Here is a 111,122-nt window from a genome sequence, read left to right on the forward strand (position 1 = left end):
TCAGCCGGGGCTGCAGAAGCTGGTCAACAGCACCACCTGCTGAGCCCGGCCGCAAAGCCTCAAACGCCCGCCCAGGCCCGCTACTGAGGCGGGCTTTTTTGTTGCTGGGCCAGGTACAGTGACATCGCCGATGCGGCGCTGATGAGCAGCCAGAAGATCAGGAAGCTGAGCGTGTAGATGGCGGCGCGCGGCAGCGCCATCGGGGCCGCGCCGAACCAGCTCAGATCGCTGGGGTCCACCACCGCGAACACCAGCGCCACGGTCACGCCGGCCATGAAGAAGGACGGCCAGAGGATGAACATGGCCGAACGCACCAGCCCCGGCCGGTCACCTGGCCTGCGCTCAATACCTGCATCGTCCCCTGCTGCGTCCCCTGCTTCACCCATACGCGCCCCCTCGGCTTGTGAGTCTGCTGCGTCAGTGGCCGCCCGTCGCCGCATGGTTGCGGGCCTTCATGGCGGGCTGCAGGGCCGCGCCCTGCTCTTCCGCACTGTCGGCCGACAGGCGGGCTTTGGTCTCGATCACCGGATCCGGGAAACGGATCGCCAGCGTCAGCGTGGCGATGCAGGCGACGATCACCACCGACGGGCCGCCCACCACCAGCCACATCATGCGTTCGCGCCACCAGGGGGCGGGCTTGTCGGCCGGGGTCAGGTCTTGCTGCTTGCTCATGGCGTGCTCTTTCGGATGAATGGGCCGCCGCTCAACGCGGCAGCACAAAGGTTGATTTTTCCATCAGACTGCCGGCGTCGGTGCCCGGGCTGGCGAGGCGGCGGATCTCGAACTGGATCGGATGGGCGCCGGCGCCCTCGCTGGCCGCGACCTCGGGCGGCACGCGCAGCGCCACCGAGATCCAGCGCGCCTCGGCGGGTCCGACCGCGACGACGTCCACCGCGGGCTGCATGCGCAGGCCCAGCAGGCCGGAGGCCGTCAGCGTGAAACGCTGCTCCTGCTCGGTGGCATTCATGATCTGCAGGCGGTAGACGTTTTCCACATAGCCGTCCTCGACCTGCCGTGCCAGCGAGGCGCGGTCGCGCACCACGTCCACCTTGAAGGTGGTGCGCAGCGCGATGCTGGCCATCAGGGCCGCGCTGATGACGAAAAGGATGGCGGTATAGATCAGCACGCGCGGGCGGAACATGCGCGCCAGCAGTTGGCTGCGCGTCAGGTGCTGGGACAGCCCGTTCTGGGTGTCGTAGCGCACCAGGCCGCGCGCATAGCCCATCTTGTCCATCACGCCGTTGCACACATCGACACAGGCGGCGCAGCCGATGCACTCGTATTGCAGGCCCTTGCGGATATCGATGCCGGTGGGGCAGACATGCACGCAGAGATTGCAGTCGATGCAGGCGCCGAGCCCGAGCTGCTTCGGGTCCGCCTTGCGCCCGCGCGCGCCGCGCGGCTCGCCGCGCTCGGCGTCGTAGCTGATGATCAGCGTGTCCTTGTCGAACATGGCGCTCTGGAAGCGCGCATAGGGGCACATGTATTTGCAGACCTGCTCGCGCATATAGCCTGCATTGCCGTAGGTGGCAAAACCGTAGAACAGCACCCAGAACCATTCCCAGGGCCCGAAGCTCAGGGCCAGGGCCTCGCTGCCCAGCAGCTTGATGGGCGTGAAGTAGCCGACAAAGGTAAAGCCGGTCCACAGGCCCAGGCTCAGCCAGACCAGCTGCTTGCCGCCCTTGCGCGCCAGCTTCTCGGCGTTCCAGGGGCCGGCGTCAAGCCGCATGCGTGCGGCGCGATCGCCCTCGAAGCGCTGCTCCACCCACATGAAGATCTCGGTGTAGACGGTCTGCGGGCAGGCATAGCCGCACCACAGCCGCCCCGCCACCGCGGTGAAGAGAAACAGCGCATAGGCCGAGATCAGCAGGATCCCGGTCAGGAAGATGAAGTCCTGCGGATACAGGACCAGTTCGAAGATATAGAAACGGCGCGCGCCCAGGTCGAAGAGCACGGCCTGGCGGCCGTTCCAGTTCAACCAGGGCAGGCCGTAGAACAGCAGCTGCGTGATCCAGACCAGGCTCCAGCGCCAGGTCGCAAACCAGCCCGTGACGGCGCGGGGGTAGATCTTCTTCTGTGCCTGATAGAGCGAAACCATCTCCACGGCGGCATCACCACCGCTCTGGCTGGGCTGGGTCGTGGCGCTGGCTTCGCTGCTCATCAGTTGCTGCTTTTCTGCTACTTCTTACTTGGCGGCCACGGCCGTGGTTTGCGACAGGCTCCACACATAGGCCGCCAGCACGCGGATCTGCTCAGCGCTCAGGCGCGAGGCGTGGGCGGGCATGACGTTGTTCTTGCCGTTGTTGATCATCGCCATCACCGCGTCTTCGCCCCAGCCATGCAGCCAGACCTTGTCGGTCAGGTTGGGCGCGCCCAGGGCCTGGTTGCCCTTGCCGTCCGGACCATGGCAGGCCGCGCAAGCGCCGAACTTGGGCTTGCCCAGCTGGGCCGCGATCGAGTTGTGCGGGCTGCCCGACAGGCTCAGCACATAGTTGGCCACATTGCGCACGTCTTCCGGCGTGCCTACCGCGGCGGCCATCGGCGGCATCACGCCGTTGCGGCCCTTGCTGATGGTTTCGATGATGGTGTCATGCGCACCGCCATAGAGCCAGTCGCTGTCGGTCAGGTTGGGGAAGCCCTTGGAGCCGCGTGCGTCGGAGCCATGGCAGCCGGCACAGTTGTTGGCGAACAGGCGTTCGCCAATGCCCATGGCCTGCGGATCCTTGGCCAGGGCCTCGGCCGGCATGGCCGCGTACTTGGCGTAGACACCCTCAAGTGCGGCGCGGGCCTTGGCCTGCTCGGCCTCGTATTGGCCGGTGCTGGTCCACTTCAGGCTGCCCTCGGTGCTGCCCAGGCCCGGGTACATGGCCAGGTAGATGCCTGCGAACACCACCGTCAGCACGAACAGACCCATCCACCAGCGCGGCAGCGGGTTGTTCAGTTCACGCAGGTCTTCGTCCCAGATATGGCCGGTGGTGTTGTCGTTGGCCATGATCTTGCGGCGGCTGGCGATGATCAACAGCACCAGGCACAGCAGCAGGCCAAGGATGGTGGCGCCGGCCACGAAGACCGACCAGCCATTGGAGAAAAAGTCACTCATTCAGGCCTCCTGGAGAGCTTGGGTTCGGCTGGCACGTCGTCGTCCAGCAAGGGGACGGCGGCCACCTCATCGAAACGATGCAGATTGCGCTTGGAGTACGCCCACATGGCGATGCCCACAAACATCAGCATCGAGAGCACCGTGAAGCCGGCGCGCAGATCGTTGATATCCATGTCTGCAACTCCTTACTTGAGCGCGGTGCCCATGACCTGCAGGTAGGCGATCACCGCATCCAGCTCGGTCTTGCCCTTGACCTCATCGCCGGCCTTGGCGATGTCGTCGTCGGTATAAGGCACGCCCACCGTACGCAGGGCGCGGAACTTGGGCGCCATGTCGGCCGGGTTGACGTTCGACTTGGCCAGCCAGGGGTAGGCAGGCATGTTCGACTCGGGCACCAGGTCGCGCGGATTGGTCATGTGGATGCGATGCCATTCATCGCTGTACTTGCCGCCGACGCGCTGCAGGTCGGGCCCGGTGCGCTTGCTGCCCCATTGGAAGGGGTGGTCGTAGACGAATTCGCCGGCCACCGAATAATGGCCATAGCGCATGGTCTCAGCACGGAAGGGGCGGATCATCTGCGAGTGGCAGTTGTAGCAGCCCTCGCGGATGTAGACGTCCCGGCCGGCCAGCTGCAGCGCGGTATAGGGCTTGAGGCCCTCCACCGGCTGGGTGGTGGAGCGCTGGAAGAACAGCGGCACGATTTCGACGATGCCACCGACGACCACCGTCAGCAGCACCAGCACGATCATCAAGAAATTGCTGGTTTCAATCTTCTCGTGACCAGCGACGGCGTGATTGGTATTTGCCATTTGTTGACTCCGTCTGCTTCAGGCGTGGGCGACCACGGCGGGGATGCGCACGGCCTGAGCCTTGCCAGCCTGCACCGTCTTCACCACGTTCCAGCCCATGATCAGCATGCCGCCCAGATAGAGCAGACCGCCGCCGAGGCGAATCACATAGAAGGGATAGGTAGCCTTGACGCTTTCCACGAAGGTGTAGACCAGGGTGCCGTCGGGGTTGACCGCACGCCACATCAGGCCCTGCATCACGCCGGCGATCCACATCGCGGCGATGTAGAGCACGATACCGATGGTGGCGACCCAGAAGTGCAGCTCGATGGCGCGCTTGGAGTACATCTCCACACGGCCGAACATGCGCGGGATCAGGTGATACAGGCAGCCCATCGAGATCAGACCCACCCAGCCCAGCGCACCGGAGTGCACATGGCCGATCGTCCAGTCGGTGTAGTGCGAGAGCGCGTTCACCGTCTTGATGGACATCATCGGACCTTCGAAGGTCGACATGCCGTAGAAGGACAGCGAGACGATCAGGAACTTCAGGATCGGGTCGTCACGCAGCTTGTGCCAGGCACCCGAGAGCGTCATGATGCCGTTGATCATGCCGCCCCAGCTGGGCGCCAGCAGCACCAGCGAGAACACCATGCCCACCGATTGCGCCCAGTCCGGCAGCGCGGTGTAGTGCAGATGGTGGGGGCCCGCCCACATATAGGTGAAGATCAGCGCCCAGAAGTGCACGATCGAGAGACGGTAGCTGTACACCGGGCGGCCGGCCTGCTTGGGGATGTAGTAGTACATCATCCCGAGGAAGCCCGCGGTCAGGAAGAAGCCCACGGCGTTATGGCCGTACCACCACTGCACCATGGCGTCCTGCACGCCGGCATAGGCGGAGTAGCTCTTGGTCAGGCTGACGGGGATGGCGGCGCTGTTGACCAGGTGCAGCAGGGCCACGGCGATGATGAAGGCGCCGAAGAACCAGTTCGCCACATAAATGTGGCGGATCTTGCGGGTGCCCACGGTACCGAAGAACACGATGGCGTACGAGACCCACACCACGGTGATGAGGATGTCGATCGGCCATTCCAGCTCGGCGTATTCCTTGCCCTGCGTGAAGCCCATCGGCAGGCTGATCGCCGCCAGCAGGATCACCAGTTGCCAGCCCCAGAAGGTGAACCAGGCCAGGCCGGGCGCGAACAGGCGCGTCTGGCCGGTGCGCTGCACCACGTGGTAGGCGGTCGCGAACAGCGTGCAACCGCCGAAGGCGAAGATCACCGCGTTCGTGTGCAATGGACGCAAGCGGCCATAGCTCAGGAAAGGGATTCCCAGATTGAGTTCGGGCCAGGCGAGCTGGGCGGCGCAGATGACGCCGACCAGCATGCCGACCACGCCCCACAGGACGGCCGCAAGCGCAAATGCGCGTACGACGCCGTCCTCATACACCGGCCCAGCCGGTTGCGAGACACTAGCCATTGAGCTGCTCCTTACACGTTTCTAAATTGACCCGGCGATTCTTAGGGTTGTTGCGGCGACCGAGCTTGATCGCCATCAACCACCGCGGTTTCATCCTCCAGAATGCGCCCGCCCTCGCGCTCCAGATCGTCCAGTTGGCCGTTGTTGATGGCCCAGCCGAACACGCCCACGATCAGCAGCACCAGCACCACCGACAGCGGGATCAGCAAATACAGGATTTCCATGGTGTCAGGTCTTGCCCAGCTCTTGGGAGAGCCGTAGCGCGTTGAGGATCACGAACAGCGAACTCGCCGCCATGCCGATGCCGGCGGCCCAGGGCGGCAGATAGCCCAGCAGGGCCAAGGGGATGCAGGCGGCGTTGTAGGCCGCGGCCCAGCCCAGGTTCTGGCGTATCACGCGGCGCGTGCGCAGCGCCAGCTCGCGCGCCAGCACGACATCGCTCAGCCTCGTCGACAGCACGATGCCATCCGCCTGCGCCTTGGCGACCAGGGCGCCCTGCCCCATCGCCAGGCTGGCGTCGGCGCGCGCCAGCACCGGCGCGTCGTTGATGCCGTCGCCCACCATCAGCACGCAGCGCCCCTGGGCCTGCAGCTCGGCTACCGCGGCCAGCTTGCCCTCGGGGCTGACGCCACCGCGCGCAGCCTGCACGCCGGCCTGCCGCGCCACCCGCTCGACGCGCGCCGGCAGATCGCCGGACAGCAGCAGGGTCTGCAGGCCCTGAGCGCGCAGCGCCTGCATCGCGCCCGCGGCATCGGGGCGCAATTGCTCGTCAAAGGCCAGCAGCAGGCTCACGCCGCCCTCGGCATCCTCGCTCCCGAACGCCAGCTGCGCCTCGGGCAGCAGCGCCGGGTCAGCGCCCAGCCAGTCCAGGCTGCCCAGCCGCCATTGGCGGCCCTGGGCATCGCGCGCCTGCAGGCCGCGCCCGGGCAGCTCCTGCACCTGCTGCCACTGCGCCTTGGCGGCCTCGTCCACCGGGTGTGCGGCCGCCAGCGCCAGCGCCATCGGGTGGCGCGAATGGTGCGCCAGCGCGGCCGCCTGGGCCAGCAGCGCGGCAACAGGCCGCGCCGGCCAGCTGCCCGCCAGCACCAGCCGGTCTTCGGTGAGCGTGCCGGTCTTGTCCAGCACCACCATGTCCACGCGCGCCAGGGTTTCCAGCGCTTCCAGGCGGCCCAGCAGGATGCCGCGCCGCGCCAGTGCGCCCGCGGCGGCCAGCCAGGCCGAGGGCCCGGCCAGCGAGAGTGCGCAGGGGCACGTGACGATCAGCACCGACACCGCCACCCAGATGGCGCGCTCGGGCGCCACGAAGTGCCAGGCCAGCGCCGCCAGCCCGGCCAGCAGCAGCACGCCCCACAGAAACGGCCCGGCGATGCGGTCGGCCATGCGCAGCTCGCGCGGGCGCTGCGTCAGCGCGCTGCGCATCAGCTGCACGATGCCCTCGTAGCGCGTGTCCGCGCCCACGCGCAGCACCCGCAGCAGCACCGGTGCATGCAGGTTCATGCTGCCCGCCACCAGCTCGTCGCCGACGCGCTTGGGCACCGGCAGCGACTCGCCGCTCAGCAGCGCCTCGTCGGCCTCGGTGGCGCCCTGCTCCAGCCGCCCGTCGGCCGGGAAGGCCTGGCCGGCGAACACGCGCACCAGGTCCCCGGCGCGCAGGCGCTGCGGGCTCACCTGGCTGCTGCTGCCATCCGGCTCCAGGCGCTCGACGCGATCCGGCAGGCGTGACATCGCCTGCTCCAGGCTTTGCGCCACGCGGTGGCGCGCGCGCAGCTCCAGGAAACGCCCGGCCAGCAGAAAGCTGACGAACATGGTGAGCGAATCGAAATAGACCTCGTGTCCGAACAGGCCGCCCGGATCGAAGGTGGCGCCGGTGCTGGCGACGAAGGTCACCAGCAGGCCCAGGCTCACCGGCACGTCCATGCCCAGGTGGCCGGCACGCAGCTGGCGCCAGGCGGAGCTGAAGAAGGGCCCGGCCGAGAACAGCATCACCGGCAGGCTCAGCACCCAGGAGCCCCACAGCAGCAGCTGGTGCAGGTCGGCGCTCATGTCGCCGGGATCGGCCACATAGATGGGCGTGGCCAGCATCATCACCTGCATCATCAGAAAGGCCGCAACGAACAAGCGCCACAGCGCCTGACGGCGCTCGCGCTCGCGCTGCTCGCGCGCCGGCGCGGCGGCATCGGGCGCGGCGCCATAGCCGGCACCGGCAATCGCCTGCACCAGGGTGCTGATGCGGGTGCGCGCCGGGTCCCAGCGTAGCTGCAGACGCTCGGCCGCCGCATTCACCTGGGCGGAGAGCACGCCGGCCTGGGCCGTCAGGGTGGACTCGATGATGCTGGCGCAGGCCGCGCAATGCATGCCGGTGAGCTGCAGTTGCGAGACGGCGATGCGCGCACCACCGGCCGGGGTCTGCCACTGCGTATAGCTGGCAAGCAGATCGGGGTCATCGAGCGCGTCCAGCCCCTGAACGGGGCGAGCGGCGCTGGCGGCGGTTGTGGACATGAGCAAGGGCTGGCGCCGCGGAGCGGGCGGCAAGGCGTAATCTACGCAGAAGCACGGCGGATGTCATGACTTATGTCAAGCGCATCCCAGTAAACCCTAGGGCAGACGCCAGCGGATGCGGAAGCCCTGCAACTCGGGCCGGGTGAAGGCGGCCCAGCTGCCGCCCAGCCGGCTGATGATTTCAAAGGCAATCGCCAGGCCCAGGCCGGTGCCGCCGTCGTTGCGGGTGTCGGCGCGCGCGCCGCGCCAGAAGGCTTCGCTGAGGCGCGGCAGATCCTGCGGTGCGACGCCCTCGCCATCGTCCTCGATATCGATCTGCGCCTGCCCCTCCACCACGCCCAGGCGCAGCACGATGTGGGGGCCGCCATAGCGCAGGGCGTTGTCCAGCACGTTCACCAGCGCCTCGCCCAGCCACAGCGGGTGGGCCTGGGCCAGCACCGGCTCCATGGGCATTTCCAGGCTCAGGCTCTTGCCCTCGCGCGCCGCGCGCAGGGCCAGGGGCTCGGCGGCCTCGCGCAGGATGGGGCGCAGGTCCATGCGACCCTGCTCGCCATCGAAGGCCAGCGCCGCTTCCGAACGCGCCAGGCTCAGCAACTGGCCTATCAGGCGGGCCAGGCGCTCGCTGGACTGCAGCATCGCCCGCAGCACCGGCTCCCAGGCCGGCGCGGCACCGGCCGCCGCGGGCAAGGCCTTCAGTTCCTGCTCCAGCTCCTGGGTCAACACGCGCAGGCCCGCCACCGGGGTGCGCATCTGGTGCGCGGCATCGGCCACGAAGCGCCGCTGCAGGGCCACCGAATGCTGCACGTCGCTGAGCAAGGTGTTGATGCGCTCGATCAGCGGCACGGCCTCGGCCGGCACACCCTCGATCGGCAGCGGGCGCAGATCGCTGGAGGCGCGCTGCGCCACCTCGCGCGCCACCTCGCGCAGCGGCTGCAGGCCGCGCCGGATGCCCCAGGCCAGCAGCACCATGCTCAGGCCGCCCAGCGCCAGGGTCGGCAGCGCCATCGCCACCAGCACATCGCGCACCAGGCGCTGGCGCTTGCCACGCGTCTCGATCACGATGATGGATACCGAACGATCCAGCATCGGCGAGGTCAGCGAGAACATCGCGCCACGCACCGCCTGGCCCTGGAACTGGCCGTCAAACAGCAGCGGCTTGGCAAAGCTGTGGTGGCGCAGCTCGGGCCGCGGCACCTCGCCATCGCCCGCCAGCACGCGCCCGGACTCGTCCAGCACCACAAAGTTGTTGCGCTCGGTGCTGTCCCAGGTTAGCAGCTCCAGGGTCTGCGGGCTCATGTCGAGCAAGGGACCGCGATCGGTCCACGCCATCTTGGCGGCCAGCGCGCTGGTCTCGTCCTGCAGCCCGCGGTCGAAGGCGGCATTCGCGCTGCTGCTGGCCAGCCCATAGGCCCCGGCCGCCGCCAGCACGATGCCCAGCGCCCAGATCCACACCAGCGGCGCCAGCAATTGCCGGCGCAGGCTCGGCGGCCTAGCCGGCATGTTGCGCGTCCGCGCCGAGCAGCTGCTGGCCGGGCTCGAGCACATAGCCGAAGCCGCGCACGGTGCGTATCTCCACCCCCAGCTCGGCGAAGCGCTTGCGCAGGCGATGCACATAGACCTCGACCGAGTTCTCGCTGAAATCGGCCTCCCAGCTGGACAGGCGCGCCACGATGGCGTCCTTGCCCACCACGCGGCCGGCGCGCTGCATCAGCATCTCGGTGAGCGCGAATTCGCGCTGGCTCAGGCGCACCGGCTCGCCGCGGAACAGCAGCTCGCGATGCGCGCCGTCCAGCAGCAGCTCGCCGAGCTGCAAGGTGTCGCTGACGCGGCCCTGGGCACGCCGCTGCAGGGCGCGCAGGCGCGCAATCAGCTCGGGCAGATCGAAGGGTTTGACGAGATAGTCGTCGGCACCGGCATTGAGGCCACCGACGCGATCGGCCAGCTCGTCGCGGGCGGTCAGCAGCAGCACCGGCAGCTTGGCGCCCTGGGCACGCCAGGCGCGCAGCACCCCCATACCGTCCAGCCCTGGCAGGCCCAGGTCCAGCACCGCCAACTCGAACTGCGCCACCAGGCCGGCCGCAGCCGCCTGGCGCCCGTCGGCCAGCACGTCCACCTGCCAGCCCTCGCGCTCCAGGGCGCGCGCCACGCCCAGGCTCAGCGCCGCATCATCCTCGACCAGCAACACTCGCATCGGGGTCCCTCCAAGGTGGCCGGCATTGTCGGCCATGAAAAAGGCCGGTCAGCGACCGGCCTCGGCAAGGACGCCGCCTGGCTCAGGCGAAGTTGGCCTGCGCGAACTCCCAGTTCACCAGATGGTTCAGGAAGGCCTCGACGAACTTCGGGCGCAGATTGCGGTAGTCGATGTAGTAGGCATGCTCCCACACGTCGACGGTCAGCAGCGCCTTGTCGGCCGTGGTCAGCGGCGTGCCGGCGGCGCCAGTGTTGACGATGTCCACCGAGCCGTCGGCCTTCTTCACCAGCCAGGTCCAGCCCGAGCCGAAGTTGCCCACCGCGCTCTTGGTGAAGGCTTCCTTGAAAGCGTCGAAGCTGCCCCACTTGGCGTTGATGGCGTCCGCCAGCGCGCCGCTCGGCGCACCGCCGCCATTGGGCTTCATGCAGTTCCAGAAGAAGGTGTGGTTCCAGATCTGGGCCGCGTTGTTGTAGATCGGACCGCTGGACTTCTTGACGATCTCTTCGAGCGCCATGGCCTCGAACTCGGTGCCCTTTTGCAGGTTGTTCAGGTTCACCACGTAGGCGTTGTGATGCTTGCCGTGGTGGAACTCCAGCGTCTCGGCGCTGTAGTGGGGGGACAGTGCGTCCTTGGCATAGGGCAAGGCGGGCAAGGTATGTTCCATGGAGACTCCTCTGATTCGCAAGTGGGGCTAAAGATCGGCGCGATTGTAGGCAGCTTGGGCCAACCTTTTCGGGTGCGGGGATTCAGGCCGCGGCATCGGGTTTAAGCGCCAGCACCTGCAGTTCGGCCTGACCGTCCGCCAGCACCGCATGCACGGCCGCGCCGAGCTGCAGCTGCCGTACCGAACTCAGCGCCCGGCCCTGCCCGTCGTCCAGCCAGGCATAGCCGCGTGCCAGCACCCGGTGCGGGTCCAGCGCAGCGAGGCGCTGCGCCAGCGTGTCGAGCCGACGCGCCTGCCGTTCGAGCTGCTGCGGCAGCACGCGCACGAGCCTTTGCTGCTGATGCCGGAGGGTCTGCGCCTGCAGGCCCTGCAGCCGCGGCAAGACCTGACCCCAGCGCTGTGCCAGCAAGGCCAGGCGCCGGCGCTGGCGCGTCAGGCTGTCGCTCGGCCGCGCCAGCCGCAGGGCGACGCGGTCCAGGCGCTGGGCGGCGGCATCCAGGCGCTGCTCGAGCCGGCGCCGCAGCGTGCGCGCCAGGGCGTCCAGCGCATCCAGACAGGACGAGCGCGAGGGCGTCGCCAGTTCCGCCGCCGCGGTGGGGGTGGGCGCGCGCAGGTCGGCGGCCAGATCGGCCAGGCTGAAGTCGGTCTCGTGGCCGACGCCGCAGATCACCGGCAGGGCCGAGGCGGCCACCGCGCGCACCACGCGCTCGTCGTTGAAGGCCCACAGGTCCTCCAGCGAACCGCCGCCGCGGCACAGCAGCAGCAACTCGGCATCGCCGCGCTCGTTGGCAAGCTGGAGGGCGCGCACCAGGCTGTCGGGCGCCTCCGGCCCCTGCACCAGGCTGGGATAGACGAACACCTCGGCATGCGGTGCACGCCGTTGCAGCGCCGTCAGCACGTCATGCAGGGCCGCACCGGCGGTAGAGGTGATGACGCCGATGCGGCGTGCATAGGCCGGCAGGGGCCTCTTGCGCTCGGCATCGAACAGGCCCTGCGCCTCCAGCTTGGCCTTCAGGCGCAGGAACTGCTCATAGAGCGCACCGGCACCGGCGCGGCGCATCGCCTCGACGACGAATTGCAGCTCGCCGCGCGGCTCATAGAGCGCCAGCCGGCCGCGCACCTCGACCCGGTGGCCGTCGCCCGGCGCGAAGTCCACCAGGCTGGCGGCACGCCGGAACATGGCGCAGCGCAGCAGCGCCGTGGCGCCATCGGCGTCCTTCAGGCTGAAATAGCAATGGCCGCTGGCGGCACGGGTGAAACCCGACAACTCGCCCTCGACGGTGCAGTTGGCATAGCGGCTGGCGAGGCTGTCGGAGACCGCCGTCAGCAGCGCCTGCACGCCCCAGACCAGCCGTGTTGGAGCGGGTTTGAAGGGCTCAACCATGCGCAAACCCAATGCTGGCGCGGGTCCAGAACTCCACAGCCGCGCCAATACTGGCCTGGCGGCCCATGCGGGACGTCATGCGACCGTCACAGAGCCATAAACGCTTGAATTTCAAGAGCTTTTTCCTGCTTAAAAATGAGGCAATTTGTCCTTGGGCCCGATTCTGCGTGCTCCGGGGCCGATGCCAGCCCAGTTACGCACAAAGTTATCCACAGCAAAAGTGGATGACTTCGGAGGCACAAACCCTGACCAAAATCCGCCCGCCCGCTTGTCTTGGAGCGCCGGGCTTGGGGCCATAATCGCCCCCGCAGTGCGGCGCAGCCTGTTGTGCGGCGCCGAGCACCATGAACAAGCCGACCAAGTCCTGAGAGGGGTAGCCTTTGTTTTCGATCATACAAGCCGCCGGTTGGCCGATCTGGCCCCTGCTTCTGTGCTCCGTCGTGGCCCTGGCCCTGGTGATTGAACGCTTCTCCAGCCTGCGCGCCTCGCGCGTCGCACCCGGCCAGCTGCTGGACGAGGTGCTGGGCGTCACCAGCCAGCAACTGCCCAGCCTGGACGTGGTCAGCAAGCTGAGCGAGAACTCGCTCTTGGGCCAGGTGCTGGCCAGCGGCCTGCGCGCCGTGATCCTGGAGCCGCGCATCCCCGAGACACGCCTGCGCCAGAGCTTCGAGCTGTCCGGCCGCCATGCCATCCACCAGATGGAGCGCTACCTGAATACCCTGGGCACCATCGCCACCGCGGCGCCGCTGCTGGGCCTGCTGGGCACGGTGGTGGGCATGATCGAGATCTTTGGCAGCCAGAGCCCCACCGGCAACAACCCGACGATGCTGGCGCACGGCATCTCGATCGCGCTCTACAACACCGCCTTTGGCCTCATCATCGCCATCCCTTCACTGATGTTCTACCGCTACTTCCGTGGCCGGGTGGAAGCCTATGTGGTGGAGATGGAACAGGCCAGCGAGCGCTTTCTCTCGCACCTGAGCCGCTACTGCCTGCCGCCGCTGCAGCCCGCCAGCAAATGAAGTTCCGCCGCCGTGGCTCGGAGGAGCCGGAGATCAACCTGATCCCCTTCATCGACGTGCTGTTGGTGATCCTGATCTTTCTGATGCTGTCCACCACCTACTCGCGCTTCACCGAGCTGCAGATCACCCTGCCCACGGCCGATGCCGAGAAGCTGAAGGAGCGGCCGGGCGAGGTCATCGTCGCGGTCTCGGCCGAGGGCCGCTACGCCATCAACCGCCAGGCGGTGGATGGGCGCACGGTCGATGCGCTGGCCAGCGCGCTGCGCGCCGCCGCCGAGGGCCGCAGCGATGCGGTGGTGATCGTCTCGGCCGACGCTGCCACGCCGCACCAGGCGGTGATCAATGTGATGGACGCCGCGCGCCGCGCCGGCCTGCCGCGCCTGACCTTCGCCAGCCAGGCGACCGCCGGCAGCCCCTAAGAGCGTGTTTGCGACCCCGTCATGGTGCCCGCAAGGCAGCCCAGGGGCGCAATCTAGGCGCGCGCCGCAGGCCAGGCTCGTCGCCTGGCCAAGGTGGGCAACGACGAGTGCGCCCCTGGGCTGTCTTGCCCTTCGGGTTGCCCCGCAAAGACAGCGTCTGCGGCGTTGCAAATCCTCGCCGGGTGTCCAACCCGGCTGCGGTTTGCGCCTTGCATCCCCTGCCTTTGCGAGGCAACGGGCGCTATGACGGGGTCGCAAACACGCTCTAGGATGGGCTGGGCCGAGCGCATCCAGGCGGCCTGGCGGGACGACGACTGGCTGGCCCAGGCCTTGCGCCCGCTGGGCGCCCTGCACGCCGCCCTGCTGCGCCTGCGCGTGCTGCTCTACCGGCTGCGGATCAAACGCAGCGCCAGCCTGCCGGTGCCGGTGATCGTGGTCGGCAACTGGATCGTCGGCGGCGCCGGCAAGACCCCCACCACCCTCTATCTGCTGGAGCAGCTGGCCGCGCTGAAGCTGCGCGCCGGTGTGATCTCGCGCGGTTACGGCCGCGCCGAGGCGCAGCCGCTGGCCCTGGTGAGCGCGGCGTCGTCGGCCCGCGAGGTGGGCGACGAGCCGCTGCTGATCCATCTGCGCGCGCGCGTGCCGGTGGCCGTGGGGCGCGACCGCAGTGCCGCCGCAAGCGCCCTGCTGGAAGCCCACCCGGAGCTGCAGATCCTGATCAGCGACGACGGCCTGCAGCATTGGCGCCTGCCGCGCCAACTCAGCGTGCTGGTGTTCGACGAGCGCGGCCTGGGCAACGGCCGCCTGCTGCCGGCCGGCCCGCTGCGCCAGCGCGGCCCCCTGCCGGCGCCGCCGGGCAGCGCCGCGACCCAGCTGGTGCTCTACAACGCGGCAAGGCCCAGCACCGCGCTGCCGGGCTTCCTGGCGCAGCGGCGTCTGCGTGGCGCGGTCGGCCTGGCCGACTGGTGGCAGGGCGCACCCGCCAGTGCCGAGGCCCTGCAGGCCCTGCGGGGTCAGGTCTTGCTGGCGGCCGCCGGCATGGCGCAGCCGGGGCGCTTCTTCGCGATGCTGCGCGAGGCCGGCCTGAGCTTCGAGGAGCTGCCGCTGCCGGACCACTACGACTTTCGTACCCTGCCCTGGGCCGGCCGCAGCGCGGCGGTGCTGGTGACCGAAAAGGATGCCGTCAAGCTGGACCCGGCGTGCTGCGGCGGCGTGCCGATCTGGGTGGTGGCGCTAGACTTCAGCCCCGAACACGCTTTTCAGCAGGCCTTGCGCACCGCGGTGCAGGGGCTGCTGCGCTAGAGATCATGGACACAAGATTGCTGGAAATGCTGGTCTGCCCCATCTGCAAGGGCCCGCTGGAACATCTGCGCCACGAAACTGGCCGCGAGCTGGTCTGCCACGCCGATCGCCTGGCCTTCCCGGTGCGCGACGGCATTCCGGTGATGCTGGAGAACGAGGCGCGCGCCATCGATCCCGCGTCAACGGCACCGGCCCAGCCGAGCATGCCCGCGGCATGAAGTTCAGCGTCATCATCCCGGCGCGCCTGGCCTCCACGCGGCTGCCCAACAAGCCGCTGGCCGACATCCATGGGCTGCCCATGGTGGTGCGGGTGGCGCAGCGCGCCGCGCTCGCGGGCGCCGCGCAGGTGGTGGTGGCCAGCGATGCGCCGGAGGTTGTGGCGGCCTGCGCCGCGCATGGCGTGCGCGCCCTGCTGACGCGCCCCGACCACCCCAGCGGCAGCGACCGCCTGGCCGAGGCCTGCGGCCTGCTCGGGCTGGATGGCCAGGACCTGGTGGTGAATGTGCAGGGTGACGAGCCGCTGATCGAGCCGGCCATGATCCGCGCCTGCGCCGCGCTGCTGGCCGAGCGGCCCGACTGCGTGATGAGCACGGTGGCGCATGCCATCGACAGCGTCGAGGAATTCGCCAACCCCAATGTGGTGAAGTTGGTGACCGATGCGCGCCGAACCGCGCTGTACTTCTCGCGCGCGCCCATTCCCTGGTGGCGCGATGCGCCCGGCGGCGGCGCGCAACCGCATGCCGGTGCAGTGCTGCGTCATGTCGGCCTGTACGGCTACCACGCCGGCTTCCTGCGCCGCTTTCCCAGCCTGGCGGTGAGCCCGCTGGAGCAGATCGAGGCACTGGAGCAGCTGCGCGTGCTCTGGCATGGCGAACGCATCGCGGTGCACGTGAGCGAGCAGCAGCCGGGGCCCGGCGTCGACACCCCCGAGGATCTGGCGCGCGTGCGTGCCCTCGTTGCCGCGGGCCCGGCGGCCGGCTAGCCCCGGGTTACACCCCATCGTCGGCCTGCCGCGCGTCAGCGGCCAGTAGGCTTGCCCATGCTATCCTCGCCGGCAGTGTCTGGGGCCGGCCCAAGGGTTGGGCAGCCCTTGTTGAGTATTGAGGAGACCCATGCGACTGATTCTTCTTGGCGCGCCCGGCGCCGGTAAAGGCACCCAAGCGGCCTACATCTGCCAGAAATTCGGCATCCCGCAAATTTCCACCGGCGACATGCTGCGTGCCGCCGTCAAGGCCGGCACCGAAATGGGTCTGGCCGCGAAGAAGATCATGGACGCCGGCGGCCTGGTCAGCGACGAGATCATCATCGGCCTGGTGAAAGAACGCATTGCCCAGGCCGATTGCGCCAAGGGCTTTTTGTTCGATGGTTTCCCCCGCACCATCCCGCAGGCCGACGCCATGAAGGCGGCCGGCGTGAAACTGGATTTCGTGCTCGAGATCGATGTACCCAACAGCGCCATCATCGAACGCATGAGTGGCCGGCGCGTGCATGTGGCCTCGGGCCGCACCTACCACGTCAAGTTCAATCCGCCCAAGGCGGATGGCAAGGATGACCTCACCGGCGAGGAACTGATCCAGCGCGACGACGACAAGGAAGAAACCGTGCGCAAACGCCTGGACGTCTACCAGGCGCAGACGCGACCGCTGGTGGACTACTACTCGAACTGGGCCGCCCAGGGCGATGCCCAGGCGCCCAAGTACCGTCGCATCGAAGGCATCGGCTCGGTGGATGAGATCACCCAGCGCGCCCTCGCCGCACTGAGCTGATCCCGCGCAAGCCGCAAAGCCCACAAGCCGCTTCTCAGCGGCTTTGTTTTTGCCCGACAATTGACGTTTACGTTAACGTCACTCAGCTGGAGAAAGCATCATGGAGATCGCAGGCAAGGTATTCATCGTCACAGGCGGCGCCTCGGGCCTGGGCGAAGGCACGGCACGCATGCTCACGCGCGAGGGCGCCAAGGTCGTGATCGCGGACTTGCAGGCCGAGCGCGGCGAGGCCCTGGCGGCCGAACTGGGCGGCGCATTCGTCAAGTGCGATGTAAGCCAGGAGGCCGATGGCCAGGCAGTAATCGCCAAGGCGCTGAGCCTGGGCAAGCTGATGGGCCTGGTGAACTGCGCCGGCATCGCACCGGCGGTGAAAACGGTGGGCAAGGATGGCGCGCATCCGCTGGCGCTGTTTGCCAAGGTCATCAATGTGAACCTGGTGGGCAGCTTCAACATGATCCGCCTGGCCGCCGAGGCCATGTGCAAGAACGAGCCTGAGGCCACCGGCGAGCGCGGCGTGATGATCTCGACCGCCTCGGTGGCCGCCTATGACGGCCAGATCGGCCAGGTGGCCTATGCCGCGTCCAAGGGCGGCGTGGTGGGCATGACGCTGCCGATCGCGCGCGATCTGGCGCGCAACGGCATCCGCAACATGACCATCGCCCCCGGCATCTTCGGCACGCCGATGCTGTTCGGCATGCCGCAGGAGGTGCAGGATGCGCTGGCCGCCAGCGTGCCCTTCCCCTCGCGCCTCGGTCGTCCCGATGACTATGCCAAGCTGGTGCACCAGATCGTCACCAACGAGATGCTCAACGGTGAGGTGATCCGCCTGGACGGCGCGATCCGCATGGCACCGAAATAATCCTACGCGGGCTTGCAAGACAAAAGGCCCCGGAGTGTTGCCACTCCGGGGCCTTTTTTATGCGTGCTCAAGTCAGCCGCGCATCACTTCTTGCTGGTGCGCGCCTGCACGCTCCACAGACGTGCCAGATCGGCGACGCCGTCCGTGCCCTTGACGCCGCGCCAGGTGGCTTGCGCCTTGACCGCATCGCCGCCGATGAACTGGGCCAGACCCAGGTAGAGCTTGGCATCTTCGGGGCGCTTCAGATTGCCCTTCTCGATGCCCTGCTCGATCAGCTTGACGCCCTTGGCGGCCTCGCCGCGATGGGCAAAAGCCAGACCCAGGGTGATCAGCGCATTGCCGTCCTTGGCTTCCTGAGCGTCCTTCTCGGCACCCGTCTGGGCGGCCTTGGCCTCGGCGATCTTCTTGGCCAGCAGGTCGGCCAGGCGCTTGTGGCGCGCGCCCTCGGTACCCTGGCCCAGCACATTGGCGGCCAGGCCCTTGTCGACCACCTGCTTGCCCTCGTCGGGATAGCCGGCCTGGGCAGCGAGCTGCGCCATTTCCATGTAGTCGTTGGCGTCGCGCATATTGCCGGTGACCAGCTTGAGGCGGTAGACGTCCAGGGCGAAGCGGTCCGAGAAACCCTTCTTGCTCGGCAGGCTGCCGAGCAACTGGGCCCACAGCTGCTTGGTGGGGTAGTAGTTCAGCAGCTTCTCGGTGGCAAAGGCCTCCGCGCCGGCATCGTTCTTCTTCTGGGCCGCATACAGCAGCAGGTTCAGCTTGTCCTGGGTCGGCACCTTGCCGGCCTTCTCGTCCGCCTGCAACTCGGCCAGCGTGTCCTTCAGCACGGCGCCCATGTCGCCGGACTTGAACTGCGCCTGGCTCTGCACCTGCTTCATGGTCGGGCTGCTGCCGCCGGCCGCGAAGTATTTGTTGGACCATTCCAGTGCCTTGGCGGCATTGCCACCGCGCAGATAGGTGCCGGCAATCGACTCCATCATCTGCAGCTGGCTGGGGCCAGCCAGCTTGCCGGCGGCCTTCAGTGCCTCGAAGCCCCGCACCATGGACTCGGCGTCGCCCGCGCCCGACGCAGCGGCCACGCGCATGCCTTCGATCGCATTGTTCTCGGCGGCGGTCCGGCCCGCCACGGCTTCGGCGTCACGCACCTTGGCCAGCGCTTCCTTGTACTTGCCACCCTTGATGAGGGCCGAGGCATCTTTCAGATGCTTGCCCACTTCGGGACGCACGGTTTCGGCCTGCGCGACGGCTTGAGCAAACCCAAGCTCGCCCTGCGGGCTCAGGCTGAACATCAATGCCGCGGCACCCAGGGTCGCCGAGGCCAAGCTTTTGAGCTTCATTCGTCTATCTCCTACGAAGAAAAACGCGCCGGCCTTGCGGACAGCGCGTTCAATTCAATCAAGCGGTCATCAGTTCAGGAACTGTTCGTTGCCGACCATGCCCATCTTCTTGACACCGAGTCGCTGCGCCGCGGCCATCACTGCGGCCACATTACCGTACTCGACCAGTTTGTTGGGCTTGATGTGCACCTCTTCCTGGTCAGCCATGGCAGCGATTTCGGCCAGCTTGGCTTCCACGCTGGCCTGATCGGCCAGCGCCACGCCATCCCAGCTCACCGTGCCGTCGAAGTCGATGAAGACTTCGTGCACCACCGGCTCCTTGAGCGGAGGCGGCGGGTTGCCCGCGGGCATGTCCAGATTCACCGAATGCAGCTGGATGGGGATGGTGATGATCAACATCACCAGCAGCACCAGCATCACGTCGATGAGGGGCGTCGTGTTGACGTCCATCATCACTTCCGGTTCGTCCGAGCCGCTCGAACTACCAACATTCATTCCCATGCTGTTCTCCTGGGCTCAACCACCGCGAGCCGGAGGCTCGGTGACGAAGCTGATCTTCAGGATGCCGGCACGTTGGCAAGCCACCATCACGCGGCCCACCGATTCGTAACGAGCCTTGTCGTCGCCGCGAATATGGACTTCGGGCTGCGGATTGAGCACCGAAACCTTCTTCAGGCGTGTGACCAGGGCCTCGTTGTCCGGCACCAGGGCGGTGTACCAGTAGACGTCGCCGTCCTTGGTCACCGCGATTTCAATGTTTTCCGGCTTGGTAACGCGGACTTGGTTGGTCTCCTTGGGGAGATTCAACGCCACCGACTGCGTCACCACCGGAATGGTGATGAGAAAGATGATCAGCAGCACCAACATCACGTCCACGAGGGGCGTGGTGTTGATGGCCGAGACCACTTCATCATCGCCGGAAGATGATCCGACGTTCATGCCCATGATGGTGCTCCGGGGCTATCGATTAGCGCTTGACTTGACGGTTGCCCATCAGCACGCCGTGCAGGTCGCCAGCGAAGGCACGCACTTGCGCGATCACCGACTTGTTGCGGTTCACCAGCCAGTTGTAACCCAGCACGGCCGGCACAGCGACGGCCAGACCGATGGCGGTCATGATCAGGGCTTCACCCACAGGGCCAGCCACCTTGTCGATCGAAGCCTGGCCGGCCACACCGATGGCGGTCAGCGCTTGCAGAATGCCCCACACCGTGCCGAACAGGCCGATGAAGGGAGAGGTCGAACCGACGGTTGCCAGGAAGCCCAGGCCGCCTTGCACGCGGCTCTGCACTTCTGCCACCGAGCGATCGATGTTCATCGTCACCCAGGTGTTGTGGTCGATGTTCTCGGTCAGCGCGCCTTCATGGTGCTCGGAAGCCTCGATGGCGCTCTGAGCGATGTAGCGGAATGCGCCGGTTTCGTTCAGGCCCTTGACGCCTTCAGCCAGATTGGCCTTCTTGAAGAAGGTGGCGCGGACTTCCTTGGCTTCGCTGCTCAGCTTCTGGGTGTCCCACAGCTTGGTGAAGAGGATGTACCACGAACCCATGGACATGATCAGCAGCAGGCCCAGCACGCCCTTGGACACCATGTCGCCATGCGACAGGGTATGCATCAGACCGTAGGGGTTTTCTTCCTTCTTCGCGGCAGGCGCGGCGGCAGGAGCGGGAGCGGCATCGGCAGCCACTGCGGAAGCGGCATCAGCAGGAGCTTGAGCTTGAGCCATGGGCGAAACGGCCAGGGTCGCAGCAAAGGCGATTGCCGCAAACAAGGCGGAGATACGAGAGATCATGGAGTCAACTCCTACGCAAAAGAGATCGGGAACTCAGGTTAGACAGAACGGGATGGGTCCCAGCCACATCCCGGTATTCGGAAACTAGGATGATCAGTTGATGCGGAACAGGAATTCCTGCTCGAACACGTGATCGCCCGGGCATTCATAGCTGTCGCGCAGCGTGGCTTCGATCGCACCCAGCATCGCGCGTTGTGCCTTGCGGTCGTTGCCGCCCTGCATCTTCACGCTGGTGACTTCGATGGCCGTGACGCGACCCGACTTGACGGTTGCCAGCACCTTGAACAGCGCTTCACCACTCCAGCTCACGCCAGGCACTTCGGGCTGACCCATCTTGGTACAGACCATGCTCGCCTTCGGCGGGCCTTCGCGCTTCACCGGCGCCGGCGGGGCTTCCACAGGCCTGGGCGGAGGCGTGGCAGACACTTCGCGCGTCGGCGGCGGCGTGTTGCTCTGGACGGAAATCGTTTGTTGCGGCGGCGTCGGCGCGGTCACCTGCACCTCAGGCGGCGGCACGAACGGCGGCGGCGGCGCCTTCATGTCGGGCGGAGGCGGCAACAGCTTCTCCACCGGCGGCGGCGGCTTGACCTTCTCCTCCACCACCTTCACATCGATCGGACCCTTGATGGCCTCAACGGCCTTGCGGGCCAAACCGCTTGCCAGCGCCCAGATCAGGAATACGTGGATCACCACCACGACACCGAAACCTGTCACGCGCGACGAGCCGTTGTTCTCCTGCGCAAAGTTCATGCGCGCTCCTTCATAAGACTGCGAAACTCATTCATCAAGACACGTGGGGGAGTACGACTCTTCACAGCGCCTGCACGAGGGACGCCTCCTGACCCAGCATTTCAAGACCTGCGATCAACGAAAGCACTGGGCACGACGGAAACCCGACTCAACAAAAAATGCCCGCTGGCTTGCGGCCACGGGCGCAACGAAAGCCGGCTTCCGTCTGTAGTTTCACTACATTTGGACCCTGCTCCGTCGGCCGAGATCATAACCGAGATGGGATTCGCGCCTGACATGGGGCTTACCCCAGCCCGGCGCGAAGCTCACTTGGCGCCGATGCCGCCCCGTAGGCCGCGTCGCAGACCCCACGCCTTCATATTTGGTATCTTACTGGTATTTGATTGGTGCATTGCAGCGCGCGGTTCCGTGTTTACCCGCAGCAGCTCATACTCAGAGGTCGAAGCCGCCCGCCCTGCCCAGGAAGGCCTGTTCGGCCTGGGTCAGCAGGGTGACGGCGCGGCGCTCCGCTTCGCTGAGGGCCGGATGCCAGACGTCGAAGATCAGGACCACGCGCAACTTGTCGCTGTCGTTCCAGGCTTCGTGCTCGATGGTGTCGTCGAACACCCAGGCCTGGCCGGGCACCCATTCACGAACCTGGTTGCCAACCCTGAAGCCGCAACCCGCCGGCACGATCAACGGCAGATGGGTCACCAGACGCGCGTTGCTGATCCCCACATGCGGCGGAATGCGGGTGCGCGGCTTGAGCAGCGAGAACATCGCCACCGGCGTACGCCCGGGCTGATCGGGCTGCGGGGCGGCGCCCAGCGCCTGCATGGTGCGGGGGCATTTGGCCGCGTTGGCGGGCACGGGCACGCCGTCCTTGAGCAGGTGAAAGGCGCTCCAGCGCGGCGAGTTGTTGAGTTCGGCCCATTGGTTCAAGGGCGCGTCGCTGCCGTAGGTCAGATAGGGCGTGAAACCCTCCTCCTGCGCCAGCACGCCAAGAAATTCGTCGCGTATCGCATCGGTCGCCGCTTCGATCTCGTCGAGCCAGGGAAATGTCTGGCGCTCGAAGAACTCGACGGGCACGAGTTGCGGCATGAAGTAACCCATCGGTTGCGCGTCATAGCGCTTCTTGCGCCCGAACTGGATATCGAGCGACAGGCGGAAGCGGTCCAGCTCCCTGGACTCGAGCTGCGCGCCCTGCTCGGCGATGAAGCGATCGACAAAATCGCCGAAACGCTGCTTGTAGCGCAGCACGTAATCGCGCGCATGCTGGACCGGCGCACGCAACTCGGCGACGACGCGTTCGGCATCCGGCGCCACCGCGGTGACACCCTCGTAGGCGCTCACCGCCTCGTGCGTGCGGCCCTGCCGCTCCAGCAACTTGCCGCGCATGATGAGCGCCATCAAGTCATGCGAGTCGGCCTCCAGGGCGCGGTGCAGCACGCGCTCCTCGTTGGCCTCGTCCTTGAGCATGCGGAACAGCATGGCCAGCTGCAGCCACGGCTGCGGGTTGTTAGGCTGGAGCTCGCTGAGGCGCTCCAACAGGGCACGGGCAGCCGCCACGTCGCGCCGCATCAGGGCCTGCTGCGCACGCGCCGCCAGGTCGGCGAGTTCGCCGGGCAGACCGGGCACAGCGCCGGATGTCGAAGTGTTCATGTTCAGACGGTACAACAGCAAAGAAAAAAGCGCCTGTGCAAGCACAGGCGCTTTGACTTACGCGCTGGAACTTAGAACTTGGCGTTCAGGTTCAGCGTGATGCGACGGCCCAGGGCGTCGTACACCACCGGGTAGGTGTTGCCGTTGCCGAAGGGGGCGCCGGTCACGGCCAGCGGGGGATCCTTGTCCAGCAGGTTGTTGATGCTGGCGGCCAGCGTGATGTTCTTCGTCAGCTTGTAAGAGGCCGACAGGTCCAGATAGTTCTGGGCGCTGAAGGTCTTGCTGATTTCGCTCACCGTACCAGCCAGTTGCTCGTTGCTGCTGCTTGCATCCACGTCAACCTTGCCGAAATAGCGCCAGGTCAGAGCTGCGTTGATGCCCCAGGGGGTAGCCCAGGAAGCGCGCAGCTTGTGACGCCACTTCGGAGCGGGCGTGCCGCAGGTCGAGCCGTAGTAGCCAGCGCAGTCAAACGAACCCAGGCCAGGCACGGTCTCGTAGGCCAGTTCCTTCAGGTAGGTACCCAGGAAGCTCAGGTCCAGCTTGCCCATGTCGCCCAGGCGCATGCCGTAGTCCACGCCCACGTCCAGGCCCTGGGTCTTCTGCGACGCAACGTTGATGTTGGTCGAGATGATCTGGGCACCGGTGGTCAGCCACAGCGAGCCGAACTTGTCGCGCTGGATCAGGCTGCAGAACTTCGGATCGCCAGTCTTCAGGCACTGCGACAGCGTGGTCGTCGGCGGCAGGGCGCTGATGGCGTCCTTCAGCTTGATCGAGAAGTAGTCCAGCGAGACGTTCAGGTCCTTCAGCGGCGAGGCCACCACACCGAAGGTGATACTGTTGGCAGTCTCAGGCTTCAGGTTGGGGTTGCCACCGAACAGGCCGTTGTACTGGCCAGCCGGGCTGTCGATGATCTTGCCGTACTGGGCCGCCGTCACGCCGGTGCGTGCGCATTCCGCCAGGGTGGCGGTGGGCGCGGTGCCGGCGCAAGGATCGCTGTCGTTGTTGTAAAGGCCTTGCGACTGCGAAGCGTACAGCTCAACCACATTGGGCGAACGTGCAGCCTGCTGGTAGCTGGCGCGCAGCTTCACTTCCTTGACGGGCGACCACTCGAGGCCGGTACCGTAGGTATCGGTCTGCGGGCCGGTGCTGTACTTCGAATGGCGGTACGAAGCGTTCAGGTTCATCGCGTAGGCGTAGGGCTGACGCTCGGCCAGCGGCACGCGCACTTCGCCGTAGATGTCGTCCACGCTGTACTTGCCGCCCACGCCGATGGTGGGGCCGCCCTGGCCAGCCAGGTCACCGGTGGTGAAGGCCGAGTCGGTCGACAGTTCCAGCTGCTCGGTGCGACGCTCCACACCGAAGGCGACGCCCACGCCAGAGCGTGCGGTCGGCAGCTTCAGGCCGTACTCGGTCAGGTCACCGGCCACCGAGGCGCCAAACACGCCCTGGTTGGTGAAGCCCTTCTGGAAGCCCGGGGTCTGCAGATAGGCCAGCGCCTCAGGAGTCACCTTGCCCAGCGCCCAGATGTTGTAGGGCACGCAGTTCGGGTCGGAGCCGTCCAGGGCCGAGCGGCAGACGATGTTGCCGTTGGCGTCCTTCACGGCATCCAGCGACTTGCCGATGCGGTTGTTGGAGAAGTCGTTCTTGTAGGTCTCTTGGTAGACCACGCGAGCGACCTGGCCGAATGCGTCATAGCTCCAGGCACCGATATCGCCCTTCACGCCGACGATGGCGCGGTAGGAGGTGTGGCGCAGGTCATCCTGACGGCCGCCGCCTTCGACGTTGCGACGCGCGATCAGGATGTTGGCGACATCGCCAGCCTTGTTGAAGGTCTTGCCTTCATCGGCGTTGGACGCAGCCAGCACGGCCTTCCACGAGTCCGTCAGGAAGGGGTTCTCGAACTTGATGCCACCGGCGGTGGAGGTGTCGAACACGAACAGACCGCTAGGTGCGATCTGTGCCACGGTGTGGTCATCGTGGAAGCCCAGCTGTGCGTACACGCGGGCCATGTCGTTGATGTCGTAGTGCGCGATCGCGGTGGCCGAGTAGCGGTCAGCCGGGCGCTGGAAGTAGTTCAACGGGCCGAAGTTGTACTGGTCGGTCGCGGCCGAGAACGGACGTGCATTGCCGGCGGCATCAGCCACCGTGAAGCTGCCCTGGTTCAGGAAGAAACGGCCGGGGTAGCTGGTGGACGAGCCGCCGCAGTTGAAGGCCTTGCCGCCAGAAGCAATGCCCAGCGAGCAGGACGAGAAATCGCGCTCGCTTTGCAGCAGCGCGTTTTCCTTGTGGGCCGTGAAATTCAGCGTGGCATTGCCCTTGCCGTCGGCGAAGTTGCCGCCCACGGTGACGCTGAATTCGCGCGTGATGCCGTCCAGGCCCTTGTCGCCAGGGACTTGGAAGCCGGTCGGGTTGGTCTTGGCACGGCCGGCGACGATGTCAGCCACGCCCGAGGGGTTGTTCTGCTGGTGGTTGTAGCCCGAGTAGGTGGCGTCGAACTCCACACCCTGGAAGTTGTCCTTCAGGATGAAGTTGACCACGCCGGCCACGGCGTCGGCACCGTACACGGCGGAAGCGCCGCCGGTCAGGATTTCAACGCGGCTGATCATCGAAACCGGGATCTGGTTCAAGTCAGCGGCGGTGTTGCGCGGGCTGCCGGCAGGCATGCGGCGACCGTTCACCAGCACCAGGGTGCGGCTCGAGCCGAGGTTGCGCAGGTTGACGGTGGCGGTGCCGGTGGAGCCGTTCGACACGCTGCCGCCGTAGTCGGCGAAGACCTGGGGCAGGTTGTTCAGCAGGCCTTCCGCGGTACGGATACCGTCGGCCTTGATGGCTTCGGCGCCCAGCACCACGACCGGGCTCTGGCCCTCGGTGTCGATGGTCTTGATGCGTGAACCGGTGATCTCGACACGCTGCAGTGATTCTTGCGCCATTGCAACGCCGGGCAGGGCAGCGCCCAGGGCGAGCAGGACGGCGACGTTAACGCTCTTCCTCTTGAACATGTAAGGACTCCTTTGTGAGAAACATTCGCGTACTGAAACTGGGCACGCTTGGCGAGCCACGATAAGGCTCGACCTTGGCCTGAGCATCCATCTCAGATTGGGGTCGTGCGAGTGTCAATTCAGTCACGCGTCAGCTTCCCCCGTAATGTCCCTAGGGCCTTCGGCTAAGTGCCGTAAGTCATTGAAAACACAGCGCTTACCCCAGGAAACCCAGCGGTAACCTCGGGCCCCTTCGTTGCAACAACGCCACGCCGGACGACCCACGTGAACAAGGGCTTGTCAACTGCCTAAGGTCATGGGCGCCGGACCCAGCCGCGGCACGGCCTGCAGCAGGCTGCGCGTGTAGGCGTGCTGCGGCCGTTCAAGCACCGAATCGGTGCGTCCCGCTTCGACGATCGCACCGCCCTGCATCACCGCCACGGCGTCGGCGATGTACTCCACCACGCCGATGTTGTGGGTGATGAAGAGAAAGGCCAGGCCCTGGCTGCGCTGCAGTTCGCGCAGCAGATTGAGGATCTGGGCCTGCACCGAGACATCCAGCGCCGAGGTCGGCTCGTCGCAGACGATCAGCCTGGGCTGGACCGCGAGCGCACGCGCGATCGCGATGCGCTGGCGCTGACCACCCGAAAACTCGTGCGGGAAACGCTCCAGGGCATCGCGCCGCAGGCCCACCTGGTCCAGCAGCGCCAGCAGCAGCTCGCGCCGCGCTGGCGCGTCCAGCTCGGGGCGCAGCGCCAGCAGGCCCTCTTCCAGCACCTCCATGACGCGCATGCGCGGGTTCAGCGAGGCGAACGGATCCTGGAAGATGATCTGCACCTGGCGGCGCGCCGCGCGCAAGGCCTGACCCTGCAGACCGAACAGGTCCACGCCATCCAGCAAGGCCTGACCCTCGATGCGCGCCTGCTGGCGCAGCAATTGCACGATGGCCTTGCCCGAGGTGGTCTTGCCGCAGCCCGATTCACCCACCAGGGCCAGGGTCTGCCCTGCAGGGATGTCGAAGGACACGCCGTCCACCGCCCGGAACTCGCGCTGGCCGCCGCCCCACAGCCCACCACCGAGGCGGTAGACGACGCGCAGATCGCGCACCGCCAGCAGGGGCTGCGCGCCCGGCGCTGGCGCCGCGGCCGGGGCGGTGTCGGGCCGCGCCGGTGCGGCGGCCGGCAGGGCCTCGCCGGGCGCGCTGTAGAGCAGGCAACGCGCCTCATGCGTCGGTGCCACCTGGCTCAGCTGCGGTGGCTGCGCGGCGCAGTGCCGCATGGCGCGGTCGCAGCGCGGCGCAAAACGGCAGCCCTCGAACTGCAACCACAGCGGCGGCACCGTGCCGGCGATGGCAGCCAGGGCCGCGCCGCGCTTGCCGGCATCCGGCAGGGCTTGCAACAGCAGCCGCGCATAGGGGTGTTTGGGCGCGGCAAAGAACTCGGTCGCGGGCGCCAGCTCGACGATCTGGCCCGCATACATCAGCGCCACCTGGTGCGCCATGCCGGCCACCACCGCCAGATCGTGGGTGATGAGCAGCAGGCCCAGGCCGCGCTCGCGCTGCAGTTCCTTGAGTAGTTGCAGGATCTGCGCCTGTATCGTCACGTCCAGCGCGGTGGTGGGTTCGTCGGCGATCAGGAAGTCCGGCTCTGCGGCCAGCGCCATCGCGATCATGACGCGCTGCTTCTGCCCTCCCGACAGGCGGAACGGATATTCGTCGATGCGGCGCTCGGGCTCGGGAATGCCGACCCGCCTCAGCCAGTCGATCGCCTTGGCGCGCGCCTGGGCGCCGCGCAAAGCGGTGTGCGCCTCGATCGCCTCGACGATCTGCGCGCCCACCCGCATGACCGGATTCAGGCTGGTGGCGGGCTCCTGGAAGATCATGCCGATGCGGCCGCCGCGCACGCCGCGCATCTGCGCCTCGCTGAGCCCGAACACCTCGCGCCCGTCCAGCTCCAGCCGCCCTGCCGTGATGCGGCCGTTGTCGGGCAGCAGGCGCATCAGCGCCAGCGCCGTCATGCTCTTGCCGCAACCCGATTCGCCCACCAGGGCAAAGGTCTCGCCGCGCTGGAGCGTCAGCTGCATGCCGTCGATGGCGCGCACCAGGCCGGCATCGGCATCCAGGGTGACCTTGAGATCGTCGATGTGCAGCATGTTCAGGCCTTGCGGGTCTTGGCCAGGCCCAGCACGCGCGGGCGCAGGCTGCGGGCGCGCGGGTCGAAGGCATCGCGCACGCCATCGGCAAACAGGTTGGCGGCCAGCACCAGGCTCACCATGAAGCCGAAGGCCGCCGCAAAGCTCCACCACACCAGCGGGTCGCGCGACATCTCGGCGCGCGCCAGATTGATCATGCCGCCAAAGCTGTTCATGCCCGGGTCCACGCCCACCCCCACATAGGTCAGCACCGCCTCGTAGAGGATCAGGTCCGAGAAGCTCAGCACCGTGGTGATCAGCACCAGGTGCATCACATTGGGCACGATGTGGCGCCACATGATGCGCAGCGGCCCGACGCCGAAGGCGGTGGCGGCCTGCACATAGTCCAGCTCGCGCAGCTTGAGCGTCTCGCCGCGGATCAGCCGGCACAGCGTGGCCCAGCCCGTCACGCCCAGGATCAGGCACAGCAGGAACATCTTCAGGTCCGCGCGCTCCACGCCGGTCTCGAACAGATCGGGGTTCTTGTCGAGGAAGACCTGCACCATCAGCACGCAGGCGGCAATCAGCAGCACATTGGGCACCGAGGTCAGCAGGGTGTAGAGGTATTGGATCAGCTCGTCCACCCAGCCCTTGAAGTAACCGGCCAGGATGCCCAGCACCAGGGCCAGCGGCAGGGTCGCGAGGGTGGAGAGCGCGCCGATCACGAAGGCGGTGCGTATGCTCTTGAGCGCCTGGTAGAGCACGTCGTTGCCGGTGCGGTCGGTGCCGAACACATGGTAATGGTCCATCAGCGCGATGCTGGGCCCGCTCAGCAGCGCGGTGACCGCCAGGGTCAGCAGCACCGCGCGCAGCGGGTAATGCGTGCGGTCGCGCAGCAGGTCCTGCAGCGCCCTCCGCCAGCCGCCATGGCCGGCGGCGAGCGCCGCCGTCATGGCAAGGCCCAGCAGCAGCACGGCCAGCAGGCCCCAGGCCAGCCCGCGCAGGGCGCGGCCCAGCACATCGCCCGCCCATTGCTCGGCCGGCAGGCGCAGATGGGCGCCGCCGAACTGCAGGCGCGGGTAGTCGCGGCGCACCTCACCACCCTCGCTGATGTTGTCCTTGTTGAAACCCTGGTAGGCCAGCGGCGCCGAATAGCTGGTCTCGCGCATCGCCACCTGGCGCACCAGCAGCAGGTCGAGCAGCGATTCGGTGCGGGTGCTGTAGAACTGCTGGCCCGTCGCGCCGGCGCCCTCGGCCCCATCCAGGGCGCGGCGGAAATGCAGGCTGTCCAGCAGCGTCACCGCCATGAACAGCAGCAGCACCACGCCGGCACAGCAGGAGGCCGCATCGCGCAGCACGCGCGCCCAGGTGACGCGCACATGGGGCTGGCGCAGGATGCGCAGCAGATAGCCCAGCAAGGCGGCGAACATGGCCCACAGGGCCACATCGGTCCAGAGCACGACGATCTTGAACGACGACATGATTCCTAATCTTCGATGTGGGGCTCAGGACAGCCGCACGCGCGGATCCACCCAGGTGTAGGCCAGGTCGATGAGCGCATTGCTGGCCACATAAAGGGCTGCGCCCAGGAACACCATGGTGCGCACGATGGCGAAATCCTGGCCCGAGATGGCCTCGATGATGAAGGCGCCCAGGCCGGGGATGCCGAAGAAGCTCTCGAACACCAGGCTGCCCAGGAACACATAGGGCAGGTAGGAGCCGGCGCTGGTGATGATGGGAATCAGCGCATTGCGCAGCACGTGGCGGAACAGCACCACCGGTTCGGAGAGCCCCTTGGCGCGCGCGGTGCGCACATAGTCCTTGCCCACCTCCTCCAGGAACATGGCGCGGTACAGGCGCGCCTCGCCGCCCAGGCGCGAGAGCAGCGAGAGCACGATGGGTAGGGCCAGGAACTTGATCGCATCCAGGCCCGGCTCGTAACCGCCGATGGGCACCAGCCGCAGCAGGCGCGAGAAGAAGTACTGGCCGACGATGATGTAGAACAGGCTGGAGATCGACAGCATCAGCACGCACAGCACCACGCCCCAGAAGTCGATGCGGGTATGGCGGAAGAACACCAGCAGCAGCGCGAAGGCGGTGCTCACGATCACCTGCAGGACGAAGAGCGGCACCGCCAGCTGCAGGCTCACGCCCATGCGCACCTTGACCTCGTGCCCGATGTTGACGGCCTGGCGCGCATCCGAGCGGCCGAAGTCCAGCAGCATCAGCGAGATCGAGCGCTCCCACAGAATCGTGTGGGTGAACTTCTGGCTGCCCGCCTGCGCGGCGTCGTAGTACAGCGGCTTGTCGTAGCCGCGCTCGGTCTTCCACTTCTCGATCTGCTCCTGGGTGACGCGCTTGCCGCCGATGTTCAGGCGCGCCATGTCGTCGGGCGTGTTGACCGAGAAGAACAGGAAGAAGGTCAGCAGGTTCACGCCCACCAGCACGGCGATGCCGTAGCCGAGGCGACGTAGCAGGTACTTGATCATGTCGTCAGGCCTCAGGCGCCGCGCGCGGTGGCGAGCTCGCGGGCGCGGAAGGAGCGGCGCGTCAGCCAGGCGATCACGGCCGCGCCCGCCGCCAGCAGCAGCAGGGGCCACCAGATCGGATGGTTCCACTCGGCCTGCCTGCGCGCGCGCTCGGCGGCATCGACGCGGTAATAGCGCCCCACGTCGCGCACCACGATGCTGGGCTTGCCGTTGTAGACCCAGTGCTGGAAGGCCAGGCCCACATAGGGCCAGTAGCCCCAGGACCAGGGCGCGTCCTCGCGCACGATGCCCAGCATCTCGTCCATCACGCGCTGCTTTTCCGGGCCATCGTCCAGGGTCTGCAGGCGCTTGTAGAGGCGGTCGTAGGCGGGGTTCTCGTAGTTGGAGGCGTTCTCGCCCTCGAACTTGGACTTGCTGTTCGGGCCGTAGAGCAGGAACAGGAAGTTCTCGGCATCCGGATAGTCGGCCAACCAGCCCCACCAGTAGATCTGGTGCTTGCCCTTGAGCACCTTTTCTTGGAACTGGTTGAAGTCGGTGGCGCGCACGTCCAGCTGGATGCCCAGCTTGGCGAACTGCTTCACCATCCAGTCGTTCTCGGCCTTCATCTCGGGCGTGACCACGCGCATGAAGTCATAGCTCAGCACCAGGGGCTTGCCGGTGCCGGCGTCGCGGCCCTCCGGGTAGCCGGCCTCGGCCAGCAAGGCCTTGGCCTCCTCGATGGAGCGCCGTTGCACCTTGCCGTCCACCAGCTTGTGCGTCACCGGGTTGTGCCAGCCCGGCTGGCCCTCGCGCGAGCCGAACACGCCGGGCGGCGTGGGGCCGTGGGCGGCATCGCCGCCCTTGTTGCGGAAGATGCGGCCATAGCCCTCCTCCCAGTCGATCGCGATCGAGATGGCCTGGCGCAGCTTCTTGTTGCGCTCGCGCTGCTCGGGCGTGCTGCCCTGCCCCACCACCGGATCCAGCCAGTTGAAGCCCACGTACCAGCTGCCGATGTCGGTATCCATGGGCAAGCGGTAGCCCTTGGCCGCGTAGTTGCGGAACACCTCGTCGGAGTCGCTCTTGTCCACCATGAACTCGACGCCCCAGTCGGTCCGCTCGATCTCGGGCAGGTCCAGATAGCCCTGCTTGAACAGCTCCTTGCGCGGCACCCGCTCCTTGATGATGTTGGCAACGATCTTGTCGACAAAGGGCAGGCGCTTGCCGCAATCGTCCAGCAGCCCGGCGGCCTGGTCGCCGGCGGCACCCTCGCAGGGATAGCTGTCCTGCCGGTAATAGGGGTTGCGCGCCATCACATGGCGGCGGTCCTGCACATACTCGGTCATCATGAAGGGTCCGGTGCCGACCGGCCATTGATTCCACGACAGGCTGTTCTCGTTCATGCCCGGCTGGGCATAGAAGGCGTCCACCTCCCAGGGCACCGGCGCGAAGAAGGTGGTGGCCAGCCAGTACTGGAACTGCGGGTACTTGCCGTTCAGGCGGATGCGCAGGGTGTGCGAGTCCAGCGCCTCGGCCCCCTCCAGCGGCCAGCGGCGGAAGTCCAGGAAGGGCTTGTCCGCACTGTTCTCGGGCAGGCCCTTGAGCAGCTTGGCGTTCTCGGCGCGGATCAGCTGGCTGTAGGCCTTGAGGCCGCGCACATGCTCGGAGAACACGCCGAACAGCGGCGCCTCGATGCGCGGCGTGGCCTGGCGCTTGATGGCGAACACGAAGTCCTCCGCCACCAACTCGCGCGTGCCCTGCTGGGCAAACTCCCAGGGCGAACGCTTGTCCCCCAGTTCCGCCCGCGTGAGGTGGTGGTAGATGTACTGCCCCTGGGCATTCTTGGCAAAGGCCGGGTGCGGCGCGTAGCGCAGGCCCTTGCGGATGGGGATGTCGTAGACCGCCTGGGCGATCTGCTCGGACGGCGCATCGTCGGGCAGGCGCACGCCCTTGGCATCCAGGTAATAGGGCTTCACCACCTCGGTGGCGGCGTGGCCCTCCAGCTGGTAGGGGCGCTTGAGGTAGTGGTAGCCGTAGAGCGGCTCGTAGATATGGTAGGCGTAGGCACCCTCGGGCGCGGTGTAGGAGGCGGTCGGGTCCAGATAGCGCGGCGAGCGCTCATCAAAGGACATGTAAAGCGTGTTGTCCTTCTCGGCGCCGATCGGATAGGGGCTGTTGTTGCAGGCGCTCAGCAGCGCCGCGGCCAAGATGCCTCCGATGAACCCCGCAATCCGCTTCAACAACACATGACCCCTTCTGCACGCGCTTAGGCACAAAAAACGAGCCTCTGGCGGCGCCTGGGCTGATGGCCCGGCGTGCAGAGGCTGGCGCGCGATCATAGTGGAGCCGGGCGCTGTGCGCCCTCATGGAATTCACCCGAACACGGGGGGTGTCAGTGCGTATGCCCCCAGGCCAGCAGGGCGTCGCGGCCCTGCACCACCATCTCCACCTTGGCGCCCACCGGCAGGCAGACCTTGGTGGCCACATGGCCGAAGGGCAGGCCGGTGAAGATCGGCGTCTTGGTGCGCGCACGCACCGCCTCGATGGCCGCCTTCAGGTTGTAGCCGCGGTCCAGCGGCGACTTCTTCCAGGCGCTGAACTCACCCAGCACGATGGCCTTCTGCGCGTCCAGCACCCCCGCCTGCTGCAGCTGCAGCAGATTGCGCTCGACCCGATAGGGATGCTCGTTGACATCCTCCAGGAACAGGATGCCGCCCTTGATGCGCGGAAAGTAAGGCGTGCCCAGCAGCGAGTTGAGGACGCAGAGATTGCCGCCCCACAGGGTGCCGCGCGCCTCGAAGCCGTCGTGCCCGGCCTCGGTGCGAAAGCCCACCGCCTCCAGCAGCCCGCTCATGGCCTCGGTGAAACAGTCCTGCGTCACGTCGTCCACGCCGCCCTCGTCATCGCTGCGGCCAAAGTCGTCGCAGGCCAGCGGGCCGGCCCAGCTCTGCAGCTTGGCCTTGGCCAGCAGCCCCAGCTGCAGCGAGGTCAGATCGCTCTGCCCGACCCAGCGGGTGCCGCGCTCCACGCTCTTGGCCAGCAGCTTCCAGTCGAGCTGGTCCAGCAGGCGCGTCAGGCCGTAGCCGCCGCGCGTGGCCAGCGCCACCGAGGGCGCGGCCTGGGCCACGCGATGGATGGCTTGCAGGCGCGTGGCATCGTCGCCGGCAAAGCGCTGATGCTTGGCCAGCGCCGCTGCGTCTATCGTCACCTCGAAGCCCAGTGCGCCCAGGCGCTTGGCGGCACGCTTGAGGGGCTGGGCCTGTGCCAGCACGCCGGCCGGGGTGTAGAGGGTCAGGGAACTCATGGTTTGAAATCATCCAGGTGAATGGCATCGCCCGTGGGAATGGGCTGGGATTCGCAATCGGCGTCGCTATGGGATGGCGCTTGCGCCGCGCGCGCCAGCTCGCGGCGCTTGCGTGCGGCCTCGCGCCGCTCGGCAAAGAATTCGCGCAGCAGCCTGGCCGAGGCCTCGCCCAGCAGGCCGCCCTGGATGCCGGTGTGGTGGTTCAGCTTCGCTTCGGCAAACAGGTCCAGCACCGAACCGGCCACGCCGGTCTTGGGATCGGGCGCGGCGAACACCACGCGCTTCAGGCGCGCATGCATCATCGCCATCGCGCACATCGCGCAGGGCTCCAGCGTCACATAGAGCTCGCACTCGGGCAGGCGGTAATTGCCCAGCAGGGTGGCGGCATGGCGCAGCGCCACGATCTCGGCATGCGCGGTGGGGTCATGCGTGGTGATGGGCCGGTTGTAGCCGGTGGCGATCACCTGGCCCTGGCGCATCAGCACCGCACCCACCGGCACCTCGCCCACCAGCAGGGCGTTGTGGGCCTGGTCCAGCGCGAGCCGCATCGCGTATTCGTCGGCGGCACTGAAGGCGGCCTGCGGCGGATGGGGGATGAATGGCTCGGTCATGGGCAGGCGCGCAAGTGTAGCAAGCGGCCCGGGCCGGCCCGCTATGCTGGCCGCATGCAAGATGCATTGTTCCCCGAGGCCCCTAGCGCCACCATGCCGGCTGCCAAGCCGGCCAGCAAGCCCGGCAGCAAGATCCAAGCCCAACCGGCCGCCGCAAGCATCCAGGCCTTGGCGGCGCAACTGCCGCAGGCGCTGCGCCTGGGCACCTCGTCCTGGGCCTATCCGGGCTGGGCCGGCCAGGTCTGGCAGCGTGCCTACCCGGCCAGCGCCCTGTCCAGGCAGGGCCTCGGCGCCTACAGCCAGCACCCGCTGCTGCGCGCGGTGGGCATCGATCGCAGCTTCTACCAACCCCTGCAGGCCAGCCAGTACGAGCGCTACGCGGCCCAGGTGCCGGCCGACTTCCGCTTCACGGTGAAGGCGCCGAGCCTGGTCACCGACGCCTTGCTGCGCGACGCGCAGGGCCGCGGCGGCCGCAGCAACAGCGCCTTTCTCGATCCCGCCCTGGCCCTGCAGGAATTCGTGCGGCCGGCCATCGAGGGGCTGGGCGACAAGATCGGTGCGCTGGTGTTCCAGCTCAGCCCGCTCTCGCCGGCCCTGCTGGCGCGGCGCGGCGAGGTGCTGGACCGGCTGCATGCCATGCTGAGCGCCCTGCCTCGGCTGGACGGGCCGGCCAGCATCGCCGTGGAGCTGCGCGACCCGGAGCTCCTGTGCGAGGACCTGGTGGCCCTGTTGCGCGACACCGGGGTCAGGTATTGCCTGGGCCTGCACGCCAAGCTGCCGGCGCTGCAGGAACAGCTGTGGATACTGCGGCGGCTCTGGCCCGCTCCCCTCGTCTGCCGCTGGAACCTGCACCGGCGCTTCGGCCCCTTCGGCTACCAGGAGGCGCTGCGCCGCTACGGCGATTTCGAGGCGCTGCAGGACCCCGACCTGCCGACGCGCGCCCTGCTCGCCCATGTGATCCGCGGCACCGCCGCCGCCGGCCTGCCCTGCCAGGTCACGATCAGCAACGAGGCCGAAGGCTCGGCCCCCGCATCGGTGCTTGCGCTGGCGCAAGAAGTCCTCAATGTTGTGGACGCCGCGGCGCCAAAAGCATAGAGTGATCGGGCAGATCCCGACTTCCTTTTAGGAGCAGATCATGGCAAGCGGAAAGATTCACAGCTTCTCCGACAGCGGCCTGCATACTGCACTCTTGGCCGCGCTGATCGGCATCCTGGCGCTGATTCTGGTCGACGCCTTCTTCTTCACGCCCGAGGGTCGCACGCCGGTCATCTGGCGGCTGGATCGGGTGGTGGTGGAAGGCCAGGCCACGCCGCCCGGCCACCCGCCAGGCCGCTGAGTTGCGCGCCCTGGCTACATCTGCCGGAACAGGTGCAGATAGCTGCGGCTGACCGGCAGGACCTCGGGCCGACCCTTGAGATGCAGGTCGGCGGTCTCGTTCGGCCCGCGCGTCACATGGCTGACCGCATGCAGGTTCACCACCACCGAGCGATGCACCTGCACAAAGCACTGCGGGTCCAGCTGCTCCACCAGCTCGCGTATCGGCGTGCGTATCAGCGCCTCGCCCTCGTGCCAGACCACCAGGGTGTATTTCTCGTCCGAACGCATGAAGACGATCTGGTCCACCGGGATCAGCTTGAGCGTCGACCCCACGGAGGCGCGTATCCATTGCAGATGGCCCGCCGCTGAGCCAGTTGTCGAGGCCGCCGCGCCGGCGCCGCCCTCGGGCTGCATCAGCTTGCGCGCCAGGGTTTCGATCGCGGCCTGCAGATCGAGTTGCGGCTGCGGCGTGCCCGCCGCCCGCGCCCGCAGGCGCTCCTGCAGGCGCTGCACCGTGTCGGCCAGGCGCAACTCGTCCACCGGCTTCACCAGATAGTCGAGCGCGCCCTGCTCGAAAGCCTGCACCGCATACTGCTCGTAGGCGGTGACGAACACGACCTGCGCGCGGCGCGCGATCTGGCGTGCCGCCTCCACGCCGTTCATGCCGGGCATGTGGACGTCGAGGAACACGATGTCGGGCTCATGCTGCTCGAACAGCTCCACCGCCTCGCGGCCGTTGCGCGCCTGGGCCAGTACGCGCAGCTCGGGCCAGGCCGTGGCCAGGGCGCGCTGCAGGCTTTCGCGCAGCAGGGGCTCGTCGTCGGCGATCAGGGCGGTGGGGGCGGTGCTTGCGGTCATGGCGTGAAGCGGATCTCGGCGCGCAGGCCGTGGGGCTGATTCTCCTGCAGGTCGAGGGCGGCGCCCTCGCCATAGACCACCTGCAGGCGCTCGCGCAGATTGCGCAGGCCGGTGCCCGAGCCCATCTGCTGCACCAGGCCCACGCCGGTGTCGGAGACCCACAAACGCACCTGCCCGTCTTCGAGCAAGCCGCCCAGTTCGATGCGCCCGCCCTCCTCGCTGGGGTCGATGCCATGGCGCACCGCGTTCTCCACCAGGGTCAGCAAGGCCATGGGCGGAAAGCGCAGGCGTAGCAGCTCGGGGGGCACCGCGATCTCGTAGACCAGGCGATCCGGCATGCGCAGATGCATCAGCTCCAGATAGGCCTTCACCAGCCCCAGTTCGTCGGCTAGGCAGGCGGTCTCGTCCTGCAGCCTCGGCATGGCGGCGCGCAGATAGGCGATCAGGCTGCGCAGCACCGGCGCGGCCTGCGGCGAGCCCGCTTCCACCAGGGCGCGCACATTCGCCAGGGTGTTGAAGAGAAAGTGCGGCTCCACCTGGGCCTGCAACAGGCGCAGGCGGGCGTCGAGCGCGCGCCGCTCCAGCTCGCTGCGCTCCAGCTCGAAGCTGAGCGCCTGGTTGCGTGCCTCGGCGTCGCGCTGCCGGTACAGCGCGCCCATCGCCAGCAGCGGCCCCACCAGCAGGCCCGAGCCGGCGATCCACAGAAAGCCCATCACCCGCCCCTCGCTGCGGATCAGCGAGGCGAAGTCGCCGCCCACCGCCACCAGGTAGACCAGCAGGGTGGCCACCGGCACCGCCAGCGCCACCACCAGCACCTGGAACAGCCAGCGCGCCCACCAGCGCGGCAGGCGCCGCGGCCATTGGCCCGCTGCGGCAAAGGCCAGCAGCGCCCACAGGCCGACGAACATGGTGCGGCCCAGCAGCACGGGGAAGGGAATGATGAAGATCGGGCCCAGCATCACCGCCGCCAAGCCCGCCAGGCCCAGGGCCAGCGCCAGCCGCAGCGGCGTCAGATAGGCAACGAAGCCCTGCCAGGGGCTGGGTGCGGCGGGCGATGCCGCGGGGGCAATGGGGCTGGCGGTCGACATGGGGCGCACGATAGCGGCCTTGCGCGCCCCCACCAAGCGTCGGCGGCTGCCGGCGCGACGAACGACCGAAATCGGGCCCCGGGTGGCGGGGCCACCGCTTCAAGACATGGCCGCGCGGCCACACATCACCGCATCGCGCCCGGCATTGAGCGCGAAGCGCAAGGCCTCCGCGGGCGACGACCAGGCAAAGCCGCCCGCCAGGCTCTCATCGCGATAGGTCTCGCGGCGCGGCTGGCCGACCGGCATGCGCACCACCACCACGGCGGCCACATAGCCGTACTGGCGTGGCCGCTCCAGCGCCCCCGCATAGATCCTGAAATCCCCTGTGTCTACTTCTTGGAAATGCATGACCGACTCCTGTGCGATCAAAGCCTCGCTGACCGCAGCGCGACTGTGAACCGATGCGCGGCCGCGCGCACCTCCCACTGAGGGGGGATGCAGATGTAAGCGGCCGGCCCCGGCGCGGCTATGCCAAAGCCGGATAGCTGCGCCGAAAACTCCCATAGATCGGCGTTGGCAGCGCGCCCTAAGCTTGCCGCCAATCTGGCATTCCAGCCATATATCTAACCCAATCCCATGCAATCCAGCCGCCCCCACGCGTTGCGCCGGTGGACCGTCCAGCTCTGCCTGTTGATGCTGCTGCCGCTGTCGCTGCAGGCGGCGCCGCCCGCCGCGATCAAGGTCCTGCGCCTGCCGCTGGAGCAGGCCGAGACCAGCTTCGATCCGGTGCGCGCCGACGACGTCTACTCGCTGCGCGTGCTCAGCCATGTGCTGGAGGCGCTCTACCACTACGACTACTTGGCGCGCCCCGCCAAGCTGGTGCCGCTGACGGCCGCCGCCCTGCCCGAGGTGGCCGAGGACTACAAGTGCTGGACCATCCGCCTGCGGCCCGGCATCTTCTTCGCCGACGACCCGGCGTTCGGCGGCAAGCCGCGCGAGCTGGTGGCGGCCGACTATGTCTACAGCTTCAAGCGCTATGCCGACCCGGCGCTCAGCAGCCCGCGCTTTGCCGAATGGCTGGAGGCCGGCATCCTGGGGCTGCAGGGCTTGCGCGAAGAGGCGCTGCGCAGCGGCAAACCGATGGATTACGGGCGCGAGATCGCCGGCCTGCGCGCGCTGGACCGCTACACGCTGCAGATCCGCCTGGCCGAACCGCGCCCGCGCTTCGCCCAATGGCTGGCGGGCAATGACAAGGCCGGGGCACTGGCGCCCGAGGTGGTGCAAGCCTATGGCGCGCAGATCGGCGAGCATCCGGTCGGCACCGGCCCCTTCCGCCTGGCCGAGTGGCGGCGCAGCTCGCGCCTGGTGCTGGAGCGCAACCCCGGCTACCGCGAGCGCTATTACGACGCCGAGCCCGCCCCCGGCGATGCCGAGGGTCAGGCCTTGCTAGCCCGCTTCAAGGGCCGGCGCCTGCCCATGGTGGACCGCGTCGAGCTGTCGGTGATCGTGCAGAACCAGCCGCGCTGGCTGGCCTTTCTGAACGGCGAGCTGGACCTGATCGAGGTGCCGGGCGACTTCATACCCAAGGCGGTGCCCTTGGGCCGGCTGGCCCCGCACCTGCGCCAGCGCGGCATCCGGCTCTACCGCAGCCAGAAGGCCGACGTCACCTATATGTACTTCAATATGCGCAGCCCGGCGCTGGGCGGCAACGCACCCGACAAGGTGGCGCTGCGGCGCGCCATCGGCCTGGGGCTGGACGTGGCGCGCGAGATCCGGCTCACCCGCGGTGGCCAGGCCATCCTGGCGCAGTCGGGCGTGGTGCCCTTCACCAGCGGCTACGACGAGCGCTTCCGCTCCGAGAGCGGCGAGCATGACCCCGCCAAGGCGCGCGCCCTGCTCGACACCTATGGCTACCGCGATCGCGACGGCGACGGCTGGCGCGAGCAGCCCGATGGCAGCCCGCTGGTGCTGGAGATTGCCACCCAGCCCGACGACTTCTCGCGCGCCCAGGACGAGCTGCGCAAGAAGGACCTCGACGCGCTGGGCCTGCGCACCCGCTTTGTCACCGCGCAATGGCCCGAGCAGCTGAAGGCGGCACGCGCCGGGCGGCTGATGATCTGGCAGCTCAGCGAGACCGCCGTCAATCCCGACGGCCAGGACCTGGGCATGCGCAAGCTCTACGGCCCCGAGGCCGGCAGCACCAACCTGAGCTATTTCCGGCTGCCCGCCTTCGACGCCCTCTACGAGCGCGTCACGCGCTTGCCCGACGGCCCCGAGCGCGAGGCCGCCCTGCACGAGGCCAAGCGCCTGCAGGTGGCCTATATGCCGCTGAAGTACATGACGCACCGCATCGGCAACGAGCTGACCCAGCCGCGCCTGCAGGGCTACCGGCGCGGCCTGTTCTCGCAGGAGCTCTGGCACTACGTCGACCTCGCCCCCTGAACGCTTTCCCTTAGACCATAAAACCAATGGAGACCCGATGAAATCGAAGACCTTGCACCCGCTGGTCGGTGCCCTCATGCTCGCCGGCCTGGCCCACAACCCGGCCAGCGCCCAGACCGCGCCCGCCCCCGACAAGCTGACCCGCGTCGAGGTGATCGGCAGCCACGTCAAGCGCCTCAACATCGCCGATGAGGGCCCGGCCGCGGTGCAGATCATCTCGCGCGAGGAGATCGCGTCCAGCGGCATGGCCACGGTGCGCGAGCTGCTGGAGCTCTCGGCCGCGGTGACCGGCGAACTCTCGGACATCGGCGGCGGCGGCTCCTTTGCCAACGGCGCCACCGGGGCCTCGCTGCACAACCTGGGCAAGCAATCGACCCTGGTGCTGCTGAACTCGCGCCGCCTCTCGATCTATCCGCTGGCCGACTACAACCAGACCTTTGCCAATATCGACGCGCTGCCGCTGGAGGCGGTGGAGCGCGTCGAGATCCTGAAGAGCGGCGGCTCCTCGCTGTACGGCTCCGACGCGGTGGCCGGTGTGATCAACATCGTCACGCGCAACAACTACCAGGGCCTGAGCGCCAAGCTCACCCACGAAAGCTCGCTGCTGAGCCAGCGCTTCGGCAACCGCGCCGGCTCGATCGCGGGCGGCATCGGCGACTACGCCAAGGACGGCTTCAATGTGCTGGCCAATATCGACGTCTACCACCGCGACGGCAACTTCTCCTGGCGCGATGTGCTGGACGATGCCAACCCCGCGATGAAGGCCTACTCGGGCAGCTTCGGCAGCCTCTCCAGCTACAGCTATCCGGGCAATGTGATCGGCGCCGGCCCGATCGCCGGCTGCAACACCTTCAATGCCAGCAAGTCGCTGTGCATGTATGACCGCTACGAACGCTTCGCGGTGCAGCCCTCGGCCGATCGCATCAGCGCCCTGGTATCGGGCAAGCTCAACATCTCCGAGCATCTGCAGGGCTTTGCCGAGGGCATCTACTCCAATACCAAGACCGCCTACTGGGGCCCGCATGGCGCCTACGGCTGGGCACTCGGCGCCTCGGTGTGGGCCGACCCCTCGACCAAGCAGGTGCGCACCTTCTATCCGCGCGGCCTGCCCGCCGAACATCCGCTCAACCCGCTGGGCGAGGAGGCCGAGCTGCGCTACCGCTTCGTCGACGACGGCAATGGCAACCATCTCTCCACCGACCAGTACCGCGTGCTGGCCGGCCTGAAGGGCGACTGGCAGGGCTGGGACTGGGAGGCCGCCGCCGGCGTGATGGGCGGCAAGACGCGCCAGCGCACGCGCGGCTCCTTCAGCGACAGCGGCTTCAAGGCCCTGATCGGCGATTACAACAAGGACACCTTGGACGCCGACTTCTTCAACAAGCCGGGCGGCTACAGGATCGGCCAGGTCAACAGCGAGGCGGTGCTGGCCCGGCTGTTCCCCGAATACGGCTACCACGCCAGCACGCGCCAGACCTTTGTGGACGGCAAGCTCAGCGGCGAACTCGGCCGGCTGCCGGCCGGCCCCATCGGCGTGGCGGCGGGCTTCGAGCTGCGCCATGAGTCGATGGCCATCCTGCCCACCGAGAACCTCGCCAAGGGCGACATCGTCGGCTGGGGCAGCGTGCGCACCGATGCCGCGCGCAGCTTCGGTGCCGTCTACACCGAGGCCAATTTGCCCTTGGCCAAGAGCCTGGAGCTGCAGGCCGCAGGCCGGGTCGACAAGTTCCACGGCTTCGGCGCGCATTTCTCGCCCAAGCTGGCGCTGCGCTTCCAGCCCATGCCGGAACTGCTGCTGCGCGCCTCGCTGGAGAACGGTTTCCGCGCACCCAATCTCGCCGAGAGCTCTCCCTCCACCAAATCGGTGTTCGCCAACGGCCTCAGCGACCCCAAGCGCTGCGACGCCGCCAACCGCCTGACGAACGACCTGCGCGCCCAGGCCGCCGCCCTGCCCGATAGCGATCCCAACAAGACCCTGCTGCAGGCGCGCGCCGACGGCATCGTCGGCAGTGAGTGCAATTTCGGCGCCGCCAGCCTGGTGCAGTACAACCCCAACCTCAAGCCCGAGACCTCGCGCATCATCACGCTGGGCCTGGTGCTGCAGCCGATCAAGCAGATCAGCACCTCGGTGGACTACTACAAGGTGGAGCGCAAGAACGAGATCCAGACCATCAATGCGCAGGACCTGCTCAGCGCCGAGGCCCAGCAGCCCGCCGGCACGCTTGTGCGCGCGCCCGACTTCAGCAACGACCCCACCTTCATCAATGCCGCCGAGGTCGCCAAGTACCAGCCCGGCGCGCCCAAGGTGCTGTACCTGAACGACCATTTCCGCAACCTCGGCAAGACGCGCGTGAGCGGCATCGACTGGGCCATCAAGAGCCAGTTCAACACGCCCCTGGGTGCGGCCGGCGCCGAGCTGGACTCCAGCTACCTGATCGAGTACCGCAGCTTCAGCACTGCCGAGAATCGCTGGGGCGACAACCTCGCCGGCCGCTACGGCTTCCCGCACTGGTGGGCACGCCTGTCGGGCCACCAGCAATGGGGCGACTGGAAGCATGGCCTGAGCATGATCTGGCAGCAGCCGACCCCGCTCACGGGCGACTACTACGACCAGAGCTGGAACACCCAGGACTGCGTGGACAACAAGGGCCTGACGGCCGAGCAGTGCCGCGTCGCCAGCTACATCCGCTGGGACTACAACCTGCGGTTCACGCCGATCAAGTCGCTCACGCTGACCGCCAATGTGCGCAACCTCTTCAACCGCCGGCCGCCGATGGACTACCGCGCCTTCGGCCAGGGCGGCATCATCCCCGCCAACCGCGAGGACGTGATGGGTCGCATGTTGCGCATCAGCGCCGAGTACAAGTTCTTCTAAGCTAGCCACCTCGACCCAAGGCCGGCCCGGTTTGCGCAAGCAGGCCGGGCTTGCTACCGACCCGCCATGCACAAACTCCTTCCCACTGCCCTGCTCGGTGCCAGCCTGCTGCTGAGCGCGCATGCCCAGATCCCGGACTTCCAGCCGCGCTGGCGGCTCGAGGCCGGGCAGATCAGCTGGACGGTGCGCGACGCGCACCGCGACCAGCTCGAGATGAGCGGCCGCCAGGTCTCGGCGGTGATCGACTACGGCAGCGACGCCCAGGGCCGGCTCGCGCTCAAGCGCACCGTGGTCTGGCCGATGCTGCGCACCCTGCCCGACGACACCCATGCCAGCCTGATGCGCAGCTACGAGCTGGGCATCACGCCCGAGCTGCTGATCGACGGCCGGGCGGCAGCGCCGGAGACGCTGCAGCAGGTGCGCTTCGACGGCATGCTGACGCTGGAATCCGCGCTTGGGCAAGACCTGACCCTGGTGCGCCGGCTCAGCCCCTCGCCCGACGAGCCGGCGCTGGTCGAGCGCCTGGAGCTCGTCAACCGCGGCACGCGCAGCGTGCGCTACCAGTTCAAGCCGCTGCTGCGCAGCGAGGCCACCGCGGCCGAGGCCGGCACCCATGGGGCTTACCGCATCCAGGTCAGCGCGGCGGGCCGCGAGGGCGAACTGGCACCGCAGCAGCGCGTTGCGGTGGACCTGGTGTTCATGGCCCGGCTGGCCAACGAGATGGTGCATGTGGACACCGACGAGGCCTTCGAGCGCCGCGCCGCCAAGCTGGCGCAATGGCGCGGCCAGCTGGTGCTGGAGACACCCGAGCCGGTGCTCAACACCATGTTCGACTTTGCCAAGATCCGCGCCGCCGAGAGCATCTTCGCCACCCGCGGCGGCCTCATGCACGGCCCCGGCGGCACGCGCTACTACGCCGCCATCTGGGCCAACGACCAGGCCGAGTACGTGAACCCCTTCTTCCCCTATCTGGGCGACCAGGCCGGGGTCGAATCGGCGTTCAACAGCTTCCGCTGGTTCGCCAGCTATATGAACGAGCAGTACAAGCCCATCCCCTCGTCCATCGTGGCCGAGGGGCGCAGCTTCTGGAATGGCGCCGGCGACCGCGGCGACTGCGCCATGATTGCCTACGGCGCCAGCCATTTCGCGCTCGCGCAGGGCGACCGCGACGGCGCGCAGCGCCTGCAGCCGCTGATAGCCTGGTGCCTGGAATACAACCGCCGCCAGCGCGACGCCACCGGCATCATCCGCTCCGACAGCGACGAGCTGGAGGGCCGCTTCCCGGCCGGCAAGGCCAATCTCAGCACCAATGTGCTGGCCTATGCCGCCCTGCTGGGCGCGGCACGCCTGGCCGAGGATCTGGATCCTGCCCGGGCACCGGCGCTGCGCGCCGAGGCCGCGGCGCTGCGCCAGGCGATCGACCGGCACTTCGCCGCGCGCGTGGGCGGCTTCGACACCTACCGCTATTACGAGGGCAATGACAAGCTGCGCGCCTGGATCGCCCTGCCCCTGAGCTTCGGCATCCACGAGCGCCAGGCGGGCACCGTCGAGGCCCTGCTCTCGCCCCAGCTCTGGTCGGCCAACGGCGTGCTCACCGAGGCCGGTGACAGCACCTTCTGGGACCGCTCCACCCTCTATGCCTTCCGCGGCCTGATGCGCAGCGGCGAGCTGGAGCGCGTGCTGCCCTATTTCCGCTACTACTCGCAGCGCCGCCTGCTGGGCGAGCATGTGCCTTATGCGGTGGAGGCCTGGCCCGAGGGTCAGCAGCGCCATCTGTCGGCCGAAAGCGGCCTGTACGCACGCGTGGTGGTGGAGGGGCTGTTCGGCATCGAGCCGCTGGGCCTGCGCCGCTTTGCGCTCGCGCCACGCCTGCCGCAGGCCTGGCCCCGCATGGCGCTGCGCCAGATCCGCGCCTTTGGCAGCCAGGGCCTGGACATCAGCACCGAGCGCAAGGGGAGCCAGCAACAGGTGCGCGTCAGCGCGCAGGGCAAGCTGCTGCTCGACACCTTGTGGGACGGCCGGGCGCCCCTGCAAGTCACGCTACCCTGATGACCATGACGCCACAACACCCCCACGATCCGGTCGCCGCCACGCTCACCGCCGATGCCCCCAACCCCTGGGGCGCGGTGGTGCCGCCGATCGCGCAGACCTCGCTCTTCACCTTCGCCAGCTACGAGGCCATGGCGGCGCGCTTCGCGGGCGAAACCAGCGGCCCCATCTACAGTCGCGGCGACAACCCGACGGTGATGGAGTTCGAGGCCAAGCTGGCGGCACTGGAGAGCGCCGAGGCGGCGCGCGGCTTTGCCAGCGGCATGGCGGCGATCTCGGCCGCCATCCTCTCGGTCGTGAAGGCGGGCGACCGCATGCTCTGCGTGCGCCATGTCTACCCCGACGCCTATCGCTTCATGGAAAAGTTGTTGCCGCGCCTGGGCGTGCGCGTCGAGTATGTGGACGGCAGCGACCCGGCCGCGGTGGCCGCCGCCCTGCCCGGCGCCGCCCTGCTCTACCTGGAAAGCCCGACCTCCTGGGTAATGCAGACCCAGCCGCTGCGCGAGCTCTGCGCGCTGGCGCGCCAGCATGGCGTGGTGACCATTTGCGACAACAGCTGGGCCACGCCGGTGTTCCAGCGCCCGCTGGATTGCGGCGTCGACCTGGTCGTGCACTCGGCCTCCAAATACCTCAGCGGCCACAGCGACACCGTGGCCGGCGTGGTGGCCGGCAGCAGTGCGCGCATCGCCGCGCTGAACGATCTGGTCTACCCCTATCTGGGCGCCAAGCTCGCACCGATGGAGGCTTGGCTGCTGGTGCGCGGCATGCGCACCCTGCAGCTGCGTATGCAGCACCACGCGGCCGCGGCCGCGGTGCTGATCGAGCGGCTGCGAGCCCATCCGGGCGTGACCGCGGTGCTGCATCCCAGCCAGGCGCCCGCGGCCGCGGGCAATGCCAGCCTGCGCGGCTTCAGCAGCCTGTTCAGCCTGGAACTGGCGCCGCACCTCGACGTGCCGGCCTTCTGCAATGCGCTCAAGCTGTTCCGCATCGGCGTCAGCTGGGGCGGGCATGAGAGCCTCGTCTTCCCCTCGGCCATCGGCCGGGCGCAGAACGCCGGACCGAACCCGCTGCTGGCCTTTGATGTCAGCGGCCGCCTGGTGCGGCTCTACATCGGGCTGGAGGGCGTGGACGACCTCTGGGACGATCTGCAGCAGGCGCTTGCCAGCGCCCGCCGCCCCTGAGCCTGGCCCTCCTGCCTCAAGGCGCCGCCAGGCCCTCCAGCCAGGCGGCAAATTCGCCGTCCAGGCTGCTGCCCCAGCCGCGCAGCAGGGCCTGATAGCGCGGATAGTCGCCGATGCGGGTGAAGGCCAGCATCTGCTCGAGCTTGTCGCGCTGGCGCTCCATCATGAAGCGCACCGCCAGATAGCCCCAGCTGTAGATGCGCGCATCGCCGCTGTTGGCCTCGTAGCCGGTGTCGAACAACTGGCTCAGCGCAAAGCTCTTGGCGGCCGCCGCCTGCAGCGCCTTGGGATGCTCGTTGCCGCGCGCGACGTACTCGGCCACGCCCTCGGTCCACCACACCAGATAGGGCGTCAGCGGCGCCGGCCGCGGGCAGTTCTCGGGTGGCGCATGCGAGTCATGCAGATTCGCGCAGAAGTCGCCGTAGAGGTTGTAGCGCCCATCGAGGTAGTGCACATATTCATGGCCGAGATTGCGCACCGTGCCATCGGCCCGCTGGTTGGCGACGAACTCGGCATGATTGCCCGGCTGACCGGGCAGGCCCTCCAGATACATGCCACCGTTGTTGGTGGGCATGTTGAAGTGGGCACCGGCATAACGCACGAAGTCATCGCCCGAGCGGTAGATATTGGCGCGCAGCGAGGTGTTCAGGTCATGCGGCACCGGCTTGCCGGCGGTGTGGAAGAGCGCATGAAAGCGCGTCTCGATGGCGGCCAGCTCGCGGCAGATGGCCGCCTCCTGCTGGGCATCGAGCGCCTGCGAGCGCAGGCTCAGGCTGGCGCTGCAGCGGTGGACGCGGCCCAGCACCTGCTCGACGCCCGGGCCGGCATTGGAGGGCAGCGTGGGCGTGGCGCAGGCGGCCAGCATCAGCGTCGCGCCGGCCGTGGTGAGGGCGCGCGCGAACGGGCGGCAACGGAAGGATGAAGAGGACATGGATGCGAGCGCATGGCTTTGAAACAGCGCCGCATATTACAATATATTTACAAAATACAAGCCACTTCAAGATCCATCCGAGGCGCCCGCGCTCAGGCGCTTTTCTGGGTGCGGCCGCACAGAGCGCAGGTCTGCGGCTGATCCGGTCCGACCGGACGAAACTTGCTGCAGGAGAGCAGCTTGGACGGCGGCACGCCCTTGGGGCATTTGGCTCGCTTGGGCAGCGCTGCGGGCTGCTCGGCCGTTGCGCCGTTGGTGGTGGTTGGTTTGCCGCTCATATTGAAGTCCTCGGTGTGTGCGCCGGGTGCGCGTCGGGGTATGAGCCCGCTTGTACGCGATGGCCGGGGCGCTGGCAACGCGCTGCACAAGCGACGCCGGAAAGAAAAAGCCCCGACGCTTGCGCGACGGGGCTTTTCGTTTGGAGGAGAGGGGGGGATTCGAACCCCCGAGACGTTTCCGTCCGCCTGATTTCGAGTCAGGTACATTCAACCACTCTGCCACCTCTCCGGTATTCGGTACTCGCGTGGTTCGGTGCGAGTCAAGCCCGCTAGTATAGCGAACTTTTTCCAGCTTGCCAGGGTTTTGCGACTCAGCCGCGCAAAATTTCTCGGCCGCCCAGATAGGGGCGCAGTACCTCGGGCACCGTGATGCTGCCGTCGGCGTTCTGGTAGTTCTCCAGCACCGCCACCAGGGTGCGGCCCACTGCCAGGCCGGAACCGTTCAGCGTGTGCACCAGCTCGTTCTTGCCCTGCGCATTCTTGAAGCGCGTCAGCATGCGGCGCGACTGGAAGGCCTCGCAGTTCGAGCAGGAGCTGATCTCGCGGTAGGTGTTCTGCGCCGGCAGCCAGACCTCCAGGTCATAGGTCTTGGCGGCGGTAAAGCCCATATCGCCGCTGCACAGGCTCACCACGCGATACGGCAGGCCCAGCTTCTGCAGGATGGCTTCGGCATGGCCCACCATCTCCTCCAGCGCCGCATAGCTCTGCTCGGGGTGGGTGATCTGCACCATCTCGACCTTGTCGAACTGATGCTGGCGGATCATGCCGCGCGTGTCGCGGCCGGCGCTGCCCGCCTCCGAGCGGAAGCAGGGGCTGTGGGCGGTCAGCTTGATGGGCAGCTGGGTGGCGTCCAGCATCTGCTCGCGCACGCTGTTGGTGAGCGAGATCTCCGAGGTGGAGATCAGGTACTGCTCGGCCTGTTCCTCATCGCCGCCGCGCAGCACCCAGAACATGTCTTCCTTGAACTTGGGCAGTTGACCGGTGCCCTCGAGCACCTCGCGGTTCACGATATAGGGCGTGTAGCACTCGGTGTAGCCATGCTCATCGGTCTGGGTGTTGAGCATGAACTGCGCCAGCGCGCGGTGCAGCTTGGCGGCCGGGCCGCGCAGGAAGGCGAAGCGCGAGCCGCTTAAGCGGGCGCCGGTGTCGAAGTCCAGCCCCAGCGGCGCGCCCAGGTCGACATGGTCCTTGACCTCGAAGTCGAAGCTGCGCGGGCTGCCCCAGCGGCGCACCTCCACATTGGCACTTTCGTCGCCACCCGCCGGCACCGACTCATGCGGCAGATTGGGCACGCCCATCAGCATGGCGTTGAGCTCCTGCTGGATCGCGTCCAGGCGCTCGGCGCCGGCCTTCAGCTCCTCGCCGATGCCGCCCACCTCGGCCATCACGGCGCTGGTGTCTTCGCCCTTGCCCTTGAGCATGCCGATCTGCTTGGACAGGCTGTTGCGGCGCGCCTGCAGTTCTTCGGTACGGGTCTGCGCGCCCTTGCGTTCGGCTTCCAGGGCACCGAAGCGCGCTACGTCGAGAAAGGGCTGGGGATTCTTGCGGGTGTTGAGTCGTGCGATGACCGCATCCAGGTCTTTGCGCAGCAGGCTGATGTCTAGCATGGGGATTCCTTGTTCTGTCCGAATTCTATGGGGCAAGAAAAAAAACGGCGCCACCAGCGGGCGCCGCTTGCAGCGACAACGCCCGCATCAAGATCGGGATGAATTCACCTCGGCCATGGACTTGTCGCCCAGGCCCAGCGGCAGCGGGAACTGCACATGCTCCTCCACGCCGGGCAGGCTGCGCACCGCGGTGGCACCCAGGGCGCGCAGGCGGCTGATCACCGCCTGCACCAGCACATCGGGTGCCGACGCGCCGGCCGTCAGGCCCACGCGGCTGCGGCCGTCCAGCCATTCGGCCTTCAGGTCTTCGGCGGCGTCCACCATATAGGCGGGCGTGCCCAGCCGTTCGGCCAGCTCGCGCAGGCGGTTGCTGTTGGAACTGGTGGGGCTGCCCACCACCACCACCACGTCGACCTGCGGTGCCAGCACCTTGACGGCGTCCTGGCGGTTCTGGGTGGCGTAGCAGATGTCCTGCTTCTTGGGCTCGCGCACCAGCGGGAAACGGCGCTTCACCGCCGCCAGGATCTCGGCGGCATCGTCGACACTCAGCGTGGTCTGCGTCACCACCGCCAGCCGGCTGGGATCCTGCACCTGCACATGGGGCACGTCCCCCACCTCTTCCACCAGGTAGATGCCTTCGCTGAGCTGGCCCATCGTGCCCTCGACTTCGGGATGCCCCTTGTGGCCGATCATGATGAACTCGTAACCCTCGCGGTGCAGCTTGGCCACCTCCACATGCACCTTGGTGACCAGCGGGCAGGTGGCGTCGAACACATGGAAGCCGCGCTCGGCCGCCTCGCGCCGCACCGCCTGGCTGACGCCATGGGCGCTGAACACCAGGGTGGCGCCGGGCGGCACCTCGGCCAGGTCCTCGATGAAGATCGCGCCCTTGGCCTTGAGGTCGTTCACCACATAGGTGTTGTGCACGATCTCGTGGCGCACATAGATGGGCGCACCGAATTTGAGGATGGCGCGCTCGACGATCTCGATGGCGCGGTCCACGCCGGCGCAGAAGCCGCGCGGTTCGGCCAGCAGGACTTCCTGCGGTTGTGCAATGCTCGCCGTCATGCTCACAGCACCCCGATGACCTGCACTTCGAAGCTCACCGGCTGGCCGGCCAGCGGATGGTTGAAATCGAACAGCAACCAGTCCTCGCCCACCTCGCGCACCAGGCCGGCATAGCTGCCCTGCCCATCCGGCGTGGGGAACTGCACCACGTCGCCGACGCCGTACTGCTCGTCGGGGTCGCCCAGCTGGCGCAGCAGCTGCAACTTCACGCGCTGCAGCAGCTCCGGGTTGCGCTCGCCGAAGGCCTCACCCGGCGCCAGCTCGAAACGCGTGTGCGTGCCCTCAGCCAGCCCGATCAGGCGCTGCTCGATGGCCGGGGCCAGCTCGCCATTGCCCAGCGAGAGCGTCGCCGGCTTGTCGGCAAAGGTATTGATCAGTTCGCCGCCATCGGGGCCGGCTAAGCGGTAATGCAGGGTCAGGAAGGACCCTTGTTGAATCAGATTCACGGCGTTTCCGGGTTGTCCGGCTGCATTGGTTTGGGGGGATTTTAGGCTTGGCCGACAATGTGCTCTTCTCCAGCCCGTTCCGTCCACCTTCCCATGCCGCTCGATTCCCTGCCGCCCGACGCGCGCCCGCGCGAAAAGCTGCTGGCCCGCGGCCCCGACAGCCTGGCCGACGCCGAACTGCTGGCCCTGCTGCTGCGCACCGGTTTCAAGGGCGTGTCGGTGCTGCAGCTGGCGCAGCAATTGCTGGACCATTTCGGCGGCCTGGCCGGCCTCTTGCGCGCCGGCGTGACGGACCTCGCGGCCGTCAAGGGCCTGGGCCCGGCCAAGCGGGCCGAGATTGCCGCGGTGCTCGAGATCGCGCGCCGCGCCCTGCATCAGCAGCTGGAGCGCCGCACCGTCTTCGATGCGCCCGAGAGCGTCAAGCAGTTCCTGCGCCTGCAGCTCGACGGCCTGGATCACGAGGTGTTCGCCCTGCTCTTCCTCGACGCCCAGCATCGCCTGATCGCGATGGAAGAACTGTTCCGCGGCACCCTCACGCAAACCTCGGTCTATCCGCGCGAGGTCGTCAAGCGGGCGCTGGCGCATGGCGCGGCGGCGGTGATCCTGGCGCACAACCACCCCTCCGGCGTGGCCGAGCCCTCGCGCGCCGACGAGTTGCTGACCGAGGCCCTGAAGAGCGCGTTGAGTCTCGTGGATGTGCGGGTGCTGGATCATTTCGTGGTCGGCGGCGGCAACGCCGTGTCGATGGCCGAGCGAGGCCTGCTGTGAGCGCCAAGCCCGCCACCTTTCACAGCCTGCAGGATCTCAAGGCGCTGCAGCAGGAGCTGATGCTGCGCCGCCGCGAGGCCGAGGAGCGCGCCGAGCGCGCCGCCGCCGCGGCGCGTCTGCGCGAGCAGGAGCAGCGCCTGTTCGAGCTCAGCATCGGTGCCGTTACACGGCTGCCCGATGCACAGCGCGTGCTGCTGCGCGCCGACCCGCCCGAACCCGAACCGCGCCAGCGTCAGCTGGACGAGCAGGCGGTGCTGCGCCAGGCGCTGTCGGACGATTTCGATGTCGACTCACTGCTCGAGACCGACGAGGCCCTGTCTTTTCGCCGCGTCGAGCTGGGCCCCGAGACGGTGCGCAAGCTGCGCCGCGGCCATTGGGCCCTGCAGGGCCAGATCGACCTGCACGGCCTGCGCCGCGACCAGGCCCGCGAAGCCCTGGGCGCCTTCGTGCATGAAAGCGCACGGCGCGGCCTGCGCTGTGTGCGCGTGGTGCATGGCAAGGGCCATGGCTCGCCGGGGCGCGAGCCCGTCCTGAAGAGCCGCGTGCGCCGCTGGCTGGTGCAGAAGCAGGAGGTGCTGGCCTTTGTGCAGGCGCGCGCCAGCGATGGCGGGGCCGGTGCGTTGATGGTGCTGCTGGGTCAGCCCTGAGCCGGCTCAGAGATTGCGCATCCAATCGGCCGTGTTCATGAAGGAGACGTCCAGGCGCTGGCGCAGCTCCGGGTCCAGCGCGGTTTCCAGCATGGCGCGGCGCATGCAGTCCATCCATTGATCGCGCTCGGCAATGCCGATCGCAAACGGCAGGTGGCGCGCGCGCAGGCGCGGATGACCGAAGCGCTCGATGTAGTGGTCGGGGCCGCCCAGCCAACCGCACAGAAACCAGTGCAGCTTGTCGCGCGAGCCCTCCAGGCTGGTGGGATGCAGGGCGCGCAGCGGCGCGTAGGCCGGCTCCAGCTCCATCAGATCGTAGAAGTGGTCCACCAGGGCGCGCACGGCGGCCTCGCCGCCCACCCAGTCGAAGGCCGTCGCCGGCGTGTTCGTCTCAGCCATGGGGCGCCTCAGGCGAGCAGCTTGCTGGCCAGCGCCTTGATCGCCTGCGCCGCATCGCTGCCGGGGTAATGCTCCAGCAGCAGCTGGCGCTTCAGCACCGCCTGGCGCACCGCCTGGTCGTTCTTCACCTCGCCCAGCAGCTCGAGCCGGAAGGTCTGGCCGGGCGTGGGGCCCACGAAGCGCTGCAGCACCTGCTGCAGCTGGCCGCAGATCAGCTTGCCTTCGCCGGGCCGGTTGGCCTGGTTCACCACCAGCCCCACCTCGCGGCGCCCCTGCTGGGTGGCCAGCACCTTGATGGTGGCGTAGGCGTCGGTCAGCGAGGTCGGTTCCGGCGTGGCCACCACCAGCACATCGGTGGCCAGCGAGACGGCGAACAGCACCACGTCGGAGATGCCCGCGCCGGTATCGAGCAGCACCCAGTCGAAGCGCGGCTTCACCAGGTCGATGATGTAGAGCAGCTTGTCGCGCACCTCGGGCGTGAGGCGCGAATACTCCACCATGCCCGAACCGGCCAGCAACACATGGAAGCCCCCGGGCGCGGGCAGGATGGCCTGCTCCAGCGTGGCCTTCTCGGTGAAGACATCGTGCAGGGTGAGCTTGGGATGCAGGTTCAGCACCACGTCCAGATTGGCCAGGCCGAGGTCGGCATCCAGCACCAGCACCTTCTGGCCGCGCGCGGCCAGGGCGGCGGCCAGATTGGCCGTGACAAAGGTCTTGCCCACGCCGCCCTTGCCGCTGGTGACGGCAAGGGTGCGCGCGAGGGCACGACCCGATTTCGATGTAGCAGCAGCAGGCGCCATGTTGGTACTCATTCGCTTTCCTGTTGCGTTACGGCAAACAACATGCCTTTTTCCTCTGCGCTGACGAGCGACTCCACCTGACTCTCCAGGCAGGCACGGTTGCGGCCCTCGGCCTTGGCGCGATACAGCTGACGATCGGCGCGCTCCATCCACAGCAGGGACGATGAACGCACCCATTGCGGGGCAAAAGCGCCACCCAGGCTGATGGTGACGCGCAGGCTCTGCGCCGGCGTGACGGGCACCTCCATCGCAGCCACCCGCTCGCGTATGCGTTCGGCCACGGTGACGCCGAAGGTGGGCAGGCAACTCGGCAAAATGATCGCGAACTCCTCCCCACCCACGCGCGCCACGGTATCCATGGGCCGCACGGTCTGGCCGATGGCATCGGCCACCGCCTTGATCACCAGATCCCCGGCGGCATGGCCATAGGTGTCGTTGACGGCCTTGAAATGATCGATATCGAGCACCAGCAGCAGCGCCGATTCACCCGAACGCGCCACCCGGTCGACCTCGCGCGACAGCGCCATCTCGAAGCTGCGGCGGTTCACCAGGCCGGTGAGCGCATCCTTGCTGGAGAGATCGCACAGCGCATCGACCACGCCTTGCAGCCATGCCGCGCTGAAGGGCTCGGCCTCGGGCAGCATCGCACCGGCCTGCTGCAGGAGCTGCAAAGCCAGGTCGAGTCGCAATTCGCTGGCGTCGACCGGACGGGGTGTTGCGCTGGGTTCCAAGGGGCTCCTGGGTAAGTGCCGGGGCAGTCTAGCAGCGGGCAATACTGCGCACCGGTGCAAAAAAACATCCAAGCACCGCCCTGTTCCGCTTTTAGCCTTGTTAGGCTGGCGCACAAACTCCAGAAACCCGAGAATCCCCGGGAGCGCATGCCTGCGCATCCAACCAGAAGAAGCGAGCCCTACATGCGCCCAGGAACGCCTCAGTCCACGGCAACCGAAGCGGTCGACCACGAGTTCAGCTTCAGCCGCGCAGACTTTGATCGCGTACGCCAACTCATCTACCAACACGCCGGCATCAGCTTGCACGATGGCAAGCACGCCATGGTCTACAGCCGGCTCTCGCGCCGCCTGCGCGACACCGGCCACCGCAGCTTCGGCGAGTACCTGCAATGGCTGGAACAGGCCAGCGGCCCGCAGGGCGAGCAGGAGTGGCAGGAGTTCGTCAACTGCCTGACCACCAACCTGACCTCCTTCTTCCGCGAAGAGCACCATTTCCATTGCCTGGCCGACGACCTGAAGGCGGTCAACACCAAGCCGGTGCGCATCTGGTGCTGTGCCGCCTCCACCGGCGAGGAGCCCTACTCGATCGCGATGACCTGCGCGGAATCGCTGGGTTCGGGTTCCCAGGTGCAGATCGTCGCCAGCGACATCGACACCAATGTGCTCAACACCGCCCGCCGCGGCGTCTACAGCGCCGATTCGCGCGGCCTCTCGCCGGCGCGGCTGAAGAACTTCTTCATGCGCGGCACTGGCGCCAACGACGGGCGCATCCGCGTCAAGCCCGAGCTGGCGCGCTGCATCGAATTCCGCACCCTCAACCTGATGCACACCCAGTGGTCGCTGGGCGACCCCTTTCACATGGTGTTCTGCCGCAATGTGATGATTTATTTCGACGCGCCCACGCAGCGCAAGGTGCTGGAGCGCATCCACAAGGTGATGCGGCCGCACGGCCTGCTTTTCGTCGGTCACTCGGAGAACTTCACCGAGTCCAAGGACTTGTTCCGCCTGCGCGGCAAGACCATTTACGAGCGCGTCTGAGGCTGCGCTCAAGTCCACCCTGTAACCGGCCGAAAATCATCCAATGAGCACGCCCCTGCCCCCGTCCGGAGCCAGCGCCGGCAGCTACCTCGCCGGCGGCCCCGGCGCCGCCCGCGTCGCCCAACTCAAGGCGCAGACGCGCAAGCAGGGCGAAGCCTCCTTCTTCTTCTACGACGCGCATTTCAAGAACGCCGCGGTCAAGGTGCTGCCGGGCGAATATTTCGTCGACAACGAGGACCTGCTGGTGATGACCACGCTGGGCTCCTGCATCGCCGCCTGCCTGTGGGACCGCCACGCGCAGATCGGCGGCATGAACCACTTCATGCTGCCCGAGGGCACCGGCGACTCGGGCCGCTACGGCTCCTTCGCGATGGAGTTGCTGATCAACGAGATGATGAAGCGCGGCGCCTCCAAGAGCCGCATGGAAGCCAAGATCTTCGGCGGCGGCGCCGTGATCTCGGGCATGAACACCATCAACGTCGGCGAACGCAACACCAACTTCGTGCTCGACTACCTCAAGACCGAGCGCATCCCGATCGTTTCCAAAGACGTCATGGACATCTATCCCCGTAAAGTCTGTTTTCTGCCGCACAGCGGCAAGGCCATGGTCAAGCGTCTGGCGCCGACCAATACCGAGGCGCTGATCCAGCAGGACCGCGCGGCGGCGCAGAAGGCCCAGCCCGTGGTGGCCAGCGGCGGCTCCATCGACCTGTTCTGAGCCGGCGCGCACGAGGAGTTTTCAACAATGGCCAAGATCAAAGTCGTGGTGGTGGATGACTCGGCGCTGGTGCGCAGCATCCTCACCGAGATCATCAACCGTCAGACCGACATGGAATGCATAGGCGCGGCCGCCGACCCCCTGGTGGCACGCGAGATGATCCGCAACCTCAACCCGGACGTGATCACGCTGGACGTGGAAATGCCCAAGATGGACGGGCTGGACTTCCTCTCGCGCCTGATGCGCTTGCGGCCCATGCCGGTGGTGATGGTGTCGACGCTGACCGAGCGCGGCGCCGAGGTCACCATGAAGGCGCTGGAGCTGGGCGCGGTGGACTTCGTCGCCAAGCCCAAGATCGGCGTGGCCGACGGCATCCGCCTGCTGGCCCAGGACATCACCGACAAGATCCGCATCGCCTCCAAGGCCCGCATCCATCGCAGCCATGCCGCCCCTGCCAGCGCCGCAGCGCCCGGCGCGGCGCCGGCGCCCAAGCCCGCGCCGATGGCCAGCCTGGGCCGGCTCTCCACCGAGAAGATCATCTTCATCGGCGCCTCCACCGGCGGCACCGAAGCCACCAAGGACGTGCTCATCAACCTGCCCGCCGACTGCCCGGCCGTGGTGATCACCCAGCACATGCCGCCCGGCTTCACGCGCAGCTATGCGGCGCGCCTGGACGGGCTGTGCCGCATCCGCGTGAAAGAGGCCCAGGACGGCGAGCGCGTGCTGCCGGGCCACGGCTATATCGCGCCCGGCGGCACGCACCTGAGCGTGGAACGCTCGGGCGCCAACTACATTGCGCGCGTGCAGGACGGCGAGCCTGTGAACCGCCACAAGCCCTCGGTGGAGGTGCTGTTCAACTCCGCCGCGCGCGTGGTGGGCCCCAACGCGCTGGGCATCATGCTCACCGGCATGGGCGCCGACGGCGCCAAGGCCATGAAGGCCATGAAGGACGCCGGCGCCTACAACCTGGTGCAGGACGAAGCCAGTTGCGTGGTGTTCGGCATGCCGCGCGAGGCCATCAACGCCGGCGCCGCCGACGAGGTGCTGCCGCTGAGCCAGATCGCACCGCGCCTGCTGGAGCGCCTGCGCAGCACCGCCGGCTTCTCCACCAATCGCGTCTAGGGTTTCGCAACCCTGTCATCAAGTGTCGGCAAGCTCGCTGCTTGAGCGAGCGTACCGACATGATGACCACCATTCCTGACTGCAAGCGCGCCCTGCCCTTGCAGGTGCAGACCCTCATCGACGAGGACCTGCTGCACACCCTGTTCCAGCCCATCGTGAAGCTGGACTGCGGCGAAATCTACGGCCATGAGGCGCTGGTGCGCGGGCCCGCCGGCTCCGCGCTGGAGTACCCCGACGCGTTGTTCGCCGCCGGCCGCCGCGAGGGCCTGACGGTGGAGCTGGAGGTGCGCTGCGCGCTGCAGGCGCTGAAGGACTGGGCGCGGCTGAAGCTGCCCGGCAAGCTGCTCGTCAACATGAGCGCAGCGGCGCTGGCACGCGCCGTGAGCGACGCCTACTGGGCACGCGGCCTGGGCCTGTGCGAGCGTATCGGCATCACGCCGGCCGACATCATCATCGAGCTCACCGAGCATGAGCGCGTCACCGACATCGAGGCGCTGCGCCAGGGCCTGACGCGCCTGCGCCGGCTCGGCGTGGGCATCGCGCTGGACGACTTCGGCGACGGCCGCTCCTCGCTGCGCCTGTGGTCCGAGATCCAGCCCCAGCTGGTCAAGATCGACAAATACTTCACCCACCACCTGCCCGCGCACGCCGAGAAGCTGCAGACCTTCCGCGCCCTGCTGCAACTGGCCGAGACCTTCGGCGCGCAGCTGGTGGCCGAGGGCATCGAAAGCCCGGAGGAGCTGCGCGTGCTGCGCGACCTGGGCGTGGCCTTCGGCCAGGGCTGGCTGCTCGGCCGGCCCGGCCCGGCGGGCCACCGCGAGGTGCTGGGGCCGGCGGCCGAGGTGCTGGCCAGCGCCGACATCGCGGTGCTGCCCGAGCTGCGCCGCGCCGGTGGCAGCAGCATCTGCGCCGAGCAGCTGATGCTGACGGCGCCGGCCCTGCATGAGAGCGCCAGCAATGAGCAGCTCTACCGCCTCTTCAGCGCGCATGAGCAATTGCACGCGGTGGCGGTGCTCGACGACGCCGGTGCGCCGGTGGCCCTGGTGGACCGCGCCCAGTTCATCGGGCGCTGGGCCAAGCCCTTCTTCAACGATCTCTACGGGCGCCACGCCTGTACCCTGTTCGCCAACGCCTCACCGCTGATCGTCGATGCCGGCACCGGCATCGAGGCGCTCACCCGCGTGCTGACCTCGGCCGACCAGCGCTATCTGCGCGAGGGCTTCATCATCACGCGCGCGGGCCGCTATCTGGGCCTGGGCACGGGCGAGCAGCTGGTGCGCTCGGTCACCGAGGCGCGCATCGAGGCGGCACGGCATGCCAACCCGCTGACCTTTCTGCCCGGCAACATCCCGATCAGCCAGCACATCGGCCGCCTGCTGACGAGCGGCCGCGAGTTCGTCGCGGCCTACGCCGACCTGAATCACTTCAAGCCCTTCAACGATGAGTACGGCTACTGGCGCGGCGACGAGATGATCCGCCTGCTGGCGCGCGTGGCCAGCGCGCATTGCGACAGCCAGCGCGACTTCCTCGGCCATGTGGGTGGCGATGACTTCGTGATGCTGTTCCAGAGCGACGATTGGGAACAACGCTGCGAGCTCATCGTCGAGCGCTTCAACGAGCTGGCGCGCAAGCTCTTCGACGCCGCGGCACTGGAGGCCGGCGGCATCATGGCCGAGGACCGCCAGGGCAATCTGCGCTTCCACCCCTGCACCACGCTGTCGATCGGCGCGGTGCGTGTCAGCCCGGGCAGCCTGCATCGCTCGGAGGACGTGGCCAGCGCCGCGGCCACGGCCAAGCGCCATGCCAAGCATGGCGCCCTGGGCATTTATGTGATGGCCAGCTGAGGCTCGCCGGCGATGAAGACGGCCGACTGGATCAGGCCGTCCTCCACCTCGTAGATGGCGGCCATCTGAAGCCGGCCCGGCCCCTCCGGAAAGGTCCGGGTGATGATCTCGACATCGATCACCATCTTGCCCATCACGTGGCGCTGCAGCAGCCGGGCATGCAGATTGGGTTCCGCGAAGCGCGCCCGCATGCGCGCGCGGATCTGCTCATGCCCCTCGGCCACCAGCGTGGCCGGGTAGAGGTACTGGCGGGCCTGGGGCGCATAGGTCGCCAGCCAGGCGTCCATATTGCGGGCGTTGTAGGCCTCCAGCTGGCGCTGGATCAGCTCGGCAGGGCTCGTTGGCAGGTGCATTCGATTGGGCCTGAAGTTGGGTGGCAGAGATGGGCTGAGGCTGCGCAGGCGGCGACTCATGCAGCGCCGCCCCCAGCTGCGCCGGTGCCGCCCAGCAGGTGCACAACAGGCTGCTGGCGGCGGCGGCGCTCAGGGCCATGGCGGTGGTGGCGAGATAGACGGCGAGGGGATGTTTGCTCATGAGAATCTCCTGATGCAGTGCTGGTCATATTAAGCATTCATACCCGCCGGCAATAGCGCGAAAATCGGGCCATCCTGTTCAGATATGCTTACCAGCATGCCCAGAGCCCCACGCCTGCCCCTGCAATACCTGGCCGCTTTCCGCGCCACGGCCCAGACCCAGAACCTGCGCGCCGCGGCCGAGCGCCTGCACCTCAGCCACAGCGCGGTGAGCCAGCAGCTCACGGCGCTGGAAACGCAGCTGGGTTTCCAGCTGTTCGAGCGCAGCGGCCGCCGCATCCGGCTCAACGAGGCGGGCGAGGCTTTGCAACGCGGCGTGGAGCGCGCCTGGGTCGAACTGGAGCGCGGGCTGCAGGCCGCCAGCGCCGCGCATGGCAGCGCGCTGCAGGCCTTGCGCATCACCGCCCTGCCCTCCTTCGCGCAACGCTGGTTGATGCCGCGGCTGGGGCGCTGGCATGCCCTGCATCCGGAGATCGCGTTGGAGCTGAATGTCTCGCAGCAGCTCGTCGACCTGGAGCGCGAGGGCTTTCATCTCGCGCTGCGCCAGGGTGTCGGGCCCTGGACCGGCCTGGTCAACGAGGTGCTGCTGCAGTCGCGCTCGGTGCCGGTGGCCGCTCCGGCGCTGGCGCAGCGCCTGATCGGCGCGCCCCTGGAGGAGCTGGCCGCGCAATCGCTGCTGGGCGACGCCGCCCAATGGACCCAATGGTTTGCCGAGGCGGGCCTGAGCCGGCAGATCCGCACCATGGCCAGCTTCAACGATGCCGGCCTGCTCCTGCAGGCGGCCGAGCAGGGCATGGGGGTGGCGCTGACGCGCGAGTTACTGGCGGCCGATGCCTTGCTGGACGGCCGCCTGGTGCGCGTCTCGGGCCAGGCCCTGGAGGGCTCGCAGGCGCAGAGCTACCACATCGTCTACCCGCCCGCGCTGAAGGACGAACCCGCGCTGCGCGCCCTCTGCACCTGGCTGCACGCCGAGATCGAGCAATCGGCGCGCGCCCTGTATGGGGACTAGGCGAGGAACAGCGACTGCAGGTCGCTGAGGAAATCGAAGCCGCGCGGGGTGGGCTGGATGCGCAGCGGATCGAGCTCCAGCAGGCCCTTGCCGCGGCCCTGCTGCAAGGCCTCGGCGATGCTGGAAGGCGGCAGGCCGGTGCGCTCCAGGAATTGCTGCATCGGCACGCCCTCGCGCAGGCGCAGCGCGTTGAGCATGAACTCGAAGGGCAACTCCTTGCGCGCCACCTCGTGCTCGTTGGACACCGCCGCGCCCTCGCCCGCCTTGGCCATATAGCTGGCCGGTTCGCGCCAGCGCACCTGGCGCAGCACCCGGTGCGGGAAGCTCAGCTTGCTGTGCGCCCCCGCGCCGATGCCCAGATAGTCACCAAACTGCCAGTAGTTGAGGTTGTGCGTGCAGCGGTGGCCGGCGCGCGCATAGGCCGAGACCTCGTAGCGCTCCATGCCCCGGGCGCCCGTTTGCGCGGTGATCAGGTCCAGCATGTCGCTGGCCAAATCGGCATCGGGCACCACCGGCGGCGCGATCGCGAAGCGCGTATTCGGCTCGATGGTAAGGTGGTAGACGGACAGATGCGGCGGCGCATAGCCCAGCGCCAGGGTCAGGTCTTGCTCCAGCTCGGCCAGACTCTGGCCCGGCAGCGCATACATCAGGTCGATGTTGAAGGTCTCGAAGGCCTGGGCGGCCTCCTCGATCGCGGCGCGCGCCTGCGCGCCGTCATGCACCCGGCCCAAGGCCTTGAGCTTCGCATCGTCAAAGCTCTGCACGCCGATCGACAGGCGCGTCACGCCGGCCGCGGCAAAGCCGCGGAAGCGGTCGCGCTCGAAGGTACCGGGGTTGGCCTCCAGCGTGATCTCGCAGCCTGGCTCGAGCGGTAGGCGCGCGCGGATGTCGGAGATCAGCTCGGCAATCTGCTCGGGGGCGAACAGGCTGGGCGTACCACCGCCGATGAAGATGCTCACCACCGGCCGGCCCCAGATCAGCGGCAGCGCGGCCTCCAGGTCGGCGCGCAGCGCGCCGAGGTAGGCGCGCGCGGTGTCCACGGGCAGCTGCCGGCCATCCTTCCACTCATGCGAGTTGAAGTCGCAATAAGGGCATTTCTTGAGGCACCAGGGCAGGTGCACATAGAGCGAGAGCGGCGGCAAGGCGGCCAGGCTCAAGGTGCCCGGGCGCATCAGCTCGGTGAGGCGCGCGCTGTTGAGTTCAGCCAAGTTGCCAGACCTCTTTGAACTGCTGCACCAGCGAGCCCGCAGCCAGGGCACGATGGCTCAGCTGGTTCTTCACCTGAGCGCTCAGCTGCGCCACGCTCTGGCCCAGGCTGGGGATGAACATCAGCGGGTCGTAGCCAAAGCCGCCCTCGCCCTGCGCCGCGGGCAAGATCTGACCCTGCCAACGCCCCATCGCGATCAGCGGCACCGGATCCCGGGCGCTGCGCACGGCCACCAGGGCGCAGACGAACTGGGCGCGGTGCGGGCCGGCGCCCTTGCCGGCGAGCTGTTCCAGCAGCACGCGGTTGTTGTCGGCGTCCGACTTGGGCTGACCGAACAGCGTGGCATAGCGCGCCGAGAGCACGCCGGGCGCGCCGTCCAGCGCGTCGACGGCCAAGCCCGAATCGTCGGCCAGCGCCGGCAGGCCGCTGGCCGCCGCGGCGTGGCGCGCCTTCGCCAGCGCGTTCTCCACAAAGCTCTCGAAGGGCTCCTCGGCCTCCGCAATGCCCAGCGAGCCCTGCGTCACCAGTTCCACACCCAGCGGCGCGAACAGGGCCTGCAGCTCGGCGAGCTTCTTGGCGTTGTTGGAGGCAAGGACCAGCTTCATGCCCACAGACCCAGGGCCTTGCGCTGCGCCGCGAGCAGGTCCTTGATGCCTTTTTCGGCCAGGTCCAGCATGGCGTTCATTTCCAGGCGGTTGAAGGCCAGGCCCTCGGCCGTGCCCTGCAGTTCCACAAAGCCGCCCGAGCCGGTCATCACCACATTCATGTCGGTGTCGCAGGCCGAGTCTTCGGTGTACTCGAGGTCCAGCAGCGGCGTGCCCTCCAGCATGCCCACCGAGATCGCGGCGACGGCATCCTTGATGGGCGATTGGGCAATCTTGCCTTGCGCCAGCAGCCAGCTGACCGCATCGTGCGCGGCCACATAGGCACCGGTGATGGCGGCGGTGCGCGTGCCGCCGTCGGCCTGCAGCACATCGCAGTCGAGGTGGATGCTGCGCTCGCCCAGCAGGGCCAGGTCGAACACGCAGCGCAGCGAACGGCCGATCAGGCGCTGGATCTCCTGGGTACGGCCGCTCTGCTTGCCGCGCGCGGCCTCGCGGTCGCTGCGGGTATGGGTGGCGCGCGGCAGCATGCCGTACTCGGCCGTGACCCAGCCCTCGCCCGAGCCGCGCTTGTGCGGCGGCACTTTCTCTTCCACCGAGGCGGTGCACAGCACCTTGGTGTTGCCGAACTCGATCAGCACCGAGCCCTCGGCATGGCAGGTGTAGTGGCGCGTGATGCGCACCGGGCGCAAAGCAGCGGCAGCGCGCTCGCCGGCGCGTTGGTATTCAGCAGACATCGGGGGAACCTTTCGGAGTTATTTTTTGCCGGCCTTGCGGATCGCGGCCTGGATCTCGCGCACCGACTGCTCGATCTCGGCCTCGCTGAGATCCTCGCGGCGTTCCTGCGCTTCCAGCGCGGCCGCCTGGATGGTGGAGGCAAAGCCGTCGTCGGCCAGGTTCTGGGTGGAGATCGAGTCGGCCGCGTCGGGCTCGTCCTCGCCTTCCCATTCCACCGCCAGCGCGGTGACATTGTCGCAGCGCGCGCCGCCGTTGCGCAGCGCCTGCTCCACCAGCTCGGGCACGGCGTCCGAGATCACGCGGGTGGAGAGCTGGTCGGCAATGGCCAGGTCGGACACCGTGCTCCACATGCCGTCGGAGCACAGCATGAAGCGGTCGCCGGTCTGCAGCGGGATCGGGCCGCAGATATCGATCATGGGCTTGCCGGGGCTGCCCAGGCAGGTGAACAGCACGTTGCGGTTGAAGCGCTCGGCGCCATTCGCATGGCGACCCAGGGCCTCCTGCAGCTCGCTGTAGGAATGGTCGCGCGTGCGCGCCATCAGCTCGCCGCCGCGCACCATGTACAGGCGCGAGTCGCCGCAATGGGCCCAGTGGGCATTGCCACGCTGCAGCACGCCGGCCACCACGGTGGTACGCGGGGTGTCGCTGAGGCCCTTGTCCTGGCCGTAGCGCAGGAGTTGCTGGTGCGCGACCAGGATCGCGTCTTCCAGAAAGCGGTTCGGGTCGTCCAGCACCGGCTTGGCATCGCGCTGGAACATGCTGGCCACGGTCTGCAGCGCGATCTGCGCCGCCACCTCGCCCTCGGGGTGGCCGCCCATGCCGTCGGCAAGCGCGAACAACACCGCGTCGCGGGTATAGCAATACCCCATGCGGTCTTCGTTCTTTTCCCGGCCGCCGCGTCGGCTGACTTGATAGATGCCGAACCTCACGCCTTGGCCCCTGCCTTGAGGTTCTCAAGCTGGAGCTTGAGGCGCTCGCTGAAGCTCAGCTTGGTGTAGCGGCGCTCGGTCTCGCGCGCCAATTCCTTCTGCAGCGCGAACACGCTCTGCGGGCGCGCCAGCGGGTCCAGCGACATGCACCACTCGGTCACCTCGATGAGGTTGTCGGAATAGACATTGCGCAGGCGCGACAGGCTCAGCGCCAGGCGGTCCTTCTCCAGGCGCTGCGGTGCGTCGTTGGGCGGATAGCCCTGCATGCAGGCGTAGATGCAGGCGCCGATGGCGTAGATGTCGGTCCAGGGGCCTAAAGCGCCATCGCGGCGGTACATCTCGGGCGCGGCAAAGCCGGGCGTGTACATCGGGCGGATGAAGTTGCCTTCCTTGCTCAGCACCTCGCGCGCCGCGCCGAAGTCCAGCAGCACCGCCTTGTTGTCATTGGTGATGAAGATGTTGGCCGGCTTGATGTCCAGGTGCAGCATCTTGTGCTGATGCACGATGCGCAAGCCCTTGAGGATCTCGTCGAACAGCGAGCGGATGGTGGACTCGCGGAAGACCTTGTCGCGCTTCAGGTCGCGCGCGGTGACGATGAAGTCCTGCAGGGTGTCGCCCTGCAGATAGTTCATCACCATGTAGACGGTTTCGTTCTCGCGCAGGAAGTTCAGCACCGAGACGACGCTGGGGTGCGAGATCTGGGCGAGCGAACGCCCTTCCTCAAAGAAGCTGCGCAACCCGAGTCGATACAGGGGCTGCTTCTCGGGCTTGACGCGTGGAGTGAGTTCTCCGGGGGAGCGCTCCGCCAGGGACGAGGGAAGGTATTCCTTCAGGGCCACCAGGTGGTGCTCGGGATCTTCGGCGAGATAAACCACACCGAATCCGCCTGCCGCCAACTTCTTGATGATCTGGTAGCCCCCAACTACCGTCCCCGCAGGCAAGGGCGCCGGTTTCGGCTTTGACATAATCGCGCTTTGATTGCTCAACCGAATGCTCATGCCAGTTTACAGCATGACGGGTTACGCCAGCGCCAGCTCGCAACCCGTTACACCGAGCGAGACCGGCACCGTCTCGACCGCCAGCGTGACCGTGGAAGCACGCTCCGTCAATGGGCGTTTCCTCGACCTGGGCTTCCGCATGCCCGAGGATCTGCGCGGTCTGGAGCCCGCCCTGCGCGAGCTGCTCACCAAGGCGTTCAAGCGCGGCAAGATCGAGTTGCGCATCAACACCCAGCGCGAGGGGGACAACAACTGGCCCCAGCCGCAGGCCGAGCAACTCAACAAGCTGGCGCGCCTGGAGGGCACGGTGCAGAACTGGCTGCCCAAGGCGCAGGCGCTCTCGGTGCACGAGATCCTGCAATGGTGCAAGGGTGGCGGCGCGGCCGAGCGGCTCGACGAGGCCACGCTGGAGGCGGCGCGCCTGTGCGTGGCCGGCCTGGCCGAGGCGCGCGAGCGCGAGGGCGAAAAGCTGGTGGCGATTCTGCAGGAGCGCATCGACACCCTGCGCGGCCTGGCCGAGCAGGCCGAACCCCTGGTGCCCGCCGTGGTGCAGCGCCAGCAGCAGCGTTTCCTGGAACGTTGGCAGGAGGCGCTGGTGAGCACCGGCGCGGCCCAATCGATACCCGAGGACGCGCTGCGCGAGCGCGCCCTCAATGAGGCGGCCGCCTACGCCATCCGCATCGACGTGGCCGAGGAGCTGGCGCGCCTGCGCGCCCATCTGGAAGAGATCGAGCGCCTGCTCAAGAAGGGCGGCGAGCTCGGCAAGCGCCTGGACTTCCTGATCCAGGAGCTGCACCGCGAGGCCAATACCCTGGGGTCCAAGTCCGCCGCGCTGGAACTCACCAACATCTCGGTGGAGATGAAGGTGGCGATCGAGCAGATGCGCGAGCAGGTCCAGAACATCGAATAAGCAAGCAGCCAGACAGACCCGACCATGGAATATCCCGGCAATCTCTTCGTCGTCGCCGCCCCCAGCGGCGCCGGCAAATCCAGCCTGGTGAAGGCCTTGCTGGAACTCGACGCCAAGCTGGACGTCTCGATCTCGCACACCTCGCGCGCGCCGCGCGGCCAGGAACAGCATGGCCGCGAATACTGGTTCACCACGCCGGAGGAGTTCCGCGCCATGGCCGACCGTGGCGAGTTCTTCGAATGGGCCGAGGTGCATGGCAATCTCTACGGCACCTCGCGCGCTGCCATCGAGGCCCGCATGGCGCATGGCGACGACGTGGTGCTGGAGATCGATTTCCAGGGCGCCCTGCAGATCAAGAAGCTGTTCCCCTACGCGGTGCTGGTGTTCATCCTGCCGCCCAGCTGGGAGGAACTGGAGCAGCGCCTGAAACGCCGCGGCGACACCGAGCCGAGCGTGATCGCCAAGCGCATGGCGAATGCCCGCGTCGAGGTGGCGCAGGCCCAGCAGTTCGATTTCGTGGTGGTGAATGCGGTGTTCGAGACCGCTCTTTTCGACCTGAAAGCCATCGTGCACGCGCAGCGGTTAAAATACGCGGCTCAGCGTCGCAACCGTTCCGCGGTTTTCCGAGCTCTGGACCTGCCCTGACGCTCCACAAGATTCTCAAGATTCATTACCAGGACAACAAAATGGCCCGCATCACCGTTGAAGACTGCCTCGTCAAGATCCCGAATCGCTTCCAGCTGGTGCTCGCCGCGACCTACCGCGCCCGCATGCTGAGCCAGGGCCACACGCCCAAGATCGAAAGCAAGAACAAGCCCGGCGTGACCGCACTGCGCGAAATCGCCGCTGGTGAAGTCGGCATCGAGATGCTGCGCAAGGTGCCGGTCTAAGCACCGCATGCACCCATGCCAAGGGCGCCTGCGGGCGCCCTTTGTCTTTGCCGGCCATGCGGGTCATAGAGGCGCCCACCCAGGGCGGCCGGCGCGCATGCTGTAAATTCGGGCCATGGGTTTTCGCTCCTTCGCCGTCGCTCGCCTGCCTGCCGCACTGACCGGCCTCTCGGGCATTACCAAGACCAGCCCGGAACCGACACAGGCCGAGGCGGCGTCGTTCGACGCCCTGCTGCACAAGCTCGCCTACCTGCCCAAGGGCGACATCAAGCGCATCCGCGAGGCCTACAAGTTCGCTGACGAGGCCCATCTGGGCCAGTTCCGCGCCAGCGGCGAGCCCTATATCACGCACCCGATCGCGGTGGCCGGCATCTGCGCCGACTGGCGCCTGGACGCGCAGGCCATCATGGCGGCGCTGATGCACGACGCCATGGAAGACTGCGGCGTCACCAAGACCGAGCTGATCGAGCGCTTCGAGGCCCCCACCGCCGAGCTGGTGGACGGGCTCACCAAGCTGGACAAGCTGCAGTTCTCCACCAAGGAGGAGTCGCAGGCCGAGAGCTTCCGCAAGATGCTGCTGGCGATGGCGCGCGATGTGCGCGTGATCCTGATCAAGCTGGCCGACCGTCTGCACAATATGCGCACCATGGGGGCGATGGCCTTCGAGAAACGCCGCCGCATTGCGCGCGAAACCCTCGATATCTATGCCCCGATCGCCCACCGCCTGGGGTTGAACGAGATCTACCGCGAGCTGCAGGAGCTCTCCTTCCAGTACATCCACCCCTGGCGCCACGCGGCCCTGTCCAAGGCGATCGCGAAGGCGCGCGGCAATCGGCGCGACCTGGTTTCACGCATCGAGCGCGATGTCATCAAGGCCTTCAACGAGGCTGGCCAGAAGGCCGAGATCCAGGGCCGCGAGAAGACCTTGTTCTCGATCTACAAGAAGATGCGCGAGAAGCACCTGAGCTTTGCCCAGGTGAGCGACATCTTCGGCTTTCGCATCATCGTGGCCGAGCTGCCCGAGTGCTATCTGGCGCTGGGCGTGCTGCACCAGCTCTACAAGCCGCAGCCGGGGCGTTTCAAGGACTACATCGCCATCCCCAAGCCGAATGGCTACCAGTCGCTGCACACCACCCTGGTGAGCCCGCTAGGCACGCCGGTGGAGTTCCAGATGCGCACCGAGACCATGCATATGGTGGCGGAAAAAGGCGTGGCCGCGCATTGGCTCTACAAGAACAAGGGCGACCCGCTGGCGGCCCAGCAGCTGGGTTCGCGCTGGCTGCAGTCGCTCATCGACATCCAGGACGAGACACGCGACGCCAACGAGTTCCTGGAGCATGTGAAGATCGATCTGTTCCCGGACGCGGTCTATGTCTTCACGCCCAAGTCCAAGATCATGGCGCTGCCGCGCGGCGCCACGCCGGTGGACTTTGCCTACGCCATCCACTCGGACGTGGGCGACCATTGCGTGGCCGCCAAGGTCAACGGCGAGCCGGTGCCACTGCGCGCCGAGCTGCGCAGCGGCGATGTGGTGGAAATCATCAGCGCCGCCGGCGCCCGCCCCAATCCCGCCTGGCTGAGCTTTGTACGCACCGGCCGCGCGCGCTCGAAGATTCGCCATTTCCTCAAGAACCTGGAACAGGAAGAGTCGCGCGAGCTGGGGCAGAAGATGCTGGCCCAGGCCCTGCGCGCCGAGGGCCTGGCCATGCCCAGCCTGGACGACGAGGACAACAGCGCCTCCCAGCTCTGGCAAGACCTGGCCCGCTGGGCCGGCAACCGCCATGTGGACGAGCTGCTGATCGAGATCGGCCTGGGCCGCAAGATCGCCACCATCGTGGCCAAGAAGCTGGCGCGCATGCTGGCCGAGCAAGGCCAGCGCCCCGACGCGGTGATGCTCAGCATGGGCCGCTTCGGCGCCGACGATGGCCCGGCCCAGGGCCAGGTCACCATCGACGGCACCGAGGGCGCCTCGGTGCGGCTGGCGAGCTGCTGCCGCCCCATCCCTGGCGACGACATCAAGGGCTATCTGGGCCGCGGCGAGGGCCTGGTGGTGCACACCGGCGAATGCCAGGTCGGGCGCCGCCTGTTCCAACGCGACAGCGAGCATTGGATCGCGGTGGCCTGGGGCGAGGAACTGAGCCGCAGCTTCGAGGCCGCAGTGGGCGTGCTGATGAAGAACGGCAAGGGCGTGCTGGCGCAGATTGCCACGGCCGTCAGCTCGGCCGAGGCCGACATCACCCATATCGCCATGACCGACGAGGCCCAGGCGCGCGAAACCGCCGAGATGCAACTGTTGCTGAGCGTGCGCGACCGCCTGCATCTGGCCGATGTGCTGCGCACGCTGAAGCGCTCGCCCGCCGTGCTGCGGGCCTGGCGCATCAAGCCCTAGCCGAGCTGGGGCTTGGGGTAGCGCACCTCAAGCACCTCAAGGCGCTCCACGCCGCCGGGCGTCATCAACTGCACCTCGTCGCCCTCGCGGGCCTTCAGGAGCGCGCGCGCGATCGGCGAAACCCAGCTCACCTCGCCGTTCAGGCTGTCGCTCTCGTCGATGCCCTTGATGGTGATGGTGCGTTCCTCGCCCTTGGCATTGGCATAGGTAACGGTGGCGCCGAAGAAGATCTGGTCGCTGCCATAGTGCAGGCTGGGATCGGCCACCTCGGCGATGTCCAGACGTTTGGTGAGAAAGCGCAGGCGGCGGTCGATCTCGCGCAGGCGTTTCTTGCCGTAGAGGTAGTCGCCGTTCTCCGAGCGATCGCCATTCTTGGCCGCCCAGGAGACGATCTCGACGATCTTGGGGCGCTCCTCGTCCAGCAGGGTCATGAACTCGGCACGCAGCCGCGCATAGCCCGCGGGGGTGATGTAGTTGCGTGTTCCCGACGGCAAGGCGGGCAGCGCCATGTCCTCGTCGTCATCGCCATCGCTTTCCTTGGTGAAGGCCTTGCTCATCCGTATATTGTGCCCGGCGACCTTCATCGAGCAGCACACAGGAGCACAGAATGAGTCAGGGGCCATTGGCAGGCTTGCGCGTGATCGAATTTGCCGGCATCGGGCCGGGCCCCATGGCCGGCATGCTGCTGGCCGATATGGGCGCCGAGGTGATCGTGGTGGAACGCCCCGCGGCGTTGCGCACCCTGGGCGGCGGCGAGGCCATGAACCGCGGCAAGCGCTCCATCTGCGTAGACCTGAAGTCGGCCGTCGGCGTCGCCGCCATCAAGCGCCTGGTGGAGAGCGCCGACGCGCTGATCGAAGGTTACCGGCCGGGCGTGATGGAACGATTGGGCCTGGGGCCCGAGGCCTTCGAAGCGCAGCACCCGCGTCTGGTCTATGGCCGCGTCACCGGCTGGGGCCAGACCGGGCCACTGGCCCAGGCCGCCGGCCACGACATCAACTATGTGGCGCTCACCGGCGTGCTCGCGATCGCCTCGCGCGCCGGCCAGGCCCCCACCCTGCCCGCCACCCTGCTGGGCGATATGGCAGGCGGCGCGATGTTCCTGGCCTTCGGCGTCGTCTGCGCCCTGCTGGAGGCGCAACGCTCCGGCCGAGGCCAGGTGGTGGACGCCGCCATGATCGACGGCGTGGGCGCACTCAGCAGCCTGGTGCATTCGCTGCGCGGCATCGGCATGTGGGGCGACGATCCGGCGCAGAACTTCTTCCTGCACGGCTCGCCCTTCTACGACAGCTTCGAGTGCGCGGACGGGCGGCACATCACGCTGGGCGCGATCGAGCCGCCGTTCTACAAGCTGCTGCTGCAGAAGCTGGACCTGGAGCATCTGGACGCCCAGCTGCAATACGACCACCGCCACTGGCCGGCGGCACGCGCCGAGGTCGCCGCACGCATCAAGCAAAAGACGCGCGATGAATGGACCGCCTTGCTGGAGGGCAGCGACGTCTGCTTCGCGCCGGTGCTGAGCTTGGCCGAAGCGGCCCAGCATCCGCACCAGCGCGCGCGCGGCAACTTCGTGGAGGTGGATGGCAAGATCCAACCGGCAAGTGCGCCACGCTTTGCGCGCACGCCGGGGCCGGCGCCGCGCCCATTCCCGCAGCCCGGCCAGGACACGCACGCCGTGCTGGCCGCACTGGGCCTGGGCGAGGCCGAGATCGCCGCCATGGCCCGCGCATAAACCCGCGCATAAAAGCTGCAACAAAGCAAAAGGGCCGGCGATTGCTCACCGGCCCTTTGCCATTTCTTTTTATTCTGGTGCGGCTGGCAGGATTCGAACCCACGACCCCTTGGTTCGTAGCCAAGTACTCTATCCAACTGAGCTACAGCCGCCGAAGCCTTAGACTATAGCATGCTTTTTATCGCATACACAAGCTAAGCGCTTGATTTTCAATTTTCACATCTCTCTCGAGAACCAGAAAAACAAAGCCAGTGAAAGCTCACTGGCTTGGTAAATCTGGTGCGGCTGGCAGGATTCGAACCCACGACCCCTTGGTTCGTAGCCAAGTACTCTATCCAACTGAGCTACAGCCGCTGAAGCTATCTAGTATAGCCTGAAATAAACGGGCTCGGCAAGTCTTCAAGCCAAGGTGGCCGCGGCCTCGTGGCAGCGGGCGCGCCGCTCGGCATCACCATCGCGACCGGCCAGATCGGCCAAGGTCAGCCAGCTGCGGCGACGTGCTGCCACCGAGAGTGCGCGGTCGCCGCCCGCCTGCTCCAGCATCAGCCGTGCCTTGCCCCAGAGCTGGCGCTCGGCCAAGGCATGGCCCAGGGCATAAGCCATGTAGTTGTCGCGCGGGAAACGCTGCGCGGCCTGCTCCAGGCGCTGCAGCCATTCGGGGCCCATGCCGGGCATGCAGGCCACCAGGGCCTCGGCCAAAGCCACGCGCTCATCGGCGCCCAGCTCGGCAATCTCCTCCCAGGCCGGGCGCAACCAACCGCGCCCATCGTCCGGCGCGCCCAGCGCGGCCGCACATTGCGCCGCACGGGCGGCCACGAAGACATCGCGCCGATCGGCCGCATCGAGGTGCTGCCAGATGCTGCGCAGCTGGTCCACATCGCGCGCTGATTCCAGCGCCTCGAAGGCCAGCGAGCGCAGCAGGCCCTGCGCCGCCAGCTTGGAAAAGCCCTGGTGCTTGGCGAGCAAACGCGCCGTGCGCAAGGCCTCCAGCGGCTGCTTGGCCATGCGTGCGGCCTGCAGCTTGAGGCGCAGGGCCTGGGTGCGGCGCGCCACGCCGGGGCTCAGATCGCTCAGCAGCGCCAGCGCGCGGCTGGCGTCGCGGTCGTCCAGCGCCCATTCGGCGGCCAGCAGGCGGGCGCCCTCTTCCTGCGCCTTAGCCTGGGGCGAGCGCTGCGCCAGTTCCAGGGCCAGTTGCAGCTGCTCGTCGCGGCGGCGCTTGTCCTGCATGCGGTGCGCGCTCTGCGCGCCCAGCAGATGGCCCAGCGCCATGAAGCCGGCATCCTGGGCCAGATCGGGCGTCTGCGCCTGGATGCTCAGCGCCTTCTGCGCGGCCTTCTGGGCGCGCCCGTAACGCGCGCCGAAATACTCGCCCAGCGCATCGCGCAGCGCCAGCTGGGCGCTGCGTTCGCGCTGCGCCAACCGCCACTCGCGCGCGCGCCGCGGCAGCGTGGTGAGCGAATCGATCGCCTTGATGACCGTCACCAGCGCAAAGCAGCTGCCCACCAGGGTGAGCAGGAACAGATTCAGCGAGACGTCGAGGCGCCAGCCATTCCAGTAGAAGCTGGCCAAACCATCGTTGCTGCCCAGGGTCAGGGCCGCCACCACCGCCACTGCGAACAGCAGCACCAACCAGATCACCGTGCGCATGGGGATCGGGCTCCGGATCAGCGGCCCGCGGCGGCCAGAGCCGCCAGCGTGTCATCGGGGCGTGGCACCGCCACCTGGCGCGCCTGCCCCACCACCTGACGCAGCAGCTCATTGGCCGCCGCGACCTTGCGTGAGCGCGCATCGAAGTAGCGATCCAGCATGCCGAGGGTGTCGCGCAGGTCGCTCTGCGCGGTTTCGAACTGCCGGCTCAACAGCGCCAGCCTGGCGTTCAACAGGCGCAGCTTGATGTTCTCGCGCAGGAAATAGGCTTGCTCCGGCGCCATCAGCATGGCCTCGGGGTGGTTGATGCGCGTCACCCGCAAGAGCGACTTGGCTTCCTGCCAGGCCAGCCCGGCGGTCTCGCCCCAGCGCTGCTGCACCAGCTCCCACCAGCCGGCCATGCCGGGCTCGATCGGCTTGGCGGCGGGCTTTGGGGCTGGCTTGGTGTCAGGTCTTGCCTGGCGCGCCACCGCGGGCTCGCCGGCCTTGTCGGCTGCGGACAGCAGGGGCAGCTCATCGACCAGGCGCACCACCTCGTCGAGCTTGATGCTGAGGGTGGAGACGTCGACCACGCTGATCGCCTTGACGCGGTCCAGGTCGCGCACCACGGCGCGGCGCACGCCCTCCAGGCGCGGCTGCTTGTAGCGCACCAGGCGCTCGTCGGCCTGCTTGAGCGCGGCCACCAGGGGCTCGGCGCTGCCGGTGATGCTGGTCTGCTGCAGAGCCACCCGCAGCGAGGCTTCGATATCGCCCACCACGTTCTCGTCGCGCGATCTCGACATCGATTGAATCAGCTCTTCCAGCTGGCCGCGCTGCAGCGAGACCTCGGCCAGGCGCGCGTCCAGCAGGGCCACCTTGGCGGCGGTGTCGCGGCTCAGGTCCTGCGACTGCTTGGCCTGGTTGGCGGCCTCCTGGGCCGCCGCCTGGCTGCTGTCCTGGCGGCGCACCAGCTCCTGCTCCAGATTGCGCAGCCGGCTGTTGCTCTGCCAGGCCAGCACCAGGGCCACCAGGGTGCAGACTGCCAGGCCCGCGGCCAGCGCCGGCATCAGCATCGAAGGGCGCGAGGTGGCCGCTGCCAGGGGCTGCGGCACCGCGTCTTGAAGGGGGTTGGGAAGCTCGCTCACGTTGGCGCAGATTGTAGGGTCCGCACCTAGAGGCTTCGCAGCGCCGCGGCGATGGCGCCGGGCTCGGGTCGCGCCAAAACCACATGCCCACATCCGAGGGCTTTCGCGCGCTCGGCAATGCGCTCATGGGTGGCGATCGCCAGGCTGCGCGACCAGACCGCGCCGGGCCCGGCCAACTGCTGCAGATGGCCGATGGCCTCGGAACTGCTGAACAGCCAGACCATGCGCTCGGGCGCGGCCAGCGCGGCGTCCAGCAGCCCCCGCTCGGCGGGGTCCAGCTGCGGGCAGGCGCGCCGGTAGACGGAGATCTGCCGCACCTGGGCGCCGCGCTCCTGCAGGCGCTCGGCTAGCCAGTCGCGCCCGCCGTCGCCGCGCAGGATCAGCGCCAGCCGGCCGGCCCAGTCGCGCCCGGCCAACAAGGGCCAGAGATGTTCGGAGTCGAAGCTGGCCGCGTCCGCCGGCGGTTGCACGATCAGCTCGGCCGGCACGCCCGCCGCGCGCAAGGCCAGGGCACTGCCGGGGCCGACCGTGGCCGCCAGCGTCGCGCCCGGCCAGGCCATGCCGGCGGGTTGGGCCGCGAAGAAGGCGGCCACCGCATTGGGGCTGACGAACATGGCCAGCGCCGCCCGCGGCAGCTCACGCCAGGCCAGCGCCGCGGCGTCCGGCGCCATGCCGGGCTGGATGGCGATCAGCGGCAGCACCGCCGTCGGCACGCCCTGCGCCGCCATGCGCGCCACCCAGTCCTCAGCCTGGGCGCGGGGCCGCGTCAGCAGCAGCGTTCGCTCGCTCGAGCCCGGCTGCACGGCCACTCAGGCGGCCGCCAGGTAGGCGCTGGCGCCCTGCTCGCGCAGCGCCTGCGCCACCCGCTCGCCCAGCGCGCGCGCTTCGGCCTCGTTGCGCGGCTGGCCGCGGCCCAGCGTCTTCAGCAGCGGTTTGTCATGGTGCTCGGGATGGCCCAGCGCGGCCGCGAGCTGCAACTCGCCGCCCTCCCATACCGCGTGCGCCGCCAGCGGCATGCTGCAGCTGCCACCCAGGGCGCGCGACACCGCGCGCTCCGCCTGCGTGGCCAGCCAGGTGGGTTCGTGCATCAGGCCGGCGAGCTGCTGGCTCAGCGTCGCGGCATCGGCGCGCACCTCCAGGCCCAGGGCGCCCTGGCCGGCGCAGGGAATCATCTCGTCCACCGCGAACAGGCTGCGGATGCGCTCGGCCAGGCCCAGGCGCTTGAGCCCGGCGGCCGCCAGCACGATGGCGTCGTAGCCGCCTTCGTCCAGCTTGCGCAGGCGCGTGTCGAGATTGCCGCGCAGCGGCTCGATGCGCAGATCGGGGCGCAGATTCTTCAGTTGCACCACGCGGCGCAGGCTCGAGGTGCCCACCACCGCGCCCTGCGGCAGCTCGGCCAAGTTGGCGTAGCGGTTCGAGACGAAGGCGTCGCGCGGGTCCTCGCGCTCCAGGATGCTCACCAGGGCAAAGCCCTCGGGCAGGTCCATGGGCACGTCCTTGAGCGAGTGCACCGCCAGGTGGGCACGGCCCTCCTCCAGCGCCGTCTCCAGCTCCTTCACGAACAGACCCTTGCCTCCCACCTTGGAGAGCGCGCGGTCGAGGATCTGGTCGCCGCGGGTGGTCATGCCCAGCAGGCCCACATCGAGTTTCAGGCGTTCGGCCAAGAGGGCCTGCACATGCTCGGCCTGCCACAGCGCGAGGCGGCTTTCGCGCGTCGCGATCAAGAGTTGTTGCGTCATGCCCTCATGCTAGCGCAGCCCGGTGCGACCCCATTCCGGCTTGCGCAAAGAAACTGTTAAAGTCGAAAACTGGTAACTTGGTTACACGCGCCTCACCTCCAACGCCCCAACTCCAGACCATGCCAGCCCGACCAGCCCATCCCGCGCCACGCGCCGTCAAGACGGCCGTCAACACCACCAAGGCCGCAGCCAAGGACAAGAACGCGCCCCTGATGCACGACATCCGCCTTCTGGGCCGCATCCTCGGTGAGGTGATCCGCGAGCAGGAGGGCCGCGACGCCTATGAGCTGGTGGAGCGCATCCGCAAGCTCTCGGTGGCCTTCCGCCTGAAGCGCGATACGCAGGCCGGCAAGAGCTTCGACAAGCTGCTGAAGAGCCTCTCGGGCGAGCAGACCGTGAGCGTGATCCGCGCCTTCAGCTATTTCTCGCACCTGGCCAATATCGCCGAGGACCGCCACCATGTGCGCCGCCGCGAGATCCACGAGCGCGCCGGCAGCCTGCAGCCGGGCTCGCTCGCCTATGCCTTGGAGCGCCTGCACGAGGCCGGCGTGCGCCCGGCCGAGGTGGCCAAGACCCTGCAGCATGGCTTCATCTCGCCGGTGCTGACCGCCCACCCCACCGAGGTGCAGCGCAAGAGCATCCTGGACGCCGAGCGCGCCATTGCCGAGCTGGTGGGCCAGCGCGACACCCTGCACACCGAGCGCGAGCTGCGCGACAACGAGACCCTGATGCGCGCCCGCATCACCCAGCTTTGGCAGACGCGCATGCTGCGCTACTCCAAGCTGACGGTGGCCGACGAGATCGAGAACGCGCTCTCCTACTACCACGCCACCTTTCTGCGCCAGATCCCCAAGCTCTACGCCGAGCTGGAAGAGGCCCTGCCCGGCCACGAGTTCAAGAGCTTTCTGCGTATGGGCCACTGGATCGGCGGCGATCGCGACGGCAATCCCAACGTCACTGCTGTGACGCTGCGCCATGCGATGAAGCGCCAGGGCGAGGTGGCGCTGCGCCACTACCTCACCGAGCTGCATGAGCTGGGCGCCGAACTCTCGATCTCGGCCCGCCTGGCCAGCATCAGCCCCGAGCTGCAACTGCTGGCCGAGCGCAGCCCGGATCGCAACGAGCACCGCATGGACGAGCCCTACCGCCGGGCGTTGACCGGCATGTATGCGCGCCTGGCCGCCACCCTGCACGAGCTCACCGGCACCGAGGCGCTGCGCCATGCCGTGGCCCCGCAGGACCCCTATCTGAGCCCCGAGGAGCTGCTGGCCGATCTGCGCATCATCGAAAGCTCGCTGCGCAGCCACCATGCCGAGGCGCTGATCGCGCCGCGGCTGAAGCCGCTGATGCGCGCCATCCAGGTGTTCGGTTTCCATCTCGCCACGCTGGACCTGCGCCAGAGCTCCGACCAGCACGAGGCCGTGGTGGCCGAGCTGCTGAAGGCCGCGCGCATCCAGGCCGATTACAGCGCGCTCAGCGAGGCCGAGCGCCGCGGCCTGCTGCTGAGCCTGCTGCAGGACGCCCGCCCGCTGCGCGTGATCGGCGCGGTCTACAGCGAGCGGGCCCAGGGCGAGCTGGCCATCTTCGAGGCCGCGCGCGAGGTGCTGCAGCGCTTCGGCCGCGAGGCCCTGCGCCACTACATCATCAGCCACACCGAGTCGGTGAGCGATCTGCTCGAGGTGATGCTGCTGCTCAAGGAGGTCGGGCTGCTGCGCGGCACGCTGGATGGCGAGGCCATCAGCGACCTGATCGTCGTGCCGCTGTTCGAGACCATCGGCGATCTGCGCGAGGCCCCCGGCATCATGCGCGAGTTCTACGCCCTGCCCGGCATTGCCGCGCTGGTGCAGCGCTCGGGCGGCGAGCAGGACATCATGCTGGGCTACTCCGACTCCAACAAGGACGGCGGCGTGTTCACCAGCTCCTGGGAGCTCTACCGCGCCGAGATCGCGCTGGTGGAGCTGTTCGAGGCGCTCAAGGCCCAGCACCAGCCCGTCACCCTGCGCCTCTTCCATGGCCGCGGCGGCACGGTGGGCCGCGGCGGCGGCCCCAGCTACCAGGCCATCCTGGCCCAGCCCCCCGGCACGGTGAACGGCCAGATCCGCCTCACCGAACAGGGCGAGGTGATCGCCTCCAAATACGCCAACCCCGAGATCGGCCGGCGCAATCTCGAGACCCTGGTGGCCGCCACGCTGGAAGCGACCCTGCTGCACCCCACCAAGAGCGCGCCCAGGAGCTTCCTCGAAGCCGCACAGGCGCTTTCGGACGCCAGCTTCAAGGCCTACCGCGGCCTGGTCTACGACACGCCCGGCTTCGCCGAGTATTTCTTCGCCTCCACGCCGATCCGCGAGATTGCCGAGCTGAACATCGGCTCGCGCCCGGCCTCGCGCAAGGCCACCCGCGCCATCGAGGACCTGCGCGCCATTCCCTGGGGCTTCAGCTGGGGCCAGTCGCGCATCGCCCTGCCGGGCTGGTGCGGGTTCGGCTCGGGGGTGGAGGCCTTCCTGGGCAAGGAGCCGGCCCAGCGCGCGCAAAACCTGACCCTGCTCAAGCGCATGGTCAAGCAATGGCCCTTCTTCCGCACCCTGCTGTCCAACCTGGACATGGTGCTGGCCAAGACCGATCTGGACATCGCCGCGCGCTATGTCGAGCTGGTGGAGAACAAGCGCCTGGGCAAAAAGATCTTCGAGGCGGTGAAGGCCGAGTTCCAGCGCACCCAGGAGGCGCTGGCGCTGATCACCGGCGAGCACAAGCGCCTGGCTGCCAACCCGGCGCTGGCGCGCTCGATCGAGCACCGCTTCCCCTATATCGATCCGCTCAACCACCTGCAGGTCGAGCTGATGCGGCGCTACCGCGCGGTGGCGCCCGAGCAGCGCGCCGAGGACCCCAGCATGGAACGCGTGCAGCGCGGCATCCATCTGTCGATCAACGGCATCGCGGCGGGCCTGCGCAACACCGGTTGATTGCCCAGCGCCCCGCTCGTCCTGTAAGCTCGGCGCACCCCACCCCGGGTGCTTGCTGGAAGGCACAGGACGAGCATGCGCGCCGACACCCCCTACTCCCGGATCGAGGCCCTCGTGGTCGACGACATGGCCACGCAGCAGACCACGCTGCGCGGCCAGCTGGGCATGCTGGGCATCCACAAGATCGAGGGCGCCAGCTCGGCCGAGGAGGCGCTGCGCCATGTGCGCGCCAAGCCCTTCGGCCTGATCCTGTGCGACTACAACCTCAACCACAAGACCGACGGCCAGCAGCTGCTGGAATACCTGCGCGAGCACCAGCTGCTGGCGCCGGACTGCCTGTTCTTCATGATCACGGCCGAGAACAGCTACCTCTCGGTGGCCGCCGCCAGCGAGCACCTGCCCGACGCCTACCTGCTCAAGCCCATCACCGCGGGTGACATCGAAGACCGCCTCAAGGCCCAGCTTGAAAAGCGCCAGGCCCTGCTGGACATCCACAAGCAGCTCGGCCGCAAGGACCTGCCCGCCGCGCTGAAGGCCTGCGACACCCTGCTGGCCAAGAAGGACCGCTGGACCATGCAGGCCCTGCAGCTCAAGGGTCAGGTCTTGCTGGAGCTGGGCGCGCTGGACGAGGCGCGCGCCGTCTACCAGCAGGCGCTGGAGCTGCGCCCGCAGCTGATCTGGGCCCAGCTGGGCCAGGCACGCGCGCTCCGAGCCGCCGGCCGCTTTGATGAGACCGTGCAGCTGATGCGCGAACTCATCGGCAGCGCCGAGGGCGCCAAGAACCTGGCCGCGCACGAGCTGCTGGCGCAGGCCCTGGAGGCCATGAACCGCCAGGACGAGGCGCTGGCGGTGCTCAAGCAGGCGGCCGAGATCGTGCCCTCGGCCAAGCGCATGCGCACGCTGGCCGAAAGCGCCTACCGCAATGGCGATACCGAGCTGGCCAAGCAAAGCCTGGCGCGCGCGCTCAAGTCCAGCCAGGGCTCGCTGAGCGCCCAGCCCATGGATGCGCTGGTGCTGGCCCAGGCCCATATCGATCTGGGCGAGGCCAAGGAGGCGCTGGCGGTGCTGGTCGACCCGCCCGGCAAGGTGCAGCGCAGCGCCGAACAGGCCGCCGCCATGCTGGCGCTGAGCGCCCAGGCCCATGCCCTGCTGGGCGAGGCCGAGAAGGCGCGCGAGCTGGCCGAGCAGGCGCTGGCCGAGACGCCACAGGCCAAGGCCGACTTCGCCACCATCGCGGTGGCGCGCGCCGCCCTCGCCACCGGCCAGGCCGAGCGCGGGCTGGCCCTGCTGGGCAAGGTGGTCAGCGCCGACCACGAGAATGCGCGCATGCAGCAGCTCGTCAGCAAGGCCTTGCGCGACACCGGGCACGAGGCCGAGATCGCCAACATCGTCACCGCCACCAGCGGCGGCCTGAAGACGCGGCTGCACCAGGCCAAGCTGGCGCTGCGCGCCGGCCGGCTCGACGAAGCGCTGGCGGCCCTGGAGGCGGAGCTGCACGCCTTCCCGGAGAACACCACCGTGCTGATGGAATGCGCGCAGATGAACTGCATGGTGCTGCGCCTGCGCAAGCAGCTGGATGCCCAGCGCGTCGAGCAGGTGCGCGGCTATCTGAGCCGCCTGGAGCGCCTCTTGCCGGGCCACGACCGCGTCGCCCAGATGCGCAAATACCTGCGCGACACCCTCAGCGCCCTGGCATGAACCGCGAACTGCTGGCCCTGCTGATCCATGACCTGAAGAACCAGCTGGGGGTGCTGGAGGCCGAGCTGGCGCAGTTGGAGCGGCGGCCCGAGGCCGAGCTGGCGCACCGCGCCCACCAGCATTGCGCCCAGCTGCGCCAGCGCCTGATCGCCTACCTGACGCTTTACGGCGCCGACGGCAGCCGCCTGCTGGCGCAGGCCTCGGACGAGTCGCCGCAGGCCTTTCTGCAAGGCCTGCTGCATGTGGATTCGCGCCCCGACCATGCGCCGCTGCGCCTGGGGCCCTGCAGCAGCGCGCCGGCCTTCTGGTACTTCGACCCGCGGCTGGTGCGCCTGGCCCTGGAGGCGGCGCTGCAGAACGCCTGGCGCTTCGCGCGCAGCGAGGTGGTGCTGGATGCCGGCGTGCGCGACGGCCAGCTGGTGTTCTCGGTGGACGACGACGGCCCCGGCCTGGGCAGCGCCGACCCCTCGGCCCAATCCTCCACCGGCCTGGGCCAGGAACTCTGCGCGGCGGTGGCGCGCGCCCACCAGCTCGGCGCGCGCTGCGGCAGCGTCAGCCTGCTGGACCGTCCCGGCGGCGGCACGCGCTTTGAAATCCTGCTGCCTTGAATGAGCCGGCCTGCCCCCTAACTTCCTCGCTGGGCGGCGGCTACACTGCCGCCACTTTCAGCCTCCCGCCGCCATGACCAGCGCCCCTGCCCAGCCCGCCCCGGGCGACACCGTCGAAGCCATGACCGTGCTGTTGCAGGCCTGGAAAAAGGGCGACGGCGCCGCCTTCGAACGCGTGGTGCAGGCGGTGCATGGCGAGTTCCTGCGCATGGCGGCCTCGCGTCTGCGCGGCCACGACGCCGCCACCCTGGCCAAGGGCGATGTGGTGAACGAGGCCATGCTGCGCCTGATGGCCGCGCCCAGCGACTGGCAGAACCGCGCGCACTTCTTCGCCACCGTCTCGCTGACCATGCGCAGCGTGCTGCGCGAGCATGCGCGCGCGCGCCTCGCCGACAAGCGCGGCGGCGGCCGCGTGCAGCTCACCCTCAGCTCGGCGGCGCTGGGCGAGGAATCGATGGCGGCCGATCTGCTCACCCTGGACGCGCTGCTGGACCAGCTCGGCGCCCACGACCCGCGCGGCGCCCAGGTGCTGGAGCTGACCTATTTCGCCGGCCTGCAGCGCGCCGATATCGCCGAGGTGCTGGCCATCTCGGTGCCCACGGTGGACCGCGAGCTGCGCTTCGCGCGCGCCTGGCTGGCCGAACAACTGGGCCGCGAGCTGGAAGCCTGAGAGCGGGCATGAGCAGCAGCAGCGCCGCCGACCCCGATTTCGCCCAGGTCAAGGCGCTGTTCAACGAGATCTGCGACCTGCCCGACGAGGCCGCGCAACGCCGGCGTTTGGCCGAGCTGGGCGCCCCGGCGCAGCTCTGTGCGCGCGTGCTGCGCCTGGCCGGCCACGACGCCACCACCCGCTTTGCCAAGCCGGTGGCGGGCATGCTGGCCAGCGTCGGCGGCGCCGAGCTCAGGCCCGGCGAGCGCCTGGGCGCCTGGACCCTCGTGTCCGAGCTGGGCCATGGCGGCATGGGCATGGTCTACCTGGCCGAGCGCAGCGACGGCCATTACCAGCAGCGCGCCGCCATCAAGCTGCTGCGCGGCTGGTCGGGCGAGGCGGCGCTGGCCCAGCTGGCGCGCGAGCGCCAGATCCTCGCCTCGCTGAACCACCCCCATATCGCGCGCCTCATCGATGGCGGCAGCACACCCGGCGGCCAGCCCTATCTGGTGATGGACTATGTCGAAGGCCAGCGCATCGACGTCTACCAGCACGAGCACGAACTCGGGCTGGAGGCCACGCTGGAGCTGTTCCTGATGGTGTGCGAGGCGGTGGCCTATGCGCACCGCCAGCTGGTGGTGCATTGCGACATCAAGCCCGGCAATGTGCTGGTGGGCAGCGACGGCCGCGCCATGCTGCTGGACTTCGGCATCGCCCAGCTGCAGGGCAAGCGCGCTGAGAGTGGCGTGGACGGCAGCGCGCAGGACGGTGAGACGCTGGCGCTGACGCCACGCTATGCCAGCCCCGAGCAGCGCGCCGGCGCGCCGGCCAGCAGCGCCAGCGACATCTACAGCCTCGGCGCCATGCTGGGCGAGCTGCTGCAGGCGCTGGGCCCGGCGGCGGCGCGGCCCGCGGAATGGCAGGCGATCGTGCGGCGCGCCACCGCCGCGCAGCCGGAGGCGCGCTACCTCAGCGTGGCGGCGCTGATGTCGGATCTGCGCCGTTATCGCCAGCATCTGCCGCTGGCCGCGCTGCCGCGCAGCCCCGGCTACGTGGCGCGCAAATTCCTGCGGCGGCGCTGGCCCTGGGTGCTGGCCGGCAGCGGTGCGCTGCTGATGGCGGCCCTGTTCACCCTGCGCGTGGTGCAGGAGCGCGACCGCGCACTGCAGGCCGAGGCGCTGGCGCGTGCCTCGGCCGCGCAGGCGGAGCGTTCGGCCGCGCAGGCACAGGGCGCCGAACGCCATGCCCTGGCGGAACGCGACCAGGCAGCCCAAGCGCGCGCCCAGGCCCAGCATGAGCGCGACGCGGCCCTGGCCGCCGAGGCACGTGCCGATGCCGAGCGGCGGCGCGCCGAGGCGGCCCGCCGGCTGGCCCAGCAGGAGGCCGAGACCACGCGCCAGGTGAGCGACTTCATGGTGGCGCTGTTCGAGGGCGCCGACCCGCGCGTCTCGGGCCGGCCCGACCTGAGCGCCGCAACCCTGGTGGACAAGGGCCGCGAGCGCATGGACCGCGACCTGCAGGGCCAGCCGGCGCTGCAGGCCTCGATGAAGGGCGTGCTCGGCAAGGTCTACGAGAACATCGGCAAGCCGCGCGCCGCGGTCGAGCTGTACGAACAGGCCATCGCCCTGGAGCGCGCCAAGCCACAGCGCCAGCCGCTGCGCGAGGCGGCGCTGCTGAGCCGCCTGGCCGTGACGCTGTCCAACGATGGCCAGGAGGCCAAGGCGGTGGCGCCGGCGCGCCGCTCGCTGGCGCTGCGCCAGCCCCTGGTGGCGGCCGATGCCCTGGAGCTGGCCGACGCCTACAACACCCTGGGCCTGGTGCTGACGCGCGTCGACGCCCTCGACGAGGCGCGCCGCTGCCTGGACAAGGCGCTGGCGATACGCCTCGCCAGGCAGGGTGCCGAGCACCTGGACGTGGCGATCGCGATCCAGAACCTCGGCTCGCTGGCGCTGCGGGCCGGCCAGTTGCGCGAGGCCGAGGCGCAGTTCCGCCGCGCCCTCGAACTCAAGCGCCGCCTGCTCGGCGAGCAGAATCCTTCGGTGCTCACCAGCATGCAGTCGCTGGCCGTGGTGCTGGCCGCCCAGCACCGCGTCGACGAGGCCGAGGCCCTGCTGCGCGAGCTGGTGGCGCAGCGCCGCGCCGTGCACGGGCCGCAGAGCGCCACCGTGGCGAGCGCGCTCAACGAACTGGCCAGCGTGCTGCAGGACGGCGGCCGCAGCGCCGAGGCGATCGCCGCCTACCGCGAGGCGCTGGCCCTGCACGAGCAGTTGCAGGGGCGCGGCTCGGTGAGCGTGGCGGTCAATATCAACAACCTCGCCACCGCGCTGGAGGATCTGGGCGACCCGGCCGCCGAAAGCCTGTACCGCGAATCGCTGGCGATCCGGCAGGCCGCCCTCAAGCCGGACGACCTGAGCTTGGCCCGCGCGCGCCACAACCTGGGCCGCTGGCTGCTGCGCGCCGGCCGCCTCGCCGAAGCCCAGCCGCTGCTCGAAGAGGCGGCCGTGCAGCGTCGCAAGCGCCTGCCGGCGGTCCACAACGACCGCATCGACTCCGAGCTGACCCTGGCCGAAGCCGCCCTGCTGCAGGGCGACAGCAGCACGGCCGCGGCCGGTGTCGCACTGGTGCAGGCACAGGAGGCGGCGCTGCGGCCGCTGCGCCGCGTGGCCTTGCTGCGCCTGCAAGGCCTGCTGGCCAGCCATCTGCAGCAGGCACAACAGGCCTTGGAGCATCACCAGGCTGCACTGCAACTGGCCCTGGCCACGGTAGCGCCCGAACACCCCAGCCTGCGGCGTCTGCGTCTCGATGTGGCCGAGGCGGCCGCCGCCCTGGCTCGGACTCTGGACAAACCCTAGGCCCTGATAGGCCGGCCGGCGCCACCGCCCTTATCCCCATAGAGCAGCAAAGCGCTGCAACAGGGGATCAAGATGAAAGCAACCATCTGGGCCGCAATGGCCCTGGCGAGCCTCGGACTGGGTATCGCGCAAGGCCCGGCCCAGGCCGCCACACAGTCCTTCCAGGGCGATTTCAGCCTGGACGACGAGCTCTTCAGCACCAGCGTCTGGCTCAGCCAGGACGACCAGCTGAGCGTGCAGAGCTTTTCGTTTGCGGGCGGGCAGAACGCGCTGGGCCAGCAGATCGCCGCCGGCGGCTTCGCGCCGGTGCTGGCCCTGTTCAGCGCGGGCGGCGAACTGCTGCAGCTGGCGCGCGGCAGCGCCGGCGCCTGCGGCGACCCGAGCAGCCCGGACCCGGCCAGCGGCTTTTGCTGGGATGCGCACTTCAGCATGGCCCTGCCGGCCGGCCACTACACCCTGGTGCTCTCGCAGGATGGCAACGAGCCGCTCGGCAGCCTGCTCAGCGACGGCTACAGCCAGACGGGCATCCCCGACTACACCGGCCTCGCCTACCTGGGCCAGCCCGGCCAGCATTTTGTGCAGGTTGATGCCAGCCAGCGCAGCGGCCACTGGGCCTTCGACATGCAGGCCGCCAGCGTGCCCGAGCCCGCCAGCGCGCTGCTGATGCTGCTGGGTAGCGCCGCACTGATCGCGCGGCGGCGTCGTCACCTGGAACAGGCCTGAGGCCAAGGGGAATGACCATGAAGCACTTCCGCATCGCCAGCGCACTGGCCCTGCTCGCATGCACCGGCGGTGCGCGCGCACTCGATGTGCCGCTGCAGGCCGACGCGCAGATCAGCAACCTCACGCCCAGCATCAATTTTGGCAGCCTGCCACAACTGGGTGTGGGCGGCGGCGCCAGCGTGCTGCTGCGCTTTGACCTGGCCGGCGTGCTGCCCGCCGGACTCAGCGCTGCCAAGCTGCAGAAGGCCAATTTGAAGCTGTTCGTCAACCGCGTCGGCGTGCCCGGCGCCATCGAGGTGCTGAGCGTCAACGGCGGCTGGGGCGAAAGCAGCGTCAGCGCCGCCGCCGCGCCCCCCAACAGCGGCGCGGGCAGCGGCCCGGTAGCGACGGTGAGCCAGGCCAACCAATACATCAGCATCGACATAACGAGTCAGGTCAAGGGGTGGATCAACAACCCCGCCAGCAATCTGGGCCTGCTGCTGCAACCCGCCTTGAGTGCGCCGGCTACACAGCTGTTCCTGGACAGCAAGGAAAACGCCGCCACCGGTCACGGCCCCAGCCTGGACATCAGCCTGATGGACCAGGGGCCGGTGGGCCCGCAAGGGCCCCAGGGCCTGCCAGGCCCGACCGGCCCGGTCGGGCCCAAGGGCGACACCGGCGCCACCGGCCCGGCCGGAGCCACGGGAGCAACCGGCGCAACGGGCACCCAGGGTCCGAGAGGCCTGACCGGTGCCACCGGCGCAACAGGCGCAGCGGGCCCGCAAGGGCCGCAGGGGCCGGCGGGGCCGGTCAACCTCACCTACGGCCGCTCCGACTTCAGCCTGCCAGCCAACAACCATGCCTCTCTCAACCTCTACTGCCCCAGCAATATGTTTGTGGTGGGTGGTGGTTGCGGTCACCGCGACTACAACAGCGCGCAGACCGACATCACGGTCAACTACGCCGGCCCCAACCCCGACAACCAGCGCGGCGGCTATGCCTGCCGCATCAACAACAACTCGAGCAGCAGCCGGGCGGTGCGCGCCTACGTCATGTGCATCAGCGCCAGCAATGTCACCGGCCCCTGAACCCGCCATCAGCCCATTGGCCCATTGATCAAGGAGTGAGCATGTTGTCCCATCGATTCATCCGCGCCAGCGCGAGCTTGGTCCTGCTTGCCTGCGCCCTGCCGGCGCAGGCCCTCGACGCCCCGCTGGCCGCCGATAGCCATGTCAACAGCCTGCTGCCCGGCAACAACTTCGGCAGCCTGCCGACGCTGAACGTGGGCGGTGGCGCCAGCGCCCTGCTGCGTTTTGACCTGGCCACCCTGCCCGCCGGCGCCACGGCCGCCAAGCTGGTGAAGGCCAATCTGATCCTCTACGTGAACCGCGTCGGCGCCCCCGGCGCGATCGAGGTGCTGGGGCTCAACGGCGCCTGGGCCGAGGGCAGCGTCACGGCTGCGAACCAGCCGCCCAACGCTGGCGCCGGCAGCGGCATCAGCGTGCCAGTGGGCGCCGCCAACCAGTTCCTCAGCGTGGACCTGACCGGGCTGGTGAAGCAATGGATCAGCAACCCGGGCAGCAATTTCGGCGTGGCCCTGCAGGCGGCGCTAAGCGCACCGGCCACCGTGGTCTTCTTCGACAGCAAGGAGAACACCGCCAGCGCCCATGTGGCGCGCCTGGACCTGACGATGGCGGACCAGGGGCCGAAAGGTGACGCCGGGGCGCCTGGCGCAACCGGTGCAACCGGTGCCACCGGGCCGCGGGGTCTGACCGGCAGCACCGGTGCTACCGGCCCACAAGGCGCCCAGGGTGTGCAAGGCCAGCCCGGCCCGGTGAACCTGACCTATGTATCGGTGACCGAAACCCTGGGCGGCAACTACTGGGCCGGCTATACCGCGTCCTGCCCGGCCAACACCTACCTGACGGGGGGAGGTTGCGGCCACCGCGACAACAACAGCGCCCAGGACGACGTCAAGGTGAACTACGCCGGCCCGCGGCCGGACTCGCCCACGCGCAACTACCAATGCAATCTGCGCAACACCTCGGGCGACGGCCGTGCCATCCGCGTCTGGGCCATCTGCGCCTCGGCCAGCAGCGTCACCTTGCGCTGAAACGTCGCAGCCAATACCAGGAGCCATCCATGATCCGCAGCCGCCGTGACCTCACCGCCTTGCTGGGCCTGCTTGCCGCCGGCAGCGCCATGGCACTTGACCTGCCCTTGCAGGCCGACGCCCATATCAATGCCAGCATGCCAAGCGCCAACTTCGGCGCCCTCGGTACGCTCAATGTCGGCAACGGCGCCAATGCCCTGCTGCGTTTTGACCTGGCCACCCTGCCCGCCGGCACCACGGCGGCCAAGCTGGTGAAGGCCAATCTGATCCTCTACGTGAACCGCGTCGGTGCCCCCGGCGCGATCGAGGTGCTGGGGCTCAACGGCGCCTGGGCCGAGGGCAGCGTCACGGCTGCGAACCAGCCGCCCAACGCCGGCGCCGGCAGTGGCATCAGCGTGCCGGTGGGCGCGGCCAACCAGTACATCAGCGTGGACCTGACCGGCCTGGTCAAACAGTGGATCAGCAACCCCGGCAGCAACTTCGGTCTGGCGCTAACGACGGCCCTGAGCGCCCCGGGCACGGTGGCATTCTTCGACAGCAAGGAAAACACCGCCACCGCCCATGTGGCCAGGCTGGACCTGACCCTGGCCGACCAAGGGCCCAAGGGCGACACCGGCGCCACCGGGCTGACCGGGGCGACGGGCGCCAAGGGTGCCACCGGCGCGACCGGCGCGATCGGTGCGACGGGTCCGGCAGGGATCCAGGGGCCGCAGGGCCAGGCCGGCGTATCCGGGCACCAACGCGTCAGCGCCACTACCAGCATACCGGCCAGCTTCCTGGCCACCCTGGTGGCCAGTTGCCCGAGCGGCAAGAAGGTGCTGGGCGGTGGCGTGCAATTCCCCAGCCTGGGCAGCCAGCTGGATCAGCTCAAGCTGGTGATGCACCAAAGCTATCCGTCCAGCGACAGCAGCTGGCAGGTCTACTTCTCCAACACCAACGCCTTCGCGGTCCAGGCCACCGTGTGGGCCATCTGCGCCAGCGCGCTGTAGCAGCACGGCGAGGGCGCTCAGCCCTCCCCCGACTCCGGTAGGTGGATCATGCCGGTGTGGTAGTTGTACTCGAACACCTCGCCATAACGCGCCCATTCGATGGCCACCTGGAGCACGCGCTCGGCCTCGTGGGCGTCCATGCTCTCCTGCAGCAGCTTGAGGAAGGGCTCCTCGCGCAGCTCACCATGCGCCTCCTGCTCCAGGCTGTGGCGGATGAAGGCGGCGATCGGCACATGGGCGAGCAGCTGCTGGCCGAAGATCTCGCGGCGGAACTCGTGCTCGCCCTCCACATACTTCTGGCCCAGCGGCGTGATGAGGATGTCGCCATGCTCGAGCTGGGCCAGGCCCAGGCGCTGCAGCGCATCGGCCAGCGGCAGCAGGTCCTCGTCGGTGAGCTCGCTTTCCTCGGCCAGCTGGGGCAGGTCGGCGCGGCCCTTGAAGCGCTCGTCCACCAGCAGCTCCAGCAGGCTTTCCATGCGGCCCACGTCGGCCTCGGGCAGGCGGTCGGACAGATGCGGCTTGGGCGCCTCGGCCTGGCCGGCAGGCACGGCGCCCACCGTCATCAGGCTGTAGACCTCGTCGATCAAGAGGCGCACCTCGGGGCTGTCGGGGTGGCGCGGCCGCGGCAGGCTGATCGGCAGCTCGGCGCGCACCCGGCCGGGGTTGCTGGAGAAGATCAGCACCCGGTCGGCCATCAACACCGCTTCCTCGATATTGTGCGAAACCACCAGCATGGCTTGCGTCGGCATGCTGCCGCCGTCCCAGAGTTCCAGGATCTCGTTGCGCAGGCGTTCGCCGGTGAGCACGTCCAGCGCCGAGAAGGCCTCGTCCATCAAAAGCACCGCCGGCTCGGTGACGAGGGCGCGTGCCAGGCCCACGCGCTGGCGCATGCCGCCGGAGAGTTCACGCGGCAGCGCGCCTTCGAAACCGGCCAGGCCGATCAGCTCGATCGCCGCCTCGGCACGCTTGGCGCGCTCGTCCGGCGCCACGCCGCGCGCCTCCAGGCCCAGCTCAACGTTCTGCTGCACCGTCAGCCAGGGGAACAGCGCAAAGGACTGGAACACCATGGCAATGCCCTCGGCCGGGCCGAACAGCGGCTGGCCGCGGTAGCTGACCGTGCCACCATCCACCGGAATCAGCCCCGCCATGATGCGCAGCAAGGTGGACTTGCCCGATCCCGACTGGCCCAGCAGGGCCACGATCTCGCCCTTGGCGAGCTCGAAGTCCACCCGTTCCAGCACCGAGCGCGAGCTGCCGTCCGAGGACTTGAAGCTCTTGGCCACGTTTTTCAGTTCGATCAGATTCGTCATGGCTGGGTTCAGAAGTGCATTCTTTGCTCGGCGAGCCGGTACAGGCGCCGCCACACCCAGTGGTTGAGCGCCATCACGAACACGCACATCACGCCAATGCCCAGCGCAATGCGCGGGAAGTCGCCGGCCGCCGTCATCTGCTGGATATAGCTGCCCAGGCCCTGGGCCTGCAGCGTGGTGTCACCCCAGCTCACATATTCCGCCACGATGCTGGCATTCCAGGATCCGCCGCTGGCGGTGATGGCACCAGTCACGAAGCTCGGGAAGATCGCCGGCAGCAGGTAGCGCCGCCACATCAGCCAGCCCTTGAGCCCGAGGTTGTGCGCCGCATAACGCAGCTCCGAGGGGATGGTGGAGGCGCCGGCCACCACATTGAAGAGCAGGTACCACTGGGTGCCCAGGATGATGAGGGGCGAGAGCCAGATATCCGGATTGAGCTGCCAGCGCAGGATCAGTATCACCGCCACCGGAAACACCAGATTGGACGGGAAGGCCGCCAGGAACTGCGCCAGCGCCTGCACCCGGCCCGCGATGCGCGGGTTGAGCCCTATCCATACACCGATGGGCACCCAGATCAGCGAGGCCACCGCGATCAGCACCAGCACGCGCGCCAGGGTGTAGAAGCCCAGCTTGAAGACATGGCCCACTTCGCCCCAGCCCACCTCGCCATGGATGAAGCTCACCAAGCGCCAGAGCGCGAACATCACCAGCGCCGCCAGCACCGCATCCCAGACACGAGCCCAGAGCGGATTGGCGGGCTTGGGCCGGGCGCGAATGGAGGTGCCGTCGAAGCGCAAGCGCATCGGCGCGAAGCTGGACGTGAGCCAGCGGCCCGGCCAGTCGCCCAGGCGTTGCAGCAGCGCGGTGCGACGCAGCCAGGTCAACAGCCAGGAGGTCGGCGCGTTCTCGCTGCCCGACTCCTCGAAACGGAACTTGTCGGCCCAGGCCAGCAGCGGGCGGAAGAACAGCTGGTCGTAGAGCAGGATGCCGATCAGCATGCCCAGGATGGCATAGCCGATGGCGTGCAGGTCCTTGGCGGCGATGGCCATGGCGATGTAGGAGCCCACGCCCGGCAGCTTGATGTCCTGGTTGGCCACCGAGATCGCCTCCGAGGCGACCACGAAGAACCAGCCGCCCGACATGCTCATCATCATGTTCCACAGCAGGCCGGGCATCGCGAACGGCAGCTCCAGGCGCCAGAAACGCTGCCAGGCCGACAGGCGGAAGATGCTGGCAGCCTCCTGCAGTTCGGCCGGCACGGTGCGCAGTGACTGGTAGAGGCTGAAGGCCATGTTCCAGGCCTGCGAGGTGAAGATGGCGAAGATGGCCGCGCATTCCACCCCCAGCAGGCTGCCCGGGAAGAGCGCGATGAAGCCCGTCACCGTGATGGACAGAAAGCCCAGGATGGGAATGGACTGCAGGATGTCCAGCAGCGGCACCAGCAGCTTCTCGGCCGCGCGCACCTTGGCGGCGAGCGCCGCGAACACGCAGGCGAACAGCACCGAGGCCGCCAGCGCCAGGAACATGCGCAGCGTGGTGCGCAGCAGGTAGTAGGGCAGCGCCAGCGGGTCCAGGCTGATGGGCAGCACCTCGCCCACATGGAAGGGCCTGGCCATCTGCGTGGCGGCCAGCGCCAGCAGGCTGAAGCCGGCCAGCACCAGCGGCAGCAAGGCCCAGTCCCAGCGGTTGAGCGCGGGCTCGACCACCTGGCGGGGAAAGAATTCTTGGCGCTGCTCCTGCATGGTGGGCCATGCTAGGCGATGTCAGCTGAGCGGAAGCTGACTTGGAGCCAACTCAGCCCGATGCCGCCGCCAGCGCCTCGCGCACCGCCGCCACCTGGCGGCGCGAGACCGACAGCCATTCGTTCACCGTGGCAACGCGCACGGCCCAGCCCTCGGCGCCTTCGCTGGCCTCGCCGGCCTCGGCCGCCTCGGGGCTGCCGCCGTCGCTGGGGGCGTGGCGCTCGAGCTCGCGCACCGCCGCCTTGGCCACCAGGGCATTGCGGTGCACGCGCAGAAAGCGCTCGCCCAGGCGCTGCTCGAGCTCGCTGAGGCTGCCGTCCATCACATAGCTCTGGCTGGCGGTGCGCAGGGTCAGGTACTTGAGCTCGGCCTTGAAGTACAGCACCTCGGCCAGCGGCACGCGGATCAGGCGGCCGCGGTCGCTGATATTGATCACCGGGCCCTCGGCGGCCGCGTCGGCGGCGCCCTGCTGCGACCGGGCGGCGGCGCGCTCGGCGATGCGCTGAGCCACGCGCGCCAGCGCCGCCTGCAGGCGCTCGCGCCGCACCGGCTTGGTGAGGTAGTCGATCGCCTCCAGTTCGAAGGCGCGCAAGGCATGCTCGGCATGGGCGGTGACGAACACCACCGCCGGCCGCGGCTCGCGCTCGCGCAGCGCGTCGGCGAGCTGCAGGCCATCCGGGCCGGGCATCTGCACGTCCAGCAGGATCAGGTCGCAGCCATGGTCGCGCAGCCATTGCTGGGCCTGCGAGGCGGTGCCGGCCTCGGCCACCACCTCGGCATGCGGCTCGGCGCAGCTCTCCACCAGGCCGCGCAGGCGCATACGGGCGAGCGGTTCGTCGTCGACGATCAGGACCTTGAGGGCGGGCTGCAGGTGCATGGTTCAGCGGGGCAGAACGATTCGGACGGTGAAGCGGCCGGGCTCCTGGCGGACCTCGAAGCGCGCGGCCACATCATGCATCAGACGCAGGCGGTCGCGCACATTGCGCAGCGCCAGGCCATGGCCGGGCACGCTGGAGGCGGCGCCCACGCTGTTGCTCACCAGGATCTCGACCTCGGCGCCGCGGCTCTTGGTGCGCACCTCCAGCGCGCCGCCGGCGTCGTTGGGCTCGACGCCATGGCGCACCGCGTTCTCCACCAGGGGCTGCAGCAGCAAGGGCGGCACGCGCGCATTGCCGGCGCTTTCGTCGAGCTGCCAACGGATGCGCAGGCGCTCGCCGAAGCGGATCTGCTCGATGTCCAGATAGCGCCGCGCCAGCTCCACCTCCTCGTTGAGGCTGACCACCGTGCTGGCCTCGGCCAGGGCCACGCGGAACAGCTCGCTCAGGTCCTCCAGCACCGCCTCGGCGCGGTTCGGGTCCACGCGCACCAGGGCCATCGCGGTGTTGAGGGTGTTGAAGAGGAAATGCGGGCGGATGCGCGATTGCAGCTCCACCAGCTGGGCCAGGGCATCGGCGGGTCGCTGCGAGCGCTCGCGCAGCTTCATCCAGTACAGCAGCATGGCCGCCATGGCGGCGCCGGCCAGCGCCACGCTGAGCTGGCGGAACCAGCCGCTGGGCTCGTCGCTGGCAAGGTTGAGCAGCTGCCAGCCCAGGCTGGCGCCCAGCGCCCCCAGGCCCAGCAGCACGGCCCATTGCCAGGGCTCGCGCAGACGCGCCAGCGGCCGGCGCGCGCCGCACACCAGCAGCAGCCAGAACAGCACGGCCGAAAGCGTCACCACCGTGCCGCTGCTCATCCACCACAGCCATTGCAGGGGTTCGCGCGCCGCCAGCGCCAGGCCCAGGGCCAAGAGGGCCTGCACGCCCAGCACCGCGCGCAGCACCAGGCCCACATGGCAGACGTCGAAGACGCGCTCGCCGTCGAACAGCGGCGCCACCTGTTCCTCCACCTCGGCGGGCGTGGGCGCCAGGCCCAGCATGCTGGTGAAGTTGCGGCTGTCGTGCCAGTCGTTGTGGTGCTTGCCTGCCATGCCGAGGGGCCAATGGGGCCCCGCCCTTAGAATCAATGCCCGCATTCTGCTTCAGCGGCGCGCCCTGCCCCTTTTCCACCCTTCCCGCACCCTTTCCGCCATGTCCGCCGACAACCAACTCGACAACAAGTCCCAAGCCTGGTCCGCGCTGTTCTCCGAACCGATGAGCGAGTTGGTGAAGCGCTACACCGCCAGCGTGTTCTTCGACCAGCGCCTCTGGAAGGCCGACATCCAGGGCAGCCTGGCGCATGCCGAGATGCTCGCCGCGCAAGGCATCCTGAACGCCGAGGACCACGCCGCCATCCAGCGCGGCATGGCGCAGATCACGAGCGAGATCGAGGCCGGCCAGTTCGAATGGAAGCTGGACCTGGAGGACGTGCACCTGAACATCGAGGCGCGCCTGACCACCCTGATCGGCATCGCCGGCAAGCGCCTGCACACCGGCCGCAGCCGCAACGACCAGGTGGCCACCGATGTGCGCCTGTGGCTGCGCGACGAGATCGATGCCATCGGCGCGCTGCTGCAAGCCCTGCAGCTGGCCATGGTGGAGGTGACGGAGCAGAACGCCGAGGTGATCCTGCCCGGCTTCACCCACCTGCAGGTGGCCCAGCCGGTGGCCTTTGGCCATCACCTGCTGGCCTATGTGGAGATGTTTGCGCGCGATGCCGAGCGCCTGGCCGATGCGCGCCGCCGCGTCAATCGCCTGCCGCTGGGCGCCGCGGCGCTAGCCGGCACCAGCTACCCGCTGGACCGCGAGCGTGTGGCCAGGACCCTGGGCATGGAGGGTGTCTGCCAGAACAGCCTGGACGCGGTGAGTGACCGCGACTTCGCGATCGAGTTCAGCAGCGCCGCCGCGCTGGTGATGGTGCACATCTCGCGCCTCAGCGAAGAGCTGATCCTGTGGATGAGCCAGAGCTTCGGTTTCATCGACCTGGCCGATCGCTTCTGCACCGGATCAAGCATCATGCCGCAGAAGAAGAACCCCGACGTGCCCGAGCTGGCGCGCGGCAAGACCGGCCGCGTGGTCGGCCATCTGATGGGCCTGATCACCCTGATGAAGGGCCAGCCGCTGGCCTACAACAAGGACAACCAGGAAGACAAGGAGCCGCTGTTCGACACCGTCGACACCTTGAAGGACACGCTGCGCATCTTTGCCGAGATGATGGGCGGCCTGACCGTCAAGCCCGAGGCGATGGAGCGCGCGGCCTTGAAGGGTTATGCCACCGCCACCGACCTGGCCGACTACCTGGTGAAGAAGGGCCTGGCCTTCCGCGATGCGCACGAGATCGTGGCCCATGCGGTGAAGACCGCCATCGCCACCGGCCTGGACCTGTCGCAGCTGCCGCTGGCCGAACTGCAGAAGTTCGATGGCCGCATCGAGGCCGATGTGTTCGAGGTGCTGTCGCTGCGCGGCTCGCTGAACGCACGCAACATCCTGGGCGGCACCGCGCCGGCCCAGGTGCGCGCCCAGGTGGCGCGCCATCGCGCCCGGCTGGCCGCCGCCGCGGCGCATTGACATGTCGCAAGCCGGGGCGCGCCCGCGCGCCCTATGCTGAGCCCCTCACTTTGAGCACGACCATGAGCAGCATCACCTGGAACGAGCAACTCGCGCTCAACCACGCCCAACTCGACCACACGCATGAGGAATTCGTCGGCCTGCTGAACGAGTTCGCGGCGGTGCTGGCCAGCGGCGCCGACCCGCTGCCCGCCTTCCAGCGCCTGCTCGCCCATACCGAAGAGCATTTCGCGATGGAAGAGCGCTGGATGGCCGCCACCGGCTTCGCGCCCGAGAACTGCCACAGCAAGCAGCACGCGATGGTGCTGGACACCTTGCGCGAGGTGCTGCGCTATGCGGTGGAGCTCAAGGACATGGAGCCCATGCGCATCATCGTGGGCGAGCTCTCGCAATGGTTCCCGGCCCATGCCGAGATGATGGACGCCTCGCTGGTGTTCCACATGAGCCAGGTGGGCTACGACAGCGCCACCGGCACGCTGACCCAGCCGCTGCAGCAAGCCTCGGCCACCATCAGCTCCTGCGGCAGCGCCAGCTGCAGCTGAAGGCTGCCGGTTCCTTTCGCTATGTCCCCGCCTTTTGACATAAGGCAAGTCGCTGGCTTGACCTAGGGTAAACCCACAAGTCCAATCCATGAGTCCGCCGTCTGGCGCGCCAATCCGGCGCCGCGGCAGGCTCACAGGGAAGGACAACATGAGCGGGAAAAAGAATATGGCGGACCTCGGCATCGGCGTACGCTTGGGCCTGGGATTCGGGGTCCTGCTGCTGATGATGGCGGGCATCATCTTCATCGCCTGGCAGCAGTTCGGCCGCGCCGATGCGGTCAACAGCCGCATCATCGAGCAGGACTGGGTCAAGGCCGATGCGGCCAATGTGGTGAACGCCAGCACGCGCGCCAATGCGCGCAACACCATGGAGCTGATCGTCAGCGCCGATGCGGCGCAGTCGGCCCGCGCCAAGCAGCGCATCGAGGCCAACAAGCAGATCATCACCGAGGCCCTGCGCACCCTGGAGTCGCTGGTGCGTCTGCCCGAGGGCAAGGCCATGCTGGCCCAGCTGAAGGAGACGCGCACCAAGTACGTGGCCTCCTTCAGCAAGGTGGCCAAGCTGGTCGACGAGGGCCGCAAGGACGAGGCCACGCAGCTGCTCAACAGCGAAACCCTGGCCCTGCTGGATGCCATGCAGGAGCCCATCAACGGGCTCACCGCCCTGCAGAAGAAGGTGGTGGTGGCCAGCAGCGCCGAGTTGCGCAGCGATCTCGGCACCGGCCGCATGCTGCTGCTGGCCGTCGGCGCGCTGGGCCTGGCGCTGGGCGTGGGCTTCGCCTGGTGGATCACGCGCTCCATCACCCGGCCCCTGCATGCGGCGCTGCGCGTCGCGCGCACCGTGGCGGCCGGCGACCTCAGCAGCCAGATCGAGGTGCGCAGCGCCGACGAATGCGGGCAGCTGCTGCAGGCCTTGAAGGACATGAACGCCAGCCTGGTGAGCATCGTCAGCCAGGTGCGCCAGGGCGCGGATTCGATGGCCATCGCCACCGACCAGATCGCCGCCGGCAATCTCGATCTGTCGTCGCGCACCGAGGAGCAGGCCAGCTCGCTGCAGCAGACCGCGGCCTCGATGGAGCAACTGTCGGCCACCGTCAAGCAGAACTACGACGGCGGCCGCCATGCCAACCAGCTGGCCGAAACCGCCTCGGGCGTGGCCGTCAAGGGCGGCGCCGTGGTGGCCCAGGTGGTGCAGACCATGGAGGCCATCAATGCCTCGTCGACCAAGATCGCCGACATCATCGGCGTGATCGACGGCATCGCCTTCCAGACCAACATCCTCGCCCTGAACGCCGCGGTGGAAGCCGCGCGTGCCGGCGAGCAGGGGCGCGGCTTCGCCGTCGTGGCCGGCGAGGTGCGCAGCCTGGCGGGCCGCAGCGCCGAGGCCGCACGCGAGATCAAGAAGCTCATCACCGGTTCGGTGGGCAATGTGCGCGAGGGCTGCAAGCTGGTGGAACAGGCCGGCAGCACCATGGACGAGATCGTCGTGCACGTGCGGCGCGTGGCCGACCTGATGGGCGAGATCACCACCGCCAGCAAGGAGCAGACCACCGGCATCGAGCAGGTCAACCAGGCGGTGGGCCAGATGGACCAGGTGACGCAGCAGAACGCTGCCCTGGTCGAGGAGGCCGCGGCCGCCGCGCAATCGCTGTCCGACCAGGCCCAGGGCCTGGTGCAGGCGGTGAGCGTGTTCAAGCTCGGCGCCGCGACGCCGGGCCAGGGCTGAGGCCATGGCCTACTTTGAATGGGCCGATGACATGGTGATCGATGGCGGCGCGATCGACGCGGACCACCGCCATCTGGTCGATCTGGTGAACCAGCTGCACAGCGCCACCACCGAGGGCCGCGGCATGGAGGTGGTGGAGACCATCCTCAAGGAGCTGCTCGCCTACACGGCCGAGCATCTGCAGCGCGAGGAGCAGCGCATGGCCGAGCTGCAGTTCCCCGATCTCGAGCGCCACCGGCTCACGCACGCGAAGTTCATCGCCGATCTGCAGGCCCTGCGCGCGCGCTTCGAGGCCGGCAGCATCGCGGTGGCGGCGCAGCTCTCGGCGGTGCTGCGCGACTGGTTGTCGCTGCACATCCGGCGCGGCGACAAGGAGCTGTTGCGCTTCGTGCAGCGCCGCCAGCGCGCCTGAGCTCACGCGCTGCTGCTGCCAGCCCCTGTCAGCAGCGCGCGCCACAATGCGGCATGGCCGCATCGCCTCCCTCCTCCACCGCCAGCGGGCCCCTGCCCCAGCGCCTGATCGCGCACCTCGACATGGACGCCTTCTATGCCTCCGTCGAGCTGCTGCGCTATCCCGATCTGAAGGGCCTGGCGGTGGTGGTGGGCGGGCGGCGCGCGCATGAGCCCAAGACCCTGCCCGACGGCACGCGCCAGTACGCGCGGCTGCGCGACTACACCGGCCGCGGCGTCGTCACCACCTCCTCCTACGCGGCCCGCGATCTGGGCGTGTTCTCGGCCATGGGCCTGATGAAGGCGGCGCTGCGCGCGCCCGATGCCATCCTGCTGCCCACCGATTTCGACGCCTACCGGCGCTACTCGCGCCTGTTCAAGGCCGCGGTGGCCGAAGTGGCGCCGGTGATCGAAGACCGCGGCATCGACGAGATCTACATCGACCTCTCCGACGTGCCCGGCATCCGCGAGCCGGTGGGCCACGATCCGCTGGGCGGGGTGCGCGCGGTGGCGCGCGAGATCAAGAACTCGGTGTTGCGCGCCACCGGCCTGAGCTGCTCGATCGGCATCACGCCCAACAAGCTGCTCTCCAAGATCGCCTCCGAGCTCGACAAGCCCGACGGCATCACCATCCTCCTGGCCGAGGAGATTCCCGCCCGCATCTGGCCGCTGGGCGTGCGCAAGATCAACGGCATCGGCCCCAAGGCCGGCGCCAAGCTGCTGGAGTTGGGCATCGAGAGCGTGGGCGAGCTGGCGGCCGCCGACCCGGCGCTGCTGCGCCAGCATTTCGGCGAGAGCTATGCGGCCTGGCTGCACGAGGCCGCGCATGGCCGCGACGACCGGCCGGTGGTGACGCACAGCGAGCCCGTCTCGATCAGCCGCGAGACCACCTTCGAACGCGACCTGCATGCCAAGCACGACCGCGCCGAACTGGGCGCGATCTTCACGCGCCTGTGCGAGCAGCTCGCCGCCGACCTCGAGCGCAAGGGCTATCTGGGCCGCACGGTGGGCATCAAGCTGCGCTTCGAGGGCTTTCGCACCGTCACGCGCGACCTCACCCTGGAGCTGCCCACCCAGGATGCGCAGGCGATCCGCCGCGCCGCCGGCGCCTGCCTCAAGCGCGTGGACCTGAGCCAGCGCCTGCGCCTGCTGGGCGTGCGCATCGGCAGCCTGTCGCGCCCCGGCGACGCCGCGGCGCCGCGGCGCGGCAGCAAGCCCGCCGCGCCGTCCAGGGCCGAGAACCTGCCGTTGTTCTGAGCCTCTACACGCCCGGGCCGGGGCTGGGTATGCTCAAGCTCTGAGCCCGACCGAGCCGCATGACGCCCACCACGCCGAACGCCGAGGAACCCCAGCCCTGCCTGCAGCGCCTGCGCCGCGCCGCGCTGCGGCATCCGCGCTGCACACCGGCCCTGTACGAGCAGCTCGGCGCGCGCTGGCAGGCCGAAGGCCGGACGGCGGCGGCGCTGGACGCCCTGTACGGCCGCTTCTTCGTGCTGGAACGCCTGGGCCTGGCGCTGGACCTGCGCCGCCAGCTCGAGGCCGGGCTGAATGAGGCCACCGAGGCGCATTTGCCGCAGCAGGCGGCGCGCCTGCACGAGGCGCTGGGCCGGCTGCATTACCAGATGGGCGAATACCAGCTCGCCAGCACGCATTGGTCGCAGGCGCTGGACCTGGCCGCCATGCTGGGCGATGGGCGCACCGGCGTGGCCGCCCGCATCGGCCTCGGCCAGATCCATTACGCGCTGGGCGACTGGCCCACCGGCGAGCGTTTCCACAGCGATGCGCGCGGCCTGCTGCAAGGCCTGGACGACGATTACCTGGAAAGCAAGCTGCGCATCAACCTCGGCGTGGGCCTGTTCAACCGCCAGCAGTACGAGGCGGCGGCGCAGGAGTTCGGCCTGGGCCGTGCGGCGGCGGCGCGCGCCGGGCATCGCGACTATGTGGCCGAGGCGCAATGGCACGAGGCGCGCAGCGCCCAGGCGCGCGGCCAGCATGAGCAGGCCCTGCAGCTGTGCCGCGAGGCGCTGGCGCGCGCGCGCCAGGCCGGCTATGCCTGGCTGCAGACCATGGCCAGCGCCACCCTCACCGAGCTGGCCGCGGCGGGCGACGACATCGCCGAGGCGATACGCTGCGGCGAGGAGAGCCTGGAGCTGGCGCGGCGGCTGGGCGCGCGCCGCCAGCAGAGCACCGCGCACCGTGCGCTGGCCAAGCTCTACCAGAACCAGGGCCGCCTGCAGGCCGCCCTCAACCATCTCTGGCAGCACCAGGAGCTGGAGGGCGAGCTCTACCGGCTCAGCCTGCCCGAGCGCTTGAGCGCCCTGGCGCGCTTCGACCTCAGCCAGCAGCCGCCCGAGGAGCGGCTGCTGAACCTGTCCAACCGCATGTGGAGCATCGAAAGCGAAGAGGACCTGGCCGCCGCGGTGCAGGCGATGCGGCCCGAGATCGAATCGGTGCTGGCGGTGGACGCGGTGCAGTTCTGGTGGGACGCCCAGGGCCGCGGCGAATTTGCCCCGCTGCCGCCGGTGGCCGCGGCGCAGCTGGACGCCGAGCATTGCCCGAGCTACCTGGCCATGCTGGACGCGCTGCACCAGCCGCTGGCGCTGTCTGAGTGGAGCCTGCACCCCTGCCATGCCGAGCTCAGCGCGCTGGCCGGCGCCAGCGGGCTGGTGCTGCCGCAGTCGCGCCTGGAGTTCGCGCTGCGGCTGCAGGGTCGGGTGCGCGCCGTGCTGTGGCTGGACCAGCAGCACGCGCTGCGCGCCTGGTCGCGCGACGAGCTGCTGCGCGCCAGCCATATCGCCAAGCTCTACGAGCGCCTGCTGCTGGCGCTGGATCTGGCCCAGGCCAAGCGCGCCCAGCAGGAGATGGAGCGCGAGAAGTTCAGCTCGCTGGGCCGGCTGGTGGCCAGCGTCGCGCATGACGTCAACACCCCGGTGGGCGTGGCCATCACGGCGGCCTCGGGCCTGGGCGATGCGGCCGCGCGCAGCCTGCAGGCCTTGCGGGGCGAGCGCGTCAGCCGCCAGGAGCTGACCGCCCTGGCCGAGCAGATGCACGCCAGCGCCGAGCTGGTGGAGCGCAATCTGCAGCGCGCCGCCACCCTGATCGGCGACTTCAAGCGCATCTCGGTGGACCAGCAGGCCGAGACCCTGGAGACCTTCAGGCTGGCCGACTATCTGCGCAGCGTGGTCTCGGTGCACAGCCCGGTGCTGCGCAAGGCCGGCATCGAATGCAGGCTCGACATCCCGGAAGCGCTCGAGATGACCCAGGTGTCCGGCCTGCTCACCCAGGTGTTCTCCAACCTCATCATGAACAGCCTCACCCATGCCTTCCCCACGGGCCGGGGCGGCCAGATCGAGATCGCTGCCGAGGCCTGCGGCGCCGATCAGCTGCTGATCAGCTACAGCGACGACGGCGTGGGCCTCAGCCCGGAGGCGCGCCGCCATGCCTTCGAGCCCTTCTTCACCACCAAGCGCGGCCAGGGCGGCTCGGGCCTGGGCATGTACATCGTCTACAGCATCGTGCACAAGCTGGGCGGCAGCCTGGAACTGCCCGAGCGGCCGCGCGGCATGTGCCTGCGCATGCGCCTGCCGCGTAGCGCGCAGGTCTGAGGGCGGACCTGAGAGCGGGCCTGACGCTCAGGTGCTCAGCGCGTCGGCAGGCGCCACATCCAGAAGGCCACGCAGGCGCAGCAGGCGGCCGGCAGCCAGCACCAGGCCAGCGGCAGCCGGTAGGCGGCCCACAGCGAGCCCAGCGTCATCATGGTCCAGGCCAGTTGCTTGGCGCGCAGCGGGATGGCATGGTGGTCGCGCCAGTTGCGCACCATTGGCCCGAAGCGCGGATGGTTCAGCAGCCAGGCCTCGCAGCGCGTGCTGCCGCGCGCAAAGCAGAAGGCCGCCAGCAGCACAAAGGGCGTGGTGGGCAGCAGCGGCACGAAGATGCCGATGATGCCCAGCGCCAGGCTGGCAATGCCGGCCAGCACCCACAGCAGGCGCTGCCAGACCGGCCGGCGCGGCAATAGCAGGGGCACCGAGGTTTCGCTCATGGGCAAATCATCGCATGCCGCTACAGTGCGGGCATGAGCAGCGCCCCCGCTTCGGACCTCCGCTTCCCCTCCATCGACGGCTTGCGCGCCTTTGAAGCCACCGCCCGGCTGGGCAGCCTGGAGCGTGCCGCCGAGGAGCTCTGCGTCAGCGCCAGCGCGGTCAGCAAGCGCATCAGCACGCTGGAAGAGCTGCTGGGCCTGACGCTGCTGATGCGCACCGCCAAGCCGCTGGCGCTGAGCGCCGCCGGCAAGGAGTATCTGGAGCAGGTGCGCGCCGCGCTGAGCCTGCTGGCGGCCGTGCCCCTGCACCAGCGCAGCGCCCAGCGCCTGGAGCGCCTGCGCGTCACCGTGCCGCCCACCTTCGCGCGCCAGATCCTGGTGCCGGCTCTGCCCGAGTTCACCGCCGCCCATCCCGAGCTGGAGCTGGAGCTGGTGCTGTCGATCCCCTATCTGGACGAGACCAGCCCGCCGGCGGACGTGGAGGTGCGGCATGGCGACATGCCCGAGGGTCAGGTCTTGCTGCGCGACGTGGTCACGCCGATGGCCGCGCCCAGCCTGCTGGCGCGCATGCCACCGCTGCGCCAGCCCGCCGACCTGCAGGATTGGCCGCTGCTGCGCACGCCGCTGGAGCCCTGGACGCCCTGGCTGCGCGCCGCCGGCCTGGCCTGGCCCGAGCCCGCCAGCGGCACGCGCTTCGTCGACCTCGGCCTGACCCTGGAGGCCGCGGTGTGCGGCCAGGGCGTGGCGCTGGGGCGGCCGACGCTGGCCGGCCCCTATCTGCACAGCGGCGCGCTGCAGCGGCTCTTCCCCCTGAGCGTGCCGGCCGCCAAATGCTATGGCCTGCTGCAGCACAGCGGCTCGGGCGCGGCGGCCGCCTTCGGCGCCTGGCTGCGCGGCCGCTGCCAGCGCCTGCAGGAAGAATAAGTTTCAGCCCGCGGCTGAAGAACTTTCCCGGCGCGCCGCGGCCCAGGCCCTAGCATGCGTTCCAACCCAAGGAGACCCCCATGCCCGTGATCACCTGCATCGAAGATCTGCGCCTGCTGGCCCAGCGGCGCGTGCCGCGCATGTTCTACGACTATGCCGATTCGGGCTCCTGGACCGAGAGCACCTACCGCGCCAACTCGGCCGATTTCCAGGCCATCAAGCTGCGCCAGCGCGTCGCCGTGAACATGGAGAACCGCAGCACCGCCACCACCATGGTGGGCCAGCGCGTGGCGATGCCGGTGGCGATCGCGCCCACCGGCCTGACCGGCATGCAGCATGCCGACGGCGAGATCCTGGCGGCCAGGGCGGCCGAGAAGTTCGGCATCCCCTTCACGCTCTCGACCATGAGCATCTGCTCGATCGAGGACGTGCGCGCGCGCACCAAGGCGCCGTTCTGGTTCCAGCTCTACGTGATGCGCGACCGCGACTTCATCGAACGCCTGATCGAGCGCGCCAAGGCCGCCCAGTGCAGTGCCCTGGTGCTGACGCTGGACCTGCAGATCCTGGGCCAGCGCCACAAGGACATCCGCAACGGCCTGTCCGCGCCACCCAAGCCCACCATCGCCAACCTCATCAACCTGATGACCAAGCCGCGCTGGTGCCTGGGCATGCTGGGCACGCCGCGGCGCCAGTTCGGCAACATCGTCGGCCATGTGAAGGGGGTGGAGAACATGGGCTCGCTGTCCGAGTGGACCGCCAAGCAGTTCGATCCCCAGCTCAGCTGGGCCGACGTCGAATGGATCAAGAAGCGCTGGGGCGGCAAGCTCATACTCAAGGGCATCCAGGACGTCGAGGACGCGCGCCTGGCGGTGGCCTCCGGCGCCGACGCGCTGATCGTCAGCAACCATGGCGGCCGCCAGCTGGACGGCGCCGAATCCAGCATCCATGCGCTGCCCGCCATCGTCGAGGCGGTGGGGTCGCAGATCGAGGTGCATATGGACGGCGGCATCCGCTCGGGCCAGGACGTGCTGAAGGCCTGGGCCCTGGGCGCGCGCGGCACCTACATCGGCCGCGCCTTCCTCTATGGCCTGGGCGCGATGGGCGAGGCCGGGGTCAGCAAGACGCTGGAGATCATCCACAAGGAGCTGGACCTGACGATGGCCTTCACCGGCCATACCCAGCTGCAGAACGTCGGGCGCGAAATCCTGCGGCCCTAAGCCGCCACCTGGTTGCGGCCCGCGGACTTGGCGCGGTAGAGCGCCTGGTCGGCGCGTGAGTACAGCAGCTCGGCGCTGTCGCCGGCGCGCAGCAGGGCCACGCCGCAGCTGATCGTCAGCACCGGCAGTACCTCGCTGGCGCGGTGGGCCAGCCCCAGGGCCTGCACGGCGGCACAGGCCTGCCGGGCCACGGCCAGCGCGCCGGCCAGGTCCACCTCCTCGAGCAGCAGGGCGAACTCCTCGCCGCCCAGGCGCGCCGCCAGGTCCTCGGGCCGGCGTGCCTGGGCGCGCAGGCAGCCCGCCACCGCCTGCAGCGCCTGGTCGCCGGCCGGATGGCCGTAGCTGTCGTTGTAGCGCTTGAAGAAATCCACATCCACCAGCACCAGCGCGCCGCCACGCCCATGGCGCTGGTGGGCGGCCAGCAGGCGCGCCAGGCACTCGTCGAACTTGCGGCGGTTGGGCAGTGCGGTCAGCACATCGGTGGTGGACTGGGCCGTCAACTCCACCATCTGCTGGCGCACCAGCTGGATCATGCCGTTGGCGTATTGCGCCAGGCGGCCGATCTCGTCCTGGCCCGTGACCTCGAGCTGGCCGGCCCAGTGGTTGCTGTCCACCACCGAGCGCAGCTCCTGCTCGAGCCGGCTGAGGCGGCGCACCACCAGACGGTCCACCACCACCATCATGCCGATGCCGGTGAGCAGGATCAGCAGCACCAGCCCGCGCGTCAGATAGCCCTGGCTCTGCTGCAGGCGCTCGAGCGTGCCGCGCGCCGCACTCATGCGCAGCAGGGCCACCGCCTGCCCGCCGATGCCGCTGACCGGCAGGTCCATGTCCAGCTCGCGCGCGTGCAGGCTCAGCGTCGGCACGCCCTGGGCGAACTGCGCCTCCAGCGCTGCGCCCATGCGCGCGCCCGCCGGCGCGGTGCCGGCCGGCAGCAGCTGGAACCGCAGCTTGGTCTGGCGCTGCACCGAGTCCACCATGGCCGCGGTGAGCCAGCGCCCGATCACCACGGTGCCGCGCGCCGGGCCGCTGCGGTCGGAACGCAGCAGCGGCCGGAAGCACAGCAGGGCGCGCGCCGCGCCGATCAGGGTGAGACCGCAACCCGGCTGCGCGCCGCGCGCCAGCACGCCGACATGGGCCAGCAGCCCGTCCTGCAGTTGCGCCGCATGGGCCTGCATGGGCCGGGCGCCATCGGGCGCGGGCACCTCCACCTGTTCGAGCGTGCGGCCCTCTACATCCAGCAGGTAGAACCAGTCGATATGGCCGGCCTGCAGCGAGGCGGCCGTCAATTCATCGCGCCGGAACTGCGCGTTCGGCTGCGCCACATGCTCGAACATGGCGGTGTAGTTGGACCAGGAGCCCAGCACCACGTCCAGCTGGACCAACTGCGCATCCAGCGCCAGCAGCAGGCGGCGCAGGTCCTTCTCGGCCTCCACGCGCTCCTGCACCAGGCCATCCGCCAGCAATTGCTCGCGCACCACCCACACGCTCAGGCCCGCCATGGCGGACAGGATGGCCAGCAGCGTGACGATGATCTTCAGCCTCAGGCCCATGCGCCCCAATGTACGGAGGGCAGGCCCGGCAGGCAAGTGCGCGGCCGCTACAACTGCGCCAGCGCCTGCTGCGCCGAGTCGAACAGCTGCGGCGCCACGCCGTGCGAACTCAGCGCCGCGCTGAGGCGGCTGCGCGCGAAGCCGGCGGCGCCGTAGCGGGTCACGTTCAGGTAGTAGCGGTCGCTCAGCTCGCGCACCATCGCGGCATAGGCCTCCAGCAGCGCCGGCTCGCAGAAGAAATGGTCGTAGTTGACGATGCCCCAGACCTTGTGCGGCAGCGGTGCCAGGCGTTTCTCCACCTCGGCGCGGATCGCCTCCACATCGTCCAGCGTGCGCACCGACAGGCGCTCGAAGTTGAGGAAGAACTGACGCTTGGCGGCGTCATAGCTGAAGCGCTCGGCCAGCGGCAGCATCAGCAGGCGCGCGCGCAGGCCCAGGCCGGCCTCCTCGAACAGCGCCGCCTCCATCGGCCGGGGTGGCGCCGGCAGCAGGGGCTGGAAGCCCATCAGATCGAGCACGTCCTTCTGCAGGTCCAGGCCCGGCGCCAGCTCGCTCAGCACCATGCCGGCCGCGGTGAGCCGCAGCACGCAGCGCTCGGTGACGTAGAGCACCTCCTGGCCGCGCCGCAACGCCTCGCGGCCCGAGAAGGTGCGGTGCTCCACCGCGGGCACGAACTTGGGGCTGCCATCGGCCAGGAACTGGCCCACGAACACCAGCTTCCTGGTGTTCTGGCTGATGTTGATGAAGCCGCCGGCCCCGGCCAGGCGCGCGCCGAAGCGGCTGACGTTGACATTGCCCTGCGCATCCGCCTGGGCCAGGCCCAGCACCGCGAGGTCGAGGCCGCCGCCATCGTAGAAGTCGAACTGGTAGGGCTGGTCGATCACCGCCTGGGTGTTGATGGCGGCGCCGAAGTTCAGCCCGCCGGCCGGGATGCCGCCGATCACGCCGGGCTCGGCGGTCAGGGTGATGAGGTCGATCAGATGCTCCTCGGCCGCCACCGCCGCCACGCCCTCGGGCATGCCGATGCCCAGGTTCACCACCTGGCCGGACTTGAGCTCCAGCGCGGCGCGGCGCGCGATCACCTTGCGCGGGCCCGGCGCCATCGGCGTGGCGGCCGCCATCGGCACGCGCAGCTCGCCGGCAAAAGCGGGGCTGTAGGGTTCGGCAAAGGTCTGCTGGTGGTACTCGGGCTTCTCGGCCACCACCACCGCGTCCACCAGGGCGCCGGGAATCTTGACCTGGCGCGGATTGAGGCTGCCGCGCTCGGCCAGGCGCTCCACCTGCACGATCACGATGCCGCCGCTGTTGCGCACCGCCATCGCGATCGCCAGCGTCTCCAGCGTGAGCGCCTCGCGCTCCATGGTGATGTTGCCGTCGGTGTCGGCGGTGGTGCCGCGCAGCAGGGCCACATCGATCGGGAAGGCCTTGTAGAACAGGTACTCCTCGCCATCGATGGGCATCAGCCGCACCAGCGCCTCGGTGCTGCGCGCATTCAGCGCGCCGCCGCCATGGCGCGGATCGACGAAGGTGTCCAGGCCGACACGGCTGAGGTGGCCGGGCTTGCCGGCGGCGATGTCGCGGTAGAGGTGGGTGATGACGCCCTGCGGCAGGTTCCAGGCCTCGATCTCGCCCGCCAGCGCCAGGCGCTGCAGCGCCGGCACCAGGCCCCAGTGGCCGCCCACCACGCGCTTGAGCAGGCCGGCGTGGCCCAGGTGGTTGAGGCCGCGCGTCTTGCCATCGCCCTGCCCGGCCGCGTACACCAGGCTGAGCTCGCGCGGCGAGCCGGTGGCCAAGAAGCGCTGCTCCAGCGCCACCGCCAGGTTCTCGGCAAAGCCGATGCCCACGAAGCCCGAGCTGGCCAGGCAATCCCCATCCTGGATCAGCGCCACCGCGGCGGCGGCGCTCACCACCTTGCCATGCTCGAGTGCCTGCAGCGCATGGATCTGCGCGAGGCGCCCTTGTTGCTCCGGGCTGCTGTGTTGCGGCATGGCCGTCTCCTTGGGGTCAGTTCTTGCCCTGCAGGTATTTTTGCTCGGCTTGCAGCACCAGGGGCAGGACTTCGTCCAAGGTGACCGCGCGCGCGCCATCGTCCTCGAGGTTCACCACCGCCAGATAGCCATGCTCGGCACCGCTGCGCGTGAAGGCCTTGGCCAGGCGCAGCTGGTCGCTGCGCAGCAGGCGGCCATCCGCCGCATCCCAGTGTTCCGCCGCCACCAGGCAACCGGCCTGCGGCACCGCAGGCGCATAGGCGGCACCCGGGTAGTAGCCCGGGTTGAGGGTGTTGCCATGCATCAGGATCTCGTCGCGCCCGGCCAGGCCCGCCAGCCAGGCCTCCTTGAAGGGCTCGTAGGCGGCCCAGGCCGGCGGCAGAAAGCTCTCGTACAGCGCCTCGCTCCAGGGCTGGGCCGGCGGCAGCGCGGGGCCGGCGGCATGCTCGAACTCGGCCGGCGTGGCCTCGACCGGCAGCATGCTGTGCAGATAGGGCGTGGGACCGATCCAGGGGTTGGTGGCGGTGCCGGCACCGCGCAGCGTGAACAGGCCTTGCGGCGTGTTGCCCATGCTGATGGTGCCGGGCAGGCCGCTGCGCGACAGCGCCAGCTGCGGCACGGCGAACAGGCGGCCATCCGGCTCGCGCACGAAGCGCCCATCGGGCCCGCGCACCAGCGCCAGGCCCAACTGGCCGCGGCTGGGCCGCTGCAGGCTGAACACCACCGGGTAGCCGGGGCGCAGCGGCGCGGCCAGCAGCTCCGGCAGGGGCGGGCGCGCGGCGGCGGGCGGGCCCAGGCTGGCCATCAGGGCGCGCAGGCGCGGCTCCTCGCGCCAGGGCGGGAATTGCGCCTCGGTCTGGGCACGCAATGCGCCCGCCAGCTCGGGCTGGGCCTTCAGCAGGGTGTAGGCCGCGATGGCGTATTCGCGCGGCCGTTGCAGGCTGGGCAGCAGCGGCCAGAGCAGCGGCGCGGCGGCCGGGGCATAGAGGGCATAGGCCGCCGTCAGCAGGGCGCGCTGCGTGTCCGGTGCTTGCTGGGCCACGCCGGGCAGGGCCGCCAGCAGTGGCGCGCGCAGGGCCTCGATCTCGAGGTTGAATTGCGCCGCGCTGGCAAGTGCGGCGGGCAGCTCGGCCAGCGCCGCGGCCTCACCGCGCTGCAAGCGCGCCACGCGTGCGCGCTGCCGCGCCTGTTCGTCCGCCAGCATGGCGCGCTCGGCGGCGCCGGCCGCCGGCGCCCAGCGGAAGTCGCTCGGCTGGTAGCGCTGCAGCTCGGCCGCGCTGTGGCGCTTTTCCGGCGCCGGGCCAGGGCTGGCGCAGGCCGCCAGCAGCAAGGCCAGCGCCAGCATCAACGGCCGGGTCGCCAATGCCCTACTCCGCCGCCACCCGGGCATCGCAGAAGTCCATCATCATGCGCGTGGCCAGGTACAGGCGCGGCGCAATCGAGTCGAGGTAGATGAACTCGGCATCGGTGGTGTGGGCGCCGCCGCCGCGCAGGCCGAAGCCCTCCACCACCGGGCCGCGCGCGCGCAGCGCGGCAAAGGCCGCATCGGTGCCGCCGCCGCTCGCCACCGCGTCGACGCGCAGCGGCCGGCCGATCTCGGCAAAGCGCTGCCGCGCATGCTCGGCAAAGGCCTGGCCGGCCTTGCTGGCCTCCAGCGGCGGGCGGCGGCGCTCGAACTGCAGCTCCACGCGCGCCTCCGGCAACAGGCGGTTCTGGATGCGCGCCTGCAGCTTGCGCTCGAGCTCGTCGTAATCCGCCACGCGCAGCACCCGCACATCGGCCGAGGCGCTGGCCAGCGGCGGCACCATATTGCGCACGATGCCGGCCTTGGCCATGGTCCAGTTGAGCTTGACGCCGGTCTTGGCGTCGGAGAGATCGCGCATCTGCAGGATCTGGTGCGAGAGCTCGTAGAGCGCGTTCACGCCGTTCTGCGGCGCGCTGCCGGCATGGGCGGCGCGGCCATGCACCGTCAGGTTCACCGAGGCGATGCCGGCGGTGGCCAGGCGCAGCGCATCCTGGCTGCCGCCCCCGCCCTCGAAGGACATCACCGCATCGTGCTCGGCGCCCAGCTGGGTGAGCCAGCTGCGCGAGCCCGGCGAGGAGATTTCCTCATCGGCATTGAAGAGCACGGTGATCTGGCCGCAGCCGGCATAGCCCTGCGCCTTCAGCAAGGCCAGGCTGTGCAGCACCAGCGCCAGGCCCTGCTTGTCGTCGGCAATGCCCAGGCCATAGGCGCGGTCCTCGCGCAGGCCGAAGGGCTGCTGGGCCAGCATGCCGGCCGGGTAGACCGTATCCATGTGCGCGATCAGCAGCAGCTTCTTGCTGCCCTTGCCACGCCACTGGGCCTTGAGATGGCGCGCCAGGGTCTCGGGCGTGTCTTCCATCCGGTAGACCTCGCGCGGCTCCAACCACTCGATCTCGGCGCCCAGGCCCTTGAGGCGGCCGGCAAGCAGCTCGGCGATCTGGCCCAGGCCGGCGGTCTCGCGGCTGCCGCTCTCGACCGCCACCAGCTGTTCCAGGGTCTTGAGCAGGGCCGGACGTTCGGCCTCGGCGGCCTGTAGCAAGGCGGGCTGGGCTCGCAAGGGGCCGTGGGCCAGGCCGGTGCACAGCAGCAGCGCGGCAAGCAGACGCAGGCGGGATGGGCTCATCGTCACTCCAGCAAGGGGGTTGCGGCCATTCTGCTTGCGATCGCACAGCGCGGCGGGTGCGCCCCGGGCGCTCGTCGCACAACACCGATTTAGGGGCTGGCGTTTTCCCTGATCCTGACCGATAACTTACTGACGCGAAGCTGACGCCACCCGGTGTCCACGCGGGACCGGAGGCCGCCATGAAGCTCAAGCAACTGGGTCAGGTGAAGCGTTGGATGATCGGCCATGCACACCAGCATCCGGTCGAACTGGCGGTGTGGAACCTGGTGCTGACCTGCTGGGTGATGGGCTGGATGGGCATGCCCAGCGCAATGCTGATCGAGGAATGGGCGGCGCTGCCGGCCTGCCTCACCGCCACCCTGGTACCCAGCCTCTATGCCAGCGCCAGGCTGCGCCTGCACCGCCATGGGCGGCTGCGCTGCGACTGGCTCACCGCGCTGTGAAATCGACGCTCAGTGAATGAGCCCGATCCACTCGCCGGCACGCTGGTAGTCGCCGAACAAGCGCATCGCCAGCGCCTGCAGGGCGGCTTGCCCGCTGGCATGGGCGGCGGCCAGGCGCTCGAAGGCGTAGAGGCGGTCGTAGAGCATGCGGGTGGGCTGCAGGCTCATGCCCTCGCCCTGCATCAGCTCCTGCAGCACATGCAGGTCGCGCACATCCACCGGGCCGGCGATCGGCATGCCGATGTCCAGCGTCTGGCCGGGCAGCAGCGCGGGGTCCAGCGAAAAACCGGCACTCGTGACCTGCGGGCCACTCTGCCATTGCCGGGCGTCAAAGAACTCCAGCGGAGCCGGGCCAGCGTCTGGAACCAGGTGCAGCGGAATGATCATTGGGGGCCTCGACATCAGGGATTGCTGATGGGCTCGATGATGCCGGCCGCCCGCAAAACTTAAGCGAAAAAAAGCGGGTCAAGACCCGCCTTATTCGATCATGCGGAGCCTCAAGCCTTGGGCAGGGTGACGCCGCGCTGACCCTGGTACTTGCCGCCGCGGTCGCGGTAGGAGGTCTCGCAGACCTCGTCGCTCTCGAAGAACAGCACCTGGGCGCAGCCCTCGCCGGCATAGATCTTGGCCGGCAGCGGCGTGGTGTTGCTGAACTCCAGCGTCACATAGCCTTCCCACTCGGGCTCGAAGGGGGTGACGTTGACGATGATGCCGCAGCGCGCATAGGTGCTCTTGCCCAGGCAGATGGTCAGCACATTGCGCGGGATGCGGAAGTACTCGACGGTGCGCGCCAGCGCAAAGCTGTTGGGCGGGATGATGCAGACATCGCCCTGGAAGTCCACAAAGCTCTTCTCGTCGAAGTTCTTGGGATCCACCACGGTGCTGTGCACATTGGTGAAGATCTTGAACTCGGGCGCGCAGCGGATGTCGTAGCCATAGCTGGAGGTGCCGTAGCTGACGATCTTGCGACCGTCCACCTCGCGCACCTGGCCGGGCTCGAAGGGCTCGATCATGCCGGTGCTCTCCGCCATGCGGCGTATCCACTTGTCGCTCTTGATGCTCATCGGGGTTCCCTCAAGGTTTGGCGCATTTTAGGTTCCTAGAATGCGGCACCGACCATGACCCATATCAGCCTCACCCAAATGCTCGAATCCTCGCTGTGGGGCCGCCGCCTCAGCGCGGCGGAACTGCAGCGTGTGCTGCGCGAATGCCGCGAGCGCCCGGTAGCGGCGCGCGAGTACCTGGTGCGCAGCGGCGAGAAGGCGGAGTACTGGGTGGGCCTGATCAGCGGCTTCGGCAAGATGAGCATCGGCACCGCCGACGGGCGCGAGACCACCCTGATCAGCGTGGCCAGCGGTGGCTGGTTCGGCGAGGGCACGCTGATCAAGCATGGCCATTGGCAGTACGACGCGGTGGCG

104 protein-coding genes and 3 tRNA genes (2 of these 107 running past the window's edge) are annotated in these 111,122 nt (G+C 68.6%); 45 read left to right on the forward strand and 62 right to left on the reverse strand.

Annotated elements, in window-relative coordinates:
* A protein-coding gene (gene fnr / locus PFX98_RS22665) for a fumarate/nitrate reduction transcriptional regulator Fnr (RefSeq protein ID WP_285232745.1) crosses the window boundary here: on the forward strand, nt 1-43 show its 3' end. The gene continues 692 nt to the left of window position 1, outside the view; only the last 43 of its 735 coding nucleotides appear in the window; the start codon falls outside the window, past its left edge; the stop codon is at nt 41-43.
* Nucleotides 44-80: 37 nt separating this feature from the next.
* Here fnr and PFX98_RS22670 read toward each other — a convergent pair whose 3' ends face one another.
* The 13 genes from PFX98_RS22670 to xseA form a co-directional block, all read right to left on the reverse strand.
* Entirely contained in the window at nt 81-302 is a 222-nt protein-coding gene (locus PFX98_RS22670; RefSeq protein WP_285232746.1) for a hypothetical protein, read from the reverse strand.
* A gap of 115 nt (nt 303-417) precedes the next feature.
* On the reverse strand, nt 418-672 hold the full coding sequence (locus PFX98_RS22675) for a hypothetical protein (protein WP_285232747.1): 255 nt from the start codon (nt 670-672) through the stop codon (nt 418-420).
* Between the two features lie 31 nt (nt 673-703).
* Entirely contained in the window at nt 704-2,161 is a 1,458-nt protein-coding gene (gene ccoG, locus PFX98_RS22680) for a cytochrome c oxidase accessory protein CcoG (RefSeq protein ID WP_285232748.1), read from the reverse strand.
* A gap of 24 nt (nt 2,162-2,185) precedes the next feature.
* On the reverse strand, nt 2,186-3,100 hold the full coding sequence (gene ccoP / locus PFX98_RS22685; protein ID WP_285232749.1) for a cytochrome-c oxidase, cbb3-type subunit III: 915 nt from the start codon (nt 3,098-3,100) through the stop codon (nt 2,186-2,188).
* On the reverse strand, nt 3,097-3,273 hold the full coding sequence (locus PFX98_RS22690) for a cbb3-type cytochrome oxidase subunit 3 (protein ID WP_285232750.1): 177 nt from the start codon (nt 3,271-3,273) through the stop codon (nt 3,097-3,099). Before PFX98_RS22690 ends, ccoP begins: the two co-directional genes overlap by 4 nt.
* A 12-nt stretch (nt 3,274-3,285) precedes the next feature.
* A complete protein-coding gene (ccoO, locus tag PFX98_RS22695) occupies nt 3,286-3,909 on the reverse strand; it encodes a cytochrome-c oxidase, cbb3-type subunit II (protein WP_285232751.1) in 624 nt (207 codons plus the stop codon).
* An 18-nt stretch (nt 3,910-3,927) separates the two neighbouring features.
* Nucleotides 3,928-5,367 carry a cytochrome-c oxidase, cbb3-type subunit I gene (ccoN, locus tag PFX98_RS22700; protein ID WP_285232752.1) on the reverse strand — a complete coding sequence of 480 codons (1,440 nt, stop codon included), beginning with the start codon at nt 5,365-5,367 and terminating at the stop codon, nt 3,928-3,930.
* A 41-nt stretch (nt 5,368-5,408) separates the two neighbouring features.
* The gene (gene ccoS / locus PFX98_RS22705) at nt 5,409-5,591 is read right to left on the reverse strand and encodes a cbb3-type cytochrome oxidase assembly protein CcoS (protein ID WP_342399166.1); all 183 of its coding nucleotides are present in this window, start codon (nt 5,589-5,591) and stop codon (nt 5,409-5,411) included.
* A gap of 4 nt (nt 5,592-5,595) precedes the next feature.
* On the reverse strand, nt 5,596-7,866 hold the full coding sequence (locus PFX98_RS22710) for a heavy metal translocating P-type ATPase (RefSeq protein WP_285232753.1): 2,271 nt from the start codon (nt 7,864-7,866) through the stop codon (nt 5,596-5,598).
* Between the two features lie 96 nt (nt 7,867-7,962).
* Nucleotides 7,963-9,366: a sensor histidine kinase gene (locus tag PFX98_RS22715; RefSeq protein ID WP_285232754.1), complete on the reverse strand. Its 1,404-nt coding sequence runs from the start codon at nt 9,364-9,366 to the stop codon at nt 7,963-7,965.
* On the reverse strand, nt 9,356-10,057 hold the full coding sequence (locus PFX98_RS22720; protein WP_285232755.1) for a response regulator: 702 nt from the start codon (nt 10,055-10,057) through the stop codon (nt 9,356-9,358). The genes PFX98_RS22715 and PFX98_RS22720 overlap by 11 nt, the downstream gene beginning before the upstream one ends.
* Nucleotides 10,058-10,139: 82 nt before the next feature.
* A complete protein-coding gene (locus tag PFX98_RS22725) occupies nt 10,140-10,721 on the reverse strand; it encodes a superoxide dismutase (RefSeq protein ID WP_285232756.1) in 582 nt (193 codons plus the stop codon).
* Nucleotides 10,722-10,803: 82 nt separating this feature from the next.
* Complete coding sequence (gene xseA, locus PFX98_RS22730) at nt 10,804-12,105, reverse strand: exodeoxyribonuclease VII large subunit (protein ID WP_285232757.1); 1,302 nt, start codon at nt 12,103-12,105, stop codon at nt 10,804-10,806.
* A 380-nt stretch (nt 12,106-12,485) separates the two neighbouring features.
* Here xseA and PFX98_RS22735 point away from each other — a divergent pair, with 380 nt between their 5' ends.
* The 7 genes from PFX98_RS22735 (at nt 12,486) to PFX98_RS22765 (ending at nt 17,473) form a co-directional block, all read left to right on the forward strand.
* On the forward strand, nt 12,486-13,127 hold the full coding sequence (locus tag PFX98_RS22735; protein ID WP_285232758.1) for a MotA/TolQ/ExbB proton channel family protein: 642 nt from the start codon (nt 12,486-12,488) through the stop codon (nt 13,125-13,127).
* The gene (locus tag PFX98_RS22740; RefSeq protein WP_285232759.1) at nt 13,124-13,546 is read left to right on the forward strand and encodes an ExbD/TolR family protein; all 423 of its coding nucleotides are present in this window, start codon (nt 13,124-13,126) and stop codon (nt 13,544-13,546) included. Before PFX98_RS22735 ends, PFX98_RS22740 begins: the two co-directional genes overlap by 4 nt.
* Nucleotides 13,547-13,816: 270 nt before the next feature.
* Nucleotides 13,817-14,848 carry a tetraacyldisaccharide 4'-kinase gene (lpxK, locus tag PFX98_RS22745; protein ID WP_285232760.1) on the forward strand — a complete coding sequence of 344 codons (1,032 nt, stop codon included), beginning with the start codon at nt 13,817-13,819 and terminating at the stop codon, nt 14,846-14,848.
* Between the two features lie 5 nt (nt 14,849-14,853).
* The gene (locus PFX98_RS22750; RefSeq protein WP_285232761.1) at nt 14,854-15,066 is read left to right on the forward strand and encodes a Trm112 family protein; all 213 of its coding nucleotides are present in this window, start codon (nt 14,854-14,856) and stop codon (nt 15,064-15,066) included.
* The gene (kdsB, locus tag PFX98_RS22755) at nt 15,063-15,830 is read left to right on the forward strand and encodes a 3-deoxy-manno-octulosonate cytidylyltransferase (RefSeq protein ID WP_285232762.1); all 768 of its coding nucleotides are present in this window, start codon (nt 15,063-15,065) and stop codon (nt 15,828-15,830) included. The genes PFX98_RS22750 and kdsB overlap by 4 nt, the downstream gene beginning before the upstream one ends.
* Nucleotides 15,831-15,960: 130 nt before the next feature.
* Nucleotides 15,961-16,614: an adenylate kinase gene (gene adk, locus PFX98_RS22760; protein WP_285232763.1), complete on the forward strand. Its 654-nt coding sequence runs from the start codon at nt 15,961-15,963 to the stop codon at nt 16,612-16,614.
* 100 nt (nt 16,615-16,714) lie between these two features.
* The gene (locus PFX98_RS22765; protein WP_285232764.1) at nt 16,715-17,473 is read left to right on the forward strand and encodes a 3-hydroxyacyl-CoA dehydrogenase; all 759 of its coding nucleotides are present in this window, start codon (nt 16,715-16,717) and stop codon (nt 17,471-17,473) included.
* Between the two features lie 83 nt (nt 17,474-17,556).
* Here PFX98_RS22765 and PFX98_RS22770 read toward each other — a convergent pair whose 3' ends face one another.
* The 13 genes from PFX98_RS22770 to tadA all read right to left on the reverse strand — a co-directional run bounded on the left by PFX98_RS22770 (nt 17,557) and on the right by tadA (nt 34,478).
* Nucleotides 17,557-18,810: a hypothetical protein gene (locus tag PFX98_RS22770; protein WP_285232765.1), complete on the reverse strand. Its 1,254-nt coding sequence runs from the start codon at nt 18,808-18,810 to the stop codon at nt 17,557-17,559.
* Between the two features lie 69 nt (nt 18,811-18,879).
* The gene (locus tag PFX98_RS22775) at nt 18,880-19,311 is read right to left on the reverse strand and encodes an ExbD/TolR family protein (RefSeq protein WP_285232766.1); all 432 of its coding nucleotides are present in this window, start codon (nt 19,309-19,311) and stop codon (nt 18,880-18,882) included.
* Between the two features lie 15 nt (nt 19,312-19,326).
* Nucleotides 19,327-19,755 (reverse strand): ExbD/TolR family protein, encoded by a 429-nt coding sequence (locus tag PFX98_RS22780; RefSeq protein ID WP_285232767.1) that lies wholly within the window; start codon nt 19,753-19,755, stop codon nt 19,327-19,329.
* A 22-nt stretch (nt 19,756-19,777) separates the two neighbouring features.
* On the reverse strand, nt 19,778-20,599 hold the full coding sequence (locus PFX98_RS22785; protein WP_285232768.1) for a MotA/TolQ/ExbB proton channel family protein: 822 nt from the start codon (nt 20,597-20,599) through the stop codon (nt 19,778-19,780).
* Between the two features lie 93 nt (nt 20,600-20,692).
* Complete coding sequence (locus tag PFX98_RS22790) at nt 20,693-21,349, reverse strand: ABC transporter substrate-binding protein (protein WP_285232769.1); 657 nt, start codon at nt 21,347-21,349, stop codon at nt 20,693-20,695.
* A gap of 432 nt (nt 21,350-21,781) precedes the next feature.
* Nucleotides 21,782-22,990: an aspartyl/asparaginyl beta-hydroxylase domain-containing protein gene (locus PFX98_RS22795; RefSeq protein ID WP_285232770.1), complete on the reverse strand. Its 1,209-nt coding sequence runs from the start codon at nt 22,988-22,990 to the stop codon at nt 21,782-21,784.
* 71 nt (nt 22,991-23,061) lie between these two features.
* Nucleotides 23,062-25,989 (reverse strand): TonB-dependent receptor domain-containing protein, encoded by a 2,928-nt coding sequence (locus PFX98_RS22800; RefSeq protein ID WP_285232771.1) that lies wholly within the window; start codon nt 25,987-25,989, stop codon nt 23,062-23,064.
* Nucleotides 25,990-26,268: 279 nt separating this feature from the next.
* Nucleotides 26,269-28,119 carry an ABC transporter ATP-binding protein gene (locus PFX98_RS22805; RefSeq protein WP_285232772.1) on the reverse strand — a complete coding sequence of 617 codons (1,851 nt, stop codon included), beginning with the start codon at nt 28,117-28,119 and terminating at the stop codon, nt 26,269-26,271.
* Between the two features lie 2 nt (nt 28,120-28,121).
* Complete coding sequence (locus tag PFX98_RS22810) at nt 28,122-29,579, reverse strand: ABC transporter permease (RefSeq protein ID WP_285232773.1); 1,458 nt, start codon at nt 29,577-29,579, stop codon at nt 28,122-28,124.
* A 24-nt stretch (nt 29,580-29,603) separates the two neighbouring features.
* Nucleotides 29,604-30,587 (reverse strand): ABC transporter permease, encoded by a 984-nt coding sequence (locus tag PFX98_RS22815; protein ID WP_285232774.1) that lies wholly within the window; start codon nt 30,585-30,587, stop codon nt 29,604-29,606.
* A gap of 11 nt (nt 30,588-30,598) precedes the next feature.
* Complete coding sequence (locus PFX98_RS22820; RefSeq protein WP_425334635.1) at nt 30,599-32,902, reverse strand: ABC transporter substrate-binding protein; 2,304 nt, start codon at nt 32,900-32,902, stop codon at nt 30,599-30,601.
* Between the two features lie 53 nt (nt 32,903-32,955).
* Nucleotides 32,956-33,867, reverse strand: a complete 912-nt coding sequence (locus PFX98_RS22825) for an LD-carboxypeptidase (protein WP_285232776.1) — start codon at nt 33,865-33,867, stop codon at nt 32,956-32,958.
* Nucleotides 33,864-34,478, reverse strand: a complete 615-nt coding sequence (gene tadA / locus PFX98_RS22830; RefSeq protein ID WP_285232777.1) for a tRNA adenosine(34) deaminase TadA — start codon at nt 34,476-34,478, stop codon at nt 33,864-33,866. Before tadA ends, PFX98_RS22825 begins: the two co-directional genes overlap by 4 nt.
* A gap of 54 nt (nt 34,479-34,532) precedes the next feature.
* Here tadA and PFX98_RS22835 point away from each other — a divergent pair, with 54 nt between their 5' ends.
* Both PFX98_RS22835 and PFX98_RS22840 read left to right on the forward strand, forming a co-directional pair.
* A complete protein-coding gene (locus PFX98_RS22835; protein WP_285232778.1) occupies nt 34,533-35,573 on the forward strand; it encodes a DUF72 domain-containing protein in 1,041 nt (346 codons plus the stop codon).
* Nucleotides 35,574-35,613: 40 nt separating this feature from the next.
* The gene (locus tag PFX98_RS22840; protein WP_285232779.1) at nt 35,614-35,814 is read left to right on the forward strand and encodes a hypothetical protein; all 201 of its coding nucleotides are present in this window, start codon (nt 35,614-35,616) and stop codon (nt 35,812-35,814) included.
* Nucleotides 35,815-35,828: 14 nt separating this feature from the next.
* Here the strand turns inward: PFX98_RS22840 and PFX98_RS22845 are convergent, their stop codons facing one another.
* From PFX98_RS22845 to PFX98_RS22855, 3 genes are all read right to left on the reverse strand, one after another.
* Nucleotides 35,829-36,653: a LytR/AlgR family response regulator transcription factor gene (locus PFX98_RS22845; RefSeq protein ID WP_285232780.1), complete on the reverse strand. Its 825-nt coding sequence runs from the start codon at nt 36,651-36,653 to the stop codon at nt 35,829-35,831.
* Nucleotides 36,650-37,741: a sensor histidine kinase gene (locus PFX98_RS22850; protein WP_285232781.1), complete on the reverse strand. Its 1,092-nt coding sequence runs from the start codon at nt 37,739-37,741 to the stop codon at nt 36,650-36,652. Before PFX98_RS22850 ends, PFX98_RS22845 begins: the two co-directional genes overlap by 4 nt.
* A 99-nt stretch (nt 37,742-37,840) precedes the next feature.
* Entirely contained in the window at nt 37,841-38,089 is a 249-nt protein-coding gene (locus tag PFX98_RS22855) for a hypothetical protein (RefSeq protein WP_285232782.1), read from the reverse strand.
* A 228-nt stretch (nt 38,090-38,317) separates the two neighbouring features.
* On the opposite strand from PFX98_RS22855, the gene PFX98_RS22860 reads away from it, so the two are divergent.
* The 4 genes from PFX98_RS22860 (at nt 38,318) to PFX98_RS22875 (ending at nt 46,225) form a co-directional block, all read left to right on the forward strand.
* Nucleotides 38,318-40,123, forward strand: a complete 1,806-nt coding sequence (locus PFX98_RS22860; RefSeq protein WP_285232783.1) for an ABC transporter substrate-binding protein — start codon at nt 38,318-38,320, stop codon at nt 40,121-40,123.
* A gap of 37 nt (nt 40,124-40,160) precedes the next feature.
* On the forward strand, nt 40,161-42,995 hold the full coding sequence (locus PFX98_RS22865; RefSeq protein ID WP_285232784.1) for a TonB-dependent receptor domain-containing protein: 2,835 nt from the start codon (nt 40,161-40,163) through the stop codon (nt 42,993-42,995).
* 66 nt (nt 42,996-43,061) lie between these two features.
* Nucleotides 43,062-45,044 carry a hypothetical protein gene (locus PFX98_RS22870; protein WP_285232785.1) on the forward strand — a complete coding sequence of 661 codons (1,983 nt, stop codon included), beginning with the start codon at nt 43,062-43,064 and terminating at the stop codon, nt 45,042-45,044.
* Between the two features lie 5 nt (nt 45,045-45,049).
* Nucleotides 45,050-46,225, forward strand: coding sequence for a PLP-dependent transferase (locus PFX98_RS22875; protein WP_285232786.1), 1,176 nt, complete (start codon nt 45,050-45,052; stop codon nt 46,223-46,225).
* 16 nt (nt 46,226-46,241) lie between these two features.
* Here the strand turns inward: PFX98_RS22875 and PFX98_RS22880 are convergent, their stop codons facing one another.
* The 6 genes from PFX98_RS22880 to PFX98_RS22905 form a co-directional block, all read right to left on the reverse strand.
* Entirely contained in the window at nt 46,242-47,156 is a 915-nt protein-coding gene (locus PFX98_RS22880; protein WP_285232787.1) for a collagenase, read from the reverse strand.
* A gap of 92 nt (nt 47,157-47,248) precedes the next feature.
* Nucleotides 47,249-47,434 carry a hypothetical protein gene (locus PFX98_RS22885; protein WP_285232788.1) on the reverse strand — a complete coding sequence of 62 codons (186 nt, stop codon included), beginning with the start codon at nt 47,432-47,434 and terminating at the stop codon, nt 47,249-47,251.
* A gap of 141 nt (nt 47,435-47,575) precedes the next feature.
* Nucleotides 47,576-47,663: transfer RNA gene (locus PFX98_RS22890), tRNA-Ser, on the reverse strand.
* A gap of 82 nt (nt 47,664-47,745) precedes the next feature.
* The gene (serS, locus tag PFX98_RS22895) at nt 47,746-49,041 is read right to left on the reverse strand and encodes a serine--tRNA ligase (RefSeq protein ID WP_285232789.1); all 1,296 of its coding nucleotides are present in this window, start codon (nt 49,039-49,041) and stop codon (nt 47,746-47,748) included.
* 87 nt (nt 49,042-49,128) lie between these two features.
* The gene (gene ispH / locus PFX98_RS22900) at nt 49,129-50,109 is read right to left on the reverse strand and encodes a 4-hydroxy-3-methylbut-2-enyl diphosphate reductase (protein WP_425334636.1); all 981 of its coding nucleotides are present in this window, start codon (nt 50,107-50,109) and stop codon (nt 49,129-49,131) included.
* A 2-nt stretch (nt 50,110-50,111) separates the two neighbouring features.
* Nucleotides 50,112-50,555, reverse strand: a complete 444-nt coding sequence (locus tag PFX98_RS22905; RefSeq protein ID WP_285232790.1) for an FKBP-type peptidyl-prolyl cis-trans isomerase — start codon at nt 50,553-50,555, stop codon at nt 50,112-50,114.
* Between the two features lie 93 nt (nt 50,556-50,648).
* On the opposite strand from PFX98_RS22905, the gene radC reads away from it, so the two are divergent.
* Entirely contained in the window at nt 50,649-51,323 is a 675-nt protein-coding gene (gene radC, locus PFX98_RS22910) for a RadC family protein (RefSeq protein ID WP_285232791.1), read from the forward strand.
* A complete protein-coding gene (locus tag PFX98_RS22915) occupies nt 51,320-51,970 on the forward strand; it encodes a Smr/MutS family protein (protein ID WP_425334637.1) in 651 nt (216 codons plus the stop codon). The genes radC and PFX98_RS22915 overlap by 4 nt, the downstream gene beginning before the upstream one ends.
* A 6-nt stretch (nt 51,971-51,976) precedes the next feature.
* Here the strand turns inward: PFX98_RS22915 and PFX98_RS22920 are convergent, their stop codons facing one another.
* From PFX98_RS22920 to PFX98_RS22930, 3 genes are read right to left on the reverse strand one after another with little or no spacing between them, the layout of a single operon-like run.
* Nucleotides 51,977-52,369, reverse strand: coding sequence for a group II truncated hemoglobin (locus PFX98_RS22920; RefSeq protein ID WP_285232792.1), 393 nt, complete (start codon nt 52,367-52,369; stop codon nt 51,977-51,979).
* An 8-nt stretch (nt 52,370-52,377) separates the two neighbouring features.
* Entirely contained in the window at nt 52,378-53,181 is an 804-nt protein-coding gene (locus PFX98_RS22925) for a MinD/ParA family protein (protein WP_425334638.1), read from the reverse strand.
* Nucleotides 53,178-53,900, reverse strand: a complete 723-nt coding sequence (locus tag PFX98_RS22930) for a GGDEF domain-containing protein (RefSeq protein WP_425334639.1) — start codon at nt 53,898-53,900, stop codon at nt 53,178-53,180. Before PFX98_RS22930 ends, PFX98_RS22925 begins: the two co-directional genes overlap by 4 nt.
* Nucleotides 53,901-54,083: 183 nt before the next feature.
* On the opposite strand from PFX98_RS22930, the gene PFX98_RS22935 reads away from it, so the two are divergent.
* Genes PFX98_RS22935 through PFX98_RS22950 form a run of 4 tightly spaced genes read left to right on the forward strand, consistent with a single transcriptional unit; the run spans nt 54,084 to nt 58,622 of the window.
* A complete protein-coding gene (locus PFX98_RS22935) occupies nt 54,084-54,938 on the forward strand; it encodes a CheR family methyltransferase (RefSeq protein ID WP_285232793.1) in 855 nt (284 codons plus the stop codon).
* 43 nt (nt 54,939-54,981) lie between these two features.
* Nucleotides 54,982-55,656, forward strand: coding sequence for a chemoreceptor glutamine deamidase CheD (gene cheD / locus PFX98_RS22940; protein WP_285232794.1), 675 nt, complete (start codon nt 54,982-54,984; stop codon nt 55,654-55,656).
* A gap of 27 nt (nt 55,657-55,683) precedes the next feature.
* Nucleotides 55,684-56,778, forward strand: a complete 1,095-nt coding sequence (locus PFX98_RS22945; protein ID WP_285232795.1) for a protein-glutamate methylesterase/protein-glutamine glutaminase — start codon at nt 55,684-55,686, stop codon at nt 56,776-56,778.
* A gap of 59 nt (nt 56,779-56,837) precedes the next feature.
* The gene (locus PFX98_RS22950) at nt 56,838-58,622 is read left to right on the forward strand and encodes an EAL domain-containing protein (RefSeq protein WP_285232796.1); all 1,785 of its coding nucleotides are present in this window, start codon (nt 56,838-56,840) and stop codon (nt 58,620-58,622) included.
* On the opposite strand, the gene PFX98_RS22955 is transcribed toward PFX98_RS22950, so the two are convergent.
* The gene (locus tag PFX98_RS22955) at nt 58,604-58,975 is read right to left on the reverse strand and encodes a nuclear transport factor 2 family protein (protein WP_285232797.1); all 372 of its coding nucleotides are present in this window, start codon (nt 58,973-58,975) and stop codon (nt 58,604-58,606) included. The genes PFX98_RS22950 and PFX98_RS22955 overlap by 19 nt on opposite strands.
* Before the next feature lie 277 nt (nt 58,976-59,252).
* Here PFX98_RS22955 and PFX98_RS22960 point away from each other — a divergent pair, with 277 nt between their 5' ends.
* Nucleotides 59,253-60,164, forward strand: a complete 912-nt coding sequence (locus PFX98_RS22960; RefSeq protein ID WP_285232798.1) for a LysR substrate-binding domain-containing protein — start codon at nt 59,253-59,255, stop codon at nt 60,162-60,164.
* Here PFX98_RS22960 and hemW read toward each other — a convergent pair.
* From hemW to PFX98_RS22985, 5 genes are read right to left on the reverse strand one after another with little or no spacing between them, the layout of a single operon-like run.
* On the reverse strand, nt 60,161-61,336 hold the full coding sequence (hemW, locus tag PFX98_RS22965) for a radical SAM family heme chaperone HemW (RefSeq protein ID WP_285235678.1): 1,176 nt from the start codon (nt 61,334-61,336) through the stop codon (nt 60,161-60,163). The two genes, PFX98_RS22960 and hemW, sit on opposite strands and share 4 nt — an antisense overlap.
* A 28-nt stretch (nt 61,337-61,364) precedes the next feature.
* A complete protein-coding gene (locus tag PFX98_RS22970) occupies nt 61,365-61,976 on the reverse strand; it encodes a non-canonical purine NTP pyrophosphatase (RefSeq protein ID WP_285232799.1) in 612 nt (203 codons plus the stop codon).
* Nucleotides 61,973-62,710 carry a ribonuclease PH gene (rph, locus tag PFX98_RS22975; protein ID WP_285232800.1) on the reverse strand — a complete coding sequence of 246 codons (738 nt, stop codon included), beginning with the start codon at nt 62,708-62,710 and terminating at the stop codon, nt 61,973-61,975. Before rph ends, PFX98_RS22970 begins: the two co-directional genes overlap by 4 nt.
* An 18-nt stretch (nt 62,711-62,728) precedes the next feature.
* A complete protein-coding gene (locus tag PFX98_RS22980; RefSeq protein ID WP_285232801.1) occupies nt 62,729-63,640 on the reverse strand; it encodes a PP2C family protein-serine/threonine phosphatase in 912 nt (303 codons plus the stop codon).
* On the reverse strand, nt 63,637-64,605 hold the full coding sequence (locus tag PFX98_RS22985; RefSeq protein ID WP_285232802.1) for a serine/threonine protein kinase: 969 nt from the start codon (nt 64,603-64,605) through the stop codon (nt 63,637-63,639). The genes PFX98_RS22980 and PFX98_RS22985 overlap by 4 nt, the downstream gene beginning before the upstream one ends.
* Nucleotides 64,606-64,636: 31 nt before the next feature.
* On the opposite strand from PFX98_RS22985, the gene PFX98_RS22990 reads away from it, so the two are divergent.
* From PFX98_RS22990 to PFX98_RS23005, 4 genes are all read left to right on the forward strand, one after another.
* Nucleotides 64,637-65,548 (forward strand): YicC/YloC family endoribonuclease, encoded by a 912-nt coding sequence (locus PFX98_RS22990; RefSeq protein WP_285232803.1) that lies wholly within the window; start codon nt 64,637-64,639, stop codon nt 65,546-65,548.
* A gap of 24 nt (nt 65,549-65,572) precedes the next feature.
* Nucleotides 65,573-66,193 (forward strand): guanylate kinase, encoded by a 621-nt coding sequence (gmk, locus tag PFX98_RS22995; protein WP_285232804.1) that lies wholly within the window; start codon nt 65,573-65,575, stop codon nt 66,191-66,193.
* A gap of 41 nt (nt 66,194-66,234) precedes the next feature.
* Nucleotides 66,235-66,438 (forward strand): DNA-directed RNA polymerase subunit omega, encoded by a 204-nt coding sequence (gene rpoZ / locus PFX98_RS23000; protein ID WP_285232805.1) that lies wholly within the window; start codon nt 66,235-66,237, stop codon nt 66,436-66,438.
* A 115-nt stretch (nt 66,439-66,553) separates the two neighbouring features.
* Nucleotides 66,554-68,827 (forward strand): RelA/SpoT family protein, encoded by a 2,274-nt coding sequence (locus PFX98_RS23005; protein ID WP_285232806.1) that lies wholly within the window; start codon nt 66,554-66,556, stop codon nt 68,825-68,827.
* On the opposite strand, the gene greB is transcribed toward PFX98_RS23005, so the two are convergent.
* Entirely contained in the window at nt 68,824-69,384 is a 561-nt protein-coding gene (gene greB, locus PFX98_RS23010) for a transcription elongation factor GreB (RefSeq protein WP_285232807.1), read from the reverse strand. The two genes, PFX98_RS23005 and greB, sit on opposite strands and share 4 nt — an antisense overlap.
* Before the next feature lie 50 nt (nt 69,385-69,434).
* Between greB and PFX98_RS23015 the strand changes: the two genes are divergently transcribed.
* A complete protein-coding gene (locus PFX98_RS23015; RefSeq protein WP_285232808.1) occupies nt 69,435-70,559 on the forward strand; it encodes a CaiB/BaiF CoA transferase family protein in 1,125 nt (374 codons plus the stop codon).
* A gap of 75 nt (nt 70,560-70,634) precedes the next feature.
* Here the strand turns inward: PFX98_RS23015 and PFX98_RS23020 are convergent.
* From PFX98_RS23020 to hemC, 6 genes are all read right to left on the reverse strand, one after another.
* Nucleotides 70,635-70,711, reverse strand: a tRNA-Arg gene (locus PFX98_RS23020).
* 125 nt (nt 70,712-70,836) lie between these two features.
* Nucleotides 70,837-70,913: transfer RNA gene (locus PFX98_RS23025), tRNA-Arg, on the reverse strand.
* 45 nt (nt 70,914-70,958) lie between these two features.
* Complete coding sequence (locus PFX98_RS23030; protein ID WP_285232809.1) at nt 70,959-72,206, reverse strand: heme biosynthesis HemY N-terminal domain-containing protein; 1,248 nt, start codon at nt 72,204-72,206, stop codon at nt 70,959-70,961.
* 17 nt (nt 72,207-72,223) lie between these two features.
* Complete coding sequence (locus PFX98_RS23035; RefSeq protein ID WP_285232810.1) at nt 72,224-73,330, reverse strand: uroporphyrinogen-III C-methyltransferase; 1,107 nt, start codon at nt 73,328-73,330, stop codon at nt 72,224-72,226.
* A gap of 26 nt (nt 73,331-73,356) precedes the next feature.
* On the reverse strand, nt 73,357-74,139 hold the full coding sequence (locus PFX98_RS23040; RefSeq protein ID WP_285232811.1) for a uroporphyrinogen-III synthase: 783 nt from the start codon (nt 74,137-74,139) through the stop codon (nt 73,357-73,359).
* The gene (gene hemC, locus PFX98_RS23045; protein WP_285232812.1) at nt 74,140-75,069 is read right to left on the reverse strand and encodes a hydroxymethylbilane synthase; all 930 of its coding nucleotides are present in this window, start codon (nt 75,067-75,069) and stop codon (nt 74,140-74,142) included. It abuts the gene before it with no gap.
* Nucleotides 75,070-75,188: 119 nt separating this feature from the next.
* On the opposite strand from hemC, the gene ppc reads away from it, so the two are divergent.
* From ppc to PFX98_RS23090, 9 genes are all read left to right on the forward strand, one after another.
* The gene (gene ppc / locus PFX98_RS23050) at nt 75,189-78,029 is read left to right on the forward strand and encodes a phosphoenolpyruvate carboxylase (protein WP_425334640.1); all 2,841 of its coding nucleotides are present in this window, start codon (nt 75,189-75,191) and stop codon (nt 78,027-78,029) included.
* A gap of 75 nt (nt 78,030-78,104) precedes the next feature.
* Nucleotides 78,105-79,727: a tetratricopeptide repeat-containing response regulator gene (locus tag PFX98_RS23055; RefSeq protein ID WP_285232813.1), complete on the forward strand. Its 1,623-nt coding sequence runs from the start codon at nt 78,105-78,107 to the stop codon at nt 79,725-79,727.
* A complete protein-coding gene (locus tag PFX98_RS23060; protein WP_285232814.1) occupies nt 79,724-80,335 on the forward strand; it encodes a sensor histidine kinase in 612 nt (203 codons plus the stop codon). Before PFX98_RS23055 ends, PFX98_RS23060 begins: the two co-directional genes overlap by 4 nt.
* Before the next feature lie 73 nt (nt 80,336-80,408).
* Nucleotides 80,409-81,005, forward strand: coding sequence for an ECF-type sigma factor (locus PFX98_RS23065; protein ID WP_285232815.1), 597 nt, complete (start codon nt 80,409-80,411; stop codon nt 81,003-81,005).
* A gap of 8 nt (nt 81,006-81,013) precedes the next feature.
* Entirely contained in the window at nt 81,014-83,836 is a 2,823-nt protein-coding gene (locus tag PFX98_RS23070) for a serine/threonine-protein kinase (protein WP_285232816.1), read from the forward strand.
* Nucleotides 83,837-83,908: 72 nt separating this feature from the next.
* Nucleotides 83,909-84,559, forward strand: coding sequence for a DVUA0089 family protein (locus PFX98_RS23075; protein ID WP_285232817.1), 651 nt, complete (start codon nt 83,909-83,911; stop codon nt 84,557-84,559).
* Between the two features lie 17 nt (nt 84,560-84,576).
* Nucleotides 84,577-85,626, forward strand: coding sequence for a DNRLRE domain-containing protein (locus PFX98_RS23080; RefSeq protein WP_285232818.1), 1,050 nt, complete (start codon nt 84,577-84,579; stop codon nt 85,624-85,626).
* Between the two features lie 41 nt (nt 85,627-85,667).
* Nucleotides 85,668-86,651: a DNRLRE domain-containing protein gene (locus tag PFX98_RS23085; protein ID WP_285232819.1), complete on the forward strand. Its 984-nt coding sequence runs from the start codon at nt 85,668-85,670 to the stop codon at nt 86,649-86,651.
* A 29-nt stretch (nt 86,652-86,680) separates the two neighbouring features.
* Complete coding sequence (locus PFX98_RS23090; RefSeq protein ID WP_285232820.1) at nt 86,681-87,640, forward strand: DNRLRE domain-containing protein; 960 nt, start codon at nt 86,681-86,683, stop codon at nt 87,638-87,640.
* Between the two features lie 17 nt (nt 87,641-87,657).
* Here PFX98_RS23090 and PFX98_RS23095 read toward each other — a convergent pair whose 3' ends face one another.
* From PFX98_RS23095 to PFX98_RS23110, 4 genes are read right to left on the reverse strand one after another with little or no spacing between them, the layout of a single operon-like run.
* Nucleotides 87,658-88,950, reverse strand: coding sequence for an ABC transporter ATP-binding protein (locus PFX98_RS23095; protein ID WP_285232821.1), 1,293 nt, complete (start codon nt 88,948-88,950; stop codon nt 87,658-87,660).
* 8 nt (nt 88,951-88,958) lie between these two features.
* Complete coding sequence (locus PFX98_RS23100; protein WP_285232822.1) at nt 88,959-90,692, reverse strand: ABC transporter permease; 1,734 nt, start codon at nt 90,690-90,692, stop codon at nt 88,959-88,961.
* Between the two features lie 52 nt (nt 90,693-90,744).
* Entirely contained in the window at nt 90,745-91,569 is an 825-nt protein-coding gene (locus PFX98_RS23105; RefSeq protein ID WP_285232823.1) for a LytR/AlgR family response regulator transcription factor, read from the reverse strand.
* A gap of 3 nt (nt 91,570-91,572) precedes the next feature.
* On the reverse strand, nt 91,573-92,658 hold the full coding sequence (locus PFX98_RS23110; RefSeq protein ID WP_285232824.1) for a sensor histidine kinase: 1,086 nt from the start codon (nt 92,656-92,658) through the stop codon (nt 91,573-91,575).
* Nucleotides 92,659-92,758: 100 nt separating this feature from the next.
* On the opposite strand from PFX98_RS23110, the gene argH reads away from it, so the two are divergent.
* The 6 genes from argH to PFX98_RS23140 all read left to right on the forward strand — a co-directional run bounded on the left by argH (nt 92,759) and on the right by PFX98_RS23140 (nt 100,497).
* Nucleotides 92,759-94,174, forward strand: coding sequence for an argininosuccinate lyase (gene argH, locus PFX98_RS23115; protein ID WP_285232825.1), 1,416 nt, complete (start codon nt 92,759-92,761; stop codon nt 94,172-94,174).
* A gap of 62 nt (nt 94,175-94,236) precedes the next feature.
* On the forward strand, nt 94,237-94,716 hold the full coding sequence (locus PFX98_RS23120) for a hemerythrin domain-containing protein (RefSeq protein WP_285232826.1): 480 nt from the start codon (nt 94,237-94,239) through the stop codon (nt 94,714-94,716).
* 148 nt (nt 94,717-94,864) lie between these two features.
* Nucleotides 94,865-96,442: a methyl-accepting chemotaxis protein gene (locus PFX98_RS23125; RefSeq protein ID WP_285232827.1), complete on the forward strand. Its 1,578-nt coding sequence runs from the start codon at nt 94,865-94,867 to the stop codon at nt 96,440-96,442.
* A gap of 4 nt (nt 96,443-96,446) precedes the next feature.
* The gene (locus tag PFX98_RS23130; protein WP_285232828.1) at nt 96,447-96,854 is read left to right on the forward strand and encodes a bacteriohemerythrin; all 408 of its coding nucleotides are present in this window, start codon (nt 96,447-96,449) and stop codon (nt 96,852-96,854) included.
* Between the two features lie 53 nt (nt 96,855-96,907).
* Nucleotides 96,908-98,149, forward strand: a complete 1,242-nt coding sequence (locus PFX98_RS23135; protein ID WP_285232829.1) for a DNA polymerase Y family protein — start codon at nt 96,908-96,910, stop codon at nt 98,147-98,149.
* A gap of 59 nt (nt 98,150-98,208) precedes the next feature.
* On the forward strand, nt 98,209-100,497 hold the full coding sequence (locus tag PFX98_RS23140) for a sensor histidine kinase (RefSeq protein ID WP_285232830.1): 2,289 nt from the start codon (nt 98,209-98,211) through the stop codon (nt 100,495-100,497).
* A gap of 35 nt (nt 100,498-100,532) precedes the next feature.
* Here the strand turns inward: PFX98_RS23140 and PFX98_RS23145 are convergent, their stop codons facing one another.
* A complete protein-coding gene (locus PFX98_RS23145; protein WP_285232831.1) occupies nt 100,533-100,931 on the reverse strand; it encodes a YbaN family protein in 399 nt (132 codons plus the stop codon).
* 33 nt (nt 100,932-100,964) lie between these two features.
* Here PFX98_RS23145 and PFX98_RS23150 point away from each other — a divergent pair, with 33 nt between their 5' ends.
* Entirely contained in the window at nt 100,965-101,855 is an 891-nt protein-coding gene (locus PFX98_RS23150; protein WP_285232832.1) for a LysR family transcriptional regulator, read from the forward strand.
* A gap of 80 nt (nt 101,856-101,935) precedes the next feature.
* Nucleotides 101,936-103,072 (forward strand): alpha-hydroxy acid oxidase, encoded by a 1,137-nt coding sequence (locus PFX98_RS23155; protein ID WP_285232833.1) that lies wholly within the window; start codon nt 101,936-101,938, stop codon nt 103,070-103,072.
* Here PFX98_RS23155 and PFX98_RS23160 read toward each other — a convergent pair.
* From PFX98_RS23160 to PFX98_RS23175, 4 genes are read right to left on the reverse strand one after another with little or no spacing between them, the layout of a single operon-like run.
* A complete protein-coding gene (locus tag PFX98_RS23160) occupies nt 103,069-104,625 on the reverse strand; it encodes a GGDEF domain-containing protein (RefSeq protein ID WP_285232834.1) in 1,557 nt (518 codons plus the stop codon). The two genes, PFX98_RS23155 and PFX98_RS23160, sit on opposite strands and share 4 nt — an antisense overlap.
* A gap of 47 nt (nt 104,626-104,672) precedes the next feature.
* Nucleotides 104,673-106,613: an acyl CoA:acetate/3-ketoacid CoA transferase gene (locus tag PFX98_RS23165; protein ID WP_285232835.1), complete on the reverse strand. Its 1,941-nt coding sequence runs from the start codon at nt 106,611-106,613 to the stop codon at nt 104,673-104,675.
* 16 nt (nt 106,614-106,629) lie between these two features.
* Nucleotides 106,630-107,976 carry a hypothetical protein gene (locus PFX98_RS23170; RefSeq protein ID WP_285232836.1) on the reverse strand — a complete coding sequence of 449 codons (1,347 nt, stop codon included), beginning with the start codon at nt 107,974-107,976 and terminating at the stop codon, nt 106,630-106,632.
* Nucleotides 107,977-107,980: 4 nt separating this feature from the next.
* Nucleotides 107,981-109,261 carry a glutamate carboxypeptidase gene (locus tag PFX98_RS23175; protein WP_285232837.1) on the reverse strand — a complete coding sequence of 427 codons (1,281 nt, stop codon included), beginning with the start codon at nt 109,259-109,261 and terminating at the stop codon, nt 107,981-107,983.
* A gap of 179 nt (nt 109,262-109,440) precedes the next feature.
* Here PFX98_RS23175 and PFX98_RS23180 point away from each other — a divergent pair, with 179 nt between their 5' ends.
* The gene (locus PFX98_RS23180) at nt 109,441-109,704 is read left to right on the forward strand and encodes a hypothetical protein (protein ID WP_285232838.1); all 264 of its coding nucleotides are present in this window, start codon (nt 109,441-109,443) and stop codon (nt 109,702-109,704) included.
* A gap of 9 nt (nt 109,705-109,713) precedes the next feature.
* Here PFX98_RS23180 and PFX98_RS23185 read toward each other — a convergent pair whose 3' ends face one another.
* Entirely contained in the window at nt 109,714-110,091 is a 378-nt protein-coding gene (locus PFX98_RS23185) for a hypothetical protein (protein ID WP_285232839.1), read from the reverse strand.
* A gap of 110 nt (nt 110,092-110,201) precedes the next feature.
* Entirely contained in the window at nt 110,202-110,768 is a 567-nt protein-coding gene (dcd, locus tag PFX98_RS23190; RefSeq protein ID WP_285232840.1) for a dCTP deaminase, read from the reverse strand.
* Between the two features lie 54 nt (nt 110,769-110,822).
* Between dcd and PFX98_RS23195 the strand changes: the two genes are divergently transcribed.
* Nucleotides 110,823-111,122, forward strand: partial view of a Crp/Fnr family transcriptional regulator gene (locus PFX98_RS23195; RefSeq protein ID WP_285232841.1) — the 5' portion only. Its footprint extends 387 nt past the window's final position; the window shows 300 of its 687 coding nt (coding positions 1-300); its start codon is at nt 110,823-110,825; its stop codon lies off the right edge, out of view.

Source organism: Paucibacter sediminis (assembly GCF_030254645.1).
In the GTDB taxonomy this organism is placed as follows: Bacteria; Pseudomonadota; Gammaproteobacteria; order Burkholderiales; family Burkholderiaceae_C; genus Paucibacter_B; species Paucibacter_B sediminis.

What these genes read in the sequence shown, in the direction of transcription:
- PFX98_RS22970 (WP_285232799.1), bottom strand. Translation starts at nt 61,976, where the DNA reads ATGAAGCTGGTCCTTGCCTCCAACAACGCCAAGAAGCTCGCCGAGCTG.
- hemC (WP_285232812.1), bottom strand. Translation starts at nt 75,069, where the DNA reads ATGACGCAACAACTCTTGATCGCGACGCGCGAAAGCCGCCTCGCGCTG.
- PFX98_RS22710 (WP_285232753.1), bottom strand. Translation starts at nt 7,866, where the DNA reads ATGTCCACAACCGCCGCCAGCGCCGCTCGCCCCGTTCAGGGGCTGGAC.
- PFX98_RS22985 (WP_285232802.1), bottom strand. Translation starts at nt 64,605, where the DNA reads ATGTCAAAGCCGAAACCGGCGCCCTTGCCTGCGGGGACGGTAGTTGGG.
- PFX98_RS23080 (WP_285232818.1), top strand. Translation starts at nt 84,577, where the DNA reads ATGAAGCACTTCCGCATCGCCAGCGCACTGGCCCTGCTCGCATGCACC.
- PFX98_RS23155 (WP_285232833.1), top strand. Translation starts at nt 101,936, where the DNA reads ATGCCCGTGATCACCTGCATCGAAGATCTGCGCCTGCTGGCCCAGCGG.
- PFX98_RS23070 (WP_285232816.1), top strand. Translation starts at nt 81,014, where the DNA reads ATGAGCAGCAGCAGCGCCGCCGACCCCGATTTCGCCCAGGTCAAGGCG.
- PFX98_RS22935 (WP_285232793.1), top strand. Translation starts at nt 54,084, where the DNA reads ATGCGCCCAGGAACGCCTCAGTCCACGGCAACCGAAGCGGTCGACCAC.
- PFX98_RS23140 (WP_285232830.1), top strand. Translation starts at nt 98,209, where the DNA reads ATGACGCCCACCACGCCGAACGCCGAGGAACCCCAGCCCTGCCTGCAG.
- PFX98_RS22795 (WP_285232770.1), bottom strand. Translation starts at nt 22,990, where the DNA reads ATGAACACTTCGACATCCGGCGCTGTGCCCGGTCTGCCCGGCGAACTC.
- PFX98_RS22820 (WP_425334635.1), bottom strand. Translation starts at nt 32,902, where the DNA reads ATGATCGCGCGCCAGCCTCTGCACGCCGGGCCATCAGCCCAGGCGCCG.
- radC (WP_285232791.1), top strand. Translation starts at nt 50,649, where the DNA reads ATGCCGCTCGATTCCCTGCCGCCCGACGCGCGCCCGCGCGAAAAGCTG.
- serS (WP_285232789.1), bottom strand. Translation starts at nt 49,041, where the DNA reads ATGCTAGACATCAGCCTGCTGCGCAAAGACCTGGATGCGGTCATCGCA.
- PFX98_RS22765 (WP_285232764.1), top strand. Translation starts at nt 16,715, where the DNA reads ATGGAGATCGCAGGCAAGGTATTCATCGTCACAGGCGGCGCCTCGGGC.
- ccoO (WP_285232751.1), bottom strand. Translation starts at nt 3,909, where the DNA reads ATGGCAAATACCAATCACGCCGTCGCTGGTCACGAGAAGATTGAAACC.
- PFX98_RS22950 (WP_285232796.1), top strand. Translation starts at nt 56,838, where the DNA reads ATGATGACCACCATTCCTGACTGCAAGCGCGCCCTGCCCTTGCAGGTG.
- lpxK (WP_285232760.1), top strand. Translation starts at nt 13,817, where the DNA reads ATGGGCTGGGCCGAGCGCATCCAGGCGGCCTGGCGGGACGACGACTGG.
- PFX98_RS22670 (WP_285232746.1), bottom strand. Translation starts at nt 302, where the DNA reads ATGTTCATCCTCTGGCCGTCCTTCTTCATGGCCGGCGTGACCGTGGCG.
- PFX98_RS22865 (WP_285232784.1), top strand. Translation starts at nt 40,161, where the DNA reads ATGAAATCGAAGACCTTGCACCCGCTGGTCGGTGCCCTCATGCTCGCC.
- ppc (WP_425334640.1), top strand. Translation starts at nt 75,189, where the DNA reads ATGCCAGCCCGACCAGCCCATCCCGCGCCACGCGCCGTCAAGACGGCC.
- PFX98_RS23075 (WP_285232817.1), top strand. Translation starts at nt 83,909, where the DNA reads ATGAAAGCAACCATCTGGGCCGCAATGGCCCTGGCGAGCCTCGGACTG.
- PFX98_RS23105 (WP_285232823.1), bottom strand. Translation starts at nt 91,569, where the DNA reads ATGCACCTGCAGCCCGCCCTCAAGGTCCTGATCGTCGACGACGAACCG.
- PFX98_RS23125 (WP_285232827.1), top strand. Translation starts at nt 94,865, where the DNA reads ATGAGCGGGAAAAAGAATATGGCGGACCTCGGCATCGGCGTACGCTTG.
- PFX98_RS23095 (WP_285232821.1), bottom strand. Translation starts at nt 88,950, where the DNA reads ATGACGAATCTGATCGAACTGAAAAACGTGGCCAAGAGCTTCAAGTCC.
- PFX98_RS22720 (WP_285232755.1), bottom strand. Translation starts at nt 10,057, where the DNA reads ATGCGAGTGTTGCTGGTCGAGGATGATGCGGCGCTGAGCCTGGGCGTG.
- PFX98_RS23060 (WP_285232814.1), top strand. Translation starts at nt 79,724, where the DNA reads ATGAACCGCGAACTGCTGGCCCTGCTGATCCATGACCTGAAGAACCAG.
- ispH (WP_425334636.1), bottom strand. Translation starts at nt 50,109, where the DNA reads ATGACGGCGAGCATTGCACAACCGCAGGAAGTCCTGCTGGCCGAACCG.
- PFX98_RS22925 (WP_425334638.1), bottom strand. Translation starts at nt 53,181, where the DNA reads ATGAGTACCAACATGGCGCCTGCTGCTGCTACATCGAAATCGGGTCGT.
- PFX98_RS22725 (WP_285232756.1), bottom strand. Translation starts at nt 10,721, where the DNA reads ATGGAACATACCTTGCCCGCCTTGCCCTATGCCAAGGACGCACTGTCC.
- kdsB (WP_285232762.1), top strand. Translation starts at nt 15,063, where the DNA reads ATGAAGTTCAGCGTCATCATCCCGGCGCGCCTGGCCTCCACGCGGCTG.
- PFX98_RS22850 (WP_285232781.1), bottom strand. Translation starts at nt 37,741, where the DNA reads ATGTCGACCGCCAGCCCCATTGCCCCCGCGGCATCGCCCGCCGCACCC.
- PFX98_RS22955 (WP_285232797.1), bottom strand. Translation starts at nt 58,975, where the DNA reads ATGCACCTGCCAACGAGCCCTGCCGAGCTGATCCAGCGCCAGCTGGAG.
- adk (WP_285232763.1), top strand. Translation starts at nt 15,961, where the DNA reads ATGCGACTGATTCTTCTTGGCGCGCCCGGCGCCGGTAAAGGCACCCAA.
- rph (WP_285232800.1), bottom strand. Translation starts at nt 62,710, where the DNA reads ATGTCTGCTGAATACCAACGCGCCGGCGAGCGCGCTGCCGCTGCTTTG.
- gmk (WP_285232804.1), top strand. Translation starts at nt 65,573, where the DNA reads ATGGAATATCCCGGCAATCTCTTCGTCGTCGCCGCCCCCAGCGGCGCC.
- PFX98_RS22775 (WP_285232766.1), bottom strand. Translation starts at nt 19,311, where the DNA reads ATGGGAATGAATGTTGGTAGTTCGAGCGGCTCGGACGAACCGGAAGTG.
- PFX98_RS23120 (WP_285232826.1), top strand. Translation starts at nt 94,237, where the DNA reads ATGAGCAGCATCACCTGGAACGAGCAACTCGCGCTCAACCACGCCCAA.
- ccoG (WP_285232748.1), bottom strand. Translation starts at nt 2,161, where the DNA reads ATGAGCAGCGAAGCCAGCGCCACGACCCAGCCCAGCCAGAGCGGTGGT.
- PFX98_RS22785 (WP_285232768.1), bottom strand. Translation starts at nt 20,599, where the DNA reads ATGATCTCTCGTATCTCCGCCTTGTTTGCGGCAATCGCCTTTGCTGCG.
- PFX98_RS22855 (WP_285232782.1), bottom strand. Translation starts at nt 38,089, where the DNA reads ATGCATTTCCAAGAAGTAGACACAGGGGATTTCAGGATCTATGCGGGG.
- PFX98_RS23165 (WP_285232835.1), bottom strand. Translation starts at nt 106,613, where the DNA reads ATGCCGCAACACAGCAGCCCGGAGCAACAAGGGCGCCTCGCGCAGATC.
- PFX98_RS23015 (WP_285232808.1), top strand. Translation starts at nt 69,435, where the DNA reads ATGAGTCAGGGGCCATTGGCAGGCTTGCGCGTGATCGAATTTGCCGGC.
- PFX98_RS23065 (WP_285232815.1), top strand. Translation starts at nt 80,409, where the DNA reads ATGACCAGCGCCCCTGCCCAGCCCGCCCCGGGCGACACCGTCGAAGCC.
- PFX98_RS23135 (WP_285232829.1), top strand. Translation starts at nt 96,908, where the DNA reads ATGGCCGCATCGCCTCCCTCCTCCACCGCCAGCGGGCCCCTGCCCCAG.
- PFX98_RS23185 (WP_285232839.1), bottom strand. Translation starts at nt 110,091, where the DNA reads ATGATCATTCCGCTGCACCTGGTTCCAGACGCTGGCCCGGCTCCGCTG.
- PFX98_RS22790 (WP_285232769.1), bottom strand. Translation starts at nt 21,349, where the DNA reads ATGAACTTTGCGCAGGAGAACAACGGCTCGTCGCGCGTGACAGGTTTC.
- PFX98_RS22860 (WP_285232783.1), top strand. Translation starts at nt 38,318, where the DNA reads ATGCAATCCAGCCGCCCCCACGCGTTGCGCCGGTGGACCGTCCAGCTC.
- PFX98_RS23100 (WP_285232822.1), bottom strand. Translation starts at nt 90,692, where the DNA reads ATGCAGGAGCAGCGCCAAGAATTCTTTCCCCGCCAGGTGGTCGAGCCC.
- PFX98_RS22875 (WP_285232786.1), top strand. Translation starts at nt 45,050, where the DNA reads ATGACGCCACAACACCCCCACGATCCGGTCGCCGCCACGCTCACCGCC.
- hemW (WP_285235678.1), bottom strand. Translation starts at nt 61,336, where the DNA reads ATGCGCCCGGGCACCTTGAGCCTGGCCGCCTTGCCGCCGCTCTCGCTC.
- PFX98_RS22715 (WP_285232754.1), bottom strand. Translation starts at nt 9,366, where the DNA reads ATGCCGGCTAGGCCGCCGAGCCTGCGCCGGCAATTGCTGGCGCCGCTG.
- PFX98_RS23055 (WP_285232813.1), top strand. Translation starts at nt 78,105, where the DNA reads ATGCGCGCCGACACCCCCTACTCCCGGATCGAGGCCCTCGTGGTCGAC.
- PFX98_RS22960 (WP_285232798.1), top strand. Translation starts at nt 59,253, where the DNA reads ATGCCCAGAGCCCCACGCCTGCCCCTGCAATACCTGGCCGCTTTCCGC.
- PFX98_RS22770 (WP_285232765.1), bottom strand. Translation starts at nt 18,810, where the DNA reads ATGAAGCTCAAAAGCTTGGCCTCGGCGACCCTGGGTGCCGCGGCATTG.
- dcd (WP_285232840.1), bottom strand. Translation starts at nt 110,768, where the DNA reads ATGAGCATCAAGAGCGACAAGTGGATACGCCGCATGGCGGAGAGCACC.
- cheD (WP_285232794.1), top strand. Translation starts at nt 54,982, where the DNA reads ATGAGCACGCCCCTGCCCCCGTCCGGAGCCAGCGCCGGCAGCTACCTC.
- rpoZ (WP_285232805.1), top strand. Translation starts at nt 66,235, where the DNA reads ATGGCCCGCATCACCGTTGAAGACTGCCTCGTCAAGATCCCGAATCGC.
- ccoN (WP_285232752.1), bottom strand. Translation starts at nt 5,367, where the DNA reads ATGGCTAGTGTCTCGCAACCGGCTGGGCCGGTGTATGAGGACGGCGTC.
- PFX98_RS22810 (WP_285232773.1), bottom strand. Translation starts at nt 29,579, where the DNA reads ATGTCGTCGTTCAAGATCGTCGTGCTCTGGACCGATGTGGCCCTGTGG.
- PFX98_RS22845 (WP_285232780.1), bottom strand. Translation starts at nt 36,653, where the DNA reads ATGACCGCAAGCACCGCCCCCACCGCCCTGATCGCCGACGACGAGCCC.
- PFX98_RS22675 (WP_285232747.1), bottom strand. Translation starts at nt 672, where the DNA reads ATGAGCAAGCAGCAAGACCTGACCCCGGCCGACAAGCCCGCCCCCTGG.
- PFX98_RS23150 (WP_285232832.1), top strand. Translation starts at nt 100,965, where the DNA reads ATGAGCAGCGCCCCCGCTTCGGACCTCCGCTTCCCCTCCATCGACGGC.
- PFX98_RS22990 (WP_285232803.1), top strand. Translation starts at nt 64,637, where the DNA reads ATGCCAGTTTACAGCATGACGGGTTACGCCAGCGCCAGCTCGCAACCC.
- greB (WP_285232807.1), bottom strand. Translation starts at nt 69,384, where the DNA reads ATGAGCAAGGCCTTCACCAAGGAAAGCGATGGCGATGACGACGAGGAC.
- PFX98_RS23145 (WP_285232831.1), bottom strand. Translation starts at nt 100,931, where the DNA reads ATGAGCGAAACCTCGGTGCCCCTGCTATTGCCGCGCCGGCCGGTCTGG.
- PFX98_RS23090 (WP_285232820.1), top strand. Translation starts at nt 86,681, where the DNA reads ATGATCCGCAGCCGCCGTGACCTCACCGCCTTGCTGGGCCTGCTTGCC.
- PFX98_RS22815 (WP_285232774.1), bottom strand. Translation starts at nt 30,587, where the DNA reads ATGATCAAGTACCTGCTACGTCGCCTCGGCTACGGCATCGCCGTGCTG.
- PFX98_RS22885 (WP_285232788.1), bottom strand. Translation starts at nt 47,434, where the DNA reads ATGAGCGGCAAACCAACCACCACCAACGGCGCAACGGCCGAGCAGCCC.
- xseA (WP_285232757.1), bottom strand. Translation starts at nt 12,105, where the DNA reads ATGGTTGAGCCCTTCAAACCCGCTCCAACACGGCTGGTCTGGGGCGTG.
- PFX98_RS23175 (WP_285232837.1), bottom strand. Translation starts at nt 109,261, where the DNA reads ATGAGCCCATCCCGCCTGCGTCTGCTTGCCGCGCTGCTGCTGTGCACC.
- PFX98_RS22690 (WP_285232750.1), bottom strand. Translation starts at nt 3,273, where the DNA reads ATGGATATCAACGATCTGCGCGCCGGCTTCACGGTGCTCTCGATGCTG.
- PFX98_RS22740 (WP_285232759.1), top strand. Translation starts at nt 13,124, where the DNA reads ATGAAGTTCCGCCGCCGTGGCTCGGAGGAGCCGGAGATCAACCTGATC.
- PFX98_RS23160 (WP_285232834.1), bottom strand. Translation starts at nt 104,625, where the DNA reads ATGGGCCTGAGGCTGAAGATCATCGTCACGCTGCTGGCCATCCTGTCC.
- PFX98_RS22870 (WP_285232785.1), top strand. Translation starts at nt 43,062, where the DNA reads ATGCACAAACTCCTTCCCACTGCCCTGCTCGGTGCCAGCCTGCTGCTG.
- PFX98_RS22780 (WP_285232767.1), bottom strand. Translation starts at nt 19,755, where the DNA reads ATGGGCATGAACGTCGGATCATCTTCCGGCGATGATGAAGTGGTCTCG.
- PFX98_RS22945 (WP_285232795.1), top strand. Translation starts at nt 55,684, where the DNA reads ATGGCCAAGATCAAAGTCGTGGTGGTGGATGACTCGGCGCTGGTGCGC.
- PFX98_RS22805 (WP_285232772.1), bottom strand. Translation starts at nt 28,119, where the DNA reads ATGCTGCACATCGACGATCTCAAGGTCACCCTGGATGCCGATGCCGGC.
- ccoP (WP_285232749.1), bottom strand. Translation starts at nt 3,100, where the DNA reads ATGAGTGACTTTTTCTCCAATGGCTGGTCGGTCTTCGTGGCCGGCGCC.
- argH (WP_285232825.1), top strand. Translation starts at nt 92,759, where the DNA reads ATGTCCGCCGACAACCAACTCGACAACAAGTCCCAAGCCTGGTCCGCG.
- PFX98_RS23180 (WP_285232838.1), top strand. Translation starts at nt 109,441, where the DNA reads ATGAAGCTCAAGCAACTGGGTCAGGTGAAGCGTTGGATGATCGGCCAT.
- PFX98_RS23110 (WP_285232824.1), bottom strand. Translation starts at nt 92,658, where the DNA reads ATGGCAGGCAAGCACCACAACGACTGGCACGACAGCCGCAACTTCACC.
- PFX98_RS23030 (WP_285232809.1), bottom strand. Translation starts at nt 72,206, where the DNA reads ATGCGCACGGTGATCTGGTTGGTGCTGCTGTTCGCAGTGGCGGTGGTG.
- PFX98_RS23085 (WP_285232819.1), top strand. Translation starts at nt 85,668, where the DNA reads ATGTTGTCCCATCGATTCATCCGCGCCAGCGCGAGCTTGGTCCTGCTT.
- PFX98_RS22920 (WP_285232792.1), bottom strand. Translation starts at nt 52,369, where the DNA reads ATGGCTGAGACGAACACGCCGGCGACGGCCTTCGACTGGGTGGGCGGC.
- ccoS (WP_342399166.1), bottom strand. Translation starts at nt 5,591, where the DNA reads ATGGAAATCCTGTATTTGCTGATCCCGCTGTCGGTGGTGCTGGTGCTG.
- PFX98_RS23130 (WP_285232828.1), top strand. Translation starts at nt 96,447, where the DNA reads ATGGCCTACTTTGAATGGGCCGATGACATGGTGATCGATGGCGGCGCG.
- PFX98_RS23005 (WP_285232806.1), top strand. Translation starts at nt 66,554, where the DNA reads ATGGGTTTTCGCTCCTTCGCCGTCGCTCGCCTGCCTGCCGCACTGACC.
- PFX98_RS22840 (WP_285232779.1), top strand. Translation starts at nt 35,614, where the DNA reads ATGGCAAGCGGAAAGATTCACAGCTTCTCCGACAGCGGCCTGCATACT.
- PFX98_RS22800 (WP_285232771.1), bottom strand. Translation starts at nt 25,989, where the DNA reads ATGTTCAAGAGGAAGAGCGTTAACGTCGCCGTCCTGCTCGCCCTGGGC.
- PFX98_RS22835 (WP_285232778.1), top strand. Translation starts at nt 34,533, where the DNA reads ATGCAAGATGCATTGTTCCCCGAGGCCCCTAGCGCCACCATGCCGGCT.
- tadA (WP_285232777.1), bottom strand. Translation starts at nt 34,478, where the DNA reads ATGACCGAGCCATTCATCCCCCATCCGCCGCAGGCCGCCTTCAGTGCC.
- PFX98_RS22825 (WP_285232776.1), bottom strand. Translation starts at nt 33,867, where the DNA reads ATGAGTTCCCTGACCCTCTACACCCCGGCCGGCGTGCTGGCACAGGCC.
- PFX98_RS22750 (WP_285232761.1), top strand. Translation starts at nt 14,854, where the DNA reads ATGGACACAAGATTGCTGGAAATGCTGGTCTGCCCCATCTGCAAGGGC.
- PFX98_RS22880 (WP_285232787.1), bottom strand. Translation starts at nt 47,156, where the DNA reads ATGTCCTCTTCATCCTTCCGTTGCCGCCCGTTCGCGCGCGCCCTCACC.